79 protein-coding genes and 1 pseudogene (1 of these 80 running past the window's edge) are annotated in these 85,216 nt (G+C 74.0%); 42 read left to right on the forward strand and 38 right to left on the reverse strand.

Features of this window, described 5'->3' with window-relative positions; genetic code table 11:
• From V6U82_RS19890 to V6U82_RS19910, 5 genes are all read right to left on the reverse strand, one after another.
• Window positions 1-141 carry the 5' portion of a hypothetical protein gene (locus V6U82_RS19890; protein ID WP_128136630.1) on the reverse strand. It extends 90 nt beyond the left edge of the window, so the window shows 141 of its 231 coding nt (coding positions 1-141); its start codon is at window positions 139-141; its stop codon lies beyond the left edge, outside the window.
• A 76-nt stretch (window positions 142-217) separates the two neighbouring features.
• Window positions 218-538 (reverse strand): hypothetical protein, encoded by a 321-nt coding sequence (locus V6U82_RS19895; RefSeq protein ID WP_281601039.1) that lies wholly within the window; start codon window positions 536-538, stop codon window positions 218-220.
• Window positions 538-1,734, reverse strand: coding sequence for a WXG100 family type VII secretion target (locus tag V6U82_RS19900; RefSeq protein ID WP_334463336.1), 1,197 nt, complete (start codon window positions 1,732-1,734; stop codon window positions 538-540). Before V6U82_RS19900 ends, V6U82_RS19895 begins: the two co-directional genes overlap by 1 nt.
• Window positions 1,731-2,051 (reverse strand): type VII secretion target, encoded by a 321-nt coding sequence (locus tag V6U82_RS19905; protein ID WP_252452692.1) that lies wholly within the window; start codon window positions 2,049-2,051, stop codon window positions 1,731-1,733. Before V6U82_RS19905 ends, V6U82_RS19900 begins: the two co-directional genes overlap by 4 nt.
• Window positions 2,038-2,436 (reverse strand): YbaB/EbfC family nucleoid-associated protein, encoded by a 399-nt coding sequence (locus tag V6U82_RS19910; RefSeq protein ID WP_334463340.1) that lies wholly within the window; start codon window positions 2,434-2,436, stop codon window positions 2,038-2,040. Before V6U82_RS19910 ends, V6U82_RS19905 begins: the two co-directional genes overlap by 14 nt.
• A 167-nt stretch (window positions 2,437-2,603) precedes the next feature.
• Between V6U82_RS19910 and V6U82_RS19915 the strand changes: the two genes are divergently transcribed.
• From V6U82_RS19915 to V6U82_RS19935, 5 genes are read left to right on the forward strand one after another with little or no spacing between them, the layout of a single operon-like run.
• Complete coding sequence (locus V6U82_RS19915) at window positions 2,604-3,425, forward strand: hypothetical protein (RefSeq protein ID WP_334463342.1); 822 nt, start codon at window positions 2,604-2,606, stop codon at window positions 3,423-3,425.
• 19 nt (window positions 3,426-3,444) lie between these two features.
• A complete protein-coding gene (locus V6U82_RS19920; protein ID WP_334463343.1) occupies window positions 3,445-3,771 on the forward strand; it encodes a hypothetical protein in 327 nt (108 codons plus the stop codon).
• A 1-nt stretch (window position 3,772) separates the two neighbouring features.
• Window positions 3,773-4,267 (forward strand): WXG100-like domain-containing protein, encoded by a 495-nt coding sequence (locus V6U82_RS19925; protein WP_334463345.1) that lies wholly within the window; start codon window positions 3,773-3,775, stop codon window positions 4,265-4,267.
• 28 nt (window positions 4,268-4,295) lie between these two features.
• Window positions 4,296-4,745, forward strand: coding sequence for an EndoU domain-containing protein (locus tag V6U82_RS19930; RefSeq protein ID WP_120569991.1), 450 nt, complete (start codon window positions 4,296-4,298; stop codon window positions 4,743-4,745).
• 2 nt (window positions 4,746-4,747) lie between these two features.
• Window positions 4,748-5,161: a hypothetical protein gene (locus tag V6U82_RS19935; RefSeq protein WP_334463350.1), complete on the forward strand. Its 414-nt coding sequence runs from the start codon at window positions 4,748-4,750 to the stop codon at window positions 5,159-5,161.
• Between the two features lie 6 nt (window positions 5,162-5,167).
• Here V6U82_RS19935 and V6U82_RS19940 read toward each other — a convergent pair whose 3' ends face one another.
• The gene (locus V6U82_RS19940; protein WP_334463352.1) at window positions 5,168-6,535 is read right to left on the reverse strand and encodes a pyridoxal phosphate-dependent decarboxylase family protein; all 1,368 of its coding nucleotides are present in this window, start codon (window positions 6,533-6,535) and stop codon (window positions 5,168-5,170) included.
• Between the two features lie 41 nt (window positions 6,536-6,576).
• A complete protein-coding gene (locus V6U82_RS19945; RefSeq protein WP_334463354.1) occupies window positions 6,577-8,544 on the reverse strand; it encodes an AfsR/SARP family transcriptional regulator in 1,968 nt (655 codons plus the stop codon).
• Between the two features lie 98 nt (window positions 8,545-8,642).
• Here V6U82_RS19945 and V6U82_RS19950 point away from each other — a divergent pair, with 98 nt between their 5' ends.
• A complete protein-coding gene (locus tag V6U82_RS19950; RefSeq protein WP_334463356.1) occupies window positions 8,643-9,521 on the forward strand; it encodes an alpha/beta fold hydrolase in 879 nt (292 codons plus the stop codon).
• Window positions 9,522-9,570: 49 nt separating this feature from the next.
• Here V6U82_RS19950 and V6U82_RS19955 read toward each other — a convergent pair whose 3' ends face one another.
• A complete protein-coding gene (locus V6U82_RS19955) occupies window positions 9,571-10,542 on the reverse strand; it encodes an ABC transporter permease subunit (RefSeq protein WP_334463358.1) in 972 nt (323 codons plus the stop codon).
• Window positions 10,539-11,372, reverse strand: coding sequence for an ABC transporter ATP-binding protein (locus V6U82_RS19960; protein WP_334463360.1), 834 nt, complete (start codon window positions 11,370-11,372; stop codon window positions 10,539-10,541). The genes V6U82_RS19955 and V6U82_RS19960 overlap by 4 nt, the downstream gene beginning before the upstream one ends.
• 118 nt (window positions 11,373-11,490) lie before the next feature.
• Between V6U82_RS19960 and V6U82_RS19965 the strand changes: the two genes are divergently transcribed.
• The 4 genes from V6U82_RS19965 (at window position 11,491) to V6U82_RS19980 (ending at window position 15,100) form a co-directional block, all read left to right on the forward strand.
• Window positions 11,491-12,612 carry a sensor histidine kinase gene (locus tag V6U82_RS19965; RefSeq protein ID WP_334463362.1) on the forward strand — a complete coding sequence of 374 codons (1,122 nt, stop codon included), beginning with the start codon at window positions 11,491-11,493 and terminating at the stop codon, window positions 12,610-12,612.
• Window positions 12,612-13,259, forward strand: coding sequence for a response regulator transcription factor (locus V6U82_RS19970; RefSeq protein ID WP_334463364.1), 648 nt, complete (start codon window positions 12,612-12,614; stop codon window positions 13,257-13,259). Before V6U82_RS19965 ends, V6U82_RS19970 begins: the two co-directional genes overlap by 1 nt.
• A gap of 66 nt (window positions 13,260-13,325) precedes the next feature.
• Complete coding sequence (locus V6U82_RS19975) at window positions 13,326-14,294, forward strand: ATP-binding cassette domain-containing protein (RefSeq protein ID WP_334463366.1); 969 nt, start codon at window positions 13,326-13,328, stop codon at window positions 14,292-14,294.
• A complete protein-coding gene (locus tag V6U82_RS19980) occupies window positions 14,291-15,100 on the forward strand; it encodes an ABC transporter permease (RefSeq protein ID WP_334463368.1) in 810 nt (269 codons plus the stop codon). The genes V6U82_RS19975 and V6U82_RS19980 overlap by 4 nt, the downstream gene beginning before the upstream one ends.
• Before the next feature lie 42 nt (window positions 15,101-15,142).
• On the opposite strand, the gene helR is transcribed toward V6U82_RS19980, so the two are convergent.
• A complete protein-coding gene (gene helR / locus V6U82_RS19985) occupies window positions 15,143-17,314 on the reverse strand; it encodes an RNA polymerase recycling motor ATPase HelR (protein WP_334463370.1) in 2,172 nt (723 codons plus the stop codon).
• Between the two features lie 226 nt (window positions 17,315-17,540).
• Here helR and V6U82_RS19990 point away from each other — a divergent pair, with 226 nt between their 5' ends.
• From V6U82_RS19990 to V6U82_RS20010, 5 genes are all read left to right on the forward strand, one after another.
• Window positions 17,541-18,332: a TetR/AcrR family transcriptional regulator gene (locus tag V6U82_RS19990; RefSeq protein WP_334463372.1), complete on the forward strand. Its 792-nt coding sequence runs from the start codon at window positions 17,541-17,543 to the stop codon at window positions 18,330-18,332.
• 102 nt (window positions 18,333-18,434) lie between these two features.
• Entirely contained in the window at window positions 18,435-18,581 is a 147-nt protein-coding gene (locus V6U82_RS19995; protein ID WP_162959099.1) for a hypothetical protein, read from the forward strand.
• Window positions 18,581-19,801, forward strand: a complete 1,221-nt coding sequence (locus tag V6U82_RS20000; protein WP_334463375.1) for a YeiH family protein — start codon at window positions 18,581-18,583, stop codon at window positions 19,799-19,801. The genes V6U82_RS19995 and V6U82_RS20000 overlap by 1 nt, the downstream gene beginning before the upstream one ends.
• A gap of 36 nt (window positions 19,802-19,837) precedes the next feature.
• Window positions 19,838-20,371 (forward strand): flavin reductase family protein, encoded by a 534-nt coding sequence (locus tag V6U82_RS20005; RefSeq protein WP_120569979.1) that lies wholly within the window; start codon window positions 19,838-19,840, stop codon window positions 20,369-20,371.
• A 33-nt stretch (window positions 20,372-20,404) separates the two neighbouring features.
• Window positions 20,405-20,716, forward strand: a complete 312-nt coding sequence (locus V6U82_RS20010; RefSeq protein WP_184976505.1) for an NIPSNAP family protein — start codon at window positions 20,405-20,407, stop codon at window positions 20,714-20,716.
• Window positions 20,717-20,733: 17 nt separating this feature from the next.
• Here the strand turns inward: V6U82_RS20010 and V6U82_RS20015 are convergent, their stop codons facing one another.
• Complete coding sequence (locus tag V6U82_RS20015) at window positions 20,734-21,738, reverse strand: helix-turn-helix transcriptional regulator (protein ID WP_334463380.1); 1,005 nt, start codon at window positions 21,736-21,738, stop codon at window positions 20,734-20,736.
• An 86-nt stretch (window positions 21,739-21,824) separates the two neighbouring features.
• Here V6U82_RS20015 and V6U82_RS20020 point away from each other — a divergent pair, with 86 nt between their 5' ends.
• Window positions 21,825-22,403: a DinB family protein gene (locus tag V6U82_RS20020; RefSeq protein WP_114921266.1), complete on the forward strand. Its 579-nt coding sequence runs from the start codon at window positions 21,825-21,827 to the stop codon at window positions 22,401-22,403.
• Between the two features lie 20 nt (window positions 22,404-22,423).
• The gene (locus tag V6U82_RS20025; protein ID WP_334463385.1) at window positions 22,424-23,515 is read left to right on the forward strand and encodes a winged helix DNA-binding domain-containing protein; all 1,092 of its coding nucleotides are present in this window, start codon (window positions 22,424-22,426) and stop codon (window positions 23,513-23,515) included.
• 44 nt (window positions 23,516-23,559) lie between these two features.
• Here the strand turns inward: V6U82_RS20025 and V6U82_RS20030 are convergent, their stop codons facing one another.
• A complete protein-coding gene (locus tag V6U82_RS20030) occupies window positions 23,560-24,768 on the reverse strand; it encodes a MalY/PatB family protein (RefSeq protein ID WP_334463386.1) in 1,209 nt (402 codons plus the stop codon).
• 34 nt (window positions 24,769-24,802) lie between these two features.
• On the opposite strand from V6U82_RS20030, the gene V6U82_RS20035 reads away from it, so the two are divergent.
• The gene (locus V6U82_RS20035; protein ID WP_334463388.1) at window positions 24,803-25,357 is read left to right on the forward strand and encodes a GNAT family N-acetyltransferase; all 555 of its coding nucleotides are present in this window, start codon (window positions 24,803-24,805) and stop codon (window positions 25,355-25,357) included.
• Window positions 25,358-25,366: 9 nt separating this feature from the next.
• Here V6U82_RS20035 and V6U82_RS20040 read toward each other — a convergent pair whose 3' ends face one another.
• Both V6U82_RS20040 and V6U82_RS20045 read right to left on the reverse strand, forming a co-directional pair.
• On the reverse strand, window positions 25,367-26,194 hold the full coding sequence (locus tag V6U82_RS20040; RefSeq protein ID WP_334463390.1) for an MOSC domain-containing protein: 828 nt from the start codon (window positions 26,192-26,194) through the stop codon (window positions 25,367-25,369).
• A gap of 4 nt (window positions 26,195-26,198) precedes the next feature.
• Window positions 26,199-27,827: an acyl-CoA dehydrogenase family protein gene (locus tag V6U82_RS20045; protein WP_334463392.1), complete on the reverse strand. Its 1,629-nt coding sequence runs from the start codon at window positions 27,825-27,827 to the stop codon at window positions 26,199-26,201.
• A gap of 179 nt (window positions 27,828-28,006) precedes the next feature.
• Here V6U82_RS20045 and V6U82_RS20050 point away from each other — a divergent pair, with 179 nt between their 5' ends.
• From V6U82_RS20050 to V6U82_RS20075, 6 genes are read left to right on the forward strand one after another with little or no spacing between them, the layout of a single operon-like run.
• Window positions 28,007-29,545, forward strand: coding sequence for an ABC transporter substrate-binding protein (locus tag V6U82_RS20050; RefSeq protein ID WP_334463393.1), 1,539 nt, complete (start codon window positions 28,007-28,009; stop codon window positions 29,543-29,545).
• The gene (locus tag V6U82_RS20055; protein ID WP_334463396.1) at window positions 29,545-30,489 is read left to right on the forward strand and encodes an ABC transporter permease; all 945 of its coding nucleotides are present in this window, start codon (window positions 29,545-29,547) and stop codon (window positions 30,487-30,489) included. Before V6U82_RS20050 ends, V6U82_RS20055 begins: the two co-directional genes overlap by 1 nt.
• A complete protein-coding gene (locus tag V6U82_RS20060) occupies window positions 30,486-31,367 on the forward strand; it encodes an ABC transporter permease (RefSeq protein ID WP_334463398.1) in 882 nt (293 codons plus the stop codon). The genes V6U82_RS20055 and V6U82_RS20060 overlap by 4 nt, the downstream gene beginning before the upstream one ends.
• On the forward strand, window positions 31,364-32,341 hold the full coding sequence (locus tag V6U82_RS20065) for an ABC transporter ATP-binding protein (RefSeq protein ID WP_128138369.1): 978 nt from the start codon (window positions 31,364-31,366) through the stop codon (window positions 32,339-32,341). Before V6U82_RS20060 ends, V6U82_RS20065 begins: the two co-directional genes overlap by 4 nt.
• Complete coding sequence (locus tag V6U82_RS20070) at window positions 32,338-33,375, forward strand: ABC transporter ATP-binding protein (RefSeq protein ID WP_334463403.1); 1,038 nt, start codon at window positions 32,338-32,340, stop codon at window positions 33,373-33,375. The genes V6U82_RS20065 and V6U82_RS20070 overlap by 4 nt, the downstream gene beginning before the upstream one ends.
• Window positions 33,376-33,386: 11 nt before the next feature.
• Entirely contained in the window at window positions 33,387-35,174 is a 1,788-nt protein-coding gene (locus V6U82_RS20075; RefSeq protein WP_334463406.1) for a gamma-glutamyltransferase family protein, read from the forward strand.
• 128 nt (window positions 35,175-35,302) lie between these two features.
• Here V6U82_RS20075 and sthA read toward each other — a convergent pair whose 3' ends face one another.
• Window positions 35,303-36,706 carry a Si-specific NAD(P)(+) transhydrogenase gene (gene sthA / locus V6U82_RS20080; protein ID WP_334463408.1) on the reverse strand — a complete coding sequence of 468 codons (1,404 nt, stop codon included), beginning with the start codon at window positions 36,704-36,706 and terminating at the stop codon, window positions 35,303-35,305.
• 82 nt (window positions 36,707-36,788) lie between these two features.
• Between sthA and V6U82_RS20085 the strand changes: the two genes are divergently transcribed.
• A complete protein-coding gene (locus V6U82_RS20085) occupies window positions 36,789-38,267 on the forward strand; it encodes a M1 family metallopeptidase (RefSeq protein WP_334463411.1) in 1,479 nt (492 codons plus the stop codon).
• 45 nt (window positions 38,268-38,312) lie between these two features.
• Here V6U82_RS20085 and V6U82_RS20090 read toward each other — a convergent pair whose 3' ends face one another.
• Window positions 38,313-39,692 (reverse strand): carbohydrate-binding protein, encoded by a 1,380-nt coding sequence (locus V6U82_RS20090; RefSeq protein WP_334463414.1) that lies wholly within the window; start codon window positions 39,690-39,692, stop codon window positions 38,313-38,315.
• A gap of 134 nt (window positions 39,693-39,826) precedes the next feature.
• Between V6U82_RS20090 and V6U82_RS20095 the strand changes: the two genes are divergently transcribed.
• A complete protein-coding gene (locus V6U82_RS20095) occupies window positions 39,827-41,071 on the forward strand; it encodes an ROK family transcriptional regulator (protein ID WP_334463416.1) in 1,245 nt (414 codons plus the stop codon).
• Between the two features lie 22 nt (window positions 41,072-41,093).
• On the opposite strand, the gene V6U82_RS20100 is transcribed toward V6U82_RS20095, so the two are convergent.
• From V6U82_RS20100 to V6U82_RS20165, 14 genes are all read right to left on the reverse strand, one after another.
• Window positions 41,094-42,506: a GH1 family beta-glucosidase gene (locus V6U82_RS20100; RefSeq protein WP_334463478.1), complete on the reverse strand. Its 1,413-nt coding sequence runs from the start codon at window positions 42,504-42,506 to the stop codon at window positions 41,094-41,096.
• A 45-nt stretch (window positions 42,507-42,551) separates the two neighbouring features.
• Window positions 42,552-43,559, reverse strand: coding sequence for an ABC transporter ATP-binding protein (locus tag V6U82_RS20105; RefSeq protein WP_334463418.1), 1,008 nt, complete (start codon window positions 43,557-43,559; stop codon window positions 42,552-42,554).
• Window positions 43,556-44,602: an ABC transporter permease gene (locus tag V6U82_RS20110; RefSeq protein ID WP_181726690.1), complete on the reverse strand. Its 1,047-nt coding sequence runs from the start codon at window positions 44,600-44,602 to the stop codon at window positions 43,556-43,558. The genes V6U82_RS20105 and V6U82_RS20110 overlap by 4 nt, the downstream gene beginning before the upstream one ends.
• Before the next feature lie 3 nt (window positions 44,603-44,605).
• A complete protein-coding gene (locus V6U82_RS20115; RefSeq protein WP_128138332.1) occupies window positions 44,606-45,583 on the reverse strand; it encodes an ABC transporter permease in 978 nt (325 codons plus the stop codon).
• On the reverse strand, window positions 45,580-46,758 hold the full coding sequence (locus tag V6U82_RS20120; RefSeq protein ID WP_334463420.1) for an ABC transporter ATP-binding protein: 1,179 nt from the start codon (window positions 46,756-46,758) through the stop codon (window positions 45,580-45,582). The genes V6U82_RS20115 and V6U82_RS20120 overlap by 4 nt, the downstream gene beginning before the upstream one ends.
• A gap of 87 nt (window positions 46,759-46,845) precedes the next feature.
• Entirely contained in the window at window positions 46,846-48,522 is a 1,677-nt protein-coding gene (locus tag V6U82_RS20125) for an ABC transporter substrate-binding protein (protein WP_334463422.1), read from the reverse strand.
• Between the two features lie 118 nt (window positions 48,523-48,640).
• Window positions 48,641-49,699, reverse strand: coding sequence for a LacI family DNA-binding transcriptional regulator (locus V6U82_RS20130; RefSeq protein ID WP_334463424.1), 1,059 nt, complete (start codon window positions 49,697-49,699; stop codon window positions 48,641-48,643).
• A 228-nt stretch (window positions 49,700-49,927) separates the two neighbouring features.
• The gene (locus tag V6U82_RS20135) at window positions 49,928-50,650 is read right to left on the reverse strand and encodes an FkbM family methyltransferase (RefSeq protein WP_181726699.1); all 723 of its coding nucleotides are present in this window, start codon (window positions 50,648-50,650) and stop codon (window positions 49,928-49,930) included.
• A 716-nt stretch (window positions 50,651-51,366) separates the two neighbouring features.
• Window positions 51,367-51,747, reverse strand: coding sequence for a YccF domain-containing protein (locus tag V6U82_RS20140; protein WP_334463426.1), 381 nt, complete (start codon window positions 51,745-51,747; stop codon window positions 51,367-51,369).
• Between the two features lie 407 nt (window positions 51,748-52,154).
• A complete protein-coding gene (locus V6U82_RS20145; protein WP_334463428.1) occupies window positions 52,155-54,959 on the reverse strand; it encodes a hypothetical protein in 2,805 nt (934 codons plus the stop codon).
• Window positions 54,956-56,068 carry an AAA family ATPase gene (locus V6U82_RS20150; RefSeq protein WP_334463430.1) on the reverse strand — a complete coding sequence of 371 codons (1,113 nt, stop codon included), beginning with the start codon at window positions 56,066-56,068 and terminating at the stop codon, window positions 54,956-54,958. Before V6U82_RS20150 ends, V6U82_RS20145 begins: the two co-directional genes overlap by 4 nt.
• 13 nt (window positions 56,069-56,081) lie before the next feature.
• Window positions 56,082-57,401 (reverse strand): vWA domain-containing protein, encoded by a 1,320-nt coding sequence (locus V6U82_RS20155; RefSeq protein ID WP_334463432.1) that lies wholly within the window; start codon window positions 57,399-57,401, stop codon window positions 56,082-56,084.
• The gene (locus V6U82_RS20160; RefSeq protein ID WP_334463435.1) at window positions 57,398-58,795 is read right to left on the reverse strand and encodes a hypothetical protein; all 1,398 of its coding nucleotides are present in this window, start codon (window positions 58,793-58,795) and stop codon (window positions 57,398-57,400) included. Before V6U82_RS20160 ends, V6U82_RS20155 begins: the two co-directional genes overlap by 4 nt.
• On the reverse strand, window positions 58,795-59,265 hold the full coding sequence (locus tag V6U82_RS20165; RefSeq protein ID WP_334463480.1) for a hypothetical protein: 471 nt from the start codon (window positions 59,263-59,265) through the stop codon (window positions 58,795-58,797). Before V6U82_RS20165 ends, V6U82_RS20160 begins: the two co-directional genes overlap by 1 nt.
• Before the next feature lie 258 nt (window positions 59,266-59,523).
• Here V6U82_RS20165 and V6U82_RS20170 point away from each other — a divergent pair, with 258 nt between their 5' ends.
• From V6U82_RS20170 to V6U82_RS20190, 5 genes are read left to right on the forward strand one after another with little or no spacing between them, the layout of a single operon-like run.
• Window positions 59,524-60,651, forward strand: a complete 1,128-nt coding sequence (locus tag V6U82_RS20170; RefSeq protein ID WP_334463437.1) for an FUSC family protein — start codon at window positions 59,524-59,526, stop codon at window positions 60,649-60,651.
• 9 nt (window positions 60,652-60,660) lie between these two features.
• Window positions 60,661-61,770: a M24 family metallopeptidase gene (locus V6U82_RS20175; RefSeq protein ID WP_334463439.1), complete on the forward strand. Its 1,110-nt coding sequence runs from the start codon at window positions 60,661-60,663 to the stop codon at window positions 61,768-61,770.
• On the forward strand, window positions 61,767-62,909 hold the full coding sequence (locus V6U82_RS20180; protein ID WP_334463441.1) for an acyl-CoA dehydrogenase family protein: 1,143 nt from the start codon (window positions 61,767-61,769) through the stop codon (window positions 62,907-62,909). Before V6U82_RS20175 ends, V6U82_RS20180 begins: the two co-directional genes overlap by 4 nt.
• 9 nt (window positions 62,910-62,918) lie before the next feature.
• Complete coding sequence (locus V6U82_RS20185) at window positions 62,919-63,134, forward strand: DUF433 domain-containing protein (RefSeq protein WP_334463443.1); 216 nt, start codon at window positions 62,919-62,921, stop codon at window positions 63,132-63,134.
• Between the two features lie 59 nt (window positions 63,135-63,193).
• Window positions 63,194-63,697, forward strand: a complete 504-nt coding sequence (locus V6U82_RS20190; protein WP_128138189.1) for an Lrp/AsnC family transcriptional regulator — start codon at window positions 63,194-63,196, stop codon at window positions 63,695-63,697.
• On the opposite strand, the gene V6U82_RS20195 is transcribed toward V6U82_RS20190, so the two are convergent.
• The gene (locus tag V6U82_RS20195; RefSeq protein WP_334463445.1) at window positions 63,630-64,241 is read right to left on the reverse strand and encodes a histidine phosphatase family protein; all 612 of its coding nucleotides are present in this window, start codon (window positions 64,239-64,241) and stop codon (window positions 63,630-63,632) included. The genes V6U82_RS20190 and V6U82_RS20195 overlap by 68 nt on opposite strands.
• Before the next feature lie 161 nt (window positions 64,242-64,402).
• Between V6U82_RS20195 and V6U82_RS20200 the strand changes: the two genes are divergently transcribed.
• Complete coding sequence (locus V6U82_RS20200) at window positions 64,403-64,597, forward strand: CsbD family protein (protein ID WP_128138187.1); 195 nt, start codon at window positions 64,403-64,405, stop codon at window positions 64,595-64,597.
• A 63-nt stretch (window positions 64,598-64,660) separates the two neighbouring features.
• Here the strand turns inward: V6U82_RS20200 and V6U82_RS20205 are convergent, their stop codons facing one another.
• Window positions 64,661-66,067: a KamA family radical SAM protein gene (locus V6U82_RS20205; RefSeq protein ID WP_128138186.1), complete on the reverse strand. Its 1,407-nt coding sequence runs from the start codon at window positions 66,065-66,067 to the stop codon at window positions 64,661-64,663.
• 143 nt (window positions 66,068-66,210) lie between these two features.
• Here V6U82_RS20205 and V6U82_RS20210 point away from each other — a divergent pair, with 143 nt between their 5' ends.
• From V6U82_RS20210 to V6U82_RS20235, 6 genes are all read left to right on the forward strand, one after another.
• Window positions 66,211-67,272 carry a zinc-binding alcohol dehydrogenase gene (locus tag V6U82_RS20210; protein WP_334463450.1) on the forward strand — a complete coding sequence of 354 codons (1,062 nt, stop codon included), beginning with the start codon at window positions 66,211-66,213 and terminating at the stop codon, window positions 67,270-67,272.
• A 4-nt stretch (window positions 67,273-67,276) separates the two neighbouring features.
• Window positions 67,277-68,848, forward strand: coding sequence for an amidohydrolase (locus V6U82_RS20215; RefSeq protein WP_334463453.1), 1,572 nt, complete (start codon window positions 67,277-67,279; stop codon window positions 68,846-68,848).
• Window positions 68,845-70,404, forward strand: coding sequence for a lysine 5,6-aminomutase subunit alpha (locus tag V6U82_RS20220; protein WP_334463455.1), 1,560 nt, complete (start codon window positions 68,845-68,847; stop codon window positions 70,402-70,404). The genes V6U82_RS20215 and V6U82_RS20220 overlap by 4 nt, the downstream gene beginning before the upstream one ends.
• A gap of 35 nt (window positions 70,405-70,439) precedes the next feature.
• Window positions 70,440-71,213, forward strand: a complete 774-nt coding sequence (locus tag V6U82_RS20225; RefSeq protein ID WP_128138672.1) for an OAM dimerization domain-containing protein — start codon at window positions 70,440-70,442, stop codon at window positions 71,211-71,213.
• Window positions 71,210-71,602 (forward strand): hotdog domain-containing protein, encoded by a 393-nt coding sequence (locus tag V6U82_RS20230; RefSeq protein WP_334463457.1) that lies wholly within the window; start codon window positions 71,210-71,212, stop codon window positions 71,600-71,602. The genes V6U82_RS20225 and V6U82_RS20230 overlap by 4 nt, the downstream gene beginning before the upstream one ends.
• A 244-nt stretch (window positions 71,603-71,846) precedes the next feature.
• A complete protein-coding gene (locus tag V6U82_RS20235; RefSeq protein WP_334463459.1) occupies window positions 71,847-73,196 on the forward strand; it encodes a glutamate mutase L in 1,350 nt (449 codons plus the stop codon).
• Between the two features lie 431 nt (window positions 73,197-73,627).
• On the opposite strand, the gene V6U82_RS20240 is transcribed toward V6U82_RS20235, so the two are convergent.
• From V6U82_RS20240 to V6U82_RS20250, 3 genes are all read right to left on the reverse strand, one after another.
• Window positions 73,628-74,383, reverse strand: a complete 756-nt coding sequence (locus V6U82_RS20240) for an ABC transporter permease (RefSeq protein WP_334463461.1) — start codon at window positions 74,381-74,383, stop codon at window positions 73,628-73,630.
• A gap of 23 nt (window positions 74,384-74,406) precedes the next feature.
• Window positions 74,407-75,381, reverse strand: coding sequence for an ATP-binding cassette domain-containing protein (locus V6U82_RS20245; protein ID WP_334463463.1), 975 nt, complete (start codon window positions 75,379-75,381; stop codon window positions 74,407-74,409).
• Window positions 75,382-75,448: 67 nt separating this feature from the next.
• Window positions 75,449-78,559, reverse strand: coding sequence for an ATP-binding protein (locus V6U82_RS20250; protein ID WP_334463465.1), 3,111 nt, complete (start codon window positions 78,557-78,559; stop codon window positions 75,449-75,451).
• A 110-nt stretch (window positions 78,560-78,669) separates the two neighbouring features.
• Between V6U82_RS20250 and lnt the strand changes: the two genes are divergently transcribed.
• The 3 genes from lnt to V6U82_RS20265 are packed head-to-tail and all read left to right on the forward strand — an operon-like array spanning window position 78,670 to window position 81,663.
• Window positions 78,670-80,274: an apolipoprotein N-acyltransferase gene (gene lnt / locus V6U82_RS20255; protein WP_334463467.1), complete on the forward strand. Its 1,605-nt coding sequence runs from the start codon at window positions 78,670-78,672 to the stop codon at window positions 80,272-80,274.
• A 22-nt stretch (window positions 80,275-80,296) separates the two neighbouring features.
• Window positions 80,297-81,088 (forward strand): polyprenol monophosphomannose synthase, encoded by a 792-nt coding sequence (locus V6U82_RS20260; protein ID WP_128137082.1) that lies wholly within the window; start codon window positions 80,297-80,299, stop codon window positions 81,086-81,088.
• Window positions 81,089-81,141: 53 nt separating this feature from the next.
• Complete coding sequence (locus V6U82_RS20265; RefSeq protein WP_334463470.1) at window positions 81,142-81,663, forward strand: FxsA family protein; 522 nt, start codon at window positions 81,142-81,144, stop codon at window positions 81,661-81,663.
• 63 nt (window positions 81,664-81,726) lie between these two features.
• On the opposite strand, the gene V6U82_RS20270 is transcribed toward V6U82_RS20265, so the two are convergent.
• Entirely contained in the window at window positions 81,727-82,068 is a 342-nt protein-coding gene (locus V6U82_RS20270; protein WP_007070998.1) for an RNA polymerase-binding protein RbpA, read from the reverse strand.
• Between the two features lie 225 nt (window positions 82,069-82,293).
• On the opposite strand from V6U82_RS20270, the gene V6U82_RS20275 reads away from it, so the two are divergent.
• Complete coding sequence (locus V6U82_RS20275; protein WP_334463472.1) at window positions 82,294-83,775, forward strand: peptide MFS transporter; 1,482 nt, start codon at window positions 82,294-82,296, stop codon at window positions 83,773-83,775.
• Window positions 83,776-83,781: 6 nt separating this feature from the next.
• Here the strand turns inward: V6U82_RS20275 and V6U82_RS20280 are convergent, their stop codons facing one another.
• Both V6U82_RS20280 and V6U82_RS20285 read right to left on the reverse strand, forming a co-directional pair.
• The gene (locus V6U82_RS20280; protein WP_334463474.1) at window positions 83,782-84,372 is read right to left on the reverse strand and encodes a pyridoxamine 5'-phosphate oxidase family protein; all 591 of its coding nucleotides are present in this window, start codon (window positions 84,370-84,372) and stop codon (window positions 83,782-83,784) included.
• Between the two features lie 60 nt (window positions 84,373-84,432).
• A pseudogene (locus tag V6U82_RS20285) lies at window positions 84,433-85,216 on the reverse strand (hypothetical protein); the annotation flags it as partial.

Below are 85,216 nucleotides of genomic sequence, written 5' to 3' on the forward strand. Positions count from 1 at the left end.
GAAGTCGCCGTCCTCGACTCGCGCCTGCAAGGTCTGCGGGTCGATGACGAGGATGCGATCGAGCCTGTCCTCGAATCCAAACGCGTAACGCACCTCGTCCGGCGGGGCCTCGACCCGACGGGCGGCGACCATCATGCCCATGTCGCTACTCTCCGAACCTCCACCTCGTACGCGAGCGTGGGCCGGTGGTACATGTACACGACGGTGCCAACCATCTTCACTCCACCGGCAGCCGGTAGGTCGCGGCGACGAGTTCTCGGAGATGTGCCACCACGTCGGCTTTCTGGTCCGTCTCCGGCAGGTCCCGTTCGCCCTCCCCGACCAGAGCGGCACGCCAGTGGCTGACGACTTCGCGTTGGGCCTCCGGTGACAGGTCCTCCAGCCAGAACGAGCCGAGGTTGTTGTCGATGATCTCCTGGAGATGCTCGGCGGCGCGTCTGTCCGACAGCCGGGACACGAGAAACTCCAGTGTCCAGTCGAACAGACCCCCGGTCGCTGTCCAGTCGATCCCGGGCCGGAGGACGATGAGACCGGCCATCACTTCCCCACGATGAAGACGCGCGGGCCGAGCCCGCGATCGGCTATGAACTGTTCGACCATGGCTGCCTGCTGCGCCGAGAATCTGGAGACGTCGACCGGAACGAGATCGGCCTTCTCCAGGTGCCTTTCGATCTGGTACTGAAGTTGTGGCCACTGCCGGTCGAAATACTGACCGGGAAAGTTGCCCACCGCATCATAGGTGCGTCCCGCCTCGTCCACCCAGTCCGCAGAGGAGTCCGACGGTGCCCGTCGCAGCCGTACCCCCAGTTGCTGCTCGATCCTGACGGCCGTCTCGGCCTCGGCCGGCCGGAATCTGCCGGTCGCCGGATCCATGCCCAGATCGCGAACCCGCTGTTCCTCATCCATCTTTGGGATCTGGGGAGGGGCCGTATCCCCGCCGGGCTTCGACGGGCCGGGCGTCGGCTCCGGTGAACGGTGCGTCAGCCGGCGCAGCGCCTCCTTCAGCCTTTCGATCAGGTCGCCGAGGCGGCGCACCTCCGGCATCAGCCGCCGCAGACTCGCCAGCAACCCCCGCAACAACCGCGCGATCCGCGCCGCCCACGACGCCACGGTCGTCGTCACCTGCTCCACCACCAGCGGCGTCGCGAGCCCGGCCGTGGCGACCAGTTCGGCCGCGTACACGATCAGGCGGGACACGCAGGCGGCGATGGCGTCGCGGACCAGCAGCCGCACGGCCGCGACCAGGCCGGCGGCGCCCTCGGTGATCGCTGCCATCGCCTCGGCGCCCTGCGCCAGCCCGGTGACGGCCTGCTGCTGTTCGGCAGCCCAGCGGCGGTAGCCGGTGGCGGCGGCGCCGGTCCAGCCGGTGACCTCGGTGCGTACGGCGTGGGCCAGCTCGGCGGCGTCGTCGCGCAGCGACGCGGCGACGTTGCGCCAGGTCTGCGCGTGCGCGGTGATCTCGGCGGGGTCGCCGGCGAGCCAGTCGAGGGCCTCGCTGAGCGGCTTGACGTGCTCGATGAGCCAGGCGATGCCGTACTGGAAGAGGACCCCGGCGGGGTCGGACACGAGCGCGAGCGCGTCGAGGCCGGCGCTGACGACGCCGAGGCTGCCGTCGATCCAGCTGCCGGTGCGGACGCCCTGAGCGATGAGTTCGATGTCCTCGCAGATCCACACGCCGGCCCAGGGGCTCGGTCCGGAGTCCGCCGCGGCGGCGACCAGCGGGTTCGTGGTCACCGCCGCTGCCGTACCCGGTCGAGCAGGTCGGCGGCGTGCGCGTCGGACGCGCGGTAGCGCTCGGCGCTCGACCGCAGCCTCCCGGCGGTGTCCCGGACCGAGGCGGCGGCGGTGCCGATGCCGTCGGTCAGGGTCCGTTGGAGGCCGTCGAGCAGGACCGGCATGATCGCGCAGAGCTGCCCGTACGCGTCGGCGCTGAGCCGGACGTGCTGCCCGGCCTGCCGCGCGGTGTCGATGCTGTCGGCGCAGCGGCCGAGGTGGGCGGCGTGTGCGGTCAGGTCGTCCGGGTCGACCCGGAGGCCGTCACCGGCCGGCATCCGGCGTGCCCGGGTCGGGGTCGAGACGCCGCTGGTGGGTCTCGACGATGGCCCGCGCGGCCGGGTCGTCCGCGCCGAGGGCGTCGGTGGTCGCATCGGTGAGCCGCCGCAGCAGGTCGGCCCGGGCGTCCCGGGTGACCGTCAGGATCTGCCGGGCGGTGTGTGCGGCGGAGTGCTGCCGGACGCGCTCGTCCAGGCGCAGATCCGCCAGCAGCCCGTTCGCGTCGACGGTGACCTCGATCAACCCGTCGGCGGTGCGGGCGGTGCCGGTGAGCGCCTGTGTGCGGGCGGACAGGTCGCGGGCGCGTTCCGCCCGTTCGGCCAGCGACGACTCCCATTCGTCGAGCCGTCGTGCCGCCGCGTCCAGCGGGCCTCGTCCGCCCACATGACGACCCTCCCCAGAGGACTGCGGTCACCGGCACGGTAGCAACCCGTCGCGCTGCGTGTGGGCCCCGTGACGTCACCGCGACAAGCGCGCTCCCCTGTGGAGGGACGTCCCGGCGAGCCGGGCGTTGCTAGGGTCTGGTTTGACCGTGACGGGGAGGCAACGGGATGACACAGGACGCCACGGCCGACGACTACGCGGCGCGCGTCTCCGGCTATCGCGAGGAGCTGGCGGCCCTGCGCGCCGGCGGGCCTGCCGCCGGCGTCACCGCCGAGGCGCACGGCCGCGCCGCCGACGGCCAGGTCGAGGTGACGGCGGAGGACGGGCGGCTGCGCTCGGTGGAGCTGGCGGCGCCGTTGATGCGGCTGTCCGAGGACGAGCTGGGCCGCCTGGTCGAGCAGGCGGTGAACGGCGCGCTGACCGCGTCACGCAGCAGCCTGGCGAGCAGCGAACCCGCGCCCGACCTGCCCGCGCTGGCCGGAAGCCTCGGGGCCGTCCTCGCCGAGAGCGAGTCGGCGATGCGCCGTCTCCACGGCGCGATCGCCGAGGCCGTCGCCAAGGCCGGTCCGGCGACCGGGCTCGGCGGGGATCTCCCGGCGAACGGGCCGGCGGACCTCCTGCACCAGGTCATGGGCGTGCTGGGCGCGGCGACCGGCGCGACGGCCGACGACGGCGGGGCCGAGCGGTGGAGCGGGTCCGATGACGCCGGGACCGTCCGCGCGGAGGTCGACGGCACGGCCCGGCTGACCCGGCTGGAGGTCACCCGCCCGCCCCGCCGGCTGTCCTCGGCGGAGCTCGGCGAGTCGGTGGTGGTCGCGGTCAACCGCGCGCTGGAGCAGATCCCTCAGGCGGCGGCGCCGCAGGGGCTCGGCTCGGCCGCGCTCGACGCGCGGCTGCGCGAGCTGCAGGAGGCCAGCGTCCGCCAGATGTCCGCGCTCACCGGCGCGCTGACCGGCGTGATGCAGACCATCCGGGAACCGGGACGATGACCGACGGAGGGGAGCGCTGATGGCCCGCGAGATCGAGATCGATCCCGAGTCGATCATCGGTGCGGGTGACGACATCGTCGCCTCGGCGCAGCGTATGCGTACCGCACTGTCCGCGTTCGACGCCGAGCTGGCGGCCTTCGGCACGCCGTGGGGCAACGACGACCTCGGCTCGCTCATCGGGATGGTGTACGAGACGATCCGCGACCTGGCGCTGGAGAGCTACGACGCGAACCTCGTCGAGATCGAGGACATCGGCAAGCTGAGCCGGGTGATGGGCCTCAACTACCAGGAGACCGAACGCATGATCACTGAGAGCCTCGGCCGCTTCCGTGAGGTGCTCGGCTGACATGGGAATGACCCTGCCCGGAGAACTGGTGTCCCTGCTCGGCATGCTCGGCTACACCTGGCCGGAGGCGGACGAGACGAAGCTGCTGGAGATGGGCCAGGCGTGGCTCGCCTTCCCGGACCGGCTCCGTGCTCCGGTGGCCGACGCCGACCGGTCGGCGCAGCAGATGTGGACCCAGAACCGCGACGACGCCATCGAACGTTTCCAGACGAGCTGGCAGGCGGCCGACTCGGCGAAGACCAACCTGGACGACGGGGCCTCCGCGGCGGCGCTCATCGGGACCGGGCTCATGGTGTGCGCCGGGATCGTCCTGGCGTTGAAGATCAACGTGATTGTGCAGCTGACGCTCCTGGCCATCCAGATCGCGCAGGCGGTCGCCACGGCGGTGGTCACCTTCGGTGCCTCACTGCTGGAGATCCCGATCTTCAAGCTCATCACCGGTGTCCTCATCGACCAGTTGCTGAAGATGGCGACCGAAGCGGTGCTCGGTGGGTAGGCGGGGAAAGGCCGGTCTCTTCACGCCGGTGGAGAAGTGGCTCCGGGCCCGGATGCGGCACCGCCGCTACGCGCACATCTTCCGCGGTCACGTGAACACCAACGCCAATCCGCCCCGGGGTACCGGCTTCCACCACCGGTTCATGGGGGAGAACCCGCCGGGTGCCCGGGTCCGCGTCGACGCGGACGGCCGCGAGATGATCCTCGAACGGCACGCCGACGGCACGTACCGCGCCCGCGTCGACGTGCAGGACGACGGCGGCGTCTGGCGTCAGAAGCGCGGTTCGAGCACCTTCTTCCCGGACAACTGGACGCCGCAGCGGGTCGACGAGACGATCGAGGGCGCGTTCCGGTCCGGCGGCCCGCACCCGGACGACCCGAACAAATGGCAGGGGAGGGCCAACGGGCTGCTCGTCGAGGGCTTCTACAATCCTGGTGGCACGACGTGGTACTCGGCTTGGCCGGTGGGGGGACGCTAGCTGTGGGTGACATCCAGTTCGGGCGCAATCAGAACGGCGCGCCCACCATGACCAGCGGCGACGCGCGTTTCCGCCCGTTCGCCTCCCAGCTCGTCAGCGACATCCAGACCTACGCCCCGGACTGCCTCGAGCTGCTGCAGTGCATCGACGACGTGATGTCCGGGCGCTCGGACTACGAGGAGTACGAGGGCAACTCCGCGGTGGTGCGCTGCACGCCGACCGGCGTCAACGTGGACAGCCTCGGACCGGTGCCGTCGGGGGCGTCGTACACGGTCGACGAGGCCCGCACGGTGATCCTCGCCTACTTCGACTTCCTCGCGCCTACGCCTGCGGAGAAGAAGCGCCACCTCGCCACCTGGGAGCGCGAGCACGGCGGCCCGTTCCCCGGGCGGCACCTGCTGCGTCTGCCCGGCTGACGCCGCTCAGCGGGCCAGCCGGGCGATCGCCGCCACCGACCGGTCCACGTCGGCCTCCGTCGTGGTCGCGTTCGACACCGAGATCCGCATCAGCCGCCGTCCCCGCCACGTCGTCCCGCCCGCCCAGCACGTCCCGTCGGCCTGCACGGCGGCCACCACCCGGTCGGTGCGCGCGTCGTCGCCGAATCCGACGAGCACCTGGTTGAGCACCACGTCGTTCGCCACCTCGAACCCGGCGGCGGTCAGCCCGTCGGCGAACCGCCGGGCCAGCGCGCAACACCGCTCGACAAGGGCGGCGACGCCGTCGCGGCCCAGCTCCCGCAGGCCCGCCCAGACCGCGAACCCACGGGCGCGGCGGGAGGACTCCGCGGTCAGGTCCGCGCCCGCGGGCACCCCACCGGAACCCACGAGGTACGCGGCCGTGTACGACATGGCCGCCGCGTGCACGTCGGGCCGGGCGCAGAACGCGAAGGCGGTGTCGTACGGCACGTTCAGCCACTTGTGGCCGTCACAGGCCCACGAGTCGGCCGCCTCCAGCCCGTCCACCAGGTGCCGCTTGGCCGGACTGGCGGCCGCCCACAGCCCGAACGCGCCGTCCACGTGCGCCCAGCCGCCGTACCGGTGGACCAGGTCGCAGGCGCGGCGCAGGTCGTCGCACGCGCCGGTGTTCACGTTGCCCGCCTGCAGGCAGACGATCGTCGGTCCGGGACCGGCGTCGCGCAGGGCTGCGGCGAGGGCGTGCGGGTCGATGGCGCCCTGCGGGCCGGTCGGCACCGGGCGCAGCGCGTCGGTGCCGAGGCCGAGCAGGCGCAGCGACCTGTCGATGGTGGCGTGCCGTTCGGCGCCGGCGAACACCCGGACCGCAGGTGCGCCGGGCAGGCCGCGTCGTTCCACGTCCCAGCCGGCGTCGGCGAGCACCTGGTGGCGGGCGGCGGCGAGTCCGGCGGTGTTCGCGGCCTGCCCGCCGGTGACGAACCCGGCCGACGCGGTCGCCGGGATGCCGAGCAGTTCCTTGAGCCAGGTGCCGGCGGCCGTCTCGGCTGCCATCGCGGCGGGGGAGGTGACGGCGTTGAACGCGTTCTGGTCCCACCCGGCGGCCAGCATGTCGGCGGCGGTGGCGGCCGGCGAGGCGCCGCCGATGACGAAGCCGAAGTAGCGCGGCCCGGCGGTGGCCACGAGTCCCGGTTCGGCGGCGGCCACCAGCTCCGCGAGCACCTGTTCGGGCGGGGTGGGCGCGTCCGGCAGCGGGCCGGCGAACGCCCTGTGCAGCGCGGCCTGGTCCACGGGTACGCCGACCGGCCGGTCCGGCAGCGACAGCCGGTAGCCGGCCGCGTGGTCGGCGGCGCGCCGGAACAGGTGCCTCAGCTCGTCCATCGCCGCACCCTAGCCGAGGGCGCGGGCCATCCGAGCCGCCCTCATGAACGGTCCCGACCGCCGGTCATCGCGAGTGCGGTGTCGAGCCGGTCCAGGTGCAGGGCGACGGGCCCGACGGTGAGCAGGCCACTGCCCGCCCCGGCCAGCTCACCCGCCGCCGGGGCGAGCGCGGCCCGGGCCCGCAGCATCGCGTCCCGGTCGTCCAGCGCCACGGCGGACCGGCCGGTCAGGCACCACAGCGCCTCCATGAGCAGGTCACGCGGCGGCGCCGGGGTGCGGCGCAACGCCCTTGCGGCCTTGTCGCGCCGCCCGTCGGCGAGCAGGAGCAGCGGGCGGGCCCAGGGCGCGTACGGGCCCCAGTCCGTGTCGCCGGGGAAGGCGGCGGGCAGGTCGTGCCACACCCGCAGGCAGAGCAGCGCCAGCGGCAGCAGCCCACGTTCCACGCCGGGCATCCCGCAGCCGGCCAGCGCGGTCGCCCACGACCGGTACGCAGCCTCCGCCTGCGGATACGCGGCGCCGGTGGCGGCGGTCCGCATGGCCCGGTAGCCGCCGGTGAACACGCCGACGAGCGGGCTCTCGTGCCGGGCGGCGAGCCGGTCCGCCGCGTCGGCGTGCGCGTCGGCGGCGGTGAAGTCGGCGAGCGCGCCGCGCGCCTGCACCCGGATCAGGTGTCCGAGGATCTCGACTGTGGCCAGGCCGTGCCGGGCGGCGAGCGCGACCAGCTCGGCGCCGATCGCGTCCCTCTCGGCGGCCAGCCCGGCCCGTGGGAACGTCTGCATGTACACCCCGTTGAGCGCCTGGGCCAGCAGCGCCGGGTCGGCCACCCGGCGGGCGATCGCCTCCGCCTCCCGCGCCGCCTGCGCGGGGCGCGGCGACGCCGTACCGCGGGACTCGATCGCGACGGTGGCCAGCAGCCGGGCGCGGGTCGCCTCCGGCGCGTCCGGACCCAGCCCGGCGAGCGCCCGCTCCGCCGCCGCGACGACCCGGGCCGCCTGCGCCGGGTCGTCGGAGCGGGTCCAGATCGCGGGTACGTCGTACCCGCCGATCACCCGCGCGGTGAACTCCGGGTCGCCCAGGTGCTCGGCCGCGGTGATGGCCGCCTCGCGCTGGTCCCGGGCGGCCTCCAGGCCACCCGGCCCGGTCACCGCGAGGCTGCGCAGCATCCCGACAGTCGACTCCAGCCGGGCTCGCGCGCCGGGCACCACACTGCGCTCGTACGCCGCGGCGGTCTGCGCCCAGACCCGCGCCGGGCCGGACGGTTCGGGTTCGGCCTGGCGCAGCAGGTCGGTTTCCAGCCGCCGCAGCCGCGGTCCCGGGTCCAGGCCGAGCTGGTCGCGCAGCAGTTCCCGGGCCCGGCGCAGCACGGCGAGCGCGTCGGCCTGCCGTCCGGCCCGGTAGAGCGCCGACGCCAGCAGCGCCCACCCCTCCTCCCGCCACGGGTACTGCGCGACGTGGGCGTCGAGATCGGGGACGGCGTCGGCGGCCCGGTCCAGCGCCAGCAGCGCCTCGGCCCGCCGCTCGACGGCGGTCAGCCGGATCTGGTCGAGCCGGGACCGCTCGGCGTGCGCCCACGGCTGGTCGAAGTCGGCGTACGCGGGTCCGCGCCACCAGCCCAGCGCCTCGTCGAGCCGGTCGAGCGTGGCCCGGGGCGGCGCGTCGGCCGCGGCGGTGGCGGCGTCCTCGAACCGCCAGGCGTCGACGGCGTCCGGGGCGGCGCGCAGCGCGTACCCCGGTCCGTCGGTGACCAGCAGCCGGGCCGGCTCGCGTGGCGGACGGTGCGGTTCCAGGCGGCGGCGCAGCGCCGCGACGAACGTGCGGACCGCGCCCACCGCGCCGGCCGGCGGGTCGTCCCACAGGTCGTCGACGATCTGCCCGACCGGCACGGTCCGGCCCCGGGCGGCGACCAGCCGCGCCAGCACGGCCCGGTGGCGGGGCCCCTTGAGGTCGACCGGCGCACCCGCGTCGTCCCAGGCCGTCACCGGACCCAGCACACCGAAACCGACAGGCACCGACCCCTCCTCGACCCGGGTCACCGTATCGCGCTCATCGGTTGCTCATCCGGCGCCGCCACGCTGGACCGGTACGACGAGACGAAAGAGGGATCGAGATGAGCACCACCATCGCGGGATTCGACTACCAGCGCGTTCCGGTCGCCGACCAGGTGACGCTGAACGTGGCGGTGGGCGGCTCCGGCAGCCCGGTCGTGCTGCTGCACGGCTTCCCGCAGACGCACCTGATGTGGCGGCACGTCGCCGCCGACCTGGCCGGTGAGCACACGGTGATCTGCCCCGACCTGCGCGGCTACGGCGCCAGCGACAAGCCGGCCGCCGCCACCGAGGACACGTACAGCAAGCGGACCATGGCCGCCGACGTGGTGGCGCTGGCCCGCGCGCTCGGGCACGAGCGGTTCGCGCTGGCCGGGCACGACCGGGGCGCCCTGGTCGCGGTCCGGGCCGGCCTGGACCACCCGGACACCGTCACCCACCTGGCGTCGCTGGACGTGCTGCCCACCCTCGACATGTGGGACGTCCTGCACGGCGTGTCCGCGTCGGTGGCGTTCCACCTCTACCTGATGGCCCAGCCGCCCGGCCTGCCGGAGCAGATGATCGCGGGCAGCGCCGACGCGTTCTTCGGGCACTTCCTGGACGCCTGGGCCGGTGACCCGGCGGCCGTGCCGGCCGAGGTGCGCGCCGAGTACCTGCGGGCCTCCCGGGAGGCGGTCGACTCGATCGTCGCCGACTACCGGGCGTCGGCCGGGATCGACGTGACGCACGACCGGGCGGACCGGGACGCCGGGCGGCGGCTGGCCATGCCTACCACTGTCATCCAGCAGGACTGGGGCGCCGCGCTCGGCTACGACGCGGCGGCGGTGTGGCGGGCCTGGGCCCCGGACCTGGAGCACCGCACCACCACGGCCGGGCACTTCATGGCCGAGGAGGCCCCCGGCGAGATCGCCGACGCGCTGCGCGCGCTGCTGAAGCGGTAGGTACGGCGGTCCGGGCGCGCGTGGCGCCCGGACCGTCCGCCCCGTCCACTCAGCCGGCCCGTCTCCGGACGTGCCACAGGCCGAACGCCGCCAGCAGAACGGCCGCGCCGAGGTGGAGCGCCAGCTCGATCCACTGGAACGCCCAGAACCGGCGGTTCGGCTGGTAGGCCAGGTCCACGTGCAGGTCGAGCTTGCCGAGGCAGACCGCTGTGTCGCCGAACGTGCCGGTGGCGCCGGTGCGCGGCGGGTCGCGGAAACAGGTGCCGAACGCGGCGTCGGAGAGCTGCCGCCCGTCGGCGGTCCGCAGCGGGCTGATGTCGGTGACCCAGGCGCCCGGCACGTCCAGCCCGCCGACGACCGGCGAGCCGGTGATGCTGCCCAGGTTGCGGGCCCGGTTCACCGTCTCGGCGCTCATCGGCACGGTCACCCGCTCCGGCGGCAGGTAGTGCGGGCGCAGCAGGTTCGGCACCGCGAGCTGCACCACGACCACGGCCAGGAACACCACGGCCATGGCCGGCAGCGTGCGGCGCAGCACCAGCCCGGCCACCACGCCGAGGACGAGGGCGAACACGGCGTACCCGACCGGCGCGACGCCGCGCGCGCCGAACAGCACGGTGCTGAACCGGTCGCCGGCGACCCGGTCGACGGGCGCGGCCGCCCAGGTCAGCAGCGCGCCGAGCACACCGGCGACGAGCGCGGCGGCCACCGACAGCACCGCCAGCTTGACCGCCAGCCAGCGGCGGCGCGGCACGCTCTGGTTCCACACCAGCCGGTGCGTGCCCTGCTCCAGCTCCCGGGCCACCAGCGGCGCGCCCCAGAACGCGCCGATCAGCGCGGGCACCAGCGCGAACCCGCCGGCGAGGAACAGCATCGTCTGCGCGTACCGGTCGGGCAGCCGGGCCGGGTCGGGCACGGCCCGGATGTCCGCGCCGAGGCGCAGCAGGTAGGCGCCGGCCAGCACCAGCGCGACGGCGCCGACGAGCGCCGGAAGGCGGAACTGCCGCACCGTCATCCGGATCATCGGCTCACCGCCGGACGGGCGGCGGCCCGGGACAGGTACGCCAGGACCAGCTCCTCCAGCGTGACCGGCGCGCCGTCGCGTACCGCCGGGCCCCGGACCACGACGCGGCCGGGCTCGGCCCAGACCACCTCGGCCCCGGCGGGCGCGGCGGCGGTCTTGCGGTGCGTGGCGAGCAGGTCCGGCACCGGGCCGGCCACCTGGACCCGGGCGGCGCAGAGCACGACCAGGTGGTCGCAGACCTGCGCCACGTCGCCGAGCAGGTGCGAGGAGAGCACCGCGCCGGCGCCGAGTTCCCGCACGAAGCCGGCCAGACCGTGCATGAACTCGCGGCGGGCCAGCGGGTCCAGCGCGGCGGCCGGCTCGTCGAGGATCAGCAGCTCGGGACGCTTCGCGGCGGCCAGCGCGAGGGCCAGTTGCGCGCGCTGGCCGCCGGAGAGCCGGCCCGCCTTCTGCGCCGGGTCCAGGCCGACCTCGGCGACGCGCCGCCGGGCCAGCACCGCGTCCCAGGACGGGTTCAGCCAGGCGCCCATCCGCAGGTGCTCGGCCACGGTGAGGGACGCGTACACCGGCGTGTCCTGGGCGACGAAGCCGACCCGGGCCAGGTGCGCGGCGTCGGCGGCCGGCGGCGCGCCGAGCACCGTCAGCGAACCCGAGGTGGGCGCGATGAGCCCGCAGGCCAGTTGCAGCAGCGTGGACTTCCCGGCGCCGTTGGGGCCGACCAGGCCGACCACGTGCCCGCGCGGAACGCTCAGGTCGCAGTCGGCAAGCGCGGTGCGGCGGCCGTACCGTTTGGTCAGCCGCTCGGCGTGCAGGGCGAGTGGTGGATGCATGCGGCTCATCCTGGGCACGCCGGGACCGGCGGGCATCGGTCCGGAGCAGGGTCCGGCGCGCGACGGACCCTACTTTCGGCCGGTTCGGCCCGGCCGCCGATCTCCTAGCGTGCTGGGCATGGCTACCGAACGGCTCACCCGGGTGGCGGCGACGGCGGGGCTCGCCGTGGTGCTGCTCGCCGCGATCGGCGTCCAGGCGGTGGCGATCGCCGCGAGCTGGGGACTGCGGTACTGGCTCCCCGGCGGCGCGGCCGCCGTCGCGGTCGGCGCGCTCGCTCTGGTACGTCACCGGCAGCGCGTCGTCACGGCCGTTGCCGGACTCGCCGTCGCCGGGTCGGCCGTCGCCGCGGCCCGGCTGTTCGACCTGCCCACCGAGCCGGGGCCCGCGCTGGCGCTGGCGTCGGCCGTCCTGGTCGGATCGGCGGTACGCGCGCTTCCGCCGCTGCCCGCCGGGCTGATCGCCGCCGGTGGGCTCGGGGTGGCGGCCGGGGCGTGGCCGGCCGCCCGGCCGGGAGCGGGCGGGTCCGGGGTGGCGGCGCTCAACGCCCTGTGCTGGTTCGCCGGGGTCGCCGCCGGGCTCACGTTGCGGCTGCTCGACGAACGGGCGAAGGTCACCGCCGAGCGGGTACGCCGGGACGAGCGGCTGGAACTGGCCCGGGAACTGCACGACGTGGTGGCCCACCACGTCACCGGCATGGTGGTGCAGGCGCAGGCCGCCCACCTGGTCGGGCAACGGGATCCGGCGCGCGCCACGGAGTCGCTGGCCGGCATCGAGGCGGCCGGCGGCGAGGCGATGCGGGCCATGCGCCGCCTGGTCGGGCTGCTGCGGGACACCGGTGACGCGCCGCCGGCCTCGGCCGGCACCGAGCAGATCGAGGAGCTGGTCGAGCGGTTCCGCCGGCAGGGCCCGCCGGTGCGGCTGCGGCTGCCGGGGGAGACGACCTGGCCGCCGGAGGTCACCAGCACCGTGCACCGGATCGTCCGGGAGGCGCTGACGAACGTGGCCCGCCACGCGCCGCACGCCGCCCAGGTCACTGTGGACGTGGCGCGGGAGCCGGACGCCGTGGTGGTCGAGGTGACCGACGACGCGTCCGGCGCTGCGGTGGAACAACGGGGCGGATACGGCCTGATCGGCCTGCGCGAGCGGGTCGAGGCCCTCGGCGGGACGCTGCGCGCCGGTCCCCGCCCGGACGGCGCCGGGTGGTCGGTGCGCGCGGTGGTGCCGAACGGGAGGGCGTGATGACGATCCGGGTGCTGCTCGCCGACGACCAGGCGATGGTCCGCGGCGGACTGCGGCTCATCCTGGAGGACCAGCCCGGCATCTCGGTGGTGGCCGAGGCGTCCGACGGCGTCGACGCGGTCGCCCAGGCCCGCCGGCTGCGCCCCGACGTGTGCCTGGTGGACATCCGGATGCCGCGGCTCGACGGGCTCCAGGTGACGCGGGCGCTCGCCGGGCCCGGGGTGGCCGACCCGCTGCGGGTCGTCGTGGTCACCACGTTCGACCTGGACGAGTACGTCTACGGCGCGCTGCGCGGGGGAGCGGCCGGGTTCCTGCTCAAGGACGCCGGACCGGCGCTGCTGGTGGAGGCGGTCCGGGCGGCGTACCAGGGCGACGCGCTGGTGTCCCCGTCGGTGACGGTCCGGCTGCTGCGGCACCTGACCCCGCCCGCGCCGCCGCGTGACGAGCACCGACCGGCGCTGTCCGAGCGGGAGGTCGAGGTGGTACGCGAGATCGCCCGGGGCCGGACGAACCTGGAGATCGGCGCGGAGCTGTTCATCTCGCTGAGCACGGTCAAGAGCCACGTCTCGGCGGTGCAGACCAAGCTCGGCCTGCGCAACCGTACCGAGATCGCGGTCTGGGCGTGGGAGCACCGCGTCGTCGACTGAAACCATTGGCGGACGGCCTACCGTACGTTGTACGTTAGTGCCGTCGTCGACGGAGGGGGCACAGACGTGGAACATGCGATCGTCGCGGAGGGCCTGCGTAAGCGGTACGGGGACAGGGCCGCGCTGGACGGATTCGACCTGCGGGTGCCACCGGGCACGGTGTGCGGGCTGCTCGGCCCGAACGGCGCCGGCAAGACCACAGCCGTCCGTATCCTGGCCACGCTGCTGCGCTTCGACGCCGGGCGGGCCGAGGTCGCCGGCTACGACGTGGCCGGGCAGGCCGACCGGGTACGCCACCGCATCGGTCTGGTCGGCCAGCATCCGGCGGTGGACGAGGCGCTGAGCGGCCGGGAGAACCTGGTCATCTTCGGCCGCCTGTTCCACCTGGACCGGGCCGGGGCGAGACGGCGGGCGACCGAGCTGCTCGACCGGTTCGGGCTCGCCGACGCCGCCGACCGGCCGGTGCGCACGTATTCCGGTGGCATGCGCCGCCGCCTCGACCTGGCCGCCGGCATGATCCTCGCGCCGTCGGTGCTGTTCCTCGACGAGCCGACCACCGCGCTCGACCCGCGCGGGCGCAACGAGGTGTGGGAGGCGGTACGCGACCTGGTGCGCGCCGGCACCACTGTGCTGCTCACCACGCAGTACCTGGACGAGGCCGACCAGCTCGCCGACCGTGTCTGCGTGCTCGACGCCGGGCGGGTGATCGCCGAGGGCTCCCCGGACGCGCTGAAGTCCCGGCTCGGCGGCGACCGGATCGAGCTGGTCGTCCGCGACGCCGCCGACCTGGCCACCGCCGCCGGGCGGCTGCGCGCGGTCGCCCACGCCGAACCGGCTGTCGACCCGGACCGGCGGGCGGTCAGCGCGCAGGTCGGCGACCGGGCGGGCGCGCTGACCGAGGTGCTGCGCGCACTCGACGCCGACGGCGTGGGCGTGGCCGACGTGGCGCTGCGGCGACCCACACTGGACGAGGTGTTCCTCCAGCTCACCGGCGCGCCGTCCGCCGCCCGTACCGGTGTGGAGGTGACCGCGTGACCGCGACGGTGACCCCGGCCCGGCGCCCGTCCCTGGCCGGTGACGGCCTGACGCTCACCGGGCGCGCGCTGGCGCACTGGCGGCGCGAGCCCGGCCCGCTGATCGGCTCGCTGGGCTTCGACATCCTGATGGTGCTGATGTTCGCCTACCTGTTCGGCGGCGCGCTCCAGGTCCCCGGCGGCGGCAGCTACCGCGAGTTCCTGATGCCCGGCATGTTCGCCATGACCATGGTCTTCGGCATCAGCATGACCACCATGGCGGTCTCGGCGGACCTGGACCGCGGCGTCACCGACCGGCTGCGGTCCATGCCGGTGTCCCGGCTGGCCCCGCTGCTCGGCCGCGCGGCCGCCGACCTGATGTTCGCGGTGGTGACGCTCGCCGTGATGCTGCTCGTCGGCCTGGCCGTCGGGTGGCGGGCGCGCGGCGACCTCGGCGACACGCTCGCCGCGCTCGGGCTGGTCCTGCTGCTGCGGTTCGCGCTGGTCTGGGTCGGTATCTTCCTCGGCCTGACGGTGAAGGGGCAGAGCGCGGTCACCGCCGTGCAGACGCTGGAGTTCCCCCTGGGCTTCCTGTCCAGCGCGTTCGTGGCGCCGTCCACCATGCCCGCGTGGCTGGGCGCGGTCGCCGAGTGGAACCCGCTGTCGGCGACCGTCGGGGCCACCCGGGAACTGTTCGGCAACCCCGGCTGGGGCGGCGACTCGTGGGTGGCCGCGCACCACCCGCTGCTGGCGGTGCTGTGGCCGCTCGTGCTCGTCGCGGTGTTCCTGCCGCTGTCGCTGCGCCGCTACCGGGCGCTGAGCCGCTGAGCCGGAGCCCGGGGGCGGCAGCGTGCCGCCCCCGGGCGCCGGTCACGGCCCGGTGAGCACGACCAGCTCGCCGGTGGCCCGGGTCATCGCGACGTACCGGTCCACCGCCCCGGAGACCCCGTCGCCGAACGCCTCCGGGTCGACCAGCACCACCAGGTCGAACTCCAGCCCCTTGGCGAGCACCGGGCTCAGCGACCGGACCCGGTCCGAGGCCGGGAACGCCGGATCGCCGATGACGCACGCGACGCCCTCGGCGTGGGCGGCGAGCCAGCCGTCCACCATCGCGCGCAGGTCGGCGCGGTCGCCGTACCGCACCGGGGCGCCGTCGCGGATGGACGTGGGCACGTTGGCGTCCGGGAGCACGGCCCGGATCACCGGCTCGGCCGCCGCCATCACCTGCGCCGGGGTGCGGTAGTTGACGGTCAGCGTGGCCACCTCGACCCGGTCGAACCCGGCCCGCGCCAGCCGCCGCGGCCAGGACTCGGTGAACCCGTCCCGCGCCTGCGCCCGGTCACCCACGACCGTGAAGCTGCGCGACGGGCAGCGCGCCAGCAGCATCTGCCACTGCGCGTCGGTCAGCTCCTGCGCCTCGTCCACCACGACGTGCGCGAACGGCCCGGCCAGCAGGTCCGGATCGGCCACGCTCAGCGCGCTGGAGTCGACCAGGCTGGTGCGCATGTCCTCGCCGTACAGCATGGTCATCAGACCCTCGCCGTCGTCGTAGGCGTGCGACGCGATCAGCGCGTCGACCACCGTGTCCATCTCGACGCGCTGCGCGGCCAGCACCGCCTCGTCGCGGCGCCGCCGCAGCGACGCCTCCGGGTCGCCGACGCGCCGCCGGGCCGCGTCCAGCCACGGCAGGTCCGCCACCGTCCACGCCCGGGCGTCGGCCCGCCGCAGCGTACGGATCTCCTCGACGCTCAGCCAGGGTGCGCACCGGCGCAGGTAGGCCGGCACCGACCACAGGTCGGCCACCACGTCGAGCGGGTCGAGCAGCGGCCACGCCCGGCCGAACGCGGTGACCAGTTCGCGGTCGCGCCCCAGCGCCCGCCGGACCGCCTCCTCCGGCTCGTCGCCGCCGTACTTCTCCACCAGGATCGTGAGCAGTTCCTCCCACACGTCGTCGCGGGCCTCGTTGTGCGGGACGCCCGGGCCGGCCGCCTCGAACGCCGTCGCCCAGTCGTCGGCGGTCAGCCGCAACTCGGCGTCCCCGACGCCGACTGTCGTCCCGGTCCCGGGCGGCTCCTCGTAGAACCGGACCGCGGCGTCGACAGCGCGTACCACGTTCCCGGACGCCTTCAGCCGCGCCACCTCCGGGTCGGTCTCCGGCGCCGCCGCCGCGCCCTCCGGCACCAGGTCGGCGAGCGTGCAGATCTGCACGTCCTCCTCGCCCAGGCTGGGCAGCACGTCGGAGACGTAGTTCAGGTACGGCTGGTGCGGCCCGACCACCAGCACCCCGCCCCGGCGCTCGCCCAGCCTCGGGTCGGCGTGCAGCAGGTACGCGGTGCGGTGCAGCGCCACCACCGTCTTGCCGGTGCCGGGACCGCCGTCGACCACCAGCGCGCCCCGGGAACCGGCCCGGATGATCGCGTCCTGGTCGGCCTGGATGGTGCCGAGCACGTCGCGCATCCGCGCCGACCGGGTCGCGCCCAGGCTGGCGATGAACGCGGACTGGTCGTCCAGCGCGGCGTGCCCGGCCAGCCCGTCGGCGGTGAACACCTCGTCCCAGTAGTCGGTGATCCGGCCTCCGCTCCACCGGTACCGGCGGCGGCTGACCAGGCCCATCGGGTCGGCGTGGGTCGCGCCGAAGAACGGCTCGGCGGCGGGGGAGCGCCAGTCCAGCAGCAGCCGGCCGCCCGCGCCGTCGGTCAGGCCGAGCCGCCCCACGTACACCGGGGCCGCGCCGTCCGCGCCGACCATCCGGCCCAGGCACAGGTCCAGGCCGTAACGGCGCAGCGTACGCAGGCGCGCGCTCAACCGCCGGACCTCCTGGTCCCGGTCGACGGCCTGCCGGCCCCGCCCGCCCGCGGCCCGGCGCGTCGCGTCGAGCCGGTCGGTCAACTCGGCGATCGAGCGGCGCAGGCTGTCCGCGATCGCGGCGAAGTGCCGCTCGTCGGCGGCGATCAGGTCCGGGTCGGCCTTCGCCGACAGACGCTCGGGAAGATCGAAAACGCTGGTGGCAGGCAGATTCAACTGGTCTCCGATCACGGACACGGCCGAGCCTCCGCTCTTCGCGGCTCTTTCGAATGCCTCGGCAATTGGGTTACGGCCGGCAATTGTGCGCCGTCACCCGGGTCTTGCGGCAAGACCGGGGGTGCGCTATATGTTGGTAGTGGCGGGGGAACCCGCCATTCTTTTTGCGCGAACAATTCTCGGGCTGCTTTTCTCCGGCGTCCCGCCCACGGCTGCTCACCGGCGTGGCCGGTAGGATGACGGCACCATGTCGAAGGAGCGTCGGCGCAAGGCCGATCCCGCCCGCAGCCTGGCCCTTCTCTGGCGTACCCGGGAGCCGGCCAGCCGCGGCGCCGGTCCCGGTCTCAGCGTCGACCGGATCGTGCGCACCGCGATCGAGATCGCCGACGCCGAGGGCATCGACGCGCTCACCATGCGCCGGGTCAGCGAGGCGCTCGGCGTGGGGACCATGTCCGTCTACACGTACGTGCCGGGCAAGGCGGAACTGCTCGACGTCATGGTGGACACCGTCCTCGGTGACCTGCCGCGCCCGGCCGACGTGCCGGGTGGCTGGCGGGGCCGGCTGGAACGCATCGCCCGGGACAATCTCGCGCTCTACCGGGCCCACCCGTGGCTGCTGCGCGCCGAGACGACCCGGCCGGTGCTCGGCCCGAACGTGCTCGCCAAGTACGACTACGAACTGCACGCGGTGGCGGACATCGGGCTCGACGACGTGGAGATGGACGCGGTGCTCACGCTCGTGCTGGGGCACGCCAAGAGCGCGGCCCGGGTCGCGCTGGACGTGGCCGAGCTGGAACGCGAGACCGGGATGACCGACGACCAGTGGTGGCAGACGCACGGCCCCTGGCTGGAGAAGTTCATGACCGCCGGCAGTTTCCCGCTCGCCGCGCGGGTCGGCACCGCCGCCGGGATGGCGCACGGCGGGGCGTACGGACCGGATCACGCCTTCGAGTTCGGTCTCCAGCGGGTGCTCGACGGCATCTCGGTGGTGGTGGCCGCCCGTGCCGCGGGTGAGCCGGAGCCCGGGAAGACCTTGTAATCCTACTAGTTAAGTAGGAAACTCTCACTGGGGTCGACGACCCCCGTCACCCCTCGCCTCCGGCTGCCCTCCGTCGCCCGCGCGTACCCGTAGGAGCCCCTCATGAGCAACGCGCCCACGCCACCCGAACCGCCCACCGCAGGCACGTCCCGGCTCGCCTTCAGCGAGGACTGGGCCGCCACCGTCCTCGGCCTCGCGCTGCTGCTCCTGGTGCTGGCCGGCGCGATCCCCGCCGGGCTGGTGCCGTGATGGCCGGCGCCCCGGAGCCCGCCGTCCACACCACCGCCGCCGGGTCGTCCGCGGCGTCCACCGCCGACGCCCCGGCCGCCGCGACCCCGGTGGACCGACCCGCCGGTACGCCCGCGGTCGCGCCACCCCGGGCCGACCTGCGCACCGGCGCGTTCTCGGCCTGGACCGGCCTGGGCCTGCTGGTGGTGCTCGGTCTCGCCGCGCTCACCCGGTACCTCGAACAGAACGTGCCGGTCTGGGCCGAGGGCAGCGCAATCGAGGACGTGGCCGGCGCGGTCGAGTACCCGGTCTACGCGATCCTGCTCGGTCTGCTCGGCAACCTGATCGTCACGGTGACCGGGCTGCGGGACCGGATCTCCGCCGCGTTCCGTACCGAGTTCTTCATCAAGACCGGTCTGGTGCTGCTCGGCGCCTCGATCAACCTCGCCGTCATCGCGAGCGCCGCCGGGCCCGCCATCGCCCAGGCGCTGCTGCTGATCAGCGGCGTGTTCCTGTTCACCTGGTGGCTGGCCGGGCGGTTCGGCCTGGACGAGAAGCTGCGGGCACTGCTCGCCTCGGCGGTGTCGATCTGCGGAGTCAGCGCCGCCATCGCCGCCGCCGGTGCGGTACGGGCACGCCGGGAACAGCTCGCGTACACGGCGAGCCTGGTCATCGCGTTCGCGCTGCCGTCGATCTTACTGCTGCCGTGGCTGGCCGACGTGCTCGGCCTCTCCGACGCGGTCGCCGGCGCCTGGATCGGCGGCAACATCGACACCACCGCCGCCGTCACCGCGGCCGGCGCGCTCGCCGGTGAGGATGCGCTCCAGATCGCCAGCATCGTCAAGGTCACCCAGAACGCGCTGATGGGCGTGGTCGCGGTGGCGCTCACCGCGTACTTCGCGCTGCGCGTGGAGCGCCGCGCGGACGCCCCGCGCCCCGGGCTCGGCGAGCTGTGGCGCCGGTTCCCGAAGTTCGTCCTCGGGTTCGTCGCCGCCTCGGTGATCGCCACCTGGTATCTCGACGCGGCCGGGGCGGACGGCAAGGCCACCATGGCGGTCGTCACCGACCTGCGGGTCTGGTTCCTGATCCTGGCCTTCGTCAGCATCGGCCTGGAGGTCCGCGTGTCGTCGCTGCGCGAGGCCGGCTGGCGGCCGGTGACCGTGTTCGGCGCCGCCACCGTGTTCAACCTGGTGCTGGCCCTCGGACTGGCGTCGGTGCTGTTCCACGGCTTCACGGTCTGACCGCCGTCCCGCCCCCGTACACCTTGGAGGAACGCCGTGCCCGAGCCCGCCGACACCCCGGTCGACGCCGACGCCGACGCGCTGCGGACGCTGCTGCGGCACCAGGCCAGCACCGTCACGGTGGTCACCGCCGCCGGTCCGCCCGCGGCCGGGTTCACCGCCACCTCGTTCACCGCGGTGTCGCTGCGACCGCCGATCGTCTCGTTCTGTCTGGACCTGGGCTCGTCGAGCTGGCCGGTGGTGTCCCGGGCGCGGCACGTCGGTGTGCACCTGCTCGGGCACGGCCAGCACGAGGTGGCCCGGAGGTTCGCCACCAGCGGGATCGACCGGTTCGCCGAGCCGACCCGGTGGCGGCCCGGCCCGGAAGGGGTGCCGGTCCTCGACGACACGCTGGCCTGGCTGCTGTGCCGGGTGGTGGACCGGGTGGTGGTCGGGGACCACGCCGTCGTGCTCGCCGAGCCGGAACTGCTGCGGCACGCCGACGTCGGTTCGCCGCTGCTCTACCACCGGGGGCGGTACGCCGGGCTCGCCGACACGACCGACCCTGGCGACCGCCGCTCCGCGGCCTGAGCGCCGGGGACCGGGCGTCGTTAGGGTGGCGGCGTGATCACCTGCGTCGTGCACTACACGATCGACCCCGCGCAGATCGAGGCGTTCGAGCGCTTCGCCCGCGCCTGGATGCGGCTGGTGGCACGGCACGGCGGCGTGCACCACGGCTACTTCCTGCCCGCCGAGGGCGCCAGCGACCGGGCCGAGGCGCTGTTCAGCTTCGAGAGCCTGGCGGCGTACGAGCAGTACCGTGCCCGGTTCGGGGTGGACCCGGAGTTCGTCGCCGCCGACCGGATCCGCGACGAGTCGGGCTGCGTCCTGCGGTACGAGCGCACGTTCATGCGTCCGCTCCTGCCCACCGACTGACACCCCGCCCGGCCCGGCTATCGAGGCGGGCCCGGGGGCTCCGCCGCTGCGGCGTAGCGGCGGGCCAGGCGGGCGAACGCCTCGCGCAGCTCCGGCGGCCCGATCACCTCGATGTCGGCGTCGTAGCGGCCGAGCACGGCGGCCAGCCCGGGCCACGACCAGGCACCGAGCACCAGCCGGCAGCGGTCCGGGCCCAGTTCCTCGACGATCCCGTCGCGGGTCCACCCGGACACCACGCGGGCGGGCAGGTCGAGGATCACCTCCCCGCGGCAGGGCCAGTCACCCGGCCCGGTGGCGCCCTTGAACCGGCCGGCGACGTACGCGGCCACGTCCCCGCCGGGCAGCTCGCGGGGCGTGAACCGGGGGCCGGTGGGCGTACGCGGGCTGATCCGGTCGACCCGGAACGTGCGCCAGTCGTCGCGGTCGAGGTCCCAGGCGACGAGGTACCAGCGCCCGCCCCAGGTGACCAGGTGGTGCGGCTGCACCCGACGTGGCGGCCGGTCCGGGTCCGGTGGCGCGGTGGACACCGGCTCGTAGTCGAAGCGCAGCTCCTCGCGGGCGTGCACGGCGGCGCTCAACGTCATCAGCAGCGCCGGTTCCACCCGGTGCCGGGCGGGCGTACCGGCGCGTTGCACGTCGACGACCCGCAGCGCGTCCACCCGGTGCCGCAGCCGCGCCGGCATCACCTGCCGCACCGTGGTCAGCGCCCGGGCGGCCGCCTCCTCGATGCCCGTCACGCCGCCGGCGGCGGTCTGCAACGCCACGGTGAGCGCGACCGCCTGCTCGTCGTCGAAGAGCAGCGGCGGCAGCGCGGAACCGGCGCCCAGCCGGTAGCCGCCGTCCGGCCCCTTGGCGCTCTCGATCGGATAGCCCAGCTCGCGCAGCCGGTCGACGTCGCGGCGCACGGTACGCGGGCTGACCCGCAGCCGTTCGGCGAGCAGCGACCCCGGCCAGTCCCGGCGCGCCTGCAACAGGGACAGCAGCGAGAGCAGTCGGGCGGAAGTCTTCGGCACGACACGCATTCTGCCGCGAGAAGAGGACACTTCCTGACCGCTACGCCTGCGAGGGTTGACCCGTACCCGATCAGGACCGGAAGGAACCGATGACGATGACCGGCACCACCACGACCCCCACCACCCTGGACGCCGAGCGGGCCGACCTGCTGGCCGAGCTGACCGAGGCCCGGAACACGCTGATCAACACGGTGCGCGGCCTCACCGACGAGCAGGCCGGGCTGAAGCCGACCGCCAGCGCGCTGTGCCTGGGCGGCCTGATCAAGCACGTCGCGTCCACCGAGGAGGCGTGGCTGCGGTTCGTGGTCGACGGCCCGGCGGCGATGTCCTTCGCCATGCCCGAGGGCGTCACCTGGGAGGACTTCATGTCCGGCCGGGCCCGCGAGCTGCCGCAGTGGGCGATCGACCGGGGACGGGACTTCCAGATGCTGCCCGAGGACACGCTGCCGGCGATCCTGGACCGGTACGCCCGCGTCGCCGCGCGTACCGAGGAGATCGTGGCCGGTGTCGACGACCTGTCGGCGACGTGGCCGGTGCCGGACGCGCCGTGGAACGAGCCCGGTTCGGTCCGCAGCGTCCGGCGGGTGCTGATCCACGTCATCGCCGAGACCACGCAGCACGCCGGGCACGCGGACATCCTGCGCGAGAGCATCGACGGCCGGACCACCACCTGAGCCGGCCGGAGAACGAAGCCGTGACGGTGCTCGACCGGCGTGCGCTCAACCGGGCGACCCTCGCCCGGCAACTGCTGCTCGACCGCGCCGGCCTCCCGGTGGCCGGCGCCGTGACGCACCTGTGCGGGTTGCAGGCCCAGGAGCCGCAGGAGCCGTACGTCGGGCTCTGGTCGCGGTTGCGGGCCTTCGACCCGGCGGTCCTGTCGGACCTGCTGGTGCGCCGCCGCCTGGTGCGTACCCACCTGATGCGCCGCACCGTGCACCTGCTCGCGGCGGACGACCTGCTGGCCTGGCGGTCCCGGCACGACGCGATGCTGCGCCAGCGGGTGCTGGGTGTCTACCGCGGCGAGTTCGACGGGGTCGACCTCGACGAACTCGCCGCGGCGGCCCGGGACGTCCTGGCCGACGGCGAGCCCCGCACCACCGCCGAGATCGTGGGGGCGCTCGCCGCGCGCTGGCCGGCGACCGACCGGCGGGCGCTCGGCGAGATCGTGCTCGCGCTGGTGCCGACGGTGCAGGCGCCGCCGCGCGGGCTGTGGCGCACCACCGCCGGTGTCCGTACCGTCGCTCTGGCCCGGTGGCTGGGCCGCGACGCCGACCCGCCCGGCTCCGGCGGCGACGACCCGGCCGGGCGGGCGCTGGTGCGGCGCTACCTGGCCGCGTTCGGGCCGGCCGCGTCGGCGGACCTGCGCGCCTGGTGCGGCCTCGCCGGGCTGCCCGCGGCGGTCGCCGCGGTCCGCGACGAGCTGGTGGCCTTCCGGGACGCGCGCGGCCGGACGCTGCTCGACCTGCCGGGCGCGCCGCGGCCCGAGCCGGACACCCCCGCGCCGGTACGGTTCCTGCCCGCCTTCGACAACGCCGTGCTCGGCTACCACGACCGCAGCCGGATCATCGACGACGCCCACCGCAACCTCTCCGTCGCCGGGGCCCGGTTCGTGCTCGTCGACGGCCGGGTCGCCGCCACCTGGACGGTCGACGCGGGCGTCGTGGTGGTCACGCCGCTGCGCGCGTTCACCCGCGCCGAGCGCGCGGCCGCCGCCGAGGAGGGCGCCGCGCTGGCGTCGTTCCTGTCCGAGGGCGACAACCAGGGGGTACGCGTCGCCGCGCGCTGAGCCGCCGGGTAAGGCGCGCGGCGACGCCACCGGTGAGGCGTGCGTCAGGCGCGTACCGCGCGGCCCATCCGGGTGACCGCCTCGGTGAGCACGGCGGGGGAGGTGGCGAAGTTGAGCCGCACGAACCCGGCGCCGCCGGCGCCGAAGACGTGCCCGGAGCTGAGCGCCACCCGCGCCCGGTCGAGGAACATCCGCGCCGGACCGGCCAGGTCGCTCGCCACCCCCGGCCCGTCGCCCGCCTCGGTGGGCACGCCGAGGCGCCGGCAGTCCAGCCAGGCCAGGTACGTGCCCTCGGGCGGCCGCCACGACACAGTCGGCAGGTGTTCGGCCAGCAGCGACCCGAGCAGCGCCCGGTTCGCGTCCAGGCCGTCGAGCAGCCGGTCCAGCCACGGCCCACCGGCCCGGAACGCGGCGGTGTGCGCGAGCACTCCGAGGTGGCTGGGGCCGTGGCTGACCTCCTCCGGCATCCGGGCCAGGTCGTCCGCCGCGTCCGGCCCGGCGACCGCCAGCGCCGCCTTGAGCCCGGCCAGGTTCCACGCCTTCGACGCCGACACCAGCGCGAACGCGTTCTCGGCACCCGGCACCGTCAGGTACGGGGTGAACCGCACGCCGGGCAGCGCCAGCGGTGAGTGGATCTCGTCGGCCACCACCCGTACGCCGTGCCGGGCGGCCAGCTCGGCGACGGTGGCCAGCTCGTCGGGCCGGTGCACCACGCCGGTCGGGTTGTGCGGGTTGCAGAGCAGGAACGCCGGCCGGTCGCCGATCGCGCGGGCGCGCCGGAACGCCTCCTCCAGTGCGGCCGGGTCGAGCCGCTGGTCCGCGCCGAGCGGCGCCTCGATCACCTGCCGGTCGGCGTGCGTGACGAACGCGTAGAACGGCGGGTAGACCGGGGGAGTGACCACCACCGCGTCACCGGGGCCGGTGACCAGGCGCAGCACCTCGACCGTACCCATCATCACGTCCGGCACCAGCGTGGCCCGGCCGACCGGGAAGTCGGCCCAGCCCCACCGCTGGGCGGCGAACCCGCCGACCGCCTCGGCGTACGCGGTGCCGTACGAGTAGCCGGTGTCGCCCAGCTCGACCGCCCGGCGCAGCGCCTCGGCCACCGGCGGCGCCAGCGGCACGTCCTGCTCGGCGACCCACAGCGGCAGCACGTCCGGCGGGTACAGCCGCCACTTCACGCTGGTGCGCTGCCGGAGCTGGTCGAGCGTGAGCTGGGTGAGCGGGTTGCCGTCCTCGGCGGAAACGACCATGCGACCCACCCTAGGTTCCTCCTACGATCGCCCGATGACCCACCCGGCGTACCCGGTGCGCACGTCCCGGCTGCTGCTGCGCCCGGTCACCGTCGACGACCTCGACGACGTGCACGCCTGGCAGCGCCGCCCGGACGTGGTCCGCTGGATGGCGGGCGCCGCGCCGCGTACCCGGGCGGAGTCCCTGGCGTCGGTGACCGCGATGGCCGGCGAGGACGCGCTGCGCGCGGAGGGCGACTGCCTGACGCTCGCCGTGGTGCGCGACGGGCGGGTGATCGGTGCGGTCGAGCTGGTCTGGCGCAGTGCGGCGGACCGCACCGCCGAGCTGGGGTACGTCTTCCACCCCGATCACGGCGGCCGCGGGCTGGCCACGGAGGCGGCCGGCGCGCTGCTGGACTGGGGGTTCGCCGAGTTCGGGCTGCACCGGGTGGTGGCCCGCTGCCACGCGGACAACGAGCCGTCGGCGCGCCTGATGGCCCGGCTCGGGATGCGGCGGGAGGCGCGGCACGTGCGCAGCTACCGGTTCCGGGGCGGCTGGGCCGACCAGCTCGTCCACGCGATCCTGGCCGACGAGTGGCGTCGCCGCTGAGCCGCCGGATCAGGAGACGGCGACCGGGTCGCCGACCCGGATCTCGCCGGTGCTCAGCGGGATCAGGCGGACGCCGAACCACGTCTTGCCGTCGTGGCGCCGGTGCCGGGCCAGCGTGCGGATCGGCTCCTTCCCACCGGCGAGGGTCTCCGGGTCGATGAGCGTCACCGAACAGCGGTCGCAGCGTTCGGACACCCGGAAGTCCACCGCGCCGATGCGCACCCGCGTCCAGCCGTCCTCGGCGAACGGTTCGACCGGCCCGTCCAGCACCACAGTCGGCCGGAACCGGGCCATCGCCAGCGGCTCCGGCGCGGGCTCGCCGCGTTCCAGCGCGCCCTCGACGATCCAGTCCCGCAGCCGCCGCAGCGACGGCAGTGTGGCCACGAGCAGCGGTCCGGCGTCGGACAGGTTCAGCGGATCACCGGGGCCGCCGCCGTGCTCGGCCGACATCGGCCGGCGGCGCGGGTCGTCCAGCCAGGCCAGCCGTACGGGCCGGCCCAGCCGCGCGGAGAGCCAGTCGTGGGCCTCGTCGGCGGCGAGCCGGACCGTGTCCAGCCGGGACACGTCGGTGGCGACCGGCGGCCCGTCCACCGGTTCGGCGACGGTCAGCGACGACCCGTCGCGGGCGGTGAGCGTGATCGACCCGGAGCCGGGGGCGGCGGTCAGGCCGAGCAGCGCGGGCAGGGCGGTCGGGCCCAGTTTGCCGCCGTCGGGGCGCAGCACCACCCAGCGGCGGTCGTGACGCAACCCCCACGGCTCGACGTCGGCCCGGTCGACGTCGACGCCGCCGAGGGACTTGACCGGGTACAGGTGCACCGAGGCGAGTCGCGTCACCACGCCCTCAGCCGATCTTCGGGGTGGCGCGGTCGATGATCGCTGCGAGGTCCAGCCCGCCCGGCAGCGTCCCGTACGCCTGACCGTGGTCGCCGTCGAGCCGGGAGGCGCAGAACGCGTCGGCGACCGCCGGGTGGCCGTGGCGCACCAGCAGCGCGCCCTGGAGCACCAGCGCCAGCCGCTCCACCACCCGCCGGGCGCGCAGCTCCAGGTCGGTGTGGTCGGCGAGTTCGTCGCGCACCCGGCGCACCGCGGCGTCCAGCCGGGCGTCCGCGCCGGCCGCGGCGGCCACCTCCGCCTCGTACGCGGCGAGCACCTGCGGTTCCCGGGTGAGCGCGCGCAGCACGTCCAGCGCGGCGACGTTGCCGGAGCCCTCCCAGATCGAGTTCAGCGGCGACTCGCGGAACAGCCGCGGCATGCCGGACTCCTCCACGTAGCCGTTGCCGCCCAGGCACTCCAGCGCCTCGGCGGCGTGCCCCGGCCAGCGCTTGCACACCCAGTACTTGCCGACGGCGAGGGCGAGGCGCTTGAACGCGGTCTCGCCGTCGTCGCCACGCGCCGACCGGTCGGTCGCCCCGGCCAGCCGCATCATCAGCACTGTGGCGGCCTCGGACTCGACGGCCAGGTCGGCCAGCACGTTGCGCATCAGCGGCTGGTCGGCGAGGTAGTCGCCGAACGCCCGCCGGTGGGTGGCGTGGTGCACGGCGGTGGTGACACCGTGGCGCATCCCGGCCGCGGCGCCGATCACGCAGTCGAGCCGGGTCAGGTTGACCATGTCGATGATGGTGCGCACGCCCCGGCCCTCGTCGCCGACGCGCCACGCCACCGCGTGCTCGTACTCGACCTCGGCGGAGGCGTTGGAGCGGTTGCCGAGCTTGTCCTTGAGCCGCATCAGCCGCATCGGGTTGCGGCCGCCGTCGGGCAGCACCCGGGGGACCAGGAAGCAGGTGAGGCCGCCGGGCGCCTGCGCGAGGGTGAGGAACAGGTCGCACATGGGCGCCGAGGTGAACCACTTGTGCCCGACGAGCCGGTAGCTGCCGTCCGGCTCGGGCCGGGCCGTGGTGGTGTTGGCGCGCACGTCCGAGCCGCCCTGCTTCTCGGTCATCGACATGCCGGCGAGCAGCCCGCGCTTGGTCTGCGGCGGGCGCAGCCCGAAGTCGTACTCGCGGGTGGTGAGCAGCGGCTCGTAGCGGGCGGCCAGGTCCGGGCTGTGCCGCAGCGCGGGCACCGCCGCGTACGTCATCGAGATCGGGCAGCCGTGCCCGGCGTCGGGTCGCCACAGGTAGAAGCCGGCCGCGCGGGCCACGTGCGCGCCCGGCCGGTCGTCGGCCCACGGCGCGGCGTGCAGGCCGTGCCCGACGGCGGTACGCATCAGCTCGTGCCAGGACGGGTGGAACTCCACCTCGTCGATCCGGTGGCCGTACCGGTCGTGGGTGCGCAGCACCGGCGGGTGCTCGTTGGCGAGCCGCCCGTGTTCGGCGGCCTCCTCACCACCGGCGAGCCGGCCCAGCTCGTGCAGCCCGGGCAGCGCCCAGCCGGCGCCCTCGCGGGCCACGCCGTCGCGCAGCGCCGGGTCGTCGGCGGTGTCGTGGCCGACCATCGGCGGGACCTGGTTGACGACCTCGTGTGTGGTCACGGCGGCAACTCCCAGCGCTGGTGGCGGATCAGGTCGGGGCCCGGATTGAACCACCGTTCACTCCGCACCGGCAAGCGCCCGACGACAAGTCAATTTGGCTGGATTCGTTTGACATGATCCGGCTCGGAGAGAAGACTCGCCGAAACTTTCTTTTGTCCGGGAAGTCGCTAGGGGGGCCTGTGTCCAGGAAGAAGCTCGGCGCGCTCGGCGCCGCACTCACACTGACAGTCGGCGTCCTGTCCGGATGCACCGGAGGCGAGGCGGTCGACGTCGGCGGCGGGGGGAACGCCGGCGGCGCCGGCGGGGTCCTCAACGCCGCGATCGGCGGCGAGCCGGACCAGCTCGACCCGCACAAGACCTCGGCGTACTACAGCTTCCAGGTGCTGGAGAACGTCTACGACACGCTCGTCGAGCCGGACGCCGACCTGAAGATGGTGCCGTCGCTGGCGACGAAGTGGACCACCAGCGACGACCAGCTCACCTGGACGTTCACGCTGCGCGAGGGCGTCACGTTCTCCGACGGGTCGCCGCTGACCTCCGAGGACGTCGTCTACTCGTACGAGCGGATCATCAAGGAGAAGCTGAACAACGCGTACAAGTTCGCCACCGTCAAGTCGGTCACCGGGCCCGACCCGGCCACGGTGGTGGTGACGCTGAGCGCGCCCACGCCGAACCTGCTGGCGAACCTCGGCGGGTTCAAGGGCGTGGCGATCGTGGAGAAGTCCAACGTCGAGTCCGGCAAGGTGAAGACCGCACCGGTGGGCAGCGGCCCGTTCAAGGTGGCCGGCTACACCTCCGGCGACAGCGTGAAGCTGGTGCGCAACGACTCCTACTGGGGCGAGAAGCCGAAGCTGGACGGCGTCACGTTCACCTTCGTCAAGGACCCGACTGTGGCGTTGCAGAACCTGCGCAGCGGCCAGGTCCAGTGGACCGACAACCTGCCGCCCCAGCAGGTCGGCTCGCTCAAGGACGACGGCGACATCACGGTGAAGTCGGCGCCGTCGACCGACTACTGGTACGTGGCGCTCAACGAGGCCCGCAAGCCGTTCGACAACCCCGAGGTGCGGCGCGCGATCGGGTACGCGCTGGACCGCGAGGCGATCACCAAGGCGGCGAAGTTCGGGCTGGCCACCGTCAACCAGACCGCCATCCCGAAGGCGAGCGCGTTCTACTACGACTACGCGCCCTACAGCCACGACCCGGGCAAGGCGAAGCAGATGCTCGGCCAGGCCGGCGTGAGCAACCTGACCATGGACCTGATGGTCACCAGCGAGTACCCGGAGACGGTCACCGCCGCTCAGGTCATCGCCGCGCAGCTCAAGGCCGTCGGCATCACCGTCAAGATCCGTACGCTGGACTTCGCCCAGTGGCTCGACGAGCAGGCCAAGGGCAACTTCGACGGGTTCATGCTCGGCTGGCTCGGCAACATCGACCCGGACGAGTTCTACTACGCCCAGCACCACAGCGGCGGCACGTTCAACTTCCACAAGTACAAGAACCCGGCGGTGGACAAGCTGCTCGACGACGCCCGCACCCAGACCGACCAGGGCGCCCGCAAGCAGGCGTACGAGCAGGCGGCGAAGCAGATCGTCGACGACGCCAGCTACCTCTACCTCTACAACCCGGACGTGGTGCAGGGCTGGTCGAAGAAGGTCTCCGGCTACGACGTGCGCACCGACCGGGCGATCCGGTTCCGGTCGGTCGCCCTGGCCAAGTGATGGCCCGCTTCGTCCTGCGGCGTGTACTCCAGTCGGCGGTCGTGCTGGTCGGCGTGACACTGGTGGTGTTCCTGCTGCTGCAACTGGTGCCGGGCGACCCGGTCCGGGTGGCGCTCGGCACCCGGTTCGACCCGCAGACGTACGAGGCGCTGCGGGAACGCGCCGGCCTCGACCAGCCGCTGCCGGTGCAGTACGCCAGCTACCTCGGGCACGCGCTCACCGGCGACCTGGGGGTCAGCTTCCGCACCGGCCAGCCGGTGAGCGCGATCGTGCTGGAACGGCTGCCCGCCACGCTGTCGCTGGCCGTCACCGCCGTGGTGTTCGCGCTGCTCGTCGCGTTCCCGCTGGGCATCGTCGCGGCCGTACGCAGCGGCTCCGCCGTCGACCACGCCGCCCGCGTGTTCAGCCAGTTCGGCGTCTCCGTGCCGGACTTCTGGATGGGCATCATGGGCATCCTGCTGTTCGCCGGGGTGCTCGGCTGGCTGCCCCCGTCGGGCTACGTGGCACTCACCGACGACCCCGGCCGGTGGGCCACCCACGTGGCGCTGCCGGCGGTCACCGTCGGCCTGGTCAGCGCCTCGATCCTCACCCGGTTCATCCGTTCCTCCGTGCTGGAGGTGCTCTCCGCCGACTACGTGCGCACCGCCGAGGCGAAAGGGCTGCGCAACCGGGTGGTGATCCTGCGGCACGTGCTGCGCAACGCCCTGATCCCGGTCGTCACTGTGGTCGCGGTGCAGCTCGCCAGCCTGCTCGGCGGCGTCATCGTGATCGAGGTGCTGTTCGCCTGGCCCGGCATCGGCCGGCTCACCTTCGACGCCGTGCAGGCCCGCGACTATCCCGTCCTGCAGGGCGCGGTGCTGCTCGTCGCGGCACTGTTCCTGCTGGTCAACCTGCTGGTGGACATCCTCTACGCCCGCCTCGACCCGAGGATCACGGTCAAGTGAGCGTCACGACCGAGAGCACCGGACGCCGCGTCCTCGACGCGCTGCGCCGCGACCCGCTCGCCGTCGGCGGCACGATCGTGCTCGTGCTGCTGGTCGTGGTCGGCGTGGCCGGCCCGTGGCTGGCCCCGGCCGGCGTCAACGACGTCGACGTGGACCAGATGCTGCGCCCGCCCAGCGGCGCGCACCCGTTCGGCACCGACGAGCTGGGCCGCGACGTGCTCAGCCGGGTGCTCGTCGCCGCCCGCGTGTCACTCCAGGTCGGCGCCGTCAGCGTCGGCATCGCGCTCGTCGCGGGCGTGACGCTCGGGCTGCTCGCCGGCTACTACCGGGGCTGGCTGGACAGCGTGCTCATGCGCTGCATGGACGTGCTGTTCGCGTTCCCGGTGCTGCTGCTGGCGGTGGCCATCGTGGCGGTGCTCGGCCCCGGCCTGCTCACCGCCATGGTCGCCATCGGTGTGGTCTACACGCCCATCTTCGCCCGGATCACCCGCGCCGGCGTGCTGTCGGTACGGGAGCAGGTGTTCGTCCGGGCCGCCGTCTCCATCGGCGCGTCCGACCTGCGCATCATGCGCCGCCACGTGCTGCCGAACATCGCCGCGCCGCTGATCGTGCAGACGTCGCTGTCGCTGGCGTTCGCGATCCTCTCGGAGGCCGCGCTGTCCTTCCTCGGCCTGGGCATCCAGCCGCCCGCGCCGGCCTGGGGGCGGATGCTGTTCGACGGGCGCGGCTTCGTCACCGACGCGTGGTGGCTGGGCGTGTTCCCGGGCGCGGCGATCTTCCTCACCGTGCTGGCGTTCAACCTGGTCGGCGACGCGCTGCGGGACGTACTCGACCCGCGGCAGCTCACCCTCGGCGAGGCACGCAGGAGCACCCCATGAGCCGTTCGACAGTGCTTTCAGTGGACGACCTCACCGTGACCGTCGGCACCCGCCGCGGCCCGGTCCGTGCCGTCGCCGGAGTGTCCTGGCAGGTACGGCCGGGGGAGACGTTCGCGCTGGTCGGCGAGTCCGGCAGCGGCAAGAGCATGACCCTGCTCGCCGCCACCGGCCTCGCCCCGCGCGCCGCCACCGTCACCGGCCGGGTCCGGCTGCTCGACACCGAGCTGACCGCGCTGCCCGACGACCGCCGCCGCAAGGTGCGCGGCCGGCACGTCGGGTTCGTCTTCCAGGATCCGATGACCTCGCTCAACCCGGTGCTGCCGGTCGGGCGACAGGTCACCGAGGCGGCGGAGGAGCACCTCGGGCTGACCCGCCGCGCCGCCCGCGACCGGGCGGTGGAGCTGCTGGACCTGGTGGGCATCCCGTCGGCGGCGCGGCGCGTCGACGCGTACCCGCACCAGTTCTCCGGGGGCATGCGCCAGCGCGTCGCCATCGCCATGGCGCTCGCCTGCGAACCGGACCTGCTGATCGCCGACGAGCCGACCACGGCGCTCGACGTCACCACCCAGGCGCAGATCATCGAACTGGTCGCCGACCTCCAGGCGCGGCTGGGCACCGCCGTCGTCTGGGTCACCCACGACCTGGGTGTCGTCGCCGGCATCGCGGACACCGTCGCGGTCATGTACGGGGGACGCATCGTCGAGCAGGGCCCGGTCGACGCGGTGTTCGACACGCCCACGCACCCGTACACCCGGGCGCTGCTGGCGGCCCGGCCGGACCCGTCCCGCCGGGGCGAGGACCTCGTGGCCATTCCCGGTTCGCCGCCGAGCCCGCTGGACCTGCCCCCGGGCTGCGCGTTCTGGCCGCGCTGCCCGGTACGCGCCGACCCCCGCTGCGAACACGAGCTGCCCCCGCTGACGCCGGTCGGCGACGGGCACACGGTCCGCACCTTCTACCGTGGAGAGGCCGGATGAGCGCCGACACCCCGGACGTGGTCGCCGAGCTGGACGACCTGGAGGTGCACTTCCCGACCCCGGCCGGAACGGTCCGCGCGGTGGACGGCGTCTCCCTCGCCGTCCGCCGGGGCGAGACGCTCGGACTGGTCGGCGAGTCGGGCAGCGGCAAGTCCACCGCCGGCCTGGCGCTGCTGCGGCTGGTCGACCCGACCGCCGGGCGGGTCCGGGTGGCGGGCGCGGACGTGACCCGCTGGTCGCGCCGCCGCCTGCGCGCGACGCGCCGCCACGTCGCGATGGTCTTCCAGGACCCGCAGGCGTCGCTGGACCCACGCCGGACGGTCGGCGACAGCATCGCCGAGCCGCTGGTCGTGCACCGGCTCGCCACGTCCGCCGCCGCCCGGCGGGCCCGGGTCGCGGAGCTGCTGGACCTGGTCGGCCTGCGCGCCGACACGGCGGGCCGGTATCCGCACGAGCTGTCCGGCGGCCAGCGCCAGCGCGTCGGCGTGGCCCGGGCGCTGGCCGGAGAGCCGGACCTGATCGTCCTGGACGAGCCGATCGCCTCGCTCGACCTGAGCGTGCAGGCGCAGATCATGAACCTGCTCCGGCACCTGCAACGCGACCTCGGGCTGACCTACCTGTTCATCGCGCACGACCTGGCCGCCGTCGAGCACATGAGCGACCGGATCGCGGTGATGTACCTGGGCCGCATCGTCGAGACCGGCCCACCCGAGCGGATCTACCGGCGCCCGGCGCACCCCTACACGGCGGCGCTGCTGTCCGCGGTGCCGGTGGCCGACCCCCGGGTGGAGCGGGAGCGCCGCCGGATCGTGCTGACCGGCGACATCCCCAGCCCGGTGGACCCGCCGAGCGGCTGCCGCTTCCGTACCCGATGCCCCCAAGCCCGCCCCGCGTGCGCCGAGACCGATCCGGCGCTCGCCGAGGTCGGCCCCGGCCACCGCGCGGCGTGCCTGTTCCCGCTCGACGGCGAGCGCGACGGCGGCCCGGGGGAGGAGGGCGCGACGACGCGCGCCGACGCCGCCGGCACGGCGTAGGCTCACCGCCGATGACGTTCACCACCCGCCCGACGCTGCGCGGCACGTTCGGCATGGTCTCCTCCACGCACTGGCTGGCCAGCCAGTCCGCGATGGGCGTGCTGGAACGCGGCGGCAACGCCTTCGACGCCGCCGTGGCCGCCGGGTTCGTGCTGCACGTCGTGGAACCGCACCTCAACGGCCCGGCCGGCGAGGTGCCCGCGATCCTCGCCACCGCGACCGACCCCACCCCGCGGGTGCTGTGCGGCCAGGGCCCGGCCCCGGCCGCCGCCACCGTCGCGCACTTCCGCTCGCTGGGCCTGGACCTCGTGCCCGGCGCGGGCCCGCTCGCCGCCGTCGTGCCCGGCGCGGTCGACGCCTGGCTGTTGCTGCTGCGCGACCACGGCACCCGCACGCTCGCCGAGGTGCTGGAACCGGCGATCGGCTACGCCGCCGCCGGCCACCCGCTCGTCGGCGCCGCCGGGCAGACAGTCGCGCGGGTCCGGTCGCTGTTCACCGACCACTGGCCGACCTCCGCGCGCCTCTGGCTCCGCGACGGCCGCCCACCAGCGCCGGGGGAGATGGTCACCAACCCGGCGTACGCGGACACGCTGCGACGCCTCGTCGACGCCGGACGGGCCGCCGGTACGGACCGGGAGGCGCAGATCGAGGCGGCCCGGCGCGCCTGGCGGGAGGGTTTCGTCGCCGAGGCGATCGACGCGTTCAGCCGGCTGCCGTTCCGCGACTCCAGCGGGCGCGCCCACGCCGGGCTGGTCACCGGCGACGACCTGGCAAGGTTCTCGGCCACCTGGGAGGAACCGGTCACGCTGGACTGGCACGGGCACACGATCGCCAAGACCGGCTTCTGGGGCCAGGGCCCGGTGCTGCTGCAGACCCTGGCCGTCCTGGACGCGCTCGACGACCCGGCCGTCTACGATCCGTCCACCCTGGACGGCATCCACGCGCAGGCCGAGGCGCTGAAGCTCGCGTTCGCCGACCGGGAGGCGTGGTACGGCGACACCGGCGTGCCGGGCTCCGCGCTGCTGTCGGCCGGGTACGCCCGCGCGCGGGCCGCGCTGGTCGGCGACCGCGCCGACACGTCGCTGCGCCCCGGCAGCCCGGCGGGTGAGCCGCCCCGGCTGCCGTCGCACCTGCGCGACCACGCCGCCGGGCGGGCCGTCCCGCAGGACCCGAGCACCGGCGAACCCACGGTACGGGCCGACGGCGTGACCCGCGGCGACACCTGCCACGTCGACGTGGTGGACCGGTGGGGCAACATCATCTCGGCCACGCCCAGCGGTGGCTGGCTGCAGAGTTCACCGGCCATCCCGGAGCTGGGCTTCCCGCTCGGCAGCCGGTTGCAGATGTGCTGGCTGGAGGAGGGGCTCGCCTCGACGCTGCGGCCGGGTCGGCGTCCGCGTACCACGCTCAGCCCGACGCTCGTGCTGCGCGACGGCGAGCCGGTGATGGCCTGCGGCACGCCGGGCGGCGACCAGCAGGACCAGTGGCAGTTGCTGTTCCTGCTGCGGCACCTGGCCGGCGGGCAGGAGTTGCAGGAGGCGATCGACGCCCCGACGTGGCACACGACGAGCTTCCCGGCGTCGTTCTATCCGCGCGAGGTCGAGCCGGGCGTGCTGGTGCTGGAGGACCGGATCGGCGGCGACGTGCTGGCGGGCCTGCGCGCGAGGGGCCACACCGTACGCGTGTCCGACCCGTGGAGCCTGGGCCGCATGTGCGCCGTGACCCGCGACCCGCGTACCGGCGTCCTCTCCGCCGCGGCGAACCCTCGAGGCGCCCAGGGCTACGCCACCGGCCGCTGACCCGCCCCCACCACGTCCCCCACCGCGTCCCCCGCCGCGCTGATCTTGCACTTGCTGCCCGGGTATTTCCGGCATAACGGGCGCGGGCCGGGCCGAGAGTGCAAGATCGACGCGGAGGGTCGGCAGGGTCAGTCGTTGATCCGGGTTATGTTGCGGATCTTGTTCGCGGCGTCGAGGGCGGCCACCTTGTACGCCTCGGCCAGGGTCGGGTAGTTGAAGACCGCGTCCAGCAGGTAGTCGACCGTGCCGCCGCAGCCCATCACCGCCTGCCCGATGTGGACGATCTCGGTGGCGCCGGTGCCGAACACGTGCACCCCGAGCAGCCGGCCGTCCTCGGGTGAGACGAGCAGTTTCAGCATCCCGTACGAGTCGCCGACGATCTGCCCCCGGGCCAGCTCCCGGTAGCGGGCGATGCCCACCTCGAACGGGACGGACGCCTCGGTCAGCTCCTCCTCGGTCTTCCCGACGAAACTGATCTCCGGAATGGTGTAGATGCCGATGGGTTGCAGGTCCGACATGCCGCGCGCCGGTTCGCCGCAGGCGTGCTGGGCGGCCAGGCGGCCCTGTTCCATCGAGGTGGACGCCAGCGCGGGGAAGCCGATCACGTCGCCGACGGCGTAGATGTTGTCGACGGCGGTGCGGTAGTCGGCGTCGACGGTGATCCGGCCCCGGTGGTCGGCGGTGAGCCCGGCCGCCTCCAGCGCGAGGTCGTCGGTCTGCCCCTGCCGGCCGGCGGAGTACATCACCGTGTCCGCGACGATCTTCTTGCCGCTGCGCAGGATGCAGAGCGCGGCGCTGCGGTGCTTCTCCACGGCGGCCACCTCCTCGCCGAAGCGGAAGGTCACCGACAGGTCCCGCAGGTGGTACTTCAGCGATTCGACGATCTCCTCGTCGCAGAAGTCGAGCATCCGCGGGCGGCGCTCGACCACTGTCACCTTGGTGCCGAGCGCGGCGAACAGGGACGCGTACTCCATGCCGATCACCCCGGCGCCGACCACGACCATGCTGCCCGGGACGGCCTGGAGGTTGATCACGCCGTCGGAGTCGACGATGGTCCGGTCGTCGAAGTCGACGCTGTCCGGGCGGGCCGGGCGGGTGCCGGCGGCGACGACCGCCTTGTCGAAGCTGACCCGGGTCTCCCGGCCGGAGCCGGCGTCCACCCAGACGGAGTGGGCGTCGGCGAACCGGCCGGTGCCGGTGATCAGCGAGACCTTGTTGCGGGCCAGCTGGTTGCGGATGACGTCGGTCTGCCGGGTGATCACGTGCTGGGTACGGGCGGCCAGGTCGGCGACGGTGATGTCCTCCTTGACCCGGTAGCTGCTGCCGTAGAGGTCGCGCTGGCTCAGGCCGGTCAGGTAGAGCACCGCCTCGCGCAGCGTCTTGGAGGGCACGGTCCCGGTGTTGATGCACACGCCGCCGAGCATGTCGCGGCGGTCCACTATCGCGACGCGGCGGCCCAGCTTGGCCGCGGCGATGGCCGCCTTCTGTCCACTCGGTCCGGAGCCCAGCACCAGCAGGTCGTAGTCATACACGAGCGCCAGCCTGGCAGGGTCTCGCAACCGGTGCCAGCCGAGGCGCCCCCACGAAAGCTGATCACTGCCGTAGGGTGCGCTGATGCGCCGCCCCGTAACCCTGATCATGCTCCTCGGACCGCTGCTCGTCGCCGGGTGCACCACGACCCCCGCCGCCCCGGCCGCGACGCCCTCCGCCTCCACCCCGCCGAGCCCGACCGCGCCCGCCGTCGACTACGCCGCCTGGCAGGCGGGGCGGTCGACGCCGGTGGCCGACCCGGTCTATCCGGCCCGGGGCACCGACGCGCTGGACGTCCTGCACTACGACCTCGCGCTGGAGTGGGCGCCGTCGACCACCACCCTCACCGGCACCGCCACGCTGCGGATCCGGCCGGTGAAGGACGCGCCGAACCTGGTCCTCGACTTCATGCCCTACCAGGTCGACAGCGTCACGCTGGACGGCGCGACGGTTCCCGGCGCGGTGGCGAAGGAGAAGCTGACCGTGTCCGCCCCGGTGGTGGCCGACAAGCCGGTCACCCTGGTGGTCACCTACCACGGCCGGCCGAAGACGACCCCGATGCCCTCGCACCGCAAGGACACCGAGGCCCTGGGCCTCACCGTCACCAAGGAGGGCGGCCTCTGGACCATGCAGGAGCCGTTCGGGGCGTTCACCTGGTACCCGGCGAACGACCAGCCGTCGGACGAGGCGCTCTACGACATCCGGGTGACGGTGCCGGCGGGCTGGTCCGCGATCGCCGGCGGCACGCCCGCCGGTCAGTCCGGCACCACGTTCAGCTACCGCAGCACCGACCCGGTCGCGACGTACCTGACCACGCTCGCCGTGGGGAAGTACCAGAAGCTGACCGCGGCGGGGCCGCGCGGCGTGCCGCTGACCTACTGGTACCGCAAGGGCGCGGACGACAAGCTGCTGCCGTACCTGAAGAAGTCCCCGCAGTACCTGACGTGGCTGGAGAAGAAGTTCGGCCCGTACCCGTTCCCCTCCGGCGGCGTCGTGGTGGTGGACTCGGCGTCGGGCATGGAGACCCAGCAGATGATCACGATGGGCCGGAAGATCGAGAACACCGCGGCCCGCCGGGACCGCTGGGGCAGCGACCTGCTGCACGAGTACGCCCACCAGTGGTTCGGCAACTCGGTCACGCCCACCACCTGGCGGGACCTGTGGCTGAACGAGGGCTGGGCGACGTACATCCAGGACCTGTACACCAAGGAGACGCAGAAGCTCAGCGAGGCCAGCCTGGACCGGTACCTGCGCGAGGGTGACGCCGTCCTGCGCAAGAAGCTGGGCCCGCCCGGCCGGCCCGACCCGAAGCGGTTCGCCGAGGGCAACGTCTACCTGTGCCCGGCGGCGATGCTGCGCGAGATCCACCGGACGGTTGGCGACGCGGCGTTCTTCGCGCTGGCCCGCGCCTGGGTCCAGGAGCAGCGCAACACGCCGCAGGACCGGGCCTCGTTCATCGCCTTCGTCAACAAGCAGACCGGCCGGGACTTCACCGCGCTGATCAACGCCTGGCTGGACTCGCCGACCACACCGAAGAAGATCACCCCGAAGAAGATCGCCTGACCCGGCGCGGGGCCCCGCCCGTCCGGCGGGGCCCCGCGGCGCGTCTCAGCGGCCCTGGAGCGAGCGGACGTTGTCGCCGAACGTCCAGCCCTTCGACCCGTCCCAGTTGACCGACCAGGTCATCAGGCCCTTGAGGCGTCCCTGGTAGGTGTTCCACGCCTGGGCCACCAGTGCCGGGCTCATGTAGCCGCCGCCGGCGCCGACCTGCGCGGGCAGCCCGGGGACCTGCCGGTCGAGCGGTACGCGGACGGTGGTGCCCTGCACGACCAGGCCGGCGTCGAGGCAGTTGGTCTGCGCGACGAAACCGGCCACCGTGCCGGCCGGGTACGAGTCACCGGCGCAGCCGTACATCGAGCCGTTGTAGTACTGCATGTTCAGCCACCACAGCCGCCCGTTGTCGGCGTACTTCTTGACGATCGGCAGGTACGCGCCCCAGATCGAGCCGTAGGTGACGCTGCCGCCGGTGACGTACGCGGTCTCCGGCGCCATGGTGAGCCCGAAGCCGGCCGGCATCTGGGCCAGCACCCCGTCGATGATCCGGATCAGGTTGGCCTGCGAGGGGGAGAGCTGGTTGATGTTCCCGCTGCCGGTCAGGCCGGTCTCGATGTCGATGTCGATGCCGTCGAAGTTGTGCCGCTTGAGGATCGGCACGACTGTGGCGACGAACCGGTCGGCGACCGCGCTCGAGCTGAGGTCGATCCCGGCGGTGGCGCCGCCGATGGACAGCAGCACGGTCAGCCCGGCGGCCTTGGCCTGGCACACCTGCGCGGGTGTGGGCACCTTGACACCGGCGTCCATGCCGTCCTCCCAGAGCACCGTGCCGTCGGCGCGGATGACCGGGAACGCGGCGGTCACCACGTTGTAGCCGTGCCCGGTGATCCGGGAGTCGGTGACCGGGATCCAGCCGAGCCCGGGGTGCACGCCGTTCGCGGCGCCGTCCCAGTTCTCCCAGTAGCCCTGGAGCACCTTCCCGGTCGGCCGGGACCGCAGCTCGCAGGTGTCCCCGCCCGGCGTGGTCGGGCTGGACGACACAGTGGGCGTGGGGGTCGGCGTCCGCGTGGGGGAGGCCGTCGGGGAGGCGGAAGGGGAAGGTGACGGCGGCCGGGTGGTGGGGCTCGGCGACGGCGTGCCGCCGGTGCAGGCGCCGAGGTCGGTCCAGAGCGCCGGTACGGCGGCCGGGGTCCAGCCCGCCCCGGCGGGCGGGGTGTGCGTGACGAGCGCCTGGTAGAGCCGGCCGCCGTAGGTCACCCGGCTGCCGGCGGTCCAGGTGACGCCCTCGGCCCAGGCCGGCGCGTCGCAGGCGACGAGCGTGCCGGCGGCGCCGGTCGGCGTGGCGGCGGTGGCGGGCAGGGCGGCGGCGGTGGCGGTGGCGGCGAGCAGCGCGACGCCACCGAGCAGTGCGGTCATCCCACGTCCGAGTCGCATGACATACCTCCTCATCGATGCGCCGGAGGTTATCAGTTAACTTTGTTAAGTGTAAATGCGGCGTACGCTGTCACCGCTTGGTTCACGGCGTGAACGCAGGTCGCCGCGAGCGGCCGGGAAGGACGGCGGCGGACGTGGACGCCAGACGCACCACGGTGCGCGACATGCGCCGGGCCAACCGGTCGGTCCTGCTGACCCGGATCTGGCTGGACGGCCCACTCAGCCGGCACGAACTGGGCCGGTCCACCGCGCTGAGCCTGGCCAGCGTCAGCAACCTGGTCGGCGAGATGATCAACGAGGGCCTGGTCGAGGAGGCCGGCTCGGTCGAGTCCGACGGCGGCCGCCCCCGCGTGCTGCTGCGCGTCGCGCCCGGCTACGGCTACCTCGTCGGCGCCGACGTCGGCGAGACCCGCGTCCAGGTGGAGTTGTTCGACCTGAGCATGACCGCGCTGGCCAAGGCGGAGTACCCGATCACCGCGGCCGATCCCGACCCCGGCCGGGTCGCCGCTCACCTGCGGCACGGCCTCGCCGCCGTCACCGAGCAGGCGGGCGTCGACCCGGCCGCCGTGCTCGGCTTCGGCGTCGCCGTCGCCGGCACCGTCGAGCGCACCGCCGACGCCGTGGTGCACGCCCAGACGCTCGGCTGGGACGGCGTCCCGCTCGGCGCGATGCTGCGCGCCGGCACCGACGTGCCGGTGCACGTGGACAACGGCGCGAAGACGCTCGGCCAGGCCGAGATGTGGTTCGGCGCCGGCCGCGGCGTCCGGCACGCGGTGGTCGCCCTGGTCGGCTCCGGCGTCGGCGCGAGCGTGGTCGCCGACGGCGTCGGCTACCGCGGCGCGCACAGCAGCGCCGGGGAGTGGGGCCACACCACCATCGTGTACGGGGGCCGCCGCTGCCGCTGCGGCAATCTCGGCTGCCTGGAGGCGTACGTCGGCGCGGAGGCGGTGCTGGACCGGTTCCGCCAGGCCAACCGGGGCCGCCCGGCGCCGGGCGCGGACGAGGAGACCGCCTTCGGTGAGCTGCTGCGCTCCACCGGCCGCACCGCCGCGAGGGTGGTCGACGAGACGGTCGGCTACCTGGGCGCCGGGGTGGCGAACCTGGTCAACCTGTTCAACCCGGAACGGGTGGTGCTCGGCGGCTGGGCCGGGCTGGCCCTGGGCGAACGGCACCTGCCCGCGATCCGCGAGGCGACCGCGCGGCACGCGCTGCGCCAGCCGTACGCGCAGACCTCGATCGAGCTGTGCCGGCTCGGACCGGACGCGGTCGCGATGGGCGCGGCCACCCTGCCGATGACCCGGCTGCTGCGCGACGGCGGCGTGCCCCGCGACCCGGCCACCCGCCCGGGCCCGGTGTGGGGGCCGGGCCGCCGTCACTGACCGGCCCGGCCCCACGCGGGCGTCAGCGCTGTCCGCGTACCCGCCGCACGGTGTCCCGGTACCACAGCGCGCTGCGCTTGGGGGTGCGGCGCTGCGTGTCGTAGTCCACCCGGACGATGCCGAACCGCTTGTCGTAGCCGTACGCCCACTCGAAGTTGTCCAGCAGCGACCAGGCGAAGTAGCCGCGCACGTCCGCGCCGGCGGCCCGGGCCCGGGCCACCGCCCGCAGGTGCTCGGTGAGGTAGCCGACCCGGTCGTCGTCGTTCACGAACCCGTCGGCGTCCGGCTTGTCGTCGAACGCGGCGCCGTTCTCGGTGATCACCATGGGCGTGCCCGGGTAGTCGCGGTGCAGCCGCACCAGCAGGTCGGTGAAGGACTCCGGCACGATCTCCCAGTCCATCGCGGTACGCGGCAGGTCGCGGCGGACCACCCGGCGTACCGGCCTGCCGTCGTCGTCGCGGTCGCGGCCCTGCTCGTCCACCCCGGAGTGCAGCTGCCCGAAGTAGTAGTTGACCCCGAGCACGTCGATCGGGGTGGCGATGACCTCCAGATCACCGTCCTGCACCGGGATCCGCACCCCCTCGGCGGCCAGGTCGGCCACCACGTCCTGCGGGTACTCCCCGCGCAGCACCGGGTCGAGATAGAGCCGGTTGGCCAGCCCGTCGGCGGCCCGCGCCGCGTCCCGGTCCGCCGCGCTGCCGGTCTCCGGGTCGGCCGTGGACAGGTTCAGCGTCAGGCCCAGCTCGATCGGGGACCGGGCCGCCTCCCGCAGCCGCCGCGTCGCCAGTCCGTGCCCGAGCAGCAGGTGGTGCGCCGCGGCGATGCCGTCGCCCAGGTTCCGCCGGCCCGGGGCGTGGTCGCCGTAGGCGTACCCGAGCATCGCCGAGCACCACGGCTCGTTGAGCGTGGTCCAGGTGCGGACCCGGTCGCCGAGCGCGGCGAAGACCAGCTCCGCGTAGTCGGCGAACCGGTACGCGGTGTCCCGGTCCGGCCAGCCGCCCGCGTCCTCGAGCTCCTGCGGCAGGTCCCAGTGGTACAGCGTCACCCACGGCTCGACGCCCCGGCCGAGCAGCTCGTCCACCAGCCGGTCGTAGAACGCCAGCCCGGCCACGTTGGCCGGACCACGCCCGCCCGGCTGCACCCGCGGCCAGGCCACCGAGAACCGGTACGTGTCCAGCCCCAGGTCCGCGATGAGTGCGACGTCCTGCGGCATCCGGTGGTAGTGGTCGCACGCCACGTCGCCGTTGTCACCGTTCGCGACAGCGCCCGGCACCCGGCAGAACGTGTCCCAGATGGACGGGGTGCGGCCGTCCTCGGCCACCGCGCCCTCGATCTGGTACGACGACGTCGCCACCCCCCACCGGAAGGCCGGCGGCAGCGTGTCGATCGGGTCCGGACCGGCCACTGGTGACGGGCGGGTGAGGTCGGTGTCCATGTCCATGGTTCTCCTCGCGGGTAGCGGGTGGTGGTGTCGGACGGGTCAGCGGGACAGGGGCGCGACGGCCGGGTGCAGCCGGCACGCGACGGCCCGCGCCGGGTCGTCGACGCGCGGCGCGCCGAGCACCGGCACCTGCTCGTCGCACCCGTCGAACGCCTTCGGGCAGCGGGGGTGGAACGCGCAGCCGGACGGCATCGCGCGCAGGTCCGGTGGGGAGCCGGGGATGCCGGTCAGCTCGCGGCGGGGACCGTGCAGCGCCGGGAACGAGTGCAGCAACCCCTCGGTGTACGGGTGCAGCGGCTCCCGGTACAGCCGGGCGGCGGGCGCCTCCTCGACGATCCGGCCGCCGTACATGATCGCGATCCGGTCGGAGAACTCGACCAGCAGCGACAGGTCGTGCGTGATGAACAGCACCGCGAAGCCGAGGCGTTCGCGCAGCTCGGCGAGCTGGCCGAGGATCTGCCGCTGCATCACCACGTCCAGCGCGGTGGTCGGCTCGTCCATGATGACCACCTGCGGTTCCAGCGCCAGCGCCATCGCGATCATGACCCGTTGCCGCATGCCGCCGGAGAGCTGGTGCGGGTAGCTGTCCAGCCGGTCGGCGGAGATGCCGACCAGGCGCAGCAGATCCTTCGCCCGGGCCAGCCGGCTCGCCGCCGTGCTCTTCGGCTCGTGCGCCCGGATCACGTCGAGGAGCTGGGTGGAGACCTTGTGCACCGGGTTGAGCGAGTTCATCGCGCCCTGGAACACGATCGACGTCTCCGCCCACCGGAACTCGCGCAGCTTCGCCGGGCTGAGCGTGAGCACGTCGACCGGCGGGCCGTCGGCCGGGTGGTAGATCACCTGACCGCCGCTGACCACGCCGGGCGGGGGCAGCAGCCGGGTCAGCCCGTACGCCAGCGTGGACTTGCCGCTGCCGCTCTCCCCGGCCAGGCCGAGCACCTCACCGCGGTGCAGCGTCAGGTCGACGTCGCGGACCGCGCGGACCGCGTCCGCTCCGACGCCGTAGTCGACGCACAGGCCGCGGATCTCCAGCACCTGGTCGCTCATGAGGTCGCGTCCTCTCGGATGGGGTCGGCCGGCCGCTGCATCGGGACCGGCGCCGGGTTCGGCGCGAGGACCGGGGTGAACCCGACGCGCATCGCGACCGCGCGGCCGTCGGCGGTGCGGATCCGGGTCCGGCCGCCGGTCCGCAGCCGGGGGCTGACGAACTCGTCGATGCCGAAGTTGATCAGCGCCAGCGCGGTGCCGAGCAGCGCGATGGCCAGGCCGGCCGGGACGAACCACCACCAGGCGCCCTGCGCCAGCGCCTGCTGCCCCTGCGCCCAGAACAGGATGGTGCCCCAGTTCCACGACGTCACCGACGAGACGCCGATGAACGCCAGGGTGATCTCCGACATCACCGCGAAGATGACGGTGCCGACGAAGCCGGAGGCGATGATCGCGGTCAGGTTGGGCAGGATCTCGAACCCGATGATCCGCCAGGTCCGCTCGCCGGTGGCCCGTGCGGCCTCGACGTAGTCGCGGCGGCGCAACGACAGCGTCTGGGCGCGCAGCACCCGGGCGCCCCACGCCCACGACGTGAGGCCGATGATGAGCGCCACGAGCGTGTCGCTGGCCTGGTCGACCAGGGACGTGACGATGATGATCAGCGGCAGCGCCGGGATCACCAGGAACACGTTCGACACCGCCGACAGGCCCTCGTCCGCCGCGCCGCCCAGGTAGCCGGCGGTCACGCCGATCAGGATGGACAGGATCGTGGCGAGCACGCCGGCGATCAGGCCCACCACCATCACGCTGCGCGCGCCGACCAGGATCTGGCTGAAGATGTCCTGCCCGAGGTGGGTGGTGCCGAACCAGTGCCGGGCCGAGGGCGCCTGGAGCACGTCGGCGCTGCGCGCGTCCGGGTCGTACGGCGCGATCCACGGCCCGATCACGGCCAGGAGCACGTACACCCCGAGGACGGCCAGGCCGGTCGCGGCCTTGGCGTTGGCGACGAAGCGGAACCGGCGGCGGCGGGCCCGGGCCGACGGCTGCGCCATCGCCCCCTGGCCGGGGATGACCTGCTCGATGCTGGACGGGGAGAGTGTCATCGCTCAGCTCTTTCGGGTCCGCGGGTCGAGGAGCAGGTACGCCACGTCGGCGAGCAGGTTCGCCACCAGCACCGAGATCGTGATGATCAGGAAGATGCCCTGCATCAGCGGGTAGTCCTTCGCGCCGACGGCCTGGAAGAGCTGGAACCCCAGACCCGGGTACGAGAAGACGATCTCCACGAGCAGCGTGCCGCCGACGATGAAGCCCAGCGACAGCGCGAACCCGGACACGTTGGGCAGCAGCGCGTTGCGCGCGGCGTAGCTGAGGGCCACCCGGCGCTCGGACAGCCCCTTGGCGTGCGCCACCGTGATGTAGTCCTCGCTGGCGACGGTGACCATCATGTTGCGCATGCTGAGGATCCAGCCGCTCATCGACGACACCAGGATCGTGGCGGCGGGCAGGATGCTGTGCTGGAGCGCGCTCGGGATGAAGTACGCGTCGAACGCCGGCACCAGACCCGGCTCGTAGCCGCCGGAGGACGGGAAGAAGCTGCCGGGCCCGGCGAACAGCGCGATCGCGACCAGGCCCAGCCAGAAGTACGGGATCGAGGAGAGGAACGTGGTGGCGGGCAGCAGCCCGTCGATCCACGAGCCGCGCCGCCAGCCCGCGCCCACGCCGAGCGCGGTGCCGAGCAGGAAGCTGACGATCGTGGTGACGCCGACCAGGCCGACGGTCCACGGCAGGCTGTTCCCGATCACCTCGGACACCGGCGCGGGGAAGAACGTGAACGACAGGCCCAGGTCGCCGCGCAGGAGTTGCCCCCAGTAGGCGACGTACTGCTCCCACAGCGAGCGGTCGGAGTCCAGCCCGAACAGCACCCGCAGCGACGCGACCGCGTCGGCGCTGATCCGGCCCTGGTTGCGGGAGATCAGCGACTGGACCGGGTCGCCCGGCACCATCCGCGGGATGAAGAAGTTGAGCGTGATCGCCGCCCAGGCGGTGAACAGGTAGAAGGCCACGCGTTGCAGCAGGAACCTCATCGGGCCGCCTCCGTCCCGGCCTGCTCCGCCCGCTCTGTCGTCTGCGCCCGCTCTGTCGTCTGCGCCCGCGCTGTCGTCTGTGCCCGCGCTGTCTTCTGCGTCTGCTCCGCTTCTTGCGCGGCGACGGTGTCCGCGTCGTACAGCCAGCACGCCGCCCAGTGCCCGGGCGCGTCGTCGACCGGGATCGGCGGCGGCAGGTCGGTGGCGCAGCGCGGCATCGCCGCCGGGCAGCGCGGGTGGAACCGGCAGCCGGCCGGCGGGCGGATCAGGCTGGGCGGCTCGCCGTGACCCCGCTCGCCCGCCGCCGCGCCGTCGCCGCCCGCGCCGGTGATCCGCTCCGGGTCCGGCGCCGACTCGATCAGCAACCGGGTGTACGGGTGAGCCGGGCGCTGGGTGACCGTCTCGCTGTCGCCGCCCTCGACCATCCGCCCGGCGTACATGACGATCGTCTCGTCGGCGAAGTAGCGGGCCGAGGCGATGTCGTGGGTGATGTAGAGGATCGCCAGGTCGAGCCGGTCCTTGAGGTCCTGGAGCAGGTTGAGCACGCCGAGGCGGATCGACACGTCGAGCATGGACACCGGCTCGTCGGCGAGCAGCACCTCGGGGTCGGCGCCGAGCGCCCGCGCGATCGCCACCCGCTGGCGCTGCCCGCCGGACAACTCGTGCGGGAACGCGTCGAGGTAGCGCTCCGGCGGGGTGAGCGCGACCCGGCTCAGCAGGTCGGCCAGCGCCTTGTCCAGCCCGTCCGGCCCGGTCCCGGCGTTGCCGTGGATGCGCAGCGACCGGGTCAGGTGGTAGCGGACGGTGTGCACCGGGTTCAGCGAGGCGAACGGGTCCTGCAGGATCAACTGCACCCGGCGCACGTACGCCCGGAACCGGCGCCCGCCGCGTACCCGGGTCGATCGGCCGTGCAGCCGGATGTCGCCGCCGGTGCGCGGGTAGAGCTGGGCCAGCAGCCGGGCGACCGTGGACTTGCCCGAGCCGGACTCACCGACCAGCGCTGTCACCCGGCCACGGCGCAGCGCGATCGTTACGTCGTCGACGGCGTGCACCACCGCCGGGGTGCGGGTGAGGAGGTCACGCAGCCGCCGGCGGACGGGGAAGTGCTTGGTCAGGCCGACGGCCTCCAGCACCACCTCGTCGGCCGGCGCCGGTGCGCTCTCGGTCAACGTCATGCCGAATTCCTGTCTGGGGTTGCCGGTAGCGAGGGGCGGGCGCCGCCGGCCCGGCCGGGCGATCGTGGCCGGGCCGGCGGCGCCGGGTCAGCCGTTGGCCGGCTTGAGGTGCAGCACCACGTCCACCGCGTTGGGCTGGGTGGGCTGGAGCGCGCCGTACGGGTTCGAGTCGTCCGGCCAGCCGGTCCAGTTCTTCGTGCTGTACGCGCCGCCGATGTTGTCCGCGCCCACCGGGATCATCGGCATCTGCTCGACGAAGATCTTCTGCAGGGTGCCCAGGGCGGTGGTGCGGGTGGCGTCGTCGGTGGCGTTGGCGTACGACACCAGCGCGTCGGTCGCCTCCTTGCTCTGGAACCGGCCGAAGTTACCGGCGGGCGAGGCGGTGCCGACCGGCTTGAGCACCCGGCCGTCCATGATGGTCCGGTAGATGTCGTACGGCGTGGCGCCGCTCTCGGTCCACCGGAACGTGGCCTCGAAGTTGCCCTGCTCGACGTTGCGGAACCAGGCGTCCTGGTTGGCCTTGTCGACGGTGGCCGCGATGCCGATCTTCGCCAGGTTGCCCTTCACGATCTCCAGGCTGGTCTGGTAGTCGGACCAGCCGGCCGGGTCGGTGAGCCGGATCGTGACCGGCTTGCCGCTGCGGTCCTTCAGCGTGTTGCCGTCGAGCTTGTAGCCGGCGCCGGTGAGCAACGCCTTGGCGCCCTCGACGTCGACCTTGTGCTCCTGGCCCTTGTACTCGGGCGCGATGAACGAGTCACCGGCCGGGCTGGGCAGGCCGGTCACGCTCTTGACCTCGGGGTGGAAGTAGCCGGCCTCGGCGGTGGTGAAGATGTCCGCCCGGTCGATGACCATGTTCATCGCCTTGCGCAGCGTCGGGTCGTCGAACGGCTTCTTCGTGGTGTTCAGGTAGAGGCCGTGGATGCCCAGCACCGGCGGTGCCCACATCTTGTGGTTCTTCTGGTCCTTGGCCACGAACACGGTCTGGTAGTTCGGGATGAAGACGAAACTCCACTCCGACTCGCCGTTCGCCAGCGCGGTGGTCTGCGCGCTGTTGTCGGTGTACGAGGTGTACCGCAGCTCCTTGACCTTCGGCGCGTCCTGCCAGTAGCCGCTGTCGCGGACCGCGAGGGTCATGCTCGCCGGGGTGAACGACTTCAGCGTGTACGGGCCGCTGCCGACCGGCTGCTTCACCGGGTCGGTCGCCGGGTCGGCGATCTTCTCCCACAGGTGCTTCGGCACGATCGGCACCCGCCACAGCACCTTCTGCTGGTTGACGAACTGCGGGCTGGCCATCGAGATGGTGACCTCGTTGCCGCTCGCGGTGGCGTCGGTGTACGGCACGCCCTGGTCGTTGAGGGCCGGGAACTTCTTCACCAGGTTGTAGGTGAAGGCGACGTCCTCGGCGGTGACCTTCTGCCCGTCGGACCAGGTGGCGTTCTCCCGGATGGTCACCTTGACCGTCTTGTAGTCGGCCGACCACTCGGCCTTGGTGGCCAGCCACGGCTTGAACGGCTCGGCCGGCTTGACCGGGTTCCACATCATCAGCGGCTCGTAGATCTGCCACCGGTAGCCGAGCGACGCGGCGGCCGAGGTGGTGAGGAACGGGTTGTTGTTCTCCGCCTGCGGGCCGTTGGGCATGCCGACGTTCAGCACGGTAGCGGCCTGGCCGCTCTTCTTGTTCGCGTTCGGACTGTCGCCGCAGGCGGCGGCGCCGGTGACCATCGCGCCGGCCAGCGCGAGGGCGAGGAGTTGCCGTCTTCTCATGGAGGTCTCCCTCGGTGGTCCCGCATTCCTCGGGCGGGATGTGGTGGATGGAGGGTGTGCGGTGGTGCCACCGGCGGGCGGGCCCGCCGGTGTGGTCGCCGGGTGCGGCGGGACGGGGTCAGGTGACGCGGGCGCCCGTCGGCACCCGCGCGTGTCCGGTCGGGTTGCTGGTGTTCTCGCCTGCGCCCGTCGAGTCGCGGACGGTGAAGCCGGTGGGGATGACGGTCGGGGTGTCCGGCAGCGGGGTTCCGGTGAGGTGGCCGATGAGCAGGCGGGCGGCGGCCGTGCCCATCTCCCGCAGGGGCTGGCGCACGGAGCTCAGCGGCGGGTGGGTGTGCCCGGCCAGCGGCAGGTCGTCGAAGCCGACCACCGCCACGTCCTGCGGGACGCGCCGCCCGGCGTCGCGCAGCGCCTGCAACGCCCCGGCCGCCGACAGGTCGTTGTGGGCGAAGACGGCGTCGAACGGTACGCCGTCGGCGAGCAGCCGCCGCACCGCCGCGCGCCCGCACTCGAAGGTGAAGTCGCCCTCCACCACCCGGTCCGGCTCGATGGGTACGCCCGCGTCGGCGTAGGCGCCGGCGAACCCGGCGAGCCGTTCCCGGGTGCAGCCGAACTGACGCAGGCCGGTGATGACGAGCGGCCGCCGCCGGCCGAGCGCCAGCAGGTGCGTGGCGGCGGCCCGCGCGCCCTCCTCGTTCGTGGTCCGTACCGACGGGAAGCCGGGCTGGTGGCCCCGGTCGTCGATGAGGATGACCGGCAGGCCGCGCCGGTGCAGCTCGGTGATGTAGTCCAGCGTCCCCTCGGGTTCGACCACGAGCAGGCCGTCGAACGACTTGGCCGAGACCTGGGAGGCGAACCGGCGCATCGACTCGTCGCCGTGGGTGCAGGTGAACAGCAGCATGCCGTAGCCGGCCGCCTCGACCACGTCGGCCGCGCCCTGCAGGACCTCGCCCATCCAGGGCCAGGTCAGCGCCGGCACCAGCATCCCGACCACCCGGGTACGCCCCCGGGCCAGGCCCACCGCGCGGGCGCTCGGCACGTACCCGAGGTCGCTGATCACGGCGCGGACCCGGTCGGCGGTGCGCACGTGCACCTCGCCCTTGCCGTTGAGCACCCGGGAGACCGTCGTCTTGCTCACCCCGGCGCGGGTGGCGACGTCGGCGATGGTGATCGGCACGTGACGCTCCCGGGTCGCAGGGATGAGCGGGGTGTTTCGGAACCGGTTGCGGAAGCGGTTCCGTGGCAGTCAACCCAAGTGGCGCGGCTCACGTCAATCACAGACGGATAACGATGCACTGCTAAGTTCGAGCCATGAAAAAAGCATCCGGGCTGCGAGTCCGCCGATCACGGCGATGAGCAGGGTCGATGCCTTCCGGCCCGGCCCGCGTATCTCCGAAGTGGAGGTTCAGGGGCGGGCGTACACGTCGCCGGAGTTGGCCTCGTCCGGCAGCGCGCCCAGGTACGCGGCCACCTCGGCGGCCGGGCGCCAGCCGGGCAGCGCGAACTCCATCTCGTCGCCGACCGCCACCGTGAACCGGGTGAAGCCGAGCGCGGTGAGCCGGTCCAGGCAGCGCGCCGCCGCCACCCGGGCGATGGTGGTGAACTCGAACGACAACGCGGGGACCGGCCGGCTCAGCCCGGCCAGCACGGCGTCCTCGAAGCCCTCCACGTCGATCTTCACGAACGCCGGTACGCCGTACGCGCCCACGAGCGCGTCCAGCGTGGTGCCGGGCACCTCGATCTGCGCGTCCCAGGTCTCGCCGGCCCAGCCGGGCGCCCCGTCGGCGGCGCGGACGAACCCGGGGGAGGCGGTGGAGACCGTCGGGTTGGCCGAGTTGACGTGCAGCCGCACCGGCCCGGCGGTACGCCCGCACGCCGCCTCCACCACGGTCACCGCGTCGTCGCCCGCGTACACCTCGCGCAGCACCCGGGCGCACAGCGGCTGCGGCTCGACCGCCACCACTGTCGCGCCGAGACGGCGGAAGCTGCCCAGCCGGTCGCCCACGTGCGCGCCGACGTCGAAGACCAGGTCACCGGCGCGGACCAGCGGGGCGTAGAACGCGTCGAGGGCCGCGGCGCGGGCCGGGTCGCCGTGGTAGAACTCCAGCGACCGGCGCAGGCCGGACATCGCCGGGTCCGCCTTGAGCGTCTCGATCACTCCGTCCCGCACGCCTTCGACGCTAGCGAGCGCCGCGTTGGTACGAGCCGCATTCGCATCCTTCCCGCCGCCGAGGTTTGGGCGGTCACCCCATCCTCCTAGGATGCTCTAGGGGTGGTGAGGGCGGTCGCTCACGTGGCAACGCCGATTCCTCGCCGCGAACGGGGATCTGGCCGCCGCGAGACTGGCCCTCCCCGCGACGGCTGGGCCTCATCGCGGCTACGCCGCCGGCGTTCGCCGGTTCAGACGTGCGCCTTCGGGCTCGCGGTTGACGGCCCGCGAGATCTTGGTACGAGAAGGCCCTCGGAGGGGCCACTTCGTACCAAGATCTTCACTACCTCCCGCCGCGCGGGACACTGATCCCAGTTGCCGAGATCATGGCGGGTGTCTTCGGCCGCAACCGTCAAGTCGCCGCGTGACCGTGGTGGGAGTGGAACGCCATGGGTGTCAAAGACGGCCGGAGACACCCATGGCGTTCCAGTGGCCGGTCGATCCCCCGTGGCGGGGAAGGGTGGACGGCCGGGGCAGGGGATCGGCGGGCGGACGGTTGGTCCGTCAGCCGCGCCGACGGTCGGCCCGTCAGCCGCGCCGACGGTCGACGGTCAGCCGCGCCTGTTACCGGCGGGCAGCGGTGCCGGCCGACGGCCGTCAGCCGGCACGGTGAGGTGGGCGGCCCGCCGGTGCGGTTACGGGGTTTCGACGACCTCCTGGCCGAGCGGCCACAGCGCCGCCGGGACCAGCTTGAAGTTGGCCACCCCGAACGGGATGCCGATGATCGTCAGGCAGAGCGCGATGCCGGCGAGGATGTGCGACAGGGCCAGCCACCAGCCGGCCAGCACCAGCCAGAGCACGTTCGCCAGTCCGGAGGGGAGCCCGGCGCCCGGCTTCGACACGAGGGTGCGGCCGAACGGCCACAGCGAGTACGAGGCCAGCCGCAGCGAGGCGACGCCGAAGGGAATGGTGACGACGAGGACGAAGCAGATCAGGGCGGCGATGCCGTAGCCGAGGGCCAGGACGAAGCCGCCGCCGAAGACGAGCCACAACAGGTTCAGCAGAAAGCGGATCACCACTCCATGGTCGCTCGCGCGGGCAAGCCCGCCAACGCCGCCCGTGCGCGAGCAGCGCCGCCACCGACGAGACGACGCCGCCCGGTCCGCCAGGACCGTCGCCACTGGGAAGACATGCACCGTTCAGCAGCGCCCGCCACGTCGCGGCCGACACCGCCCAGCGCCGGCCGCGCCGCCACCACGTAGACCGACGTCGCTCAGCGCGTCAACAGCGCCGCCACCACGTAGACCGACGTCGCTCAGCGCGTCAACAGCGCCGCCACCACGTAGACCGACGTCGCTCAGCGCGTCAACAGCGCCGCCACCACGTAGACCGACGTCGCTCAGCGCGTCAACAGCGCCGCCACCACGTAGACCGACGTCGCTCAGCGCGTCAACAGCGCCGCCACCACGTAGACCGACGTCGCTCAGCGCGTCAACAGCGCCGCCACCACGTGCGCCGTCGCCGGATGCGCGGCGACCAGCACCGGCGCCGCCTCGTCCGGTGCAGTGCCGTCGTCGTCGACCGGCTGCCATTCGCCGGTGCAGCCCAGCAGCGCGGCCACCGCGTCGACCGCCTCCGGATGGGCCACCAGCAGACCGTGTACCGGACCCGTCGCCGCGGCCGCCGCGGGTGCGCTGGACGGGGCGGGCCCGGCGGCCCACGGTGGTGTCCAGGCGTCAAGGGCCGCCAGCGTGGCGGGGAACGTGCGTTCCGCCTCCCGGACCAGCAGCGGCACCAGCTCCGGGCCGTGCTCGCGCAGCGTGGTGATCAGCGTCGGCAGCCAGGGCAGCAGCACCGGGTCGGGCAGCCCGGCGAACGCGGCGGACATGGTCTCGACCACGAACGGCGCGAGCCCGGGCACCGGTTCGAGCGCGTGCACGAAGCCGGACAGGTACTGCGGGAACGCGGGCACCACGAGCGGGTTGGCCAACAGCTCGGCGCACTGGTCGCGCAGCCGCGCCAGGGGCAGCAGGCCGAGCTGGTGCCGGGCGGCCCAGAGCAGCGCCAGTTTGGCGGGCGCCTCCGGGTGGGCCTGCGCGACCGCCAGTTCGAGCTGGGAACGGTCGCAGCCCAGCGACAGCGCCAGGCTCTCCATGCTGAACAGGAAGCCGAGCATCGCGCCGACCTGCCGGACGCCGGTGGCCTCGTCGACGAACGCGGTGGGCAGCAGCGTGCAGTAGTGGGCGTACCCGGTGGTGACGAACGCCCGGCACCACGCGGGCAGCGCCGGCGCGGTGGTGCGGTGGTGAGCGAGCAGCCGGCGGATGCGGCGCAGCACCTCCGGCGCGTCGTCCACAGTGCGTTCGGCGGCGAGCAGCTCCACCGCCCGCGCGCCGAGTTCGTCGACCAGTCGGGGGCTGTCCAGCAGGCGGATGGCGTCCTCCACGGCGGCCAGCGCGCGGGCGGCGGTCGCGTCCGGGCCGCGTACCGCCCGGCGTAACCGCTGTTCCAGCACCTGCTCGACGGTGACGCCCTCGTATCCCAGCTCGATGAGCGCGCGCTGGTTGCGGCCGAGCGCGAGATCCCAGCTCTCCTGCTCGGAGCGGTGACCGAGGCGGCGCTCGCCCATGATCGGGCGGACCGCGTCGGCGGGCAGCAGGTGCCGCAGCATCCACAGCAGGTCGGAGCAGGACGCAAGCGCCGGGTCGGCGCGCAGGTCGAGCAGCGCCCGCTGGACGGTACGCCGTTCCAGGTCGAGGCCGAGTGGGCGGAGCCGGTCGAGGACGTCGCGGGCCAGCGGCGGCAGTGAGTCGTAGCCGACCTGGCCGACGCGGTCGCCGCCGAGCAGGATCTCGCAGAGCCGGCGGACGTCGCGCCGGCCGGGCACCACGTCCTTCTCGATGCAGGTGACAGCGGCGTCGGCGAAGTCGTACGGCGTGGGCCGGGCGCGGTTGCGCAGGTTCGCCAGCAGGATCGACGTCTCGAACACCGCGATCGCGTCGGCGGTGCTGGCGAGGTAGCCGTTGCGGCGGGCCAGCCGGACGATGTCGACGCACCAGCCGCGCAGCTCGGCCTCGTCCAGTTCGCCGAGGACGGGCGGGGCGGCGAGGAATCCGCTGAGCCGGTCGGTGGCCGGGCCGGCCGGGGCCGGTGCGGCGGCGCGGGAGCGGCGGCCCTTCTTCTCGGTACGCTGCCCGGCCAGCCGGTACGGAGTGAGCCGGGTGCGGGTGAGCGCTGCCGTCCAGTTGGCGGCGGCGATGGACACGGTGCCCGGGGCCAGGCCGAACTGCGCCTCGATGGCCGAGTGGCTGGACGGGATGAGGCCGTAGCGCCAGCGGGTGCTGGTGCGCGGGCTGATCGGGAAGTCCGGGGCGGTCGAGTCGAGGCCGAACTGTTCGACCCGGCTGGCGGCGTGGAAGGCGCCGCAGACGTAGAGGCAGTCGGCCGGGTCGGCGCCCGTGGCGGTCAGGTGCTGCCGCATCCGGGTCCACATGTACCGTTCGCGGTCCTCGTCGCGTTCGTCGCGGGCGGACCGGGACGGGCGCAGCCGCCGGAACAGGCTGCCGATCAGCACCATGACCTGCCGGTAGGTGTCGTGGTCGGCGTCGGCGAGCGGCCGTTCGACGTACTGGTCCCACCATTCCGACCAGTGGCGCACCTTGCCGTGGTGCAGCAGGTGGGCCTCCAGTTCGGCGAACCGGGGGCGCAGGTCGCCGATCTCCACGCCGACCGCGTCGCCGTGCAGTCCCGCGTCCTCGTCCGAGGTCGGAGCGTCGGAGCTCCGCTCGGGGCCGGTGTCGTCACGGTGGGTCCACTGGAAGACGTGGTCGGTGGAGCGGTCCACGAGCACCAGCTCCACGCCGGGGGTGTCCAGGGCGTACGCGATGGCCTGGTATTCGGCGGACGCCTCGGTGATCGGCGCGACCACGCTCAGCGGGCTCCACTCGGCGGGGAAGCCGTCGAGTTCGGTGGCGAACGCCTGCACCGCGACCGGCAGGCGGCAGTTGCGCAGCTCGTCGAGCAGCGGGCGCAGGTCCTCGCACAGCTCCAGGTAGATCACCTTGGGTGGCCGGGCGCGCAGCCGTCGCGCCATGGCCAGCGCCGACGCGGGGGAGTGGTGGCAGACCGGGAAGATCTCCAGCCGTTCGCGCAGCGCCCGGTCGACGTCGTCGACCATCCCGGCGAGGATGCCGGCGAGCGCGTCCGGGGAGCCGGCGAACGCGGCGGCGGCGTCGGTGAGCTGCTCGCGCAGCGGTCCGAACAGGCCGGTGGGTGCGGGCGCGGTCATGACAGCGACGCGATCGCCTGGCGGCCGCCGTCGAGGAAGCCCTTCCAGTCGCCGCCGTCGGCCTTGGCGCGGGGTTCGACCACGCCGTGCAGGTACTTGTTGAGGATGGCCAGGTCCTCCGGGGCGCGGCGGGCCAGTGAGCCCATCAGCGAACCGGCGAGCGTCTGGGCGCGCAGGGTGCGGTCGCCGAAGAACTGGCTGTGCAGGATCGCGTCCTCCAGCACGCCGATCTGCTCGGCGGTGGACAGCGCCGACTCCAGCTTCTCGTCGTCGCTGGTGGCGGCGGACGCGGCGGCGCGCAGGTCGGCGAAGCTCTGGAGCAGGATGTCGAGCAGGGTGGGCGGCACGTCGAGTTCGATGCGGTGCCGGCGCAGCAGTTCCTCGGTGCGGAAGCGGACGATCTCGGCCTCGCTGCGCTTGTTGGTGACCACCGGGATGCGGACGAAGTTGAACCGCCGCTTCAGCGCGGAGGAGAGGTCGTTGACGCCCCGGTCGCGGCTGTTGGCGGTGGCGATGATCGAGAAGCCGGGCTTGGCGAAGACGATGTTGTCGTGGTCCAGCTCGGGGATGGAGACGTACTTCTCGGACAGGATCGAGATGAGCGCGTCCTGGACGTCGCTGGTGGAGCGGGTCAGCTCCTCGAACCGGCCGATCACGCCCTGCTCCATCGCGGTCATGATGGGGGAGGGGATCATCGAGTCGCGGGACTGGCCGCGGGCGATGACCATGGAGACGTTCCACGAGTACTTGATGTGGTCCTCGGTGGTGCCGGCGGTGCCCTGCACGACGAGCGTGGAGTTGCGGCAGATCGCGGCGGCGAGCAGCTCGGCGAGCCAGCTCTTGCCGGTGCCCGGGTCGCCGATGAGCAGCAGGCCGCGGTCGGAGGCGAGCGTGACGATGCTGCGTTCGACGAAGCTGCGGTCGCCGAACCACTTCTGCGGGATCTCCCGGTCGAGGCCGTCGGCGCGTTCGGAGCCGAGGACGAACAGGCGGACCATGCGGGGGCTCAGCCGCCAGGAGAACGGCTTCGGCCCGGTGTCGACGGATTCCAGGTAGGCCAGCTCGTCGGCGTACTTGGCCTCGGCGGGGGCGCGGAGCATGTCGGACATCAGGGGTGCTCTCCTAGGTGAGGAAGTTCTTCAGCTCGACGACGAGCTTGCGGATGTGGCCGGAGATGACGGGGGTGCCGAGGTCCTTGAAACGCTGCCGGAACCAGGGGTTGACGCTCTGGTGGCCGGAGCTGTTGACCGAGCCGACCGGGATGAACCTGACTCCGGAGCGGTGCACGGCCTCGATGCCGTCGAACAGCGGCTGGGACCTGTCGAACTCGTAGAAGTCGGAGATCCAGACCATGACCGTGTTGCGCGGCTCGACGATCTTGGGGCGGGCCAGGGCCATGGCGACCGGACCGTCGTTGCCGCCGCCGAGGTTGGTGCGCAGCAGCACCTCGAACGGGTCGTGCACCCACGGGGTGAGATCCAGCGCCCGGGTGTCGTACGCGATCAGGTGCACGTCCACCTTGGGCAGCCCGGCGAAGATCGAGGCGAGGATGGTGCAGTTGACCATAGAGTCGACCATCGAGCCGGACTGGTCGACCACCACGATCAGTCGCGACGGGGTGGTCCGCCGGGCCGTCTGCCGGTAGTAGAGCCGGTCGACGTAGAGGCGCTCGTCGTCCGGGCTCCAGTTGGTCAGGTTCTGCCAGATGGTGCGGTCCAGGTCGAGGTTGCGGTAGACCCGCTTCGGCGGTATCGACCTGTCGACGGTGCCGACCGTGGCCTGCGCGACCTGGGTGCGCAGCACCTCGGCGACCTGGTCGACGTACCGGCGGATCAGCGACTTGGCGTTTGCCAGCGCCACCCCGGACAGGTTGGACTTGTCCCGCAGGAGCTGCTCGATCAGCGACATGCTCGGGGTCAGCCGGGCGGCCAGCGCCGGGTCGGCGAGCACCTCGCGCAGCCGCATCCGGGCGACGAGGTCGCCTTCCAGCCCGGCGAGCGTGGCGCCCAGGCCGGTGCCCTCGCGGCGCAGCTCACCGGCCTGCGCCCCGCACGCCTGCTCGAACCAGCCGGCGTCGGCCTGCCAGCGGGCGAGCTGCCCGGCGCTGACCTCGCCGCCGCCGGTGGCGAAGACGTTGAGCAGCAGCTTGGACGCCAGCGCCGCGCGGCGTACCTCGGTCTCGGCCGGCTGGAACGGCCCGGCGGTGGTGTCGTCGCCGGGGGTGAGCAGGCCGCGCAGCTCGCCGGCCAGCGCCGGGAAGCGCTGGACGACGGTGTCGACGGAGACGGCCGGGTCGAGCAGCGCGGCCGGCAGGCCGAGGTCGTCGACGACGGCGACGCTCGCCGACTCCAGGCCGGGTTGCTCGTCGGGGCTGAACAGGCGGGCGAGCAGCCGCCAGTAGAGCACCTGGCGGCGGTTGGCGTGGGTCCGGTCGTCGGTCATCGGCGCAGCAACCGTCCCGCGCGTTCGCGCAGCACGGCCACGGCGTCGCCCGCCTTGGCCTCGGCCTTCGCCGTCTTCGGGTCGGTGACGCCGCACGCCCAGTCGCCGTTGTGCGCCTCGACGGTCTGCTTCCTGACGGTGGCCCGGACCGCGAGGGGTTGCAGCAGCCAGCGGCCGTCGTCCCAGCGGAGCAGGCCCAGGCAGGCGGTGGAGGCGGCGACGAGCGCCGGGGTGAGCGGACCGGCGGCGGGCAGCCGGCCGGTGGCCAGGTGCAGGGGCCGGCCGTCGAGGTCGAGCGCCGGGGCGCCGTCGTCGTCGCGGACGGTGTAGCCCTCGACCAGGACCGGTTCGGCGATCGCGGCGGGGTGGCGCAGCAGCGGCGCTGTCGCGGCGGCGGTGGCGCCGGCGAGCCGAACCCGGGCGGTGGCGAACGGGTCGGCCGGCTCGCCGAGCGTGGCCCGCTCCTCGGCCCAGCGCAGGTCCGCGCCGTGGGCGGTCAGGTCGGTGACGGTGATCGCCCGCCGTTGGGCCAGGGCGGTGAGCAGGATCGGGTACGCCTCCAGCAGCCGCCAGCCGGCCGGGCCGACGATGGTGGCGACCTTCGCCGCGACCACTGTGACCCGGACCAGCCGGACCGTGCCGCCGCCGGCCGGTTCGAGCAGCGCGTGCACCTGCGCCTGGAACGCGGTGTCATGTTCGTGCACGTCGACGCCGAGGGGCAGCAGCCGTCCGGAGACCGGCTCGCCGGGCGCGGTCTCGCCGTGCGCGCCGTGGCTGAGCAGGACGGCGCGGGTCCACAGGTCGGCCCACCGGCGGGCGGGCACCTGCGGCAGGGCCGCCACCGGCAGGGCGGCGCGCAGCTCGGCGGCGAGGCCGTCGAGCAGCACCGCGATGCGGCGCAGTGCCGGTTCGGCGAGCGCGGCCTCGACCGGCGCGGCGGCGCCGGACAGCAGTTCGTGGTCGGCGCCGCGCCAGCCGGCGAGTGCCAGCTCGTGCAGCCAGGCTCGTGCGCCGGCCAGGGCGGGGAGGGAGGCGGCCGGGGCGTCGGGCGCGGCGGCCCACGGGACGCGGGACCGGCCGAGCGCCGTGTCGAGGCGGTCGAGCAGGGCGTCGTGTGCGGCGCCGAGCAGCGCGCAGCGGGCCCCGGCGAGGGCGGCCAGGTGGTCCTCGGTGAGCGCGCCGGTGCGCACCGCGCCGGCCGCCTCGGTGACGCGGGCGGCCAGCGGGGTGCCGCCGACCGCGCCGGCCAGCGCGGCCCAGGCGGCGGCGGCCGGCTCGTCGAGGCGGGCCAGGCCGGCGGTGAGCGTGTCGTCGGCACCGTCGACGACGGCGAGCGTCTCGGCCAGCGCGGGGATCGCCCCGTCGTGGAGCTGCGTGAACTGCGCGGCGAGCATCAGCGCACCCCCGCGCCGGCCGGGAACCAGTGCAGCTCCGGCACCGCTGCCGTGTCGGCCGGGACCTCGAGGTAGGCCAGGTGGCGCAGGAAGCGGCTGAACACCACGGCGGCCGGGCCCGGCTCGTGCCGCGCGTCGGTGCGGGCCAGCAGGGCGGTGCCGCTGTCGACGCCGTCGCCCACGTCGACGCGCAGGTAACGGGCGACCTGCTCGGCGCCGTACTGGAGGACCGCCTCGTCGGCCAGCGCGTGCAGGTGCTTGCAGAGCATGCTGCCGCGCAGGCCGCCGCAGGGCCGGTTGTTGTTCGTGCTGCAGTTGACCGCGTGCGTGCCGGCGGTCACCGAGGAGACGTAGACCCGCTCCACGTCGGAGCCGCTGGACACCACCCCCTGCAACCGCCCGTCGGCCAGCTCCACGAAGGGCACCTTGGCCAGCTTGCGGGCCCGCGCCGGCGGCGCCACCCGCAGCACGCTGCGTCGTCGCCACGAGGCGTCCGTCGCCTCCGTCATCTTCCCGACCTCCCCGCCGGCCGGCCGCCGCCGGGCACGCCGGAACGCCGTCGCCGGCCGTGATCCGTGCCGCTGTGACGACAAGGATCATGGACCACGGGTACGACAGGACCGCCGTCGCGGGCGGCGCCGGGAATACCGCGCTGCCCGTCGGGTAGAGGAGGGCGTGATCGAGCCCGAGCCGTCGTGCCTGTGGCGCCCGGGCGGGCGGGTCGTGCCGTGACCCCCGTGGCTCCGGCGGCGCGCCGCGAGGTCCGGGAGGCGTACGAGCGGTTGCGCCGGTACTTCATCGTGGCCCTCCAGGCCGGCCTGGCCGCCGGTCTGGCCTGGTACGTGGCCAGCACGCTGCTCGAGAACCCGCAGCCGCTGTTCGCGCCGGCGGCAGCGGTGGGCACCATCGCCGCGGCGATCGGCAACCGGATCCGGCGCACCGCCGAGCTGCTCGGCGGCGTGATCCTCGGTGTCCTGGTCGGCGACCTGATCATCAAGCTGATCGGGGCGGGACCGGTGCAGACCGGCCTGGTGGTCGCGCTCGCCATCTCGCTGGCGGTGGTGATCCGGGGCAACGGCGCCGTGATGGTGCAGGCCGGCAGCACCGCGGTCCTGCTGGGCACGGTGGAGCCCAACGCGCCGGACCTGGCCGTGCCGCGTACGGCGAACGCGCTGGTGGGCGGCGGGGTGGCGGTGGTGGTGGCGCTGCTGCTGTTGCCGCTGAACCCGGTCCGGGTGGTGCACCGCGCGGCCTGGCCCACGCTGGACCTGTTCGCCAAGGAGCTGACCGCCACGGCGAAGGCGCTCGCCGCCCGGGACGCCGGGGAGGCCGAGGCGGCGCTGGGCCGGCTGGAGGCGGCCGAGGCCGAGCGGAAACAGACCACCGAGATCGTCGCGGCGGCCCGGGAGGTGACGGCGCTGTCGCCGTGGCGGTGGCGGCGCCGGGCGCAGTTGCGCCGCTACGAGAACGCCGCCGCCCACCTGGAGCTGGCGTACACCAACAGCCGCAACATGGTCCGCCGGGTGGTGGCATTGCTGGAGGCCGCGGAGCCGGTGCCCCCGGCCCTGCCGGCCGGTGTCGAGGCGTTCGGGCAGTCGCTGCGGCTGCTGCACCGTGACTTCCTGGCCGGGCGGCCGCCGGACATCGCCCGGGCGCGGGCGCGGGACGCCGCGCGGGAGGCCGGCCGGGCCCGTGCCGCCGGTCTCGGTTTCTCCGGCACGATCGTGGCGTCGCAGCTGTTCATCGTGGTCGGCGAGTTGCTGCAGGCATCAGGGATGATCAAGATCGAAGCGGATCGGATGGCCGGCGTCTGCGAGCATCGACCGGACTCCCGCCCGGACCCAAACGACCGTTAAGCTTCGACTGTGGGAATCGAGGAACTGTACCCCGCCGGGCGACTGACCGCGGCCCAGCGCGCCACCGCCGCGGCGGGCCTGGACGCGCTGCTGCTCACCCCGGGTTCCGACCTGCGCTACCTGACCGGCTACGACGCCCGCGAGGGGGAGCGGCTGACCTGCCTGGTCCTGCCCGCCGAGGGCGAGCCGACGCTGATCGTGCCGGTGCTGGAACGGCCGGACGCCGAGGCCGCGCCCGGCACCGGGTACCGGATCGTCGACCACGCCGACGGCACCGACCCGTGGCCGCTGGTGCGCGCGGCGCTCCCCGGCCCGGTCCGCGCCGTCGGGCTGGCCGACCGGATGTGGGCACAGCAGGTCCTCGCGCTGCGCGACACGCTGCCCGGCGCGGCCCAGCGGCTCGCCTCCGACGTGCTGCGGGAGATGCGGATCCGCAAGTCGCCGGCCGAGGTCGCCGCGCTGGCCGAGGCGGGCGCCGCGATCGACGCCGTGCACCTGCGGATGGGGGAGTGGCTGCGCCCCGGCCGCACCGAGCGGGAGGTCGCCGCCGACCTCGCCGCCGCGATCCGGGCCGCCGGGCACGCCGCCGTCGACTTCGTCATCGTCGCCGCGGGCCCGAACGGCGCGAGCCCGCACCACGGCACGTCGGACCGCCCGATCGGCGCGGGCGAGCCGGTGGTGGTCGACATCGGCGGCACCATGCCGTCGGGCTACCGCTCCGACTGCACCCGCACGTACGTCGCCGGCGGCCCCGCCCCCGCCGAGTTCGTGGACTACTACGCGGTGCTGCGGGAGGCGCAGCGCGCCGCGGTGGCCGCCGTCGCGCCGGGTGTGACCGCCGAGGCCCTCGACGCGGTCGCCCGCGACGTGATCGGCGCCGCCGGTTTCGGCGACGCCTTCCTGCACCGCACCGGCCACGGCATCGGCCTCGACGGCCACGAGGAGCCGTACGTGGTGACGGGCAACCCCCGGCCGCTCGAGGCCGGCATGGCTTTCTCGGTCGAACCCGGGATCTACCTCGCCGGGCGGCACGGAGCCCGGATCGAGGACATCGTCGTCTGCACGACGGACGGCGGGCAACGGCTCAACACCACCCCCACGGAGCTCATCGCGCTATGAACGTCGACCGGATCCTGCCCACCGACGAGGCCCACGACCTGCTGGACCTCGCCACCGAACTCGCCGACCGGGAGCTGGCCCCGGCCGCCGCCGGCTTCGAGGCCCGCGCCGAGTTCCCCCGGGAGGTGCTGCGCACCCTGGGCCGGGCCGGCCTGCTCGGCCTGCCGTACGCCGAGGAGCACGGCGGCGCCGCCCAGCCGTACGAGGTGTACCTCCAGGTGCTGGAGATCCTCGCCAGCCGGTGGCTCGCAGTGGCCGAGGCGGTCAGCGTGCACACGCTGTCCTGCTACCCGCTGGCCCAGTTCGGCACCGACGAGCAGCGCAAACTGCTGCCGGACATGATCGGCGGGGAGCTGCTCGGTGCGTACTGTCTCTCCGAGCCGCAGGGTGGTTCGGACGCGGCGGCCCTGACCACGCGGGCGGTGCGCGACGGCGACGCGTACGTGGTCACCGGCACCAAGGCGTGGATCACGCACGCCCGGGTGGCCGACTTCTACAACATCTTCTGCCGCACCGGCGGCCCCGGCCCGAAGGGCATCTCCTGCCTGCTGGCCGACCGGTCCACGCCGGGCATCCACCCGCAGGCCGCCGAACGCACCATGGGCCTGCACGCCTCGCCGATCGCGCAGATCGCCTTCGACGACGCCCGGGTGCCGGCGGATCGGCTGGTCGGCGGCGAGGGCGCCGGGTTCACCATCGCGATGTCCGCGCTGGACTCGGGCCGCCTGGGCATCGCCGCGTGCGCGGTGGGCCTGGCCCAGGGCGCGCTGGACTACGCGGTCGGCTATGCCCGGGAGCGCCGCCAGTTCGGCCGGGCGATCATCGACTTCCAGGGCCTCGGGTTCAACCTGGCCGACGCCGCCACCCAGATCTCCGCCGCGCGGGCGCTCACGCTGGCCGCCGCGCGGCTGCGCGACGCCGGACGCCCGTACTCGATCGAGGCGGCCAAGGCGAAGCTGTTCGCCACGGACGTGGCGATGCGGGTGACCACCGACGCGGTGCAGGTGCTCGGCGGCGCCGGGTACGTCGCCGACCACCCGGTCGAGCGGTACATGCGTGAGGCCAAGGTGCTCCAGATCGTCGAGGGCACCAACCAGATCCAGCGGCTGGTCATCTCCCGCGCGCTGGCGAAGGGCTAGCCTGTCGCGGTGACCTTCCCGCGGATCACCGCAGACCCCGACGTCATGGGGGGTGCGCCCTGCGTGCGGCAGTCGCGCATCCCCGTGGCCACCATGCTGGCCATGATGGCCGAGGGCATGTCCGTCACGGACATCCTCACCGACCTGCCGTTCCTGGACGAGGAGGACATGGCGGAGGTGCTGAACTACGCCGCGGACGCGGTGCGCGACCGGACGGCGCGCTGAGCGTCACCGCGGCGGGCCGGGTGCGGCGTGGGAGCGCTTTTCCGGCTAGGGTGCAGCGCGTGGAGGAGATCGACCGTGCCATCGTCGCCGCGCTGACCGGGGACGGTCGGCTGTCGTACACGGATCTGGCCGAGCGGGTGGGCCTGTCGGTGTCGGCCGTGCACCAGCGGGTCCGCCGGCTGGAGCAGCGCGGGGTGATCAAGGGGTACGCCGCGCGGGTGTCGTTCGAGGCGCTGGACCTGCCGCTGACCGCGTTCGTGGCGATCCGGCCGTTCGACCCGTCGCAGCCGGACGACGCGCCGGAGCGGCTGGCGCACCTGCCCGAGATCGACTCCTGCTACTCGGTCGCGGGGGAGGACTTCTACCTCCTGCTGGTGCGGGTGGCCGGTCCGGCCGACCTGGAGCGGGTGCTCCAGGAGATCCGTACCGCCGCGAACGTCACCACACGCACGACTGTGGTGCTGTCCACGCCGTACGAGAACCGGCCGCCGAAGATCAGTGGCGAGCTGACCGGTCGGGGGCGTCCGCGTCCGTCGGCGGAGCCGGCAGGTTCCACCGCCTGACCACCCGCCGGCCGTGTTCGTGACCGAGCACGCTGAGCGTGGCGGTGTCCAGCCGCAGCAGCGCGCCGGCCGAGGGCGGCAGCCCGATCCAGCGCGCCCCGAGCACCCGCAGGCTGTGCCCGTGCCCGACGAGCGCGACGTCGCCCTCCTCAAGCAGCGGCGAGACCCGGTCGAGCACGCGGTCCAGGCGGCTGCCCACCTGCTCCGGTGACTCCCCGCCGGGCCCGCCGTCGGTCCAGATCGTCCAGCCGGGCCGTTCGGCCTGGATGTCCGCGGTGGTGCGGCCCTCGTACTCGCCGTAGTGCCACTCGGCCAGGTCGGGCTCGATCGCGTCCACGGTGAGCCCGGCCAGGGCGGCGGTGCGGGTGGCCCGCTGCCGGGGGCTGGACAGGACCCGGGCGAAGCGCCGGCCGGCCAGCAGGGGAGCCAGGGCGCCCGCCTGCCGCTCGCCGTCGGGGGTCAGCTCCAGGTCGGTGTACGAGGTGTGCCGGTGCGCGGCGCTCCACGTGGTCTCGCCGTGCCGGATCAGCAGGATCTCGTTCACCGGCCCAGTCAACCACGGCGGGGCGGTGCCGGCCGGGCGGTCGAGCCTTCAACCTATTGTCCTAGGACGCCTTACGCGATGTACGCCGGTCAACGGCGTTTCACACGACGGTCACCGGGGACGCGACAAGGGCAAGGCGTAGCCGGACGAGGGAGGGCGACATGAGCTTCACCGACAAGGCGAAGAACAAGGCCCAGGAGATGAGCGGCATGGCCAAGGAGCGCATCGGCGACGTGACCGACAACGAGCGGTTGCGGGCCGAGGGTGCCACCGAGCAGAGCACGGCACGCGCCCGGCAGGCCGGGGAGCACGCCAAGCAGGCGGGCCGCGACGTCAAGGACGCCTTCGACAAGTGAGTACGCGAACGGCGGGCCACCTCTGCGAGAGGTGGCCCGCCGTCGTGTGTCCAGGGGCTGCGGTCAGTCGTCGCGGTGCGCGAGCCACCAGGCCTGGCCGGCCTCGGGCAGCGTGTCGATCGGGTCGTAGTAGGCGTAGCGCTTGTTCAGCGCCTCCAGGTCGGCCGACTCGATCGAGGTGCGGTAGTTCTTGGTCCAGTAGGAGATACCGCGCTCACGGTCGTAGTCGGTGAGCATGTGCACCCAGCGCTTGCCGACGAACGGCACGTCGCAGACGATCCGCGGGGTGGCGTAGCCGGGCAGGTAGCCCATGATGTCGTGCTGGAGCTGCTGGGCGTGCCCAACCGGGACGCGCCAGTGCTCGGCGTTGGGGATCATGTCGCACATGTAGAAGTAGTACGGCAGGATGCCCGCCTCGCCCTGGAGCGCGAAGCAGAGGTCGAGCAGGTCGGCGCTGGTGGCGTTGACGCCGCGCATGAGCACGCCCTGGTTGCGGACGTCGCGTACGCCGACGTCGAGCGCGGTCTGGGCGGCCTTGGCGACCAGCGGGGTCAGCGACTGGGCGTGGTTGACGTGGGTGTGGATGGCCAGGTTGACGCCGCGGCGGGCGGCGGTGCGGGCGACCCGTTCGAGGCCCTCGACCACGTCGGGCTGGAGCCAGTGCTGGGGCAGGCCCATGAGTGCCTTGGTGGCGAGCCGGATGTCGCGGATCGTCTCGATCTCCAGCAGGCGCATCAGGTAGGACTCGAGGTTGCGCCACGGCACGTTGGCGACGTCGCCGCCGGAGACGACCACGTCGCGTACGCCGGGGTGGGCCTTGAGGTACGTGATGTGGGCGTCGTAGCGGTCGACCGGCTTGAGGGTGAGCTTGAGCTTGTCGACGGCGGGGGTGGAGTTGCCGACGAGGTCCATGCGGGTGCAGTGCCCGCAGTACTGCGGGCAGGTGGAGAGCAGCTCGGCGAGGACCTTGGTGGGGTAGCGGTGGGTGAGGCCCTCGGCGACCCACATGTCGTGTTCGTGGAGGCTGTCGCGGCTGGCGTACGGGTGTGAGGGCCAGTCGGTGCGCCGGTCGGAGGCGACCGGGATCATGTAGCGGCGGATCGGGTCGGCGAGCAGCGCCTCGGTGCTCATCGGCTGATGCGGCACCATGGTGTTGAGCATCTGCGGCGGCACCAGCATGGACATGGTGGCCAGGGCCTTCTGGTCGGCCTCCAGGTCGGCGTAGAAGGTCTCGTCGACGGTGTCGCCGAGGACGGCGCGCAGCTGCTTGATGTTCTTGACGCAGTTGACCCGCTGCCACTGGGCGCTCTCCCACTGATCGCGGGTGATGTGGCGCCAGCCGGGGAAGCGGGTCCAGTCGGGTTCGACGAGGGGCGCGCGGCGGTATTCGTAGGGCTGTCCGGCGGCCGGGACGGCGACCGGCGCGGGGCGGGGCGTCGGGATGGTCTCCACCGGTTGGGTCTGGGTCACGGCCCCTCCTCGTCAGCGTGCGGGTTGATCAACGGATGCGTAGGCTACTGGAAAATCTGCGGTGAAGAAATTAGTCTGCCGGAAGTTTTCCCGCGACGCGACCCCTGGCCGGGGGTTCGGGCGGCTGGACATAGGGGGTCGGCGTGACGTCACCGGTGGGTCTGCACCGAGTCGTGGAACCGGCGGGGGTGCTCCCGCAGGCGGCCTGGCGGCTGGACCCGGACCCGCGGATCGCGGCGAACGAGGTGCGGATCCGGGTCGAGCGGCTGAACCTGGACGCGGCGAGTTTCCGGCAGCTCGCGGAGAAGCACGGCGGCGACGGGGACAAGGTCCGCGCCGAGGTGCTGGAGATCGTGTCGAGCCGGGGGAAGATGCAGAACCCGGTGACCGGTTCCGGCGGCATGCTGATCGGCACCGTCGAGGAGGCGGGCCGCCGGTCGCCGCTGGGGCTGAAGCCGGGCGACCGGGTGGCGACGCTCGTGTCGCTGACGCTGACGCCGCTGACGATCCTCGACGGGCTGGCCCGCTGGGACGGGCGCAGCGAGCAGGTGCCGTGCGACGGGTACGCGATCCTGTTCGCCCGGTCGATCGCGGCGGTGCTGCCGCCGGACCTGCACCCCGAGTTGTCCCTGGCGGTGCTGGACGTGTGCGGGGCGCCGGCGTTGACGGCGCGGGTGGTGGCCGAGCAGGTGGCGCGCCGTTCGCGTGAGGGTGATCGGCGTCCGGTGTCCGTGGCGGTGATCGGCGGGGCGGGCAAGAGCGGGTCGTTGTCCCTCGCCGCGGCGCGGCGGGCGGGCGCCGCCCGTACCGTCGGGGTGGTTCCGGTGGCGTCGGAGCGGGACGCGCTGACGGCGGCCGGGCTGGCCGACGTGGTGGCGCTGGCCGACGCGCAGGATCCGGTGGGGCTGTCGACGGCGGTGACGACGGCGCTGGGTGTGCCGGCGGACGTGACTGTGGTGTGCGTGGACGTGCCGGGGTGTGAGCACGGGGCGGTGCTGGCCACGGCGGACGGCGGTACGGTGATCTTCTTCTCGATGGCGACGAGCTTCGCGGCGGCGGCGCTGGGCGCGGAGGGCCTGGCGGCGGACGTGACGATGCTGGTGGGCAACGGGTACGTGCCGGGGCACGCGGCGCTGGCGTTGGACCTGTTGCGGGCCGAGCCGGGGGTGCGCGGTCTGTTCGAGGCTCGTCTGGCGGCAGACTGAGGCCATGACGAACCCCTCGACGCTGTATCGCGGTGGAGTGCTGCACTGTCCGGCGGACCCGAGCGCGACGGCGCTGCTGGTGCGCGACGGGCGGATCGCCTGGTTGGGTACGGACGCGGACGCGCCGCGGACGGACCGGGTGGTGGAGCTGGGCGGTGCGCTGGTGACGCCGGCGTTCGTGGACGCGCACGTGCACGCGACGGATGCCGGGTTGGCGTTGTCGGGGCTGGATCTGTCGGCGGTGCGATCGGCGGGTGGGCTGCTGGAGGCGGTGTCGGCGTTCGCGGCGGGCCTGCCGGGTGACGCGGTGGTGCTGGGGCACGGCTGGGACGAGTCGGGCTGGGCGGATCCGGCGTTGCCGGACGCGGCGGCGCTGGATCGGGCGGCCGGTGGGCGGCGGGTGTATCTGTCGCAGGCGTCGATCCATTCGGCGCTGGTGTCGGCGGCGTTGCTGGCGGCGTGCCCGGAGGTGGTGTCGGCGGCCGGGTACGAGGCGTCGGGGTGGTTGCGGCGCGACGCGCATCATGTGGTGCGGGCGGCGGCGTTCGCGTCGGTGACGCGGGCGCAGCGGGTGGCGGCGCAGCGGCGGGCGCTGGAACACGCGGCGTCGCTGGGTATCGCGGCGGTGCACGAGTGCGGTGGTCCGGACATCTCCGACGAGGAGGACTTCACCGGGCTGCTGGCGATCTCGGGGGCCGGGGTGCCGGAGGTGTACGGGTACTGGGGTGAGCTGCTGGGTGCGGCGAAGGCCCGGGAGCTGGGTGCGGTGGGCGCGGGTGGTGACCTGTTCGCCGACGGGGCGCTGGGGTCGCGGACGGCGCACGTGTCGGCGGCGTACCTGGACGGTGAGTCGGGGGCGTGCGGGCACGGGTACGTGTCGGCGGAGCAGGTGCGTGATCATCTGCTGGACTGCGCGGCGCACGGGTTGCAGGGCGGGTTCCACGCGATCGGGGACGCGGCGATCGGGACGGTGCTTGCGGGGTTCGGGCTGGCGGCGCGGTCGCTGGGGGTGGACCGGTTGCGGGCGGCCCGGCACCGGGTGGAGCACGCGGAGATCATGAGCAAGGCGTTGATCGCCGGTTTCGTGGAGTACGGGATCGTGGCGTCGATGCAGCCGGCGTTCGACCGGTTGTGGGGCGGCGCGGGCCGGATGTACGAGTCGCGGCTGGGGTTGGCCCGGTCGTTGGAGTCGAATCCGATGGGTGCGATGCACGGGGTCGGTGTGGCGTTGGCGTTCGGGTCGGATTCGCCGGTGACGCCGCTTGATCCGTGGGGGTCGGTGCGGGCGGCGGCGGCGCATCACAACCCGGCGCAGCGGATGAGTGTGCGGGCGGCGTTCGCGGCGCACACGCGCGGCGGGTGGCGGGCGGTGCACCTGGACAACGAGGGTGTGCTGGCGTTGGGGGCGCCGGCGACGTTCGCGGTGTGGGACACCCCGGCGGGCGTGGAGCGGGGGCTGCCGGTGGTGCTGGCCGAGGATCCGGAGTTGCGGGGCGCGGACGATCCGACGCCGCTGCCGGTGTGCCGGGCCACCGTGTTGCGCGGTGACGTGATCTATCAGGAAGGGTCTTCGTGACAGGGAAGCTTGGGCTGGATCCGGCGCTGGTGGCGCGGGCGCGGGAGTTGGCGCGCCGGGCCGGGCAGCCGGTGGTGGATCTGGCGCGCAGCCACACCACGGTGTCGGTGGAGCGGGCGGTGCTGCGGCTGGCCGGGGTGACCGGCGCGGACCCGGACGGTATTCCGTGGGTGAACCGGCTCGTGGACGCGGTGGTCGCGGACGTGGGGCTGGGGCACGGGGTGGCGGCGCCGGTGTTCGACGCGCTGGCGCGTGAGGGCATCGCGGATGTGACGTTGCTGGCGCAGAAGGCGGCGGCCGGGTCGGTGCGGTTCGCGCAGCCGTCGGGGAGGGCGGCGACGGCGGCGCGGCGGGCGTCGCGTAAGGCGGTGGCTGCGGGGGTCCGGGCGATCGACAGGCGGCGCGCGGAGCGGGACCGCCTCGTGAAGCGGTTCGGGGATCCGCAGCGGCGGCCGTGGATCTACCTGATCGTGGCGACGGGTGACATCTACGAGGACATCCCGCAGGCGCAGGCGGCGGCGCGGGCCGGCGCGGACGTGATCGCGGTGATCCGGTCGACGGGGCAGTCGCTGCTGGACTACGTGCCGGAGGGGGCGACCCGGGAGGGGTTCGCGGGCACGTATGCGACGCAGGAGAACTTCCGGCTGATGCGGGCGGCGCTGGACGAGTCGTCGCGGGAGCTGGGCCGGTACGTGCGGTTGACGAACTACGCGTCGGGTCTGTGCATGCCGGAGATGGCGACGCTGGCCGGGCTGGAGCGTCTGGACATGATGCTCAACGACTCGATGTACGGGATCCTGTTCCGTGACATCAACCCGATCCGTACGTTCGTGGACCAGCGGTTCTCGCGGCAGGTGCACGCGCGGGCGGGGATCATCATCAACACCGGTGAGGACAACTACCTGACCACCGCGGACGCGGTGGACGAGGCGCACACGGTGACGGTGTCGCAGCTGCTGAACGAGTTCTTCGCGCACGAGGCGGGGCTGGCGGACTGGCAGCTGGGGCTGGGGCACGCGTTCGAGATCAACCCGGATGTGCCGGAGTCGTTCCGGTTGGAGCTGGCGCACGCGTTGCTGGCGCGGGAGTTGTTCCCGGATGCGCCGTTGAAGTGGATGCCGCCGACGAAGCACATGACCGGTGACGTGTTCCGGGGCAACCTGCTGGACGGGTTCTTCAATCTGGTGGGCACGATGACCGGGCAGGGGATCCTGCTGGTGGGGATGATGACCGAGGCGGTGGTGACGCCGTGGTTGTCGGACCGGGACATCGCTCTGCAGAACGTGCGATACGTGCTGGGTGCGGCGGGCGGGTTGCACGAGGACTTCGTGCCGGCGCCGGGCGGGTTCATCCAGCAGCGGGCGCACCGGGTGCTCGGTGAGGCGGTGGACCTGCTGGAGCGCATCGGGGACCAGTCGTTGCTGACGGCGATCGCCGAGGGCACGTTCGGGATCATGAAGCGGCCGGCGGACCGGGGCAAGGGCCTCGACGGTGTGGCGCGGCACGAGGCGGACTACTACAACCCGGCCACCGAGATCCTGGAGGTGGCGGCATGAGCGAGCGTACGGAGCGGAGCGAGGGCCGCGAGGGCATGCCCGGCCGGCACAGCCCGAATGAGAAGACGATTGTGCGGCCGTACGGGGACACCACCGGCGACGGCATGGTGCAGGTGTCGTTCACGTTGCCGGTGCCGCACGACAAGCGGGCCGAGGGCGCGGCGGTGCAGCTGGCCAACAAGATGGGCATGGACCCGGCGATGCTGGTGCACGCCAAGCCGATCGGTGACGGGTTCACGTTCTTCGTGGTGTACGGGCGGGTGAACCACCTGGTGGACCTGTCGAAGGTGCAGGTGGTGGAGCGCGACTATCCGCTGCTGTCGGCCAAGGAGGTCAACGCGGTGGTGAAGCGGCGGCTGCGCCGCAAGCTGTCGGTGGTGGGCGCGTGCATCGGCACGGACGCGCACACGGTGGGCATCGACGCGATCCTCAACGTCAAGGGCATCGCCGGCGAGAAGGGCCTGGAGTACTACCGGGAGCTGAAGGTCACGAACCTGGGCGCGCAGGTGAGCGTGCCGGAGCTGGTCGAGGCGGCCCGGCGGGAACGCGCCGACGCGGTGCTGGTGTCGCAGGTGGTGACGCAGCGCGACGCGCACCTGCACAACACGCGGGAGATGTCGGCGGCGTTCCGGGAGGCGATGCCGGCCGGGCGGCGGCCGCTGCTGATCGTCGGCGGGCCGCGGTTCGACGAGACGATGACCGGCGAGCTGGGCGTGGACCGGATCTTCGGCCGTGGCACCACCCCGGGTGAGGTCGCCAGTTACCTCGTCCACGCTTTGATCACCTCCAGGAAGGCGAACACCCCATGAGCGATCCGCGTGTCGGTCTGACCGTCGTCCACCGCCGGTACGTGCCGTACTCCCACGCCCACTACGCGGGCAACCTGGTCGACGGGGCGTACGCGCTGGGGTTGTTCGGTGACGTGGCGACCGAGGTGTGCATCCGCACCGACGGCGACGAGGGGTTGTTCGCCTCGTACGCCGATGTGCAGTTCCGGGCGCCGATGAAGGCCGGTGACGTGCTGGAGGTGACGGCGACGGTGACGCGGGTGGGCACGCGCAGCCGCACCATCGACTTCGCCGCCACCGTGGTGTGCCGGGGCCGCCCGGACAAGGGCGAGTCGGCCGCCGAGGTGCTCGACGAGCCGATCGTGGCGGTCACCGCGACCGGCACGGTGGTCGTCCCGCCATCGCTGTGAGCGCGAGGAGCGAGCCGATGTTGCGAGCCCCGCAGTCGCGAACGAAGGAAAGCCCAGCGTGAGCGCGAGGAGCGAGCCGATGTTGCGAGCCCCGCAGTCGCGAACGAAGGAAAGCCCAGCGTGAGCGCGAGGAGCGAGCCGATGTTGCGAGCCCCGCAGTCGCGAACGAAGGAAAGCCCAGCGTGAGCGCGAGGAGCGAGCCGATGTTGCGAGCCCCGCAGTCGCGAACGAAGGAAAGCCCAGCGTGAGCGCGCAGGTGTCGCGCGTCGTCGTCTGCGCGGACGTCGGGTCGACGTACACGAAGGCGGCGGTGGTGGACCTCGACGGCGGCCGCCTGGTCGCCGCGGCGTCCGCGCCCACGACCGTCGGCACGGATGTGCTGCACGGCCTGGACGCCGCGGCCGGCGCGGCCACCGCGTCGGCCGGGGTCGCTGAGGTGCCCTGGTACGTGTGTTCGTCGGCCGGGGGTGGGCTGCGCCTGGCGGTGGTGGGTTACGAGCCGCTCGTCACCGCTCAGGCGGGCCGGCGGGTCGGTCTGTCGGCGGGCGCGAACGTGGTGCACGTGGCCGCGGGGCGGCTGTCCGGGGCGGACGTGGCGGCGTTGCGGGCGGCCCGCCCGGACGTGGTGCTGCTGGTGGGCGGCACCGACGGCGGCGACGCGGACACGGTGACGCACAACGCGACGCGGCTGGCGAAGGCCCGGTTCCGGGTGCCGGTGGTCCTCGCCGGTAACGCCGACGTGCGGGACGGCCTGCACGCGCTGCTGGCGGGCGCGGGGGTGCCGGTGACGGTGGCGGACAACGTGCTGCCCCGCATCGGGGTGCTGGAGCCGGCGTCGGCGCGGGCGGCGATCCGGGAGGTGTTCCTGCGGCACGTCATCGGCGGCAAGAAGCTGTCCCGGGGTACCCGGTTCGCGCGGCTGGTCCGCGCCGCCACGCCCGACGCGGTGCTCACCGGCGTGGAGGTCCTCGCCGGCACGCTCGGCGGTGACCTGGCCGTGGTGGACGTGGGTGGGGCCACCACCGACGTGTACTCGGTGCTCACCCCCGACGAGCGCGACAGCGGCCCCAGCCAGGAGGTCGCCGGGACGCTGTGGCGGGCCCGCACCGTCGAGGGTGACCTGGGCATGCGGTGGAGCGCGCCGGGTGTGGTGCGCGCCGCGGCCGAGGAGCGGCTGCTGGACGCGGCGGAGGAGGCGGAGCTGGCGGCCGCGGCGGCGGTACGGGCCGCCGATCCGGGGTTCCTGCCCGCCGGTGACGGCGAGCGGGCCGTGGACCGGCGCATCGCGGCGCTGGCGGCGACTGTGGCGTTGCGGCGGCACGCGCGGGGCGCGGCGACGGGGGAGCGGGCCGGGCGGGACCTGCGGGAGGTGAAGCTGCTCGTCGGCTCCGGTGGGGTGCTGCGGCACGCCGAGCCGGGCGACGCGGCGGCGGTGCTCGACGCGGTGCTCACCGACCACGCGGGCGGGTGGGCGTTGCCGCGGGCGGCCCGGCCGGTCGTCGACGTGGACTACGTGCTGGCCGCCGCGGGGCTGCTCGCCGCCGATCATCCGGGTGCTGCGGCGGCGGTGCTGCGGCACCACCTCGGTGCCTGAAGCGGCCTCAGGAATCGAGACGCGCCGACGCGACACGCCGTGTTGCAACACACGACAGGCCCGGGTGGGTTGACAGCGGCGGGGGTCTACGCCGTACCGTCTTTGAGTCCTACCACGGGAAGCGGCTGTTGTTCGCTTCGTCCCTTCGTCCGCTGGCCGAGCGACCGGAAGGTTGCGGCGGCCAGGTCCAGCGGGCGGGGGTCGGCGGGGCGGCGCGAACCGGCCGCGGTTACCGGTGTACGGGCAGGGTGAGAGGCACGGCCAGTAGACAACGGCCAGGCGGGGGCAGCCAGTCCACGTCGGGTCGGTCCGAAGGTCGGCGCCGATCGTCTTCGCCCCACCGGCCGGGAAGGGCCTGGGAGCATCGGGGCGCGGCTTCGGCCGCGCCCCGATTTCATCCCCCCGATGTCCCCGTCAGCGGCACAGCCCTCTCAGCTGCCGAGCCGCCGGTAGCGGCGTACCGCCGCCGGGGCGGCCACCGCGATCAGTGCCAGCGGCCAGGCGATCGCCAGTTCCAGCGCGTGCCGGGCCGGCCAGGAGTCCCCGCCCAGGCCCGGGTTGCCGAACAGGTCCCGGGCCGCCGCCACGGTGGCCGACAGCGGGTTCCACGCGGCGATCGTGCCCAGCCAGTCCGGCATCAGCTCCGGCGCCACGAACACGTTGGACAGGGCGGTCAGCGGGAACGCCAGCGGGAACACCACCACCGCGACCGTGTCCGGGTTCGGCACGAGCAGCCCGAACAGGATGCCCACCCAGGTCATCGCGACGCGCAGCAGCAGGATCAGCGCCACCGCGGCCAGCGCCGGGCCGACGCCCTCGCGCCAATGCCAGCCCACCAGCAGCCCGCACACCACCAGCGTGGTCATCTCCAGGCACGCCCGTACCAGGTCGGCGCCGGCGCGGCCGGACAGCAGCGCCGAGCGGGCCATCGGCAGTGACCGGAACCGGTCCACCACGCCCCGGCCGGCGTCGGCCGCGATCGCCGACGCGGTCGCGCCGAGGCCGTAGAGCATCGTCATGACGAACACGCCGGGCAGCAGGAACTCCCGGTAGCTGCCGTCGCCCGGCACGGACATGCCGCTGCCGAACACGTAACCGAACACCAGCACGAACATGATCGGCAGGCTGAAGTAGAGGATGATCTCCTCCGGGGCGCGTACCACGTGCCGCATGTTCCGTCCGGCCATCAGCCATCCGTCGGTGAGCGCCCTCACGACGCCACCCCCACCCGCTGCGTGTCGGCGTGGGCGCCGGTGAGCCGCAGGAACGCCTCGTCGAGCGTGGGGCGGCGGACCAGGACGTCCTCCACGGCGATCCCGGCGTCGTCGAGGGCCCGCAGCACGGCGGTGAGCACGGCGATCCGGTCGGCCACCGGCGCGTCCACACGCCGCAGTTCGGAATCCACGGTCGCGGTCGCGCCGGTGGCGCGTTCCACGACGGCTGCCGCCGCGGGCAGGTCCGTCGCGTCGCGGACCACCAGTTCCAGCCGGTCGGCGCCGATGCGGGCCTTCAGCCGCTCCGGGGTGCCCTCGGCCACGACCCGGCCGGTGTCGATGACGCACACCCGGTCGGCGAGGTGGTCGGCCTCCTGCAGGTACTGGGTGGTCAGCAGCACCGTGGTGCCGTCGTCGACCAGTTCCCGCACCGCGGTCCACAGGCCGTTGCGGCTGCGCGGGTCCAGGCCGGTGGTCGGCTCGTCGAGGAACAGCACCCGCGGCGGCACCACCAGGCTTGCCGCCAGGTCGAGGCGGCGGCGCATCCCACCGGAGTAGCCGCCGGCCGACCGGTCGGCTGCCCCGGTCAGGCCGAACCGGTCCAGCAGTTCCTCGGCGCGGCGGCGGGCCCGGCGGGCCGACAGGCGGCGCAGCCGGCCGAACAGCACCAGGTTCTGCCGCCCGCTGAGCACCTCGTCGACGGCCGCGTACTGGCCGGTCAGGCTGATCGCCTCACGGACCCGGTCCGGGTCGGCGGCGACGTCGTACCCGGCCACCCGGGCCCGGCCGGCGTCGAAACGCAGCAGCGTGGTGAGGATCCGCACCGCGGTGGTCTTGCCCGCACCGTTGGGGCCGAGCACCCCGTACACGGTGCCGGCCGGCACGGCCAGGTCGAAGCCGTCCAGGGCGGTGGTGCGGCCGTACGTTTTTCGTATCCCGTCGGCCAGCACGGCCGTCGTGTCGTCGGTCATGGGGTCAGCGTCACCGGCGTCGCTGACCGGGCGCTGACCGCGCGCGCACCGGGCGGCGCCGCGCCGGTCAGCGGCCGTCGAGCAGCGCCAGCGCCCGCTGCCGGGGCAGGCCCGCGCCGCGGGCGTACGCGGTGGCGAACGCCGCCTCGCCCAGGCGTTCCCGCAGCGCGGCGGCGGTCGGTGTGCCGGCCGGGGCGTCGGCCGCGCCGGTGCCGGCCAGCAGCGCCGCCGCCGCGCCCAGCAGACGGGCCGCCGACTCGTGGTCGCCGTCGCGCAGCAGCGGCCCGGCCAGCCCGTCGGCCGCCGCGGTCACCACCGGCGCGTCCCACACCCCGGCGCCGGCGGTGAGGACCTGCCGGTAGTGGGCGCGGGCCGCAGCCGGGTCGCCGGCGGCGTCGGCGAGCTGCCCGAGCGTCACCAGCGCCGCCAGCCGCACCACCTCGGCGCCGAACCAGCCCGACGGGCACTGCGCGACCGCCCGCTCGCACAGCGCCCGCGCCCGCTGCGGGTCGCCGTCGCGGCGGGCGATCTCACCGAGCCCCAGATCCGCGGCGGCGACCAGCTCCGGCGCGCCGGCCGGCCCGGCGATGCGCCGCACCCGCCGGTAGTCCTCGGCCGCGCCGGCCAGGTCACCGGCGACCAGCCGCCCGTCGGCGCGGGTACGCAGCAGCTCCGCCAGGTCCAGGGTGGAGCCGAGCTGTTCGGCCAGGTCCAGCGCCTCCGCCATCGGCGCGGCCGCCGACGCGACGTCACCGGTGCGGTAGGCGGCCTCGGCGCGGGTGGACAGCGTCACGATCATGCCCCAGCGGTCGTCGAGGGCCCGGAAACCGGCGAGCGCGCCGTCCAGCTCGATGCGGGCCTGCTCGTGACGGCCGTGCAGCAGGCTGACCATCGCCGTGCCCAGCAGGCCCAGCGCCCGGCTCCACGCGTCGGTGCCGAGCAGCCGGTCCCGGACGGCCTGCTCGTGCAGCGCCGCCGCGTCCTGCGGTGACGGAGGGCCGCTGGCCATGCCGGACAGGTACAGCAGGAACGGATGCCGGGGCGGCCGGGCCAGGGTCCACAGGATCCGCGACGCGGTGTCCACCTCGCTGCGCTCGCCGCCACCGGCGAGCGTGGCGACCAGCAGGCCCAGCGCGTACTCCTCGGCCAGGCCGTCGGGCGGGCCGGCGAGCCGGTCGACCAGCCGCCGGGCCAGCGCCGCGCCCTCCCCGCGCAGGCCCCGCAGCCACCAGTAGAACGCCAGCGCCGCGACCAGCCGCAACCCGGTGGCGGTGTCCGCGTGCCGCAGCGCCGCGTGCAGGTCGTCGCGCGCGGCGTCGAGGCGGCGCAGCCACCGGTCCTGGCCGCCGCCGCGCAGGCCCGCGTCGCCGGCCAGCGCCAGGTCCAGGAAGTACGCGGCGTGCGCGTCCCGCACCCGCCCGGTCTCGCCGTGCTCGGCCAGCCGGGCGGATGCGAACTCGCGGATCGTCTCCAGCATCCGGTAGCGCCCGCCGGTGGCCTCCACCAGCGACTTGTCCACCAGGCCGGTGAGCACGTCCAGGACGTCCCCGGCGTCCGGCGCGCACACCGCCTGCACCGCGGCCAGGTCCGCGGCGCCGGCGAACACGCTCATCCGGGCGGCCAGCCGCCGCTCCGGGTCGTCGAGCAGGTCCCAGCTCCACCCCACGACCGCCTCCAGCGTGCGGTGCCGGGGCGCCGCGGTGCGGTCGCCGCGGCGCAGCAGCCGGAACCGGTCGTCCAGGCGTGCCGCGACCTGCGTGACCGGCAGGGCCCGCAGCCGCGCCGCGGCCAGCTCCAGGGCCAGCGGCAGCCCGTCGAGGGTACGGCAGATCCGCAGCACAGCCGGGGTGGTGACGGCGTCCAGGGTGAACCCGGGCGACACGTCGGCGGCCCGGTCGGTGAACAGCCGCACCGCCGGGTACGCGGCTGCCGTCTCCGGCGCTTGCGGCCCGTGCGGGGCGGGCAGCCCGCCGACCGGGCACAGCGCCTCGCCGGTGAGGCCCAGCGGCTCCCGGCTGGTGGCGAGCACCCGCAGCCCGGGCGCGGCGGCCAGCAGCCGGCCGGTCAGCCGGGCCGCGTCGTCGATCACGTGCTCGCAGTTGTCCAGCACCAGCAGCAGCCGCCGGCCGGCCAGCGCCGCGACCAGCCGGTCGGTCAGGTCGGCCGGGCCGCCGGGTGTGCGCAGGCCGGCGTCGCGCAGGTCCAGCGCGGCCAGCACGGCCGGCGCGACCGGCGCCCCGGCTGTCACGGCGGCCAGCTCCACCAGGCACACCGGCCCGTCGTGGCCGGACGCGACGGTGGTGGCCAGCCGGGTCTTGCCGGCGCCGCCCGGGCCGTGCAGGGTGACCAGCCGCGCCGCGCCGAGCAGGTCGTGGACCCGCCGCAGTTCCGGTTCCCGGCCGACGAAACTGGTGAGCGGGCTGGGCAGCCGGGCGGGCGGGACGGCGTCGTCACGCAGCAGCGCGGTGTGCAGCGCGACCAGCTCCGCCGACGGGTCGGTGCCCAGTTCCTCGGCCAGCACCCGGCGGGCGTCGGCGTAGACGGCGAGCGCCTCGGCGCGGCGGCCGGCGCCGTGCAGGGCCCGCATCAGCAGCCCGTGCAGCCGTTCCCGCAGCGGATGCGCCGCCACCAGGTCCCGCAGCTCGGCGATCAGCGGCGCGCCGGCCGGCGCCAGCGCCAGCTCCGCCTCGACGCGGTCCTCGACCGCGGCCAGCCGCGCGTCCCGCAGCCGGGCCGCCTCGGCGTCGGCGAACGGCGCGCCGGTCACGTCCGCGAGGGGTTCGCCGCGCCACAGCCCGAGCGCGTCGCGCAGCAGCGCCGCCGCGCCGGCCGGGTCACCGGCTGCCAGCGCCGCCCGCCCGGCCGCCGCCAGGCCGGTGAACCGGTGCACGTCGACGCGCTGCGGATCCACGGCCAGCCGGTAGCCGGCCGGGCCGAACTCGATGCGCACGCCCGGCAGCAGCCGCCGCAGCCGCGACACCTGCGACTGCAGCGCGTTCGCGGCCTGCTCGGGCGGCCGGTCGCCGTACACGCCGTCGACGAGACGCTGCGGCGCCACGGTGCGGTCCGCGTCGAGCAGCAGCAGCACCAGCAGCGCGCGCAGCCGCCCGCCGGCGACGGGCAGCACGCTGCCGTCGGCCGCGTACGCCTGGGTCGCGCCGAGCACACCGAACCGCATGCGCCCGATTGTCGCCTGTCCCCGCCGCGCCGGTGGCACGCCCCACACCGGTTCGGCCGGCCGCCGGTACGGGCGGGTAGCCTTCGGCCCGTGATCGTGGGGAGAAGCCGGTGACGACGTTGGACCGGGAACAGCCGCGTGCCACCGACGGGGCACCCGGTGACGGCGGCGCGCGTCCCCTGCCGCTGACGCTGGCCGTGCCGGCCGCCGTGCTCGCCGGAGTGGCGCTGCTGCTGGCGTTCCCGCCGTACGGGTGGTGGCCGCTGGCGCCGGTCGGTGTGGCGTTGCTGGCCGCCGTCGTGCACCGGCGGCGGCTGCGCGCCGGCGCCGGGCTGGGCTTCCTGACCGGGCTGGCGTTGTTCGCGCCGCTGCTGGAGTGGACGAACCTGCACACCGGCTACCTGCCGTGGGCGTTGCTGTCGCTGCTGCAGGCCGCCTACCTGGCGCTGCTGGGCGCCGCCACCGCCTGGGTGTCGCCCCTTGCCGACCGGCACCGGGCGGCGTGGCCGCTGCTCACCGGCGTGCTGTGGGTGGGGCAGGAGGCGCTGCGCGACCGCACCCCGTTCGGCGGGTTCCCGTGGGGGCGGCTGGCGTTCAGCCAGGACACCTCGCCGCTGCTGAAGCTCGCCGCGCTCGGCGGCGCCCCGCTGGTCACGTTCGCCGTCGCGGTCGCCGGCGGGCTCCTGGTGACCGCCGCGTGGCGGGACTGGCGGCACACGCCCGGGCAGTGGCGGCCCGTCGCCGGGCTCACCGCCGCGCTGGTGGCGCTGCTCGCCGCGGGCACGGCCGTGCCGGCCGGGGTACGCGGCGCGGGCGACACCGTCACCGTCGCGATCGTGCAGGGCAACGTGCCGCGCCTCGGACTGGACTTCAACGCCCAGCGGCAGGCGGTGCTGAACAACCACGTCGACGCGACGCTGGACCTGGCGCGGCGGGTCGCCGAGGGCGGCCAGGAGCGGCCCGACGTGGTGGTGTGGCCGGAGAACTCCAGCGACATCGACCCGCTGCGCAACCCGGGCGCGGGGGAGCGGATCTCCCAGGCCGCCGACGCGATCGGCGCGCCGATCCTGGTCGGCGCGGTACTGGTCGGCCCCGGGCAGGGGCAGGTGCGCAACGCGGGGCTGCTGTGGCGGCCGGGCACCGGCGCCGACCTCGACCAGGTGTACACCAAACGGCATCCGGTGCCGTTCGCCGAGTACGTGCCGCTGCGGTCCCTCGCCCGCAAGATCAGCTCCCAGGTCGACCGGGTCCGGTCCGATTTCGTACCCGGTGACCGTCCCGGCGTGCTGGACGCCGGCCCGGCCGTGCTCGGCGACGTGATCTGCTTCGAGGTGGCCTACGACGGCATCGTCCGGGACACCGTCACCGGCGGCGCGCAGCTGCTGGTGGTGCAGACGAACAACGCCACGTTCGACGTGGCCGAGGCCCGCCAGCAGCTGGCCATGGTGCGGCTGCGGGCGGTGGAGCACGGCCGGGCCGCGTTGATGGCCTCCACGGTCGGGGTGTCCGGGTTCGTTTCCCCGGACGGGCGGGTAGACGGTGCGACCGGGTTCAACACCGCCGCGGTGGTGGTGCGGCAGATGGAACTCGGCGACGGGCGTACCCCGGCGACCACTGCCGGGGTGTGGCCGGAGGTGGCGCTGACGGCGCTGGCGGTCGCGGCCCTGACCGGCGCGGCCGTGCTGCGCCGCCGCCGGGAGGTCGCTCCCGGCTGAGCCGACGAGAGGCGGTGCGACGGTGGGCGTGGCAGCCGGCAGGCGGACGGTCGGCCATCCCGGGGTGGGGCGGGTCCTGGTGGTCATCCCCACCTACAACGAGGCCGACAACGTCGGGCGCATCGTCGCCCGGGTACGCGCGGCGGCGCCGGCGGTGGACGTGCTCGTCGCCGACGACAACAGCCCCGACGGCACCGGCACGATCGCCGACACGATCGCGGCCGGCGACCCGCGGGTGCACGTGCTGCACCGGGAGGGCAAGGAAGGGCTCGGCGCGGCCTACCTGGCCGGTTTCGCCTGGGCGCGCGCCCACGGCTACGACGCCGTGGTGGAGATGGACGCCGACGGCTCGCACGCCCCGGAGGACCTGCCGGCGCTGCTGCACGCCGCCCGCGACGCCGACGTGGTGATCGGCTCCCGGTGGACCCGCGGCGCGCGGGTGCTGAACTGGCCGTGGCGGCGGCTGCTGCTGTCCCGGGTGGGCAACCTGTACGCGCGGCTGGCGCTGGGTATGCCGGTCAGCGACGCCACCGGCGGGTACCGGGTGTACCGGTCCAGCGCGCTGGACGCGATCGGCCTGGACTCGGTGCGGTCCCAGGGGTACGCGTTCCAGGTGGAGCTGTCGCGGCTGGCGCACCGCGCCGGGGTGCGGATCGTGGAGGTGCCGATCACGTTCGCCGAGCGGGAACACGGCGACAGCAAGATGAGCCCGCTGATCGTGGCCGAGGCGTTGTGGCGGGTCACCCGCTGGGGGGTGCGGGACCGGCTGGCGACCGCGTCGGCCCGCCCGGACGCGCTCGCGCGCTGGCCTTGAGCGAGGGCGTGTCATGCTTGAGGGGCGTGATGACCCCGGGCTGATGAGGTGAGATGCGCCGAGGACTGAAGTACGTACCACCGGCCCTGCTGCTGCTCGCGCTGCTGGAGCTGGCCGTTTTCGTGCTGGTCGGCCGGGCCGTCGGGTTCGGCGCGGCGGTGCTGATGGTGTTCGGCGCGTCCCTGCTGGGTCTGGTGCTGCTGCGTCGTGAGGGCATGCGGGCGTGGCGCGGCTTCCGCGCGGCGGCGCAGGCCGGCCGCCCGCCGGGCGCCGAGGTGACCGACGGCCTCGTCGGTCTGCTGGGTGCGCTGCTGCTGGCGCTGCCGGGCCTGGTCAGCGGCGTGGTGGGGCTGCTGTTGCTGGTGCCGCCGCTGCGTCGGCTGGCCGGTGGCGGGGTGCGGCGGGCCACCGAGCGGCGGGTGTCGTCGATGGTCGCCGGTGACCTGTTCGGGCCGCGCCGGGTGCGGGTGTACCGGGGCGCGCCGCAGCCGGCCCCGGAGCCTTCGCCGGCCCCTGCGCCGCAGCCGGTCACCGACCCGGGCAAGGCCATCGAGGGCGAGATCGTCGACCGCTGAGGCGGTGGAGACAGCGAAACGCCCCCGGGTGATCCCGGGGGCGTTTCGGCGCGTTACGGACAGTCAGGCACGGCCGCGGCGGGTCCGGACCTCCTGGAGCCGCTCGGCGAGGATGTCCTCCAGCTCGGCGATCGAGCGCCGCTCCAGCAGCATGTCCCAGTGGGTACGCGGCGGCTTGGCCTTCTTCTGCTCCGGCTCGGTGCCGTCGACCAGGCGGGCGACGCTGCCGTCGAACTTGCACTCCCAGGTCGTCGGGACCTCGGCGTCGACGGCGAACGGCACCTCGAACTGGTGGCCCTTGGCGCAGAGGTACTCGCGGGTCTGGCGCGGCGCGAGCTCCGTGTTGCGGTCGGATTCGTAGCTGACCGCGCCCAGCCGGCTACCGCGCAGCATGCGCTCGCCCATGATCGACTTCCCCTCGTTCGTGGTGCTGGTCCTCAGGTGTAACGACCGGTCACCGCTCACCCATTCCCCGGCCCACGGCGGCAGGGCCGTACGCGGGTCGGGAGTGTCAAGGGTAACCGGCCATGACAGCTGCCCGGCGGGGTCGTCCCCGGCCGGGCCGAATCGGTGGAGTGTTTCGCCTGTCAACGGGGATGTTACCCACCTGTTTGCGTGCCGGAGGTGACGATGAGCAGTGACGCGCCGGTCGGGGCCCGACCACCAGCCGGGAAGACCTTCTTCGGTCACCCGCGCGCGCTGTCCACGCTCTTCCTCACCGAGATGTGGGAGCGGTTCAGCTTCTACGGCATGCGGGCGATCCTCGTGCTGTACCTGACCGCCGCCGTCGCCGACGGCGGGCTGGACCTCGGCGACTCCAGCGCCAACGCCGTGTACGGCACCTACAACGCCATGGTCTACCTGATGGCGCTGCCCGGCGGCTGGGTCGCCGACCGGCTGATCGGCGCGCGGCGCAGCGTGCTGTGGGGCGGCGTGGTGATCGCCGCCGGCCACTACGTGATGGCGATACCAACCGGGTGGAGCGTGTTCGCCGGCATGGCGCTGATCGTGCTCGGCACCGGCCTGCTCAAACCGAACATCTCCACCATGGTCGGTGACCTGTACGAGCGGGACTCCCCGCGGCGCGACGCCGGGTTCTCGATCTTCTACATGGGCATCAACCTGGGCGCGTTCATCGCGCCGCTGATCACCGGCTTCCTCGGCGAGAAGATCAACTGGCATCTGGGGTTCGGCGCCGCGGCGGTCGGCATGACCTTCGGCGTGCTCCAGTACGTGCTGGGCCGGCGCAACCTCGGCGACGCGGGCGCCCGCCCGGCGGACCCGCTGCTCGGCGCCGACCGGCGGCGCGCGCTGGCCCGCGTCGGCGTGGCGACAGCGATCCTGGTCGCGGTGCTGCTCGTGCTGCTTCTGGCCGGTTGGTTCACCGTCGACACGGTGGTCAACCTGCTGACCGTGGTCACGGTGCTGGTGACGGTCGGCTACTTCGCGCGGATCCTCACCGACCGGGAGATCAGCGGCACCGAACGCAGCCGGATGAAGGCGTACGTGTGGCTGTTCCTGTTCGCCGCCTCGTTCTGGCTCATCTACGACCAGGCCGGGTCGGTGCTGAACATCTTCGCCGCCGACCGGACCGACCGCTCGGTCGGCGGCTTCACGTTCCCGGCGTCCTGGTTGCAGTCGGTGAACCCGATCCTCATCATCATCGGCGCGCCGCTGGCCGCCGCGCTGTGGCTCAAACTCGGGCACCGGGTGTCCACACCCACGAAGTTCGCCGTCGGCCTGGTGCTCAACGGCCTGTCGTTCGTGCTGATGGCCGCCGCCGCGCGGGCCGCCGTCGGCGGCGACCTGGTCTCACCGTTGTGGCTCGTCGCCGTGTACGCGATCCAGGTCGCCGGTGAGCTGTCGCTGAGCCCGGTCGGCCTGTCCGCCACCACGAAACTGGCCCCGGTCAAGTACGCCAGCCAGATGCTGGGCCTGTGGTTCCTCGCCACCGCCGTCGGCGACGCCATCGGCGGCCAGGTGGCCCGGCTGGCCGACACCTGGTCCCAGCCGGTGTACTTCCTGACCTTCGGGCTGGCCTCGGTGGTGCTGGGACTGGCCGCGGTGATGTTCACCCGCCAGATCCGGCACCTGATGGCCGGCATCCACTGACCGCGCTCACACCGCCGGGGTGGGCGGCAGCGGCAACGGCAGGCCGGGCAGCCCGTCGATGCTCGTGGCCACGTGGTCCTTGCCGGCGAAGTACGCGCTCAGCGACGCGTCGTCCTCCCGGGCGAACCGCCGCTCGTGCAGGTCCCGGTCGGCGTCGTAGGTCATGAACGGCACCGCGTAGCCGCAGGTGTCGCGGATCAGCTCGGCGCGCACCACGATGACCGCCCGCAGCCCGTGCGGCCCCGGGTCGATGTCGGGGAAGTGGGTCAGCAGGCCGGGCCAGCGTGGATCGTCGCGGAACACCGGCTCGCCGCGCCCGTGCACCCGCACGATGTTCGGCGGACCCGCGAACGCGCACCACATCAGCGTGACCCGGCCGTTCTCCCGCAGGTGGGCGATGGTCTCGGCGTTGCTCCCGGCGAAGTCGAGGTACGCCACCGTGTGCTCGTCGAGCACCGCCAGGCAGCCGCGCAGCCCTTTCGGGGAGAGGTTGACGGTGCCGTCAGCGGACAACGGGGCGGTGGCGACGAAGAACATCGGCTGCGCCTCGATGAAGTCCCGCAGCCGGCCGTCGATGCGCTCGTACGTCTTTCCCATGCCCCGATCCTCGCCGCCGGAGCGGGTGTGGCGCTGCCCCGTTCCCAGCCCGTGGCCGCCTCAGCCGGTCCGCGTGCCCAGCCGCGCCAGCGCCGTGGCGAGATCACTGACCTGGTCGGCGAGCTGCCCGGCGCGGCGCTGCGCGGCGTCCCGGTCCGCCTCGATCACGGCCGTGCGCGCGGCCAGCTCGGCCGCCCGGGCCTCGGCGGCGCTCACGGCCCGCCGCGCCTCGGCCAGCTCCGCGGCGAGCGCGTCCCGCTCGGCGGTACGGGCGGCAGCCCGCTCCACCGCGGCGGCCACGTCCGCGCGGGCCCGCTCGACGGAAGCGGCAGCCTCGGCGCGGACGGCCTCGGCCGCCGCGCTCGCCTCGGCCCGGACGCGCTCCAGTGCCGCCTCGGTGTCGACACGTGCCGCGTCGGCGCGGTCCCGCTCGGCCCGAGCCTGCCGGGCGGCGGCCGCCTGCGCGTCGGCCTGCTCGGCCGCGGCCCGGGCCGCGTGTTCCGCCTCGGCGGCCCGGTCCTGGGCGGCCTGCGCGCCGGCGCGCGCCCGGTCGGCCTCGGCGCGGGACTGTTCGGCCCGGTCCAGGGCCTCGGTGGCGGAGCGGGTGGCCCGCTCGGCGTCGGCCCGGGCGGTGTCCCGTTCGGCGGTCAGCTCGGCCGCCCGGCGGCGTTCGGCGTCGCGTTCGGTGCGTACCGTGCGCAGTTCGTGCCGCGCGGCGTCGCGGTCGCGTTCGGCCTGCACCCGCAGTGCCTGCGCGGCGCCCGCCTCGGCGCGCGCGGCGTCGCGGGCGGCCTCGGCGGCGGGCGCCCGCTCGGCGGCGGCGGTGGCGGTAGGTCGGATCGGA

It is taken from the genome of Micromonospora sp. CPCC 205554, assembly GCF_036902745.1.
GTDB lineage: Bacteria > Actinomycetota > Actinomycetes > Mycobacteriales > Micromonosporaceae > Micromonospora > Micromonospora tulbaghiae.

Coding starts and splice junctions, on each gene's coding strand:
- V6U82_RS20055 (WP_334463396.1), top strand. CDS start 29,545: ATGGCCCGCTTCGTCCTGCGGCGTGTACTCCAGTCGGCGGTCGTGCTG.
- V6U82_RS20240 (WP_334463461.1), bottom strand. CDS start 74,383: ATGGCCGGACGGAACATGCGGCACGTGGTACGCGCCCCGGAGGAGATC.
- V6U82_RS20225 (WP_128138672.1), top strand. CDS start 70,440: ATGCCCGGCCGGCACAGCCCGAATGAGAAGACGATTGTGCGGCCGTAC.
- V6U82_RS20180 (WP_334463441.1), top strand. CDS start 61,767: ATGAACGTCGACCGGATCCTGCCCACCGACGAGGCCCACGACCTGCTG.
- V6U82_RS19960 (WP_334463360.1), bottom strand. CDS start 11,372: ATGCATCCACCACTCGCCCTGCACGCCGAGCGGCTGACCAAACGGTAC.
- V6U82_RS19955 (WP_334463358.1), bottom strand. CDS start 10,542: ATGATCCGGATGACGGTGCGGCAGTTCCGCCTTCCGGCGCTCGTCGGC.
- V6U82_RS20230 (WP_334463457.1), top strand. CDS start 71,210: ATGAGCGATCCGCGTGTCGGTCTGACCGTCGTCCACCGCCGGTACGTG.
- V6U82_RS19925 (WP_334463345.1), top strand. CDS start 3,773: ATGGGAATGACCCTGCCCGGAGAACTGGTGTCCCTGCTCGGCATGCTC.
- V6U82_RS19990 (WP_334463372.1), top strand. CDS start 17,541: ATGTCGAAGGAGCGTCGGCGCAAGGCCGATCCCGCCCGCAGCCTGGCC.
- V6U82_RS20280 (WP_334463474.1), bottom strand. CDS start 84,372: ATGGGAAAGACGTACGAGCGCATCGACGGCCGGCTGCGGGACTTCATC.
- V6U82_RS20275 (WP_334463472.1), top strand. CDS start 82,294: ATGAGCAGTGACGCGCCGGTCGGGGCCCGACCACCAGCCGGGAAGACC.
- V6U82_RS20100 (WP_334463478.1), bottom strand. CDS start 42,506: ATGGACACCGACCTCACCCGCCCGTCACCAGTGGCCGGTCCGGACCCG.
- V6U82_RS20085 (WP_334463411.1), top strand. CDS start 36,789: ATGCGCCGCCCCGTAACCCTGATCATGCTCCTCGGACCGCTGCTCGTC.
- V6U82_RS19950 (WP_334463356.1), top strand. CDS start 8,643: ATGAGCACCACCATCGCGGGATTCGACTACCAGCGCGTTCCGGTCGCC.
- V6U82_RS20125 (WP_334463422.1), bottom strand. CDS start 48,522: ATGAGAAGACGGCAACTCCTCGCCCTCGCGCTGGCCGGCGCGATGGTC.
- V6U82_RS19920 (WP_334463343.1), top strand. CDS start 3,445: ATGGCCCGCGAGATCGAGATCGATCCCGAGTCGATCATCGGTGCGGGT.
- V6U82_RS19995 (WP_162959099.1), top strand. CDS start 18,435: ATGAGCAACGCGCCCACGCCACCCGAACCGCCCACCGCAGGCACGTCC.
- V6U82_RS20265 (WP_334463470.1), top strand. CDS start 81,142: ATGCGCCGAGGACTGAAGTACGTACCACCGGCCCTGCTGCTGCTCGCG.
- V6U82_RS20250 (WP_334463465.1), bottom strand. CDS start 78,559: ATGCGGTTCGGTGTGCTCGGCGCGACCCAGGCGTACGCGGCCGACGGC.
- V6U82_RS20015 (WP_334463380.1), bottom strand. CDS start 21,738: ATGCGTGTCGTGCCGAAGACTTCCGCCCGACTGCTCTCGCTGCTGTCC.
- V6U82_RS19965 (WP_334463362.1), top strand. CDS start 11,491: ATGGCTACCGAACGGCTCACCCGGGTGGCGGCGACGGCGGGGCTCGCC.
- V6U82_RS20020 (WP_114921266.1), top strand. CDS start 21,825: ATGACCGGCACCACCACGACCCCCACCACCCTGGACGCCGAGCGGGCC.
- V6U82_RS19915 (WP_334463342.1), top strand. CDS start 2,604: ATGACACAGGACGCCACGGCCGACGACTACGCGGCGCGCGTCTCCGGC.
- V6U82_RS19940 (WP_334463352.1), bottom strand. CDS start 6,535: ATGGACGAGCTGAGGCACCTGTTCCGGCGCGCCGCCGACCACGCGGCC.
- V6U82_RS20150 (WP_334463430.1), bottom strand. CDS start 56,068: ATGTCCGACATGCTCCGCGCCCCCGCCGAGGCCAAGTACGCCGACGAG.
- V6U82_RS20160 (WP_334463435.1), bottom strand. CDS start 58,795: ATGCTCGCCGCGCAGTTCACGCAGCTCCACGACGGGGCGATCCCCGCG.
- V6U82_RS20090 (WP_334463414.1), bottom strand. CDS start 39,692: ATGCGACTCGGACGTGGGATGACCGCACTGCTCGGTGGCGTCGCGCTG.
- V6U82_RS20035 (WP_334463388.1), top strand. CDS start 24,803: ATGACCCACCCGGCGTACCCGGTGCGCACGTCCCGGCTGCTGCTGCGC.
- V6U82_RS20065 (WP_128138369.1), top strand. CDS start 31,364: ATGAGCCGTTCGACAGTGCTTTCAGTGGACGACCTCACCGTGACCGTC.
- V6U82_RS20120 (WP_334463420.1), bottom strand. CDS start 46,758: ATGACGTTGACCGAGAGCGCACCGGCGCCGGCCGACGAGGTGGTGCTG.
- V6U82_RS20030 (WP_334463386.1), bottom strand. CDS start 24,768: ATGGTCGTTTCCGCCGAGGACGGCAACCCGCTCACCCAGCTCACGCTC.
- V6U82_RS20270 (WP_007070998.1), bottom strand. CDS start 82,068: ATGGGCGAGCGCATGCTGCGCGGTAGCCGGCTGGGCGCGGTCAGCTAC.
- V6U82_RS19970 (WP_334463364.1), top strand. CDS start 12,612: ATGACGATCCGGGTGCTGCTCGCCGACGACCAGGCGATGGTCCGCGGC.
- V6U82_RS20135 (WP_181726699.1), bottom strand. CDS start 50,650: ATGTCCGGCCTGCGCCGGTCGCTGGAGTTCTACCACGGCGACCCGGCC.
- V6U82_RS20215 (WP_334463453.1), top strand. CDS start 67,277: ATGACGAACCCCTCGACGCTGTATCGCGGTGGAGTGCTGCACTGTCCG.
- V6U82_RS20075 (WP_334463406.1), top strand. CDS start 33,387: ATGACGTTCACCACCCGCCCGACGCTGCGCGGCACGTTCGGCATGGTC.
- V6U82_RS20245 (WP_334463463.1), bottom strand. CDS start 75,381: ATGACCGACGACACGACGGCCGTGCTGGCCGACGGGATACGAAAAACG.
- V6U82_RS20145 (WP_334463428.1), bottom strand. CDS start 54,959: ATGACCGCGCCCGCACCCACCGGCCTGTTCGGACCGCTGCGCGAGCAG.
- V6U82_RS20105 (WP_334463418.1), bottom strand. CDS start 43,559: ATGAGCGACCAGGTGCTGGAGATCCGCGGCCTGTGCGTCGACTACGGC.
- V6U82_RS19895 (WP_281601039.1), bottom strand. CDS start 538: ATGGCCGGTCTCATCGTCCTCCGGCCCGGGATCGACTGGACAGCGACC.
- V6U82_RS20000 (WP_334463375.1), top strand. CDS start 18,581: ATGGCCGGCGCCCCGGAGCCCGCCGTCCACACCACCGCCGCCGGGTCG.
- V6U82_RS20155 (WP_334463432.1), bottom strand. CDS start 57,401: ATGACCGACGACCGGACCCACGCCAACCGCCGCCAGGTGCTCTACTGG.
- V6U82_RS20200 (WP_128138187.1), top strand. CDS start 64,403: ATGAGCTTCACCGACAAGGCGAAGAACAAGGCCCAGGAGATGAGCGGC.
- V6U82_RS20070 (WP_334463403.1), top strand. CDS start 32,338: ATGAGCGCCGACACCCCGGACGTGGTCGCCGAGCTGGACGACCTGGAG.
- V6U82_RS20115 (WP_128138332.1), bottom strand. CDS start 45,583: ATGAGGTTCCTGCTGCAACGCGTGGCCTTCTACCTGTTCACCGCCTGG.
- V6U82_RS20110 (WP_181726690.1), bottom strand. CDS start 44,602: ATGACACTCTCCCCGTCCAGCATCGAGCAGGTCATCCCCGGCCAGGGG.
- V6U82_RS19905 (WP_252452692.1), bottom strand. CDS start 2,051: ATGCCGGCCGGTGACGGCCTCCGGGTCGACCCGGACGACCTGACCGCA.